The organism is Novosphingobium sp., assembly GCF_040398825.1.
GTDB lineage: Bacteria > Pseudomonadota > Alphaproteobacteria > Sphingomonadales > Sphingomonadaceae > Novosphingobium.
This window is the reverse complement of the sequence record NZ_JBBATI010000013.1, coordinates 1-95,156: the sequence shown is the minus strand read 5'-3', so window position 1 is coordinate 95,156 and position 95,156 is coordinate 1. Positions and strand designations below refer to the sequence as shown.

Here is a 95,156-nt window from a genome sequence, read left to right as displayed (position 1 = left end):
CGAATCCTCTCTCCCCGACCAGTTCTTTTCCCCTGCGTTTGTTTGATGTCGCGCTATGCGCGACGGGGGGCCGGAGGTTCGAATCCTCTCTCCCCGACCAGTTCTTTTCCCCTGCGTTTGTTTGATGTCGCGCTGTGCGCGACGGGGGGCCGGAGGTTCGAATCCTCTCTCCCCAACCAGTTCTTTTCCCCTGCATTCGCTTGATATCGCGCTGTGCGCGGCATGCATCGCACGATGCACAGGGCAACGCGCGATGCACGGTTACGGTCTACCGCTGTGCAACCGATCAAGACCGGCGCACGACCACGATATGAAAACTGCCGGGGATCATTGCCGGGCGGCCTGCGGGCGTGGCAGGCGGGCCAAACTTTGCTGTGGGCAGGTACAGCGTGCCAGTGACCGGGTCGATCGCCCCGGTTCGCGCGCCGGGCTCGGTCTTTACCGTTCCGACATGCGTGACACTTGCGCCCGACAGCGACAGGATGTCGAGCACGCCATCGCGTCCGCATGGAATGAAGGCCAGCCCGCGTGGCGCATCCAGAATGACCGCATCCGGCCCGATCCCGATATCGATCAGCGCGGCCAGCGCGCGTTTACCCACATCGACGATCGCCGCCTTGCCATTGGCGCAGGCCGAAATCAGGCGGTTGCCCGGCTTGTCATAGGCGAGTCCCGATGGCGACGTGCAGCCCGGCAGGGCGATCGGCTTGCCCGCAACCCCGGCCGCCACATCGACGGTTTCGATCTCGTTGGCATCTTCGTTGTTGATGTACAGCATACCGTCTGCGGCAAACGCGGCATATTCCAGCGCGGGCTTTACCGTGATGGTCCTGGTTACGGTGGCCGTCGTCAGATCGATGACCGAGACGGTGCCACTGGCCGCGTTCATGACATAGGCATGGGTTTTGGCGTCATCCAGGATGGCGGCATCGGGTTTCTTGCCAACCGCGATGCTGGCGGTCTGGGTGCCGGTGGCCAGGTCGAACAGCCGCACGGTGCCATCGGTGCCGCTGGTCACCAGCAACTTGCCGCCGGGCAGTGGTACGACTTCATGTCCGCGTTGCACCGGTCCCATTGACGACACTGCGCCGCTGGCCACATCGATGACAGTGACGGAATTGCCACGTGCAACGAACACGCGTTTTCCGGCATCATCAGCCTGAGCATAATCCCACGATCCATCGGGCGCGGCAATCGACGTGGTCACCGAATAGGCAGGGGCAGTTGCGGCACATGCGCCAAGCGGCATGGCAGCGGCGGCAAACAGGGCAGGAAGCATATGATGGCGCATTGCGGGTCTCCATGATGGCGACCCCGTTCTGGTCTGGCGACTGGCGCTTGTCACGTTGGGGATTGGCAATCCGCGGGATCGCAAAGGGGACTTGCGGTCAGCCTGCCGACGCGGGCATTGCCGGAAAGGTCAGCCGGATGCGCAGACCCGGCTGATTGTCGAGCACGTCGAGCTGCACCTGATGCAGCTGCGCGATCGCGGCGGCCATCGCCATGCCAAGGCCGGCGCCCGGCAACGTGCGGCTGCGGTCAAGACGGTAAAACCGGGTCAGCACATTGGCCCGCTCATCGGCGGGAATGCCCGGCCCATCGTCGCTGATGGTGGCCACGATCCTGCCATCGATGTGTTCAATCCGGCTGATGATATGCGTGCCCGCTGGCGTGTGCCGGATGGCATTGTCAATCAGGTTGACCAGCATCTGGGTCAGCAATTCGGCATCACCCGTCACCTCCACGCCCGCCGCATGGTCGCACGACAGTGTTTTGCCCTTATCCTCGGCCACCGGCTGGTGAGCGGCGACCACACGGTCTGCCAGTTCGGTCAGTTCGACAGTGGTGAAATACTGCCGGCCATCGCCGCCCTCCAGCGTGCCAATGCGCAACAATGCGCGGAAAATTCCCAGAATTTCATCGGTTTGTGCAATGGCGTTGGCGATGCCTGCGCCGTAATCCTGCGCCGGGCCATGCTCTCGCATGGTTTCAAGCTGCTGGCGAAGCCGGGTCAACGGCGTGCGCAGATCATGCGCGATGTCGGTGGTGACCTGGCGCAAGCCGTTCAACAGCGCCCCGATCTGATCCAGCATCGCATTGAGATTGGACGACAACAGATTGAATTCAGGACTGATGCCGATCATCGGCAAACGTTCCGCCACATTGCCTGCCCTGACCCGCCCGATCGCGGCATTGACTCGATCGAGCCGCCGCATAAACAGACCACCGGCGAGATAGCCCCCCGCCAGCGCGAACACGGTGATGCCGATGCCCGCCAGAATGGTGAACCGGTCAAGCCGGCTGCGCAGGTCGTCGATGTCATAAGTGTCGGTCGCCACCACCAGCACGCTGCCATCCGCCAACCGCACACCCAGGCTTTTGAACATTTCCGACCTTGCCCCGGGCCCGGTGCGATCTTCAGGGACCACGGCTGAGCCCCAGCCCAGCCTGACCGGGCTGGACCCAAAATCGTTGACCAGCATCTGCCCGGCGTGGTCGATCAGCCGATATTGAAACGCATCATCGCCGCCGGCGCGCCGGTGCAGGTCAATCGCACGCAGCAGACCATTGCGCCCATGTTCGCGATCTTCGGCCTGCAAGATGGCGGCTTCGCTGGTCAGGCCGCCTTCGGTGGCTTCTTCGGCGTAGTGCGAAACAGAGCGTTCGACCACCAACAGCAGCAGCGTGGCGCTGGCGGCAAACGCCATCGCCAGCAGCAGGGCAAAGCGGAACGCCCCACTGCGGAAACCGTTAAGCCAGTATCTGTCAGGAATGGGCATCGAAGCGATAGCCCAGCCCGCGCACGGTGTGGATCAGGTCAAAGTCAAAACCGCGGTCGATCTTTGATCGCAGCCGGCTCATATTGCTTTCGATCACATTGGTCTGCGGGTCGAAATGAAACGACCAGACATGTTCGTGCAACATGGACCGGGTCACGATCTCTCCGGCATGACGCATCAGATATTCCAGCAGCTTGAACTCCTGCGGCTGCAGATCGATCGCTTGACCGGCGCGGCTGACCCCACGGGTGATCAGGTCGACCTCCAGATCTGCGACACGCAAAATGGTCACCACATCGTCGGTCGGCTGCCGGCGCAACAGCGCATTGACCCGTGCGATCAGCTCAATGGCGGCAAACGGCTTGACCAGATAATCATCAGCGCCCGCGTCCAGCCCTTCGACCCGGTCATGCACGCCATCGATCGCAGTCAGGAACAGCGCCGGCACGCGAATGCCCGCGCCACGCAGATGTTTGAGCACGCCAAGCCCATCAATGCCGGGCACCATGCGATCAAGTATCAACACCGCATGGTCGCCGGCCAAACCCAGCCGGATAGCGTCGTGGCCATTGGTGCACGCCTCGACCGTGTGCCCGGCGCCGACCAGCGCACGTTCCAGATAGTCTCTGGTTGCAACATCGTCTTCGAGCAGCAGCACTTTCAAAAACGGCACCTTCGGCAATCGTTGCGTTTGCCAGACATAACCCACTGGCCGGCACCCCGCACAAGTTGGAAATAACCAACATCGGGTTCACCCCGCACCCATACGACACGCCCTAGCGCCGTTACAGGCATTTTGCCGAACGGAGAATGTGCTCATGAAAACCAAATTTGTCGGACTGGCCCTGCTGTCAGCCATCGTCGTGACCGCACCCGCCATGGCCGGCACAGCCAAAGCCATGAAGGGCGCGGAACTTGCGCCCATGGCAAAGATCACGCTGTCGGTTGCCCGTGCCACCGCGCTCAAAGCGCACCCCGGCAAAATCACCGACCAGGAACTGGAAAAAGAAGCGGGCGGCACCGGCCTGCGCTATTCGTTCGACATCAGGAGTGGGGGCAAAACCTATGAAGTCGGCGTCGATGCGAGGACCGGCGCGGTGCTGGAAAACAAGCAGGAAGGCAAAAACCCCGACTGACCTGCAAACACGCGCCGGTGTTCGCCCATGCGAACACCGGCGCAGCCTGCCCGATCATTGCGTCAAAAATCGAACCGCAGCGATGCCGATGCGCTGCGGCCGTTGATCGCGCGGGCATAGGCCAGGCCGTTGGCGGGTACCGTGCTTTGCGACACTTCATAGATGCCCGTGGCATTGAATGCGTTACGCACATTCAGCGTGATCGCCACGCGCGGCCACGGGCGTACTTGCGCGAAAGCATCCACGGTGGTGAAGCCCGGCATCACCAGCAGATTGGTATCCTGGGCATAGCTTTTGGTGATCGACACCACGCTGGCACCCACTGACCACACACGGAAATTGACTGCCGGCGTCAGCGTGAAATTCCACGCCGGCTGGTGCCGCGGCTGGTTGCCATTCAGCGTGGGATCAAGGAAATCCTGCACGATCTTTGCGGTGGTATAGGTCGCGCCGGCCATCACATCGAACACGCCCTTGTGATAGCCCGCTTCCAGTTCGACGCCTTTTGCGCTGTACGACCGGTTGGTGCGCGTCGCCGATCCGTTCAGCACGTTGTGATCGTTGGCGGTGGCCTTAAACGCGGTGGCATTCACTGTCAGGCCGTCCCTGCGGAATTTGAACCCGCCTTCCAGCTGGCGCACTTCGTCGTATTTATCGTGAGAGCTGGCCACGCTGCCATCGATCGTGCTGACCACCGGGGTAAACAGGATCTTGTCGGCATTGGCGCGCGCGCCGCGGCTATAGCGCGCAAATACCGACACCACTTCGGCAATGCGGTAATTGGCGCCGCCCGAATAGCTGACATAGCCATAGTCGTAATGCACCGGCGCGGGCTGGGTCAGTGGCAGCACGGCGACACGCGTTTCAGCCTTTGAAATCACGCCATCGCCGTTGATGTCATAGGATTCCAGCCCGATCCGCCCCGCCCCCAGATCGGCGCCAAACAGATTGCCGCGCACCCGCCCGCTGTCATAGCGCAACGAACCGCCCACCGCCAATTTGCCGATATGGTAATTGACCGAACCATAGGGCGCGGTGACATCGTATTGCACATCGAAAATGCGGCGGAAATTGCTGCCATTGCGGCTGAACGCGTAATAGCCGTTCAGCGTCTGCGCGACACCGGCGGCGTTGAACACGTTGACCATCGACGCCCGCGCCCCGCCCGCGATATCCACATCCATCGACGTGTGCAGCCATTGCGTGTGCAGCGTCTGAAACGCGGTGTACAATCCGGCAGTCACCGTCAGGTCGCCCTGCCCCACTTTCCACACCCGGTTGGCGCGCAGGTCGTTGGTAAAATTGTTCAGGCTGGGCGCGCGGGTCTGTGACACATAGATCTGCGCCAGCAAGCCGTTGCCATTGGCATCGACCGGCACCAGCTGGCCCACATTGGGCCCGGTGGCATAGCGCGCCGTGGCCCCCGCCCCGCCCTGTGCCGTGGTCAACCCGGCCACGGTGTTCAGGCTGGTGATGAAGGGCCGGCTGAAATCGCCGGAATTGGCCGAATAGCGCATACGGTCGCTGATCGTCCAGCCGCCGACATCAAACTGCGCCTCCAGCCCCACGGCCTTTGACACAGCGTGCTGGCCCTGTTCGATCGGATAAGCAGCCGGCAGGTTGTTACCATCGAGCGTCACGATCGGGCCCAGATTGCCCGACACCAGCGAATCCTGGCGAATGTCGAACCCGGCGAAATTGGCATAGACCGGATTGGTGTTCGTCCCGGTCAGGCTGACCGGCAGGGGTGCGAACGTGGGTGACCGGTCGTCGAGGTATTTCCCGTAAAGCCGGATATAGCCATTGGCGAATTGCCGCGTCAGGTTGAATTTGAACTGGCCGCCGTGCCACCCGTCGAACCCGACATGGCGCGGGCCTTCGCCCGACCGGTAAAAACCACCGAAGTGAAACCGCATATCCTTGCCCAGCGCGCCGCCGTAATCAAAATCAACGCGCTTGTCGGCATAGTCCAGCCCGGCAGTGGTCTGGATCGCCCCGCCGGTGGTTTCACCGGTCTTTGACAGCAGGTTGATTTCGCCGCCGGGCGAATCCGATGCAAAGGTGGAAGCGGAACCACCGCGGATCGATTCAATCTGGGCGATGTTGAAATCATTGCGCAAATAGACATCGGCGGCGACGTTGAAAATATCGTCGAATTCCAGAACCGGCAGGCCGTCTTCTTCGATCTGCATATATTTCGATCCGCCGGCGGCCAGCGGCAATCCGCGCACGGTGATGTTGGCGTTGCCTTCACCAATCGCGGATTCCACGCGCAGGCCGGGCATCGTCCGCAACACATCGGCCAACGGGCGCGGGCCGAACTTGTCATAGCTGCTGGCTTTGAGCGAACTGGTCGAGGTGGCGCTGTCAAGCCGGTCGCGGCCCTTGGCCACCCCGGTTGAAAACACTTCGCGGTTGGGATCATTGGTGGATGGCGCATTCGCTGCGGCGGCCGGCTGCGGGGTGTCGGCATCCGGCGCATCGGCCGCGCAGGCCCAGGTGGGCACCCAGCATGCCGAAGACAACAGGGCAAGCGCAGCAAGTCGGGCAGTCGATGTCATGGCAGCTCCTCATCGGGGCGCGCACCATGCAGGCGGGCGCTCTTTCAGCACACCGCCTAGCCGAACAGCAATTTTAACCATGTTAGCCGGGATACCTGTATTCGCGCTTATCCTTTACGAAAGGTATGCGCAGGGCCCGGCCGAATGGCAGGAGTCAATGGACCATCAGGCCGATCGCCAGCGTGAACCCGCCCAGCCCCAGCGACAGCCGCCAGCGCAGTGCCATCCAGCCGGCGGGGCCAAAGCCGATTGCGCGATCGACCAGCGGCGATGCAGCGATCAACACGCCCAGCACAATCAGTTCCGGCCCGGGCCAGGTTTCACCCACCATCCACGGAAACCACAGCGCCAGCGCGATCAGGCTGGGCAGCACCGCCACTGCAAATATCCAGCGCGGGGTGCGCGGCGCGGCCAGCCCCAGCCCCCACCATACCCCGCCCACAAAACTGAAAATCAGCGCGGCATAGCCAAACGCAAGCGCCTCTGCACTCCACCCCGCCGGGCCGCCCTTGAGCACCGCCATAAACGCCAGCACCTGTGGCAGGATGCCGGCATAACCAAGCAGACGGGCGTTGTCGGAAAGTTTGTCCATGCCCGTCGTTAGCCGGTCCGTGCCTGACGGTCCCCCTGCCCGCACGGGCAATTCAGGGGTTGGGTGCCGGCGGGGGTGCATCCATCACGATCGGCGATGGCATTGCCCGCATCGCTTGTTCGGCCGCCGGGCTTGCACCGATCACCTGCATCGCATGCGCCACATCGTCGCGGTAGGCGTCCATCATGACCGCCATCAATTGCGGCATGACATGGCCAAAATGCTGTAACGGCGGCGACATTGCCAGCGCCCGGAACTGGGCAATTTCGGCGGGGCGCAGACCGGCCAGCACGTTGGCGCCCAGTTGGGACACGGCCACCGGTTTGCCCTGATCGCCGCAGCCGGGCACCGCCGGAACGATGGTTTGCGACATATTGGCCAGCGCTTCCTTGCGCATCCGGCGGAACGGGGCCGAAGAAAAGGCCTTTGCCAGACTGCGCAGGTCATTGGCACTCAACACGGTCTGCGCTTTATCGGCAACGCGGCCCTCAACCCTGTCGAACCCGTCGAAAAACGTGTTCAGGTACAGTTCCAGCTTTGGCCGGGCGGCGTCGATCCGGGACTGTTCTACTAGCCCGCGATTGACGCAGCGTTGCAATTTATCGTGCAGCGCAAGGCGAGAAAAAGCGGTTGTGCTATCGCGGTCCAGCCACGCGTGGGCAAATGCCTGTGCGGGCGACGCGGCCGGCTCCGCCGCTTGGCCGGTGGACGACAGCATCAGCGCAGCCGCAGCAAACAGATATCGCATCCGGCAATTCCCCCCTTGATCCCACTGTCGGCATGGTGACCAATCATCCCCCGCGTAGCAATTGCACGCCCCAATCGCGTTCAAACAAATACAGCAAAGTCCGCGCCGCTTCGCCGCGTTCGCTGTCCAGCCCGCCGTCGCGTTCCATCAACAGCCGCGCATCGTCATGCGCGAGCGGCAACAGCCGGGCGATCTGGTCAAAATCCGCGACGCGAAACGGCGTGTCGCCCGATTGCCGCGTGCCCAGCAATTCGCCGCCGCCGCGCAGCCGCAGGTCTTCTTCGGCCAGGCGAAAACCGTCCTGGGTTTCGCGCATCAGCGCCAGCCGTTCGCGCCCGACCTCTGACAGGGCATCCCCGCGCAGCAGCAGGCAGGTCGATTTGCCGGTGCCGCGCCCGACCCGCCCGCGCAACTGGTGCAATTGCGCCAGGCCAAAGCGTTCGGCCTGTTCGATCACCATCAGCGTGGCGTTGGGCACATCCACGCCGACCTCGATCACCGTGGTCGCCACCAGCAGCCCGGCATCGCCGCGCGCAAAGCGTTCCATCGCCGCATCCTTGGCGTCGCTCCGCAATTGTCCGTGCACCAGTTCCACCCCGCCGCCAAAGCGTTCGCACAGCAATGCATGGCGCGCCTCGGCCGCGGCAATATCGGCGGTTTCCTGTTCGCGCACCATCGGGCACACCCAATAGGCCTGGCCACCGGCCGCCAGATGCCGACCGACGCCCGCGATCACTTCGTCCAGCCGGTCGGTGGATACCACGCGGGTGTCGATCGGCTGGCGCCCCGGCGGCATTTCATCCAGCCGTGACACATCCATTTCGCCATATTGCGCCAGCGTCAGCGTGCGCGGGATCGGCGTTGCGGTCATCGCCAGGCAATGCGCCACCGTGCGCGCCTTTTGCGTCAGCATCAGCCGCTGCCCTACGCCAAACCGGTGCTGTTCATCGATCACCACCAGCGCCAGATGTTTGTAGGCCACCGTGTCCTGAAATATCGCGTGGGTGCCGACCAGGATCTGGATCGACCCATCCAGCAGCCCCATCAGCGTGGCTTCGCGCGCCCGACCCTTGTCGCGCCCGGTCAGCAGCGCCACGGTCACCCCGGTGCCGGCCAGCATCCGCGTCAGCGTTTCGGCATGCTGGCGCGCCAGTATTTCGGTCGGCGCCAGCATCGCCGCCTGTGCGCCGGTTTCCACCGCAATCAGCATCGCGTGCAGCGCCACCGCGGTTTTGCCCGATCCGACATCGCCCTGCAGCAGCCGCAGCATGGGCGCGCCCTGTGCCATGTCGCCTTCGATTTCAGCGATGGAACGCGTCTGCGCGCCGGTCAGTGCAAAGGGCAGATTGAGCGCCGCGCGCAGATGCCCATCGCCATGCAGCGGTACCCCTCGCCGGTTGCGGTTGCTCGCGCGCACCAGCATCAGCGCCAGGCTGTTGGCCAGCAATTCGTCATAGGCCAGCCGGTCGCGCACCGCCGCATCGCTGCCCTTGTGCGCGGCCAGCAGCGCATCGCGCCAGGCCGGCCAGCCCTTTTGCGCCAGCAGCCCGGGTTCGATCCATTCGGGCAGGGCAGGCAGATGCGCCAGCGCCTGCGCCACCAGCGCGGCAATCCGCCCCTGGGTCAGCCCTTCGGACAGGGGATAAACCGGTTCCGCCAGTTGCCCCGCCAGCGCGCTGCTGTCTTCGGCAATATGATCAGGATGCGCGATCTGGCGGACCTGACCAAACTGGTCCAGCCGGCCGGCGATCCAGCGCCGCTCGCCCGAAGGCAACAGTTTTCGAGCGGTATAGGACGCGCGGCCAAACCAGATCAGCGCGACCACATCGCCGGCGTCATCCTCCACCAGCACGCGATAGGGGCCACGGCCGGAACTGGCGCGGTGTTCGCGCACCGTCACCCCGATAACGATGTTTTCGCCCACCGCGGCATCATCAAACCGTGCAACCACACGCCGCGACACAAACCGGTCGGGCAGATGATAGGCCAGATCGCGGATGCGCGTTAGCCCCAGTCGCTCCAGCGGGCGCGCCAGTCCGGGGCCAACGCCTTTCAGCCCGGCGGTTTCGGCAAACAGGGGGTTCAACAGATCGGGGCGCATTGCCATGGGGCCATATCGCGCATGCTGGCACAATGCCAACAGCACGGGCGAATTTACGCGCCGCAATCCCCGCCGATTTGATCCATCGCATGGACGCCGGCGCCGGCAACGTCAGAAATGGTGCCCGCAAACCTGCAATGGCGATGGAAAGGGAGACCGCACCATGCTGATACCCCATGGAACACTTGTCGTGCTGGCCGACAGCCACGATTGGCGCCTGCTGCGCAATGCCGGGACCGAGGCGGTGCCGGTGCTGACCAAAGTACCCCTGCCCGCGCTGAACGAACCGCACCACGCCAGCGGCCATGCCGGGCAACGCCTGGCCGAGGCGAGCCATGCCGCCGCAATTGGCGAGTGGCTGCACCATCAGGTAACCGCGCTGCAGGTCGATCATCTGGTGCTGATCGCGCCGCCGCGCGTGCTGGGCGAATTGCGGCGGCACCTGCCTGCTGCGGTCGAACGTGTCGTTCGCAAGGAGCTGAGCAAGGATCTGATCGGCCGGCATGAAACCGAAATTGTTGCGGTGCTGCAGGGCGCCTGAACCGGCCATTGGGGCAAAGCCGCACGCCGCTCGCTTGCGGCGGCGCGGGCTTTGTCCTAGGCGGCGAGGATGGAAGATGCGCAACCCCGGCAACACCGCCTTCGCCGCCTGAAGTTCCGCGCGTGGCACCGTGGCACGCGCGAAGCCGACTATATGATCGGGTGTTTCTTTGATCGCCACCACGCCGCGTGGGACGATGCCGCCATCGCGTGGTTTGAACGGCTGGTCGACGAAGAAGACGTGGAAATCATGGCCTGGGCATTGGGCACCCTGCCCGTGCCGGCCGCCTATGCCGGGCCGCTGATGGACGCGATGGTCCGGCTCGATTACGTGGACATTCCGCGCTAGGCTGCGCGCGAATTTATTTCAGACAGACCATGCCCGATCTTTCCCGCATCCTTTCGGCCACCGCGCCGCTGACTTTGTCGCAAGTGGCGCGCGGCAGCCAGCCACTCGTGCTCGCCGATCTGGCGCGTGCGGCGCAGGCGCGTGCCGATGCCGGCCGGGTGGTGTTCATCGCCGCCGATGATGCGGCCATGCGCGCCGTATCCGAAACCGCCGCGTTCTTTGCGCCGGAACTGGATGTTGTGGAATTTCCGGCGTGGGATTGCTTGCCGTTTGACCGCGCATCGCCCGCACTGTCGGTCAGCGCGCGGCGGCTGGCGGCGCTGGCACGGCTGCAGAATGCGCGCACCGGGCCGCAGCTGGTGGTGACCACGGTGGCGGCGGTGCTGCAGCGCGCGCTGACCCCGTTCCGCATTCGCGAAGCCACCCGCGTGCTGAAGCCGGGCATGGAAATCAACCGCGATAGCCTGATCGGCCTGTTACAGCGGCTGGGCTACAACCGCACCGACACGGTGGTCGATGCCGGCGAATATGCATCGCGCGGCGGGGTGTTTGATCTGTTCCCCAGCGGGCTGGACCATGGTCTGCGGCTCGATTTCTTTGGCGACGAGATTGAAACGCTGCGGCTGTTCGATCCCAACACGCAACGATCGATCCAGCCGGTGGACAGCCACCTGCTGATCCCCGCCAGCGAAGCGCTGCTGGATGAGGCCAGCATCAAGCGTTTCCGTAGCCGTTACCGCGAAAAATTCGGCGCCAGTGCGACCGGCGATCCGCTGTACCAGGCGGTCAGCGACGGGCGGCGCCTGGCAGGGATGGAACACTGGCTGCCCTTGTTCGAAGACCGGATGGTCACGCTGTTCGACCATCTGGGCGCGCATGATCTGGTGCTGTTCGACGCAGGTGCGGCCAGCGCGGTGGAAACGCGGCTGTCGGACATTGCCGATTACCAGCAGGCACGCGTGGCGGCGGCGCAGGCGCAGGCCGGGCAATACCGCCCGCTCGACGCCGCTGCACTGTACCTCGATACCGCTGAATTTGAACGCGCCATGGCCGCGTGGCCGGTGCACCGCATGTCGATCTTTGCCGAACCCGACAGCGCACGCACACTGGATTTCGGTTTCACCAGCGCGCGCGATTTCACACCAGACCGCACCAGCGGCAGCAATGTCTATGAAGCGGCGGCCAAGCACCTGTCGGCGCTGGCCACGCGCGGGCGCAAACCGGTGCTGGCCGCCTATTCCACCGGATCGCGCGCGCGGCTGACCGGTTTGCTGAGCGATGCGGGCACTAACGCCAGCAAGGCGAAACCGGTGCTCGCCGAAACCTGGCAAGAGGCGCTGGGGCTGGCCGCGACCGGCAAGATTGCCGCGATCGTGCTGCCGATCGACCACGGTTTTGCCAGCGACGAACTCGAACTGATCACCGAACAGGATATCCTGGGTGACCGGCTGGTGCGCCGCAAACGCAAGCGCAAGGATGCCGACGCGTTCCTGGCCGAACTGTCGGCGCTCAACCCCGGCGATCTGGTCGTGCATATGGAGCACGGCATCGGACGTTACGAAGGGCTGGAACCGATCCGCGTGGGCGACAGCCCGCACGACTGTGTGCAACTGACCTATGCCGGCAACGATAAGCTGTATATTCCGGTCGAAAATCTGGATGTGTTGTCGCGCTATGGCAACGACAACGACAGTGTCGCGCTGGACCGGCTGGGCGGCGAAGCGTGGCAGCGGCGCAAGGCGCGGATGCGCGAACGCATTCTGGAAATGGCCGGGCAGCTGATGGCGACGGCCGCCCTGCGCGCGCTGCGTGAGGCGGATGTGATCGACGCCGATGATGCCAGCCTGGGGCCGTTTGTCGACCGGTTTCCGTGGACCGAAACCGAGGACCAGGAACGCGCGATCAGCGATGTGCTGGGCGATATGGCATCGGGCAAGCCGATGGACCGGCTGGTGTGCGGCGATGTCGGGTTTGGCAAGACCGAGGTGGCATTGCGCGCCGCGTTCGTGGCGGCCATGGCCGGGCGACAAGTGGCAGTCATCGCGCCCACCACGCTGCTGGCGCGCCAGCACTACACCTCGTTCACCGAACGGTTTGCCGGCTTTCCGCTCAACATCGGTCGGCTGTCGCGGCTGGTCGCGCCCAAGGAAGCCGCCGAAACCCGCGCCGGGCTTGCGCGCGGCACCATCGATGTGGTGATCGGCACGCATGCGCTGCTGTCCAAATCGATCGAATTTCACCACCTCGGCCTGGTGATTGTCGATGAAGAACAGCGGTTTGGCGTGGGGCACAAGGAAAAGCTGAAAGAGCTGAAGGCCGATGTCCACGTGCTGACGCTGACCGCAACGCCAATCCCGCGCACGTTGCAGATGGCGATGTCGGGCCTGCGCGAACTGTCCACCATTCAGACCCCGCCGGTCGACCGGCTGGCCGTGCGCACTTATGTCATGCCATGGGACGATGTGGTGATGCGTGAGGCGCTGATGCGCGAACACCAGCGCGGCGGGCAAAGTTTCATCGTCGTGCCGCGCATCGCCGACATGCCCGACGTGGAAGAATGGCTGCGGTTGAACGTGCCCGAAATCCGCGCCGTATCAGCGCACGGCCAGATGAGCCCGACCGAGGTCGAGGACCGCATGGCGGCGTTTTACGACAAACGCTATGAAGTGCTGCTGTCGACCACCATCGTTGAAAGCGGGATCGACATCCCCAGCGCCAACACCATCATCCTGCACCGTGCCGACCGCTTTGGCCTGGCGCAATTGTACCAGTTGCGCGGCCGGGTCGGGCGCGGCAAGCTGCGCGCCTATGCCTATCTGACTTATCCCGAAGACCAATCACTGGCGCCGATCGCGGAAAAGCGGCTGAAAGTGTTGAGCGATCTGGATTCGCTGGGCGCCGGGTTTCAGCTGGCCAGCCATGACCTGGATCTGCGCGGCGCGGGCAACCTGCTGGGCGATGAACAGTCGGGGCATATCAAGGAAGTCGGTTTCGAACTGTACCAGTCGATGCTGGAGGATGCGATTCTGGCCGCGAAAGCCGGCGATTTCGGCACGATCCGCGAACGCGGCGCGCTGAACCCGCAGATCACCGTCGATGCGCCGATCATGATCCCAGAGGACTACGTGCCCGACCTGGCCGTGCGCATGGCGCTGTACCGCCGCATGAACGATGCCGAAGGGCCCGACGCGGTAGAGGCACTGGCCGCTGAAATGATCGACCGGTTCGGCCCGCTGCCACCGTCCACGCAAAACCTGCTGCGGCTGATCGAGGTCAAGCGCCAGGCGATCATCGCCGGGATCAGCAAGATCGACGTGGGGGCAAAGGGCGCGCTGGTCAGTTTCCACGGCGATACGTTTGCCGATCCGATGGGCCTGATCGCCTATGTCGAACGGCTGGGCGGCGTCGCCAAACTGCGCCCCGACAGCAAGATGGTGATCCAGCGGTCGTGGACCACGCCAGAGGCGCGCCTGAACGGGCTGGTGCAATTGACGCGCGGCCTGTCGGCGATCGTGCGCAAGGCCGCGAAAAAGGCCGCCTAGGCGCTGCCGGCCCGCTCGCCCCCCGCAACGTAACGACGCTCGCCGGTGGCGGCGTTAAAGAACACCGTTACCGTCTTGCCGGTTTCCGGGTCGATAAATCGCTCCTCCGTGGCCTGCCAGCCCGCGCCCGGCGCACGATCGAGCAGCCGCTGGTAACGATAGCGTTCGAACACGACACCGATCAGCAGCAATCCGGTGGCGATGGTGGGCGCAACGCAAACCCGGCCCAGCATCCAGTCGGCGACCATGACCACGCCGAACACGAGCGCAGACAACACGATAACGATGGTCCGCAACATGGCCTATTCGACCGGGACAATCGTCGCCGCGGTGCCATAGGCGACAATCTCGCTCATCGTCTGGCCGATCTCGGACGAATCAAAGCGCATCATCACAATGGCATTGGCGCCCATCGCCTGGGCATTGGCCACCATCCGGTCCACCGCATGGCGCCGCGCCTCTTCCAGCAACGAAGTGTATTCCTTGATCTCCCCGCCGAAAATCGATCGCAAACCAGCGGCCAGATTGCCCGCCAGCCCCCGGCTGCGCACCACCACGCCAAAGCACTGTCCTTTGATCGCGGTCACCCGGTAACCCGGCACATTTTCAGTGGTCACAACCAGCATGGGCAACGGTCCTTTATCCAGGCCAACCCGGTGTAGCCGGGCGACGGTGAAAGACAGAGTACGTCAAGCGCAACCATGCAGCAACGGCCCATCCCATGGACTTCGCGTAGGATCTGGAAACCTGTGACCGATTGCGACGTATTATCAACCAGATGGTCAGGAAGTAACCATAAACACGATCAGCCTGGCGGATACCACAACGCATCCGAGCGAACTTGTCGATCGGGCTGAGGCGTTGGTGCAACTGACGCGTGGCCTGTCGGCAATCGTGCGCAAGGCGGTGAAGAACACGGCGCAAGATCGAGGTCCGGTAACAGGCCCGCTTATGCGGCCGACGCTTCGTCTTCGGCGCGGAGCCGCCGTGCGATGGACCAGCAGTAAAACACGATCGTGATCGGCAGCGCGAAGCTGCAAGCAAGTGCAGTTGCAATGCCGCCAGGGGCATGATCGCTGATCACCCCGATCAGAACCGGGCCAACGCTTGATCCGACAAGCACAGTCAGCGAAGCCAGGATTGCAATGACCATCGGACGGGTATCGTGATCCGCGCTATTTTGCGCCGCCGCATAAAACAGGGCGGTTCGTGCACCACTGGCAAACGATGCAATGGCCATCATCACCACCGCCAGCGGCAAGTTGGTGGTAAAACTGCCGATGATCCCGGCAGGAACCGCCATCAAAGATATCCAGCCCGCCACATCCATGGCAAAGCCCGCGCGACTGCGTCCGCGATGATGCACGATCTGACCGGCGGAAAGCGCGCCGGCCAGATTGCCGAACCCGACGACCACTCCGCTCAACAGGCCGATTGCAGCCGCGCCAAGGTGAAACTGCCGCGCGAAGAACGACGGCATCCACGAAAAGGAGCCATAAGCGACAATCGAGGTCAGCACGAAAACGATGGTGAGTTCGCGCATCAGCGGCCTGCGCCAGACCTGCAGAACCGTGCCCAGTCGCACCGGCTCTGCGCTTGGCAAGCGCGGTTCGGCAACCGTGGTCCACAAAACCAGCGCCAGCAGCAGCCCGGGCATGCCCAGCACGAAAAAAGCGCTTCGCCAGCCGGCCGACGCAATCAGCCAGCCGGTAATCCACGCACCGACTATCCCACCGAACGATTGCCCGGCAGTGATCCATCCGCTGGCGGCAGCACGTTCATGCACATCATAGCGCGAGGCAATCAGCGACAGCGACAGCGGCAAGCCCCCGGCCTCACCCATGCCGACCGCCGATCGTGCCACAAACAGGCTCCCAAATCCGCGCGCCAGGCCAGTCAGCGCGGTGGAGCAGCTCCAGAACACCATACAGGCCACCAGCAGGCTGCGGCGGTTGGCGCGCATCGCGATATAGCCGATTGGCAAGGCGGCAAGCCCGTAGAATACGCCGAAAGAAAGCCCGCCGAGCAGCCCCAGTTCACTGTCGCTAAAATGAAATTCGGCCTTTATCGCCGGCGTAGCGAGCGACAGAATACCCCGGTCTGCAGAGTTGATCATTGCGGCAAGCACCAGCATCACCAGCATCAGCCCGCGCCCGGCAGTGTGGTCCATATCGGCCGACCGGGCTTGTTTGCTTGTCATGCTCGTCTCCCAACGCGCGCAAGGCTTTGCATAACGGTCAGGTCTGGTGCAACCACCTTGTTTCGGCCATATCGGACCTGGCCCCGATCAGGATCGTGGCACCGGTGGCCCTGATTGCCCCGCCAGCGCGGCAAATTCCTCCGCCGATACCGGCCCCGACCGCAAAAAGCCCTGGAACAGGTCGCACCCCTCGGCGCGCAGGATGGCCAGTTGTTGTTCGTCCTCGATCCCTTCGGCGATCACTTTCAGATCGAGCGCGCGGGCCATGGCAATCATCGCCGCCACGATGGCCCGGTCACGCGGATCGACCGCGATGTCGCGCACCAGCGACCGGTCCAGCTTCAGCGTATCCAGCGGCAGCGCGCGCAACGCGCGAAAATTGGAATAGCCGGTGCCGAAATCATCCAGCGCAACGCGCACGCCATCCTCCGCCAGCGTCTGCAGCGCGCGGGCGCAGGCATCGAAATCACCGATCAGCGATTGTTCGGTGATTTCCAGCGTCAGCTGTCCGGCGGCGAACCCGGTCCGGTCCAGCAGCGCGCGGACATTGGCGGCCACATCACCCACCGCAAAATCCTCTGCCGTGATATTCAGCGACAGGCGCAAGGGCTGCGGCCATTGCGCCGCCAGCGTCAGTGCATGGGCCGCAATATGCTGCGACAACTGCGCCACGTGGTCACCGCGATCGGCCACCGCAAACAACGTTTCGGCAGCAATCCGCCCAAAGCGCGGGTGTTCCCAGCGTGCCAGCGCCTCTGCCCCGGCCAGCGCGCCGGTGCGGCAATCGAACTGCGGCTGAAACAGTACGGCAATCTCGTTGCGGTGCATCGCGCCCAGCAGGTCCGCCTCCAGCGCGGCGGTGCTGCCGCCGGGGATGGCATCGCCTTCATCGCCCCACATCACCCGCCAGCCGGGCAGGCGTTCCAGCGTAGCCGCCGCGCGCGCCAGCCGGTCAATCACCCCATCGCCATTGTCATGGTTTCGCGCATCCAGCAGCGCGATGCGCGGCACCACGTGCAGCGCATCGCCTTCGACCGTCAGCGTGCGGGCGATCACGCGCCCCAGCGCCTCTGCCAGGTATTGCCAGCGGTCACGGTCGCACTGTTCGCGCGACCCCAGCAGGAATTGCCCCCCCGCCAGCCGCGCGATCAGCGTATCCGCGCCAAACTGCGACCCGGCAAAATCGCGCAGGCGGTTGGCGACATCGACCAGCACCTGGTCACCCGCCGGCTTGCCATAGGCCAGGTTGACCGATTGCAGGCGCGGCAGGCTGATCAGCATCGTCCAGGCGCCGGTGCCAGCCACCGCGGCATCGATCCAGTCGCGCGCGGCATCGGACCCGGCAAGCCCGGTCAGATCATCGGATGGTTCGGCAAATGCGCGCTTGGTACCCTGCATCGCAGGGGCATAATCGATGTCGATGCGGAAATCATCATGGCATGACCAATAATCGTTGCACCACAATGGGGCGCTCCATAAACACGCGATGCATTGCCACTGTGCGCCACGGGCGGATTGGCCCATACCCGGGCACAGCACAGCCACGGCAGGCTTTGAGGGGACCATGTCCGATACCCATACCCGGCTCGCGCTGGTGGCATCGCCGACCGAGCGTGCGCAGGATGCCGAGGCCGAATTGCGCAAAAGCCGCGATTGGGTTGATCTTGACCAGGCTGACGTGGTGGTCGCGCTTGGCGGCGACGGCTTCATGCTGCAAATCCTGCACAACATGCTCGACAACGGTCGCATCAAACCGGTCTACGGCATCAACCTGGGCACAGTCGGATTCCTGATGAACCGCCTGAAATCCAGTCGTTCTCTGGACGAACGCGTGGCCCGTGCGCGCAGCATCGCGGTATCGCCGCTGTGGATGGAGGCGACCACCAATGCCGGCGAAGTGATGACATCGTGGGCAATCAACGAGGTGTCGCTGCTGCGCGAAACGCGCCAGACGGCCAAGCTGGAGGTGACGGTCAACGGCAAAGTGCGCATCCCGGAATTGAGCTGCGACGGTGTGCTGGTGGCGACCCCGGCGGGATCGACCGCCTATAACCTGTCGGCCAACGGCCCGATCCTGCCGCTGGGGTCAAACATGCTGGCGCTCACCCCGATCAGCCCGTTCCGCCCGCGGCGCTGGCGCGGCGCGATCCTGCCCGAAACTGCAGAGATCATGTTTCGCGCGCGGGAATCGATCAAACGCCCGGTGCTGGTCGTCGCCGATCAAAAGGAAGTGCGCGATGTGCGCGAAGTGCGCGTCCGCGCCTGGCCCGAACACCAGCTGACACTGCTGTTCGACAAGGGCCGCAGTCTGGACGAACGGATTTTCGCCGAACAGTTCATGGTATGATATTTTTGCAGGGAATCCATGATTTGGGCGCTTGCCAAACCGGAAACGCCTGTTATTTAGCCGCTCTGCCCCGGGCAACCGAGGCTGTTCCCTGATAGCTCAGCGGTAGAGCTCTCGACTGTTAATCGGGTGGTCGTAGGTTCGAATCCTACTCAGGGAGCCATTTTCTTGCTGAAGTCCGGGCATTTTCAATGCCTTGCTGCAAGATCGCCTGGATCATCCCCATACCGTTACCGGTAACCAGGCCGCACGGTCATGATCGTGCCCGATGGCGTCGCCGGTTTTTCCCACATTTTGGTAGCCGTGCAGGCACAATCGTTGGTTCGCCCGGCAAACCCGGGCGCCACGCGGATCGGCGTGACGCCCGTCCGGTTTCAGCCGAACAGACCCTTGGCCATGCCCAGCACATCGTTGATCGGATTGCCGTCGCCATCGCGGTCGAGCATGTTGAGCAGGCCGGCGGCCTGGGGATGGCTCTGGATCATCTCGTTCAACTGGCCAAGCCCGCCTTCACCGCCAAGCTGCGCGGCGATCTGGCCCAGTGTGCCGCTGTCGATGCCGGTCTGTGCAGCGGCGGTATCGACCGTGTCACCGGGCTGGCTGTGCGCACCGGCCAGCGCGCTGATCGCGGTCTGTGCCATTGCCGGGTCGATCCCGACTTTCGCAGCAATGCCAGCCACATCCAGATTTCCGCCCAGTTGGCCCAGAATTGAATCAAACATGCTCATGCCCGTTGTCCCCTGCTTGCACGCACGTTTTCCCCCGCGCGGCACCCGCTGCCATAGCATGCAGGCGGGTGTTGCGCCATTCGGTTCACGGCACTGCGCGATCAAACCGGCGGGTGGTTTTGCGCCATCCGGTTCAAGCAATATTGCATCAACCCCGGCAAGCAGGCATGATGCGGTAGTTAACCGGGAGAGAGCACAATGCGTTTTGTCACCAAGTTTGCCACCGCCGCCGCCACCGCAATGGCCGCCTGCGCGCTGATCGCATCGCCGGCCCTGGCCGCGCCATGCAAGGATGCCAACGGCAAGTTCACCAAATGTCCGCCGGCCGCCGCCGCGGCAAAGGCCACCCCGGCCAAGCCCAAGGCCGCCCCGGCCAAGCCCAAGGCCGCCCCGGCCGCGCCAAAGGCCGTCGCAAGCCCGGTCGCTGCTCCGTCTGCAGCCGCCGCCAAGGCACCCGCAGCCAAGGCGACCGCAGCCAAGGCAGCCAAAAAGTCCGGCGCACCGGCGCAGCGCTGCCGCAATGCCAAGGGCCAGTTTGCCAAGTGCGGCACGCCCGGCGCGCATTGACGCCACCCTTTTGATGATCGGGGCGCGATCGATCACGATCACCCGCTGGGGGTGATTGCTTGATCGTGCCCCGATCGGCCCTACCCGCAAGGCTGGCGGCGCAATTCAGCGCTGGTCCGGCTGCATTCAGGCGTGACCGCATGAAACCGCAATTCATGGTAATGACCTGTGCATTGGCCGGTCTGGGAATGACCAGTATCGGGGTTACCGATCCTGCCGCCAGCAATTTTGGCCCTGCCCGTCTGGCGGCGCGGCCAGTCGCAGCATCGCGATCGGCTGCGGCCTTGTCGTTTACCGCCGATGGACGCGCGATCGCACCACCGGGATACCGCGACTGGCCGTTCCTGACCGCCGGGATCGACATGAATTACGACGCCACGGTGGGCCAGCCGGGCGCGCATGTGTTTGACAACGTGTTTGTCGATCCTGCCGCGTTGCGCGCCTTTCGCCGCACCGGTCGCTGGCCCGAAGGGGCCGTGCTGGTCAAGGAATCGCGCGATGGATTAACCAAAGGGTCGATCAACAAGTCAGGCCAGTTTCAGGGCGAGGCGGTGACCGACCTGGAACTGCATGTAAAGGACACCCGGCGGTTTGGCGGCTGGGCCTTTTTTTCGGTCAGCCCGGGTCAGCCGGCGCGGGCGCGACCGCCCAGCGACGATTGTTATGCCTGCCACGGCGCGCATGGCGCGGTCGACAGCACGTTTGTTCAGTTTTACCCGACGCTGATCGGCGTGGCCCGGGCAAAACACACACTGGCGCCGGAATATCGTCAAAGCGCCGCCGGCACCGGCGGCTGACCAGCGGCGCAGTTCTGTTCGCGCGCCACTGGTCCCCCAAACACTTCGTCACCATGCCAAGGAAGTCTGTCGTCCGACCTAGGGAACTATCCCGAGGGCGCAGACTGCACAATGTTACCCCGAACCGCCTAACCATCGCACTCCCCGTGCCGGGCCAGCATGGCGGCAGGCCGCTCCGGCCCCCGCAGCCAACAACCCGCACGGCTGTCATGGAGGCGGGATATGTCGTCAGCACAAACGGTGACGATCAAAAAGCGGTATGCATTGTCGGTGATCGTGCTCGTCTGCGTGGCGGTGGTCCAGGCGGCGGCGTTCGTCTACCTTCAGTATGCCAGCCATGTGCTGGACCTGCGTCAGCAATTGATGACCTCGGTCACCCAGCACCAGATGCTGGGCGACATGAAACACGATGGCATCCAGAACGATGTGTTCCGCCTGATCGACGCGCAGCAACGCGGCGACACCGGCAAAGTGCACGAAGCCCTGTCCGGCACAGCAGACAATATCGACACGCTGATCAAAGCCTATGATTTCGTATTTGCGCAGACTTATGACGAACCATTGCAATCAGCCGTGCGCAAAACCGTGGTGGATCGCGACAACTATGTCACCAACGCCCGCACAATAGCCGATCGCATCACCCGGTTTCCGCAGGATTACCACACAGCGCTCGACAGCTTCAACGCCTCCTTCGACCGCTTTGAACACAGCCAGGAAACATTGAGCGAGGCCATTCAGGCCGAACGCGATCATGAGGCGGCGACCGCAGAAACGCTGTTCATCGTGTCGCTGGCGGTCACCCTGACCACCGCACTGGCCATGGCGATTGCGCTGACGTGGAGCAGCCGGTTCGTGATGCGCAACATCATCAGCCCGGTCGAGGATCTGGCAGCGACGCTGCGTCGCATGGCGCGGGGCGATTATGACGCGGTGATCGATGGCAATCCCGATGGCGACGAAATCGAACAGATGTCCGCCGCGGCCGGCATTTTCCGCCAGACCGCGCTGACCATGCAGCAGTCGGAGATTGACCAGCAACTGGTGGTGACCGAGCTCGCCTGCGGCCTGGCCCAGCTGGCCGAACGCGATCTGGAATACCGCGTCGATACCGAATTGCCCCCGCAATACGAAGAATTGCGCAGCAATTTCAACCGTGCTGCGCGTTCGCTGGCCCAGGCGCTCGGCTCTGTGCGGGTCGGCGCATCCTCGCTTACACGGTCGATCGCCGATATCCGCAGTTCCACCGACGATCTGTCACAGCGCAATCTGCGCCAGGCGGCTTCGCTGGAGGAAACGTCGGCGGCCATGAACCAGGTCAATGCCAGCGTGCAGGAAACCGCCGCCGGCGCCGCCGCCGTGCGCAACACCATCGTGCGCGCCCAGACCGAGGCCAGCGCGGGCGGCGCAGTGGTCACCCGCGCGATCGAGGCGATGGCCGAAATCGAACGGTCAACCCAGGAAATCAGCCAGATCATCGGGGTGATCGACGGCATCGCGTTTCAGACCAACCTGCTGGCGCTGAACGCCGGGGTCGAGGCGGCGCGCGCTGGCGAAGCAGGCCGCGGCTTTGCGGTGGTCGCAACCGAAGTGCGCGCGCTGGCGCAACGTTCTGCCGATGCCGCAAACCATATCAAGACCCTGATCACCAGTTCGACCAACCAGGTCGATCACGGGGTTACCCTGGTGGGCGAAACCGGGGCGATGCTGCGCGCAATTGTCGAACGCGTTGGTGAAGTGACCGCAATGGTCAACCACATTGCCGATACCGCGCAAAACCAGGCCACGCACCTGGGCCAGGTCAACGAAGCGGTTGGCGAAATGGACCGCGTGACCCAGCAAAACGCTGCCATGGTCGAACAGACCACCGCCGCGGCCCGTGCGCTGGGCGACGAGGCGGCGCAATTGGGAATGATGGTCAGCCAGTTCCGCACGCGCGATGTGGAAAGCCGCGGGGCCGCGATCGACGCCAATCTGGCCAAGCGGCGCAACACCCTGACCGGAAATAGCGGTAACAGCGCGACGGATGCGCCACCCGCACCGGCGCCCGTCTCCGATTCCGGCTGGTCATCGCTGGATGACGATTTCGCCGTGGCGGGCACCAATCGCGCCGCCTGGGGCTGACGCCTGACGGGTTCAGCCGGCAGTCCCGTGGCAATGCTTGTATTTCTGGCCTGATCCGCACGGGCATGGCGCGTTGCGGCTGATGCCCTGCCCGGCCCAGGGGTCACCCGCGCCCGGTGCCTGCCCCGGGCCTTGTGCACCCAGAATGCCCAGCGCCGATGCCGGTCCGGGGATCGGGCGGCTGTCATCTTCGCCGGTCAGCGGATCGACATGACTGAACAGGGTGCCCGGCGCGGTCAGGAAATCGGGCAGATCGGGCAGCGCACCAAACGACGCGGGATCGGGCTGCTGCATGCGGAATTCGGCCGTCATGAGTATACGCGTGACGTCTTCGCGGATGGCGTGGAGCATCTTTTCAAACAGCCCGAACGCTTCCTGTTTGTATTCGTTGATCGGGGTTTTCTGCGCATAGGCACGCAGGAACACCACCTGGCGCAGCGCATCGAGCGTGGCGAGGTGTTCTTTCCAATGGTGATCCAGCCGTTCCAGCAGGATCGCCTTTTCCAGATTGGCCCAGGCTTCGGGTTCAAACCCGGCGATGCGCGCGTCCATCTGCGCCTCTGCCAGCGCGGTAATGCGCGTTTCGATGGCTTCGGGTTCCAGATGGTCTTCGGTCATCCAGTCGTCGATCGGCACATCCATGCCCAGCACATCGGATGCCCGCGTTTTCAGCTCTGCCACGTTCCACTGTTCGGGATAGGACCCAGGCGGGCAGGCATCGCCGACCAGCGTGTTGATGGTATCCTGGCGCATGTCGATCACCACATCGCCAACAGCGTCGGAATCCATGATGTCGGCACGCTGTTCGTAAATCACCTTGCGCTGGTCGTTCATCACGTTGTCGTATTCTACGACCTGTTTGCGGATGTCGTAATTGCGCGCCTCAACCTTTTTCTGCGCAATTTCGATCGCCTTTGACAGATAGCGCGAACCAATCGCTTCGCCGTCGGCCAGGTTGGCGTTCATCATCCGTGAAAACATCGTGTCTGGCCCGAAAATGCGCAGCAGATCGTCTTCAAGGCAGAGGTAGAATTTCGACAGGCCGGGGTCGCCCTGGCGGCCGGACCGGCCGCGCAACTGGTTGTCGATACGGCGGCTTTCATGGCGTTCGGTGCCAATCACGCACAGCCCGCCCGCAGTCAGCACCTTGTCGCGCGCCTCGGCCACTTCGGCCTCGATCTTGGCGATCGCCGCCTGCCGTTCGGGGCCTTCGGGCATGTCCGACAGTTCGTCTTCGATGCGGAATTCGGTATTGCCGCCCAGTTTGATGTCGGTGCCACGGCCAGCCATGTTGGTGGCGATGGTCACCGCACCGGGTGCGCCGGCCTGCGCCACGATATGCGCTTCCTGTTCATGGAAGCGGGCGTTGAGCACCGCGTGCACGACGCCTTCCTTTTTCAGGAAGTCCGACAGCAGTTCCGACTTTTCGATCGATACGGTGCCGACCAGCACCGGCTGACCGATTTCGTGCTTGTCGCGGATCAGCTTGGCGATGGCGCCAAATTTGTCGTGCGTGTTCTTGTAGAATTCGTCTTCTTCATCCACCCGCAGCACGGGCACGTTGGTGGGGATGGTGACGACATTCATCTTGTAGATGTCGAAAAATTCGGGCGCTTCGGTTGCGGCGGTCCCGGTCATGCCCGAAATTTTGGGATACATGCGGAAAAAGTTCTGGAACGTGATCGATGCCATGGTCTGGTTTTCGGGCTCGATCCGCACGCCTTCCTTGGCCTCGACCGCCTGGTGCAGCCCGTTTGACCAGCGCCGGCCATCCATCATGCGGCCGGTAAATTCATCGATGATGATGATCTTGCCGTCCTTGACGATATAATCGATGTCACGCTTGAACATGACATTGGCTTTCAGCGCCTGGTCAAGGTGATGCACGACCATGGTGTTGGCCATGTCATACAGGTTCGACCCTTCGAGCAGCCCGGCCGCCTCCAGCTCGCGTTCCGCCCATTCGACGCCGTCTTCGGTCAGGTTGACGGTCTTCTGCTTTTCATCGGCTTCATAATAGACGGGGTCGATCTGCTTGATCACCGCATCGACCGACACATACAGGTCGCTCTTGTCTTCGGTGGGGCCGGAAATGATCAGCGGGGTGCGCGCTTCGTCGATCAGGATCGAATCGACTTCATCGACGATCGCGTGGTTGAACGGCCGGTGCACCATCTGGCTGCGTTCATGCTTCATGTTGTCGCGCAGATAGTCAAAACCCAGCTCGTTGTTGGTGGCATAGGTGATGTCGGAATCGTACGCCGCGCGCCGCTGTTCCTCGTTCAGGTTGGGCACGATCACGCCCACGCTCAGCCCCAGAAAGCGATAGATCTGCCCCATCCATTCGGCATCGCGCCGCGCCAGGTAATCGTTGACGGTGACAACATGGACACCCTTGCCCTCGATCGCGTTGAGGTATGTCGCCAGCGTCGCCACCAGCGTCTTGCCCTCACCCGTGCGCATTTCGGCGATTTCACCGCGATGCAGCACGATCCCGCCGATCATCTGCACATCGAAATGGCGCATCCCCAGCACGCGGCGCGATGCTTCGCGGCATGTCGCGAATGCCTCTGGCAGGACATCGTCAAGCGTTTGCCCGGCGGCGATCTGGTCGCGGAATTTCTGCGTCTGCGCGGTCAGTTCGGCGTCTGACAGCGCCTCCATCGCCGGTTCGAACGCGTTGATCTTGCGCACAATCTTGTCCAGCGATTTGACATAGCGATCGTTGGACGAGCCGAATACGGCCTTGGCGATGGAGGCGAACATGGACAATTTCCCGATGATTTGAATTGTGATTGCAGGCGCGCAATCGATGCGCGGCCGTGATGAAATGGCAAACAGGCGGCGCGCCGACAGCTGCGCCCGGCCCCGCGCTATTCGTGCGGTTGATCGGCGATCGTAACGCCGCAGGGCTGTGCCAGCCCGGCATCAACCGGCGGCAAGGGCCGGGTCAGATCAAGCCGAACCGCCGCGCGCGCCATCCGCGCCCGTACCGGGCAGGTGGCTGCAACCGGGGCGCTTTCAGCCTGGGCCAGCGCCGCGCGCCCGACAATCTCCGCCGGCGATGACGCAACCGCGACATCGGCGAGCGAAAGCCCCGACAACATGGCAAGAAGAACCAGCAGAAAACGCATCGCGTGCCAGATAAGCGCAATTTGCTTAATCGTCCATTGCCAAAGCGCACAAACCTGATCCTCTCCGAACGGGGAGTATCTTTGCTTTATGGACGCGGGGGCACGCATTGATTAGAGCCCAGCATCATGTCCGACACCATCTCCCCCCTCGCCCGCCCCTTTCCCATGATGCCGCCGATTGCCGGTGTTGCCCTGCACACGGTGCGTGCGGGGTACAAGGATTGGGGGCGCTGCGATCTGACCTATGTCGAGCTGGCCGAGGGCACCAGCGTGGCGGGCGTGTTTACGCGCAACGTGTGCTGTTCATCCGAAGTCGAACTGGGGCGGCAGAACGTGGGCCAGGGGCAGGCGCGCGCGCTGGTGGTCAATGCCGGCAATTCCAACGCCTTTACCGGCTATCGCGGGCGCGAAGCGGTTGAGGCGATCATGGACCAGGTTTCCGCGCATCTGCACACCCCCCGCGAACAGGTGTTCGTGTCCTCCACCGGGGTGATCGGCGTGCCGCTGCCCAAGGACAAGGCACGGGCCGGGATCGCCGCCGCCTTCACCGCGCCATTGGCGACATGGGAAGAGGCCGCGCGCACGATCGGCACGACCGATACCTTTGCCAAGGGCGCGACCGCGACTGCCGTGGTTGGTGAAGCCACCGTCACGCTGGCGGCAATCATCAAGGGATCGGGGATGATCGCGCCCGATATGGCGACCATGCTCGGCTATATTTTCACCGATGCCGATGTCGCGCCTGCCTTTCTGCAAGCAGCACTGTCCGCCGCCAATGCGCGCACCTTTTCGTGCATCACCGTCGACAGCGACACTTCGACCAGCGACACCGTGCTGGCGTTCGCCACGGGCAAGGCTGGCAATCCGCGCATCGACGATGAAAATTCGCCCGGCGCCGATGCCTTTGCCGCAGCGCTGGCGGCAGTATGCCGCGATCTGGCGCAATTGGTGGTGCGCGATGGCGAAGGCGCGCAGAAATTCATTACGGTGCAGGTATCGGGCGCGGTGTCGGATGACAGCGCGCGCCGCATCGGCCTGGCCATCGCCAATTCGCCGCTGGTGAAAACCGCGATCGCGGGTGAGGATGCCAATTGGGGCCGCGTGGTGATGGCGGTGGGCAAGGCCGGCGAACCGGCCGACCGCGACCGCCTGTCGATCGGCTTTGGCGGCACCTGGGCCGCGCGCGATGGCCAACCCCTGCCCGATTATGACGAGGCACCAGTGGCCGCACATCTGCAAGGGCGCGACATCACGATCGAGGTGGATATCGGGCTGGGCCAGGGCCGCGCCACGGTGTGGACCTGCGATCTGACGCACGGCTACATCGCGATCAACGCCGATTACCGGTCATGATCACGATCTGGGGCCGGCCCAATTCGCACAATGTGAAAAAAGTGCTGTGGGCGGCGGTCGAAATGGGCATCGACCACCACCGCATCGATATGGGCGGCGCGTTTGGTTATACCCCGGAATATCTGGCGCTGAACCCCAACCGGCTGGTGCCGATGATCCAGGATGACAGCGTGCCGGGCGGCTTTGCGCTGTGGGAATCGAACACCATCCTGCGCTATCTGGCCGACGCGCATGCGCCCGCGTGGCGGAATGCCGACCCGCGCGCGCGGGCGCAGGCGGAAAAGTGGATGGACTGGCATTTCGATTTTTCCGATGCGCAGCGCGGTGCGTTTCTGGGGATCGTGCGTGGCGGCAAATCGGCCGACGATCCCGCGGTCGCTGCATCGTTGGCTGCTACGGTCCCGCTGGCGCGTATCCTCGATGCCGAACTGGCGCGCACGCCCTATCTGTCGGGCGACCGCTTTGGCATCGCCGACATGCCAATGGGGGTCTACGCCCACACGTTCTTTGCGCTGCCGCACGATCGGCCATCGCTGCCCAATCTGGAAGACTGGTACGCCGGGCTGACCGATCGGCCCGGCTATGCCGAACATGTGATGATCGCGCTGACATGACGCGCGCGCTGGATGACCAGATTGGCGCGCTGATGGCGCGCGTGGCGCAGACCGCGATCCTGCCGCGATATCAGCAACTGACCGCCAGCCAGGTCGTGGCCAAGGCTGTCGATGACATGGTGACGGTGGCCGACACCGATGCAGAAGCCTTGTTGACCGAGGCGCTGGCGAGCATCCTGCCAGAGGCGGCGATCGTCGGCGAAGAGGCCGCGCATGCCGACCCGGCAGTGCTGGAACGGTTGGGCGATGGCCTGTGCTGGATTATCGATCCGCTGGATGGCACCAACAATTTTGCGACCGGCAAGCCGCCATTCGGCATCCTGATTGCGCTGGCCGAACGCGGCGAAACAATCGCCGGGTGGATCTATGACGTGCTGACCGGGCGGTTTTGCGCCGCGCATCGCGGGCATGGGGCGTGGGTGAACGGCGAACGCGTGACCGCGCGCACCACCGGGGCGCAACCGCCGATCGCCGCCATATCGCTGGTGTTCCTCGATCCCGATCGGCGTGCGGCGATGAAGGCGCACGTGGCGCCGCATTACACCGTGGTCGATATCCCGCGTTGTGCGGCGGAACAGTACCCGCGCATCGTGCTGGGGGTGAACGACGTGTCGATCTTTGAACGCACGCTGGCGTGGGACCATGCGGCGGGCGTCTTGTTCGTCAACGAGGCCGGCGGCCGCGCCGCCCGGCCCGATGGCAGCCCCTATCGTGTGGACTGCCACCTGGAACCGGGGCTGATCGCCGCATCCAGCCCGGCGTTGTTTGATGCCATGGCAGAGCGGCTGACGGGTTTGTAATTCCTCCCCGGTCTGGGGAGAAAAATTACAACGCGCCTTCCAGCCAGCCTTTCAGCTGGCTCTTGGGTGCGGCACCCAGTTTCTGCGCAACCGCTTTGCCGTCCTTGAACAGCACCAGCAGCGGGATTGATTGCACGCCGATGTCGCCGGGCACCTGGGTGTTTTCCATAATGTCCATTTTGACGATGGACACCTTGCCGGCCAGTTCTTCGGCGATTTCTTCCAGCGCAGGCGCGATCATCTTGCACGGGCCGCACCAGTCCGCCCAGAAATCGACCAGCACCGGCAGTGGCGAAGACAGCACGTCGGCGGCAAAGCTGGCGTCGGTAACGGATTTGGTGCCCATGATTGATAAACTCCCGCAAAAAAAGGTCGTGCCCCTATCTAGGCACGGGCGGCCGCCATGCAACCGATCAGCCTGAAAAGGTTTCCTCTGTGGCGATAAGGCCCAGCTTTTGCGCCGTCAGCAGTGCATCGGGCAACACGAACAGCCGGGGCGTGGCGGTGTACAGCAACGCCGCCTCTACCTGCCGGCCCGGATGGATCACCTGCAGCGCCGCAACATAGGCCGCCATCTGGCGCAAATAGGCATTGGGCACCGCCGACAGGCTGTCGGGCGGGCGGCGGTCGGTCTTGAAATCAACAATGCGGATCGTATCCGGCGTGATCACCATGCGGTCGATCGTGCCGTTGATCATGCGGGTGCCAACCAGTGCGGCGATGGCGACCTCGGCCAAGGACCCCGGCCCGAACACGGCGTTCCAGCCCGGCTCACCCAGCACCGCCAGCGCCGATGCGACCATCCGGTCGCGTTCGTCGGCGGGCAGATCACTGGCCGTGCGCACCAGCCATTGCGCCGCCGCCGCCGCGCGGCGATCGGGCGCCACATCGGGCAGGCGTTCCAGCAGGCGGTGCAACAGCGTGCCGCGCCGTGCCGCATTGCGCGCGCCCGGCCCAGGGCGGGTTGGCGGCGCGGGCGCGGCGTCCTCACCCAGCGCGCTGGGTGCCAGCGGCCGCAGCGGGCGGGGTTCAGGGCCGATCGCGACCAGCAATTCGCCCGGCAGTGCCGGCTTTGCGGTGGCCAGTGTCCCGCTATCCTGGGGCGGCAGAGCGGCCAGCGCGCCATAGTGCCAGCGCCGCCCCCACCGCGAATCCGCCCGATCGGCGCCATCGGGCATGACCTGCGCCAGCGCGGCATACCAGCTGTTGTCCGGCACCACGCCCTTGTCGCGGGGGCCGAGCGCGCCAGTAACAAACAGCGCCTCTTCGGCGCGAGTCATCGCCACGTACAGCAACCGCCAGTGTTCCTCGCGCTCGGCGGCCTGGGCCGTGACCTCTGCCTGGCGCACGCGTTCGGGCTTTTCGGTCTTGCGCAATGGCGGCAGCGGCACAGCGCGACCATCGCCATCGTTGAGCGCGACCGGTGACGGCAGCTTCTTGCCCGGATCGGCGGTGGCATCGGCCAGAATCACGATCGGCGCCTGTAAACCCTTTGATCCGTGTACGGTCATCACCCGCACCAGATTGTCCTGCCCGCCCGCCTCACGCTTTACATCGCCATCGCCAGCGGCAAACCAGTGGCAAAATCCGGCCAGGCTGGGCACGTGGCTGGCGGCATGCGCCATCGCGGCGTTGACCAGTTCATCAATCGGATCGCCGGCCTCTTCGCCCAGCCGCGCGATCAGCGCTTTGCGCCCCTGCCACGGCCCGACCAGAATCCAGGTGAGCATCGCCACCGGTGAAATATAGTCAGCGCGCGTCAGCAGATCGCGCAACATGGCCATGGTGCGATGCGTCGCCGGGCCTTCGTGGCTGCGCAGATGGTCCCACAGCCGCGTGCCCGCCGGGCGATAGCCGTGCTCCAGCAAATCTGCCTGCGTCCAGCCCAGCAAGGGCGATACCAGCAGCCCTGCCAGATTGAGATCATCGCCCGGTTGCACGCAGAACTGCAGCGCCGCCATCAGGTCCTTCACCGCCAGCGGCGCGCCCAGCCGCAACCGGTCAACGCCCGCGACCGGCACGCCTTCGGCATGCAGCCGCGCCACGATCAGCGCCGCCAGCGCGCCACGTTTGCGCACCAGCACCATGATTTCGCCCGCGCTGGCGCGCCGCACGCGGCCCTTGGTCAGCGGAAACCCGTGGTCCAGCCATTGCCGCACCTGCCGCGCGATGCGCCCGGCCAGTTCACGATCGGTGCCCGACAGCCAGGTTTCATCGCCGCCCGCATCGCCATCCGGCAAGTCATCCGCGCCATCGGCGTCATCGCTGTCCACCACCTGCCCGACCGGTTGCCACAGGCAGACCAGCCCGGGAATGGCATGGCCGATATGGGGATCGGGCGGGTCGGGCAGGCCGAATTGCGCGGGGCCAATCGATTCAATCGCCAGATCGACAAAATCGAGCACTGGCTGCGCGCTGCGGAACGACCGCCCCAGCCCCAGATCGTCCAATTCCAGCGCTGGATCATCCGCCGCCTGTGCCAGGTCGCGCAATTGCGTGGCCACGCGCTGTTTGGCGTGCGCAAAATTTTCCGGGCTGGTGCCCTGAAACCCGAAAATCGCCTGTTTGTAATCGCCCACCACAAACAGCGTGCGCGCGGCATTTTCATCCTGCAGTTTGCCCGCGCCGCTGAAAAAATCGCCGGTCAGGCCGTCCAGCACGATGCGCCATTGCGCGGCATTGGTATCCTGCGCCTCATCCACCAGCACGTGATCGAACCGCCGGTCGAGCTTGAAGCGGATCCAGTCGGCCGCATCGCGCCGGGTCAGCAGCGCGGCGGCGGCGCGAATCTGGTCGTCAAAATCGATGAACCCTTCGCGCGATTTGGCCGCTTCCCACGCCAGCGCAAAGCGCCGCCCCAGCCCCAGCGCGGGGGTGGCCAGATCGACCAGCGCCAGCGCGCGCGCCAGTTCGCGCACCGCCTCGATCGCTTCACCCAGCACGGCGATATCGTCGGGATAGGCCGGACTGACCTTGGTCAGGTTCTTCACATGCTTGGGTTCGCCATCGGCCTTGAACAATGCGCCCGCCAGCGCCGGCCAGCTGGCGGCGCGTATTTCCGCACTGGCGGCCAGCCACTGGTCGATCGGGTCGATCATGCCATCGGCGGTCTTGGTGCCCCATTCATGCACGGCGTCGGCACAGCGCCGCAGTTCGGCCATCGGAAACACCGCATCGTCAAACCATTCGGCCAACAATCCTTCACCGGCATCCGCGGGCAGGCCGACCAGCCGGTTGATGCGCGGGCGCAGCGGCGATTGCCATGCGCCCGGACCGGTCCACAGCTCAGTGGCAGCGGCGCAACGCAGCAGAAACCGGGTCAGATCGCTCTCGCCCATGCGCCGGCTAAGCGCCGCGAGATCTTCGATAAACACGCTGTCGCCGGTTTCCTCTGCGCGCACCAGCAGATCAATCAGCACGCGGCGCACCAGCAGGTCGCGATCGCGGTCCTCCATGGCGCGTGATCCGGGGCGCAGGCCCGCTTCTTCGGGAAAGGCCGACAGCAGCCATTGCGAAAAGGCATGGATGGTTTCAATGCGCAGGCCACCACCGGGGCAATCGAGCACCGCGGCAAACCGGCTGCGCGCGCGTGCCAGCGTGGCCGGATCGTGCGCGGCGCCAATCGCCATCAGGTGCGTGGCCAGTTCGGTCGCCTCCATCCGCACCCAGTCGGCCAGCTTTTCGCCGATCCGGGTCGCCATTTCCGCAGCGCCCGCCTTGGTAAAGGTCAGGCACAGGATCTGGTCAGGCGTCACCCCGGGTTCCAGCAGCAGCCGCAGCACGCGCGATGTCAAAACTTCGGTCTTGCCGGTGCCCGCCGAGGCTGACAGCCACACGCTGCGATCAGGGGCGACCGCCGCCAATTGGTTGCCCTGCAACCGGCGCACTTGTTGCGCGAGTGTCTTGGCCGCACTCATGCGCCATCCCCGCTGCGGTCACGGCCGATCCATTCATCCAGCCGCATCAGCTGATCATAATCGGCATAGCCCGGCTGATCGGGGTTGAGCCGCGCGGTAAAGGGGTCAGACCCCAAAATCCACTGGTCCAGCGCCTCGTCAAGATAGCGCAGCGTCAGCGGCAGGAATTCATCGCGCGCCACCCCGCTGCGCTTGCGCCCTTCGCGGATCGGTTCGTCGCTCCAGCCAAAACCGTCTTCCTTTTTGCGGGCGGACAAGGACCAATATTCAAACCGCGTCGGCGTCCCCGTCACGCCGTCGATGCCGCCCTGTTCGGCCATCAGCCCGATCAGCCCCAATTGCAGCGCAAAGCCATCGGCGACCATTTTGCCAGACGGGGGGCCACCGGTCTTGTAATCGACAATCGCCAGCGTGCCATCCGGCAATCGGTCGATGCGGTCGGCGCGGCCCTTGATCAGCACTCCGCGCACGGTCAGTTTGCCCCACTTTTCAAACGCCACCACCCGCCGCCCTTCACCCGTCAGGCGATCGTGCTGATCCTCTATCCACAACAGCGCGTCGATCAGCCGTGGTTGCCACAGCGCGCGCATCAGCGGGTGTGCGCTCATTCGTGCCAGCGCCTGTTCGGCCAATGGCACCAGTTCGCCCGGCGGCGCGCCCGCCCTGTGCCACGCTTCAAGAATGGCGTGAACGGCAGTACCGCGCCAGGCCGGGCTGGGATCGGCGTCGATGGGATCAAGCGATTGCAGCCGCAGGATGGCGCTTGCGTAAAACTGATAGGGATCGCCGCGCAACCGGTCGAGCGCGGTCACCGCGATATCGACACGGCGTTGCGCCGCAGTGGGCATTGGCAGCGGTCGCGGCGCGGGCGACACGCGATCGCCCCGGTCAAGCGCCTGCGCCCAATCCACGGCATCACGCTCGATGGCGATACGATCACTGGCCATGGCGCGAATGCGCAGCAGAAACCGCGACGGCACGGTCGGCCCGCCACTGTCGCGCAGCGCATGGCTGAGCACCACTTCGGGTGCGCCCAGCGCGGCGGCAAAGTCGTGCGCGGCCAGCCCGATGCGAAAATCGGCACCGGGAATGCCCAGCGCGCGCAGCACCGCCGGCGCCAGCACCGGATCGGACGAAGGCGCCGCCGGCCAGGTGCCTTCGACCAGACCGCCGCAAATCACCAGATCGGCGCGGCTCATCCGTGCCTCGATCAGGCCATAGATGGCCAGGCGCGGGTGCCCGCCATAGGGGGGCCGCACCGCCACCTGATCCAGAGCGTCGCGCAGCATCGCGGGCAATTCGGCAGGATCGACGGTCGTGTCGGCCAGCGCGGGGTCACCCGCTGCCGCGCTCCATTCTTCGACAAATTGCGCCAGCGCACGACCATCGGCCCCGGCCCAGATCGTATCCCCGCACAGCGCCTCTGCCACCTCCACCAGCAGCGCCAATGCCTCGGCCAGCGGCAGCGGGGCGTCGCGCATCAGCACCGGGGTCAGCGTCAGGCCAACCCCATCCCACCATGCGCTTAGCGCTGCATCGGGCCGTCGCATATTTTGCAGATGCGCGTGCAAGCCGGCGATCCCCGGCCCCGGCCGTGGCCCGCGCAAGGCCAGATCGAGCTGGCGCACCCGGTCCAGCCAGGCGGCGCGGCCATCATCGCCCGCCACCAGCGGATGCCCCAGCAGCGCGATCAGCGGCACCGGCGCAACGCGTTCGGCCCAGGTTTCGGCCAGCAACAGCAGCAGACGCCCGGCCGCGGTCTGTGGCAATGGACGCCCGGCGCTGTCATCGGCGGCGATGCCCCAGCGCTGCAAATGCCCGATCACGCGTTCGGCCAGGCCGCGGTCGGGGGTGATCACCGCCACGCGCCGTTCGGGCACGGCCAGCGCACGGCGCACCAGCACGGCAATCGCCAGCGCCTCTTCACCCGGATTGGCGCTGGCCATCAGCCGCACGCCGGCCAGGCTGCGATCATCGGGTGCCAGGCTGGCCCAGATCGTGCTGGCCACGGGCGGCAGGAACAGATTGGAAATCGCACGGCTGCGCGCCGGCGGCGCCGCCGATGGCCCGGCGCGGTGCCATGGCGCAACCTCGTCACGCGCCACGCCCATGCGCGCCAGCAACAGTTTCAGGTGGTATTGCGGGTGGGTAACGATGTCGTGCCGGCCAAAGGTCACGGGTTCATCCGCGCCATCAGGTGCACCGGCATGGCCCAGCGCATCCCACACTGCCGCATCCAGCGCCAGATCAAGGTCGGGCAGCACCACCGCCCCGCCCGGCAGTTCCGCCACCACGCGCAACAATTGCGCCACCGCCGGTGCGGCCGAGGTGACCCCGGCGGCGACCACCGGATAGAGCGGCGGCGATGCAGCCCAGCGATCGGCCAGCAGCCGCAGCAGCCGGTTGCGCCGTTGCGGCGCATCGGTGCCGCCGCGCAAATCGCATTCCACCTGCCACCGGACCAGCACGCGCGCAAACAGCCGGGTCGATGCCGCCCAATGTTCGGCCAGATCACCGACCACGCCGATCACGTGCGGATCGAGCAGGCGATCGGGCGCGATATCCTCGATCAGCAGGCGGTCGATCGTTTCGCCAATCGACCGTGCCAGCCGCAGCAGCGCGGCTTCGCCCGGCACGTTCGCTTGCGGATCGGCGGCCAGTTCATCGCGCACCAGCCGCGCCAGAATCAGCAGGCGCAGCGCCGGATCGACCGCCGGGGGAATGGCGTCATCCAGCGTATCAAACAGCAGCCCCAGCGATTCATCCAGATCGAGGTCGCCCACCACCACCATGCGCGGCAGCATCAGCGCACCGCCGCTGGCACGCACAAACGCCTCGGTCAGGTTGCGCACCGCGCGCCGGCTGGGCAACAGCAGGGTCAGCCGCGCCAGGCCAAAACCGTCTTCGCGATAGCGCGGGATCAGCCCGGCAACCAGCGCATCGGCAAAGCCCCGGTGCGCCGCAATCGCATAAAGCTGCGGCCCTCCGGTGGCCACGTCAAACTTCCGCCAGCGCGGCTTCGGTCGGGGCAATCATGGTCGGGGTGCCGACTTCAAACCACAATCCGCCGTGTACCATGCCATACAGACGGCCTTCATCGATCGCGCGGTCCCACAGCATGCCGGTGGAAAATGCCCCGGCGGGCGCATCGCGCAACAGGCGTTGCGACACGATCTGAATGCCGGTGAAGATAAACGGGGCCACGCGGCCTGGGCGGCGCCGCGAAATCTGCCCCAGCGGATCAAGATGGAAATCGCCCATGCCGGTATAATTGCGCGCGCGGGCATGCCCCACCAGCAACAGCAACGCATCCATCCGCGCATCGTCCCACGCGTCGCTGAGCGCGGCAAACACATTGCGCGGCCCGTCCAGCCAGATCGCATCGGTGTTCAGGCAGAAAAACGGGTCCGCCGCGATCAACGGCAGCGCGTGCACCATGCCGCCACCGGTTTCCAGCAAAGCGCCGGTTTCATCCGAAATGGCGATCGCGGGCGCCTTGCGCGCGGACAGATGCGCGGTCAGCTGGTCGGCCAGATAGTGCACATTGACCACCGCGCGGGTAACGCCGGCCTCAACCAGTTTGTCCAGGCTGTAATCGATCAGCGGCTTGCCCGCGACGCGCACCAGCGGTTTGGGCCGGGTAGTGGTCAGCGGGCGCATGCGTTTGCCCATGCCCGCCGACAACAGCATCGCCACATCGGTCACCAGGGCGCGGTCAGACGATGACGGCTGAACGGCTTCACCGGTCATGGCGCGAACGACCCGCCTGCCACACCGGCCGACCCGCGCAATTCGTCCGGAATGTTGCGATCAAACCACGCCGCCACCGGCGCCAGCGCAGGATGCGCCAGATCGCGTTCCAGCAGCGCCCACACCCGCGGGATCAGATCCAGATAGCGCGGTTTGCCATCGCGTTTCCACAGCCGGACAAAAATGCCGATGATCTTGGTGTTGCGCTGTGCCCCCAGCCGCGCATAATCGGCAAAAAACTGTTCGGTATCAAACGCGGTGCCGATCCCGGCGGCCATGGCCTGGCAATAATGGTCAAACATCGCGGCCTCAAGCTCTGGCGCGACGTCGCGGCGCGCATCCTGCAACAGCGACACCAGATCATAGGCCGGATGCCCGACCAGCGCGTCCTGAAAATCCAGCAGGCCCTGTGCATCCAGCCCTTCGATCAGCATGATGTTTTCGGCATGGTAATCGCGCAGCACGGTCACGCCAGGGCGCTGGCGTGCCAGCAACGGCGCCAGCACCACCTCCCACGCTTCGGTCCAGCCGCGCCCGTCGATATACAGCCCGCGCGCCGGGCAATACCAATCGGTGAACAGGCGGACCTCTCGCAGATATTCATTCAGGCCATAATTGGTGAACGGGCCCGGTGGCAGCCGGTGCAGCCGGACCAGCGTGGCGATGGCCGCGCGGTATACCTCTGCCTCATCATCGGGCCAGGCATCGACATATTCGCGCACCCGCACATCGCCAAAATCCTCCAGCAGGACAAAGCCCTGCGCCGCATCATCGGCCAGGATCACCGGCGCTCGCAGCGCATTGTCATCCAGCCAGCGTGCCGCGCGCAGGAACGGTTCCGGGTCTTCACGCGGCGGCGGCGCGTGCATCAGCATCGCACTGGCACCGCCATCTTTCACAATGCGAAAATAGCGCCGGAACGAGGCATCGCCAGGCAGTGCCCGGATATCCGCGCCCGCCCATCCGGCACGCGCCAGAAACGCCAGGCCGGTTTCGGGAAGGGCATTGTCGGGAATGTTCAGATCCATAGCCCACGCTCTTGCCAAAGCCGACCCGGCTCGACAATGGCCCGGCGGCCTTTTTCGATGGTTTCCATGTGGATGGTCAGGCAACCCGGCTCGTGCGCAAAGCCGCCGGCATGGTCGGGCCATTCCGCAATCAGCGCCGCACCCTGCCGATAATCGTCCAGCCCGATCTCATCCGCCTCTGCCGGGGTGCGCAGGCGGTAAAAATCGGCATGCACCACCGGCAACCGCACCCCGGGCGGATCATAGACCTCGACAATCGCAAAAGTCGGCGACGGCACCTCTCCATCATGCCCCAGCGCGCCCAGAATCGCACGGGCCAGCGTGGTTTTGCCCGTACCCAGCCCGCCGTGCAGCGCCACCACGTCACCGGGTTGCAGCGCGCGCGCAATCTGCGCGGCCAGCGCGGCGGTGGCAGCCAGATCGGGCAACAGGACCACGGTCACGGCAGCAGCACCATGGCGCTGGTGCCCTGCCCCGGTTCGGACATCAGCTCGATCGACCCGCCATGCGCATCGATCAACTGGCGCACCAGCGGCAAGCCCAGCCCGACCCGGCGATCGGTGGCCCCGCCGCCCGCCCCGCTACCCGGTTCTGCGGCAATCGCCAGCCCTTCGATCGCGCGCGCCAGATGCGCCGGCTGCATCCCGCGGCCGTTGTCCGATACAACCACCTGCACCTTGCGATCGGGGCGCCGGGTGCATTCGACCAGAATGCGCCCGCCCGGCGGGGTCGCATCGATCGCATTGTCCACCAGGTGGCCAAACGCGCGGCGCAACCGGCGGCTGTCGCCGGTCACCGTGCCGACCGCATCGCTGCCACGCAGATCCAGTGTCAGCTGGCCTTGCGCAATGCGGTCCGCGCGTTCGTTCACCACATCGGTCAACAGCGCGAACATCGCCACCGCCTCTCGCGCGACGGGCAATGTGCCTGCCTCTCCCTGCGACAGGTCAAGCACGGATTCAATCTGTTCGCTCAGCCGTTCGACCGAAACCAGGATGGCATCGACATAGTCGCGCGCCTGATCGGGCAGATCGCCTGCCAACCCGCCCTGCAGCATTTCGGCAAACCCGCGGATAGAGGTCATCGGCGTGCGGAATTCATAGCTCATGTTGGCGATGAAGCGGGTTTTCACCGCGTCCGCTTCAACCAGCGCGGCATTGCGTTCGCGCAACATCGTCTCTGCCTTTTGCGAATCGGTGATGTCGAGCACGGTCAGCAGCCCGTTGCCATCGGGCAAGGGCACCCCGCCAAACGCCAGGGTGCGGCCATCGGCCAGCACCAGTCGCCCGGTCTGCTGCCGCCGTTCCAGCGTGGCCGCCTCAATCACCTGGGCAATCGTGGCAACTTGCGACGGGCGGCGCAGCTTTGCCGCGATCTGGGCCAGGATCACATCGGCGCGCGGATGCGTCGCCAGCAGGTCTTCATCCAGGCTCCAGTCGGCGGCAAACCGGCGGTTCCACAGCTGCAGCTTGCTGTCGGGGCCAAACACCGCGAGCGATTCAAACAGATTGTCAAACGTCGCGGTGCGCGTGCGCAACAGCGTGTCGCGCGTGGCGGACAATTGCAGCTGTTCGGTGCGATCCTCGAATATCATCAGCAGCCCGCCATCGGGCATCGGCTGTGCCACCACGCGCAAATGGGTGCCGTCGGACAGATGCCACGGTTCCTCCCGCGCCTCGCGGCTAAGGAACCAGCCCTGGCGTTCGCGCCGCCATTCGGGAAAATCGCGGACTTCGGGCAGGCGGCCGCCGTCGCGCATGCGATCGAGCACGCGATCAAACGGCGGCGTATCGGTGATCCAGTTCGGCGGAATCGCAAACATCCGCAGGAACGGCTGATTGACGAACACCAGATTGCGCCGGTCATCAAACTGCGCAATCGCCGCCGACATGGTATCGAGCATCTGCCGCTGCGCGTCGCGAAAGCGGCGGAACTGGCGAGTCAATTCCTCCATTTCCTCGATATCCACGGCATAGCCGGCCACGCCGTCGTCCCCCAGCGGCAGATCGATCACGCGCAATGACCGGCGCTGGCCGCCAATCGTGGCCGACACCACGCGTTCCACCGGCATCCCGCGCACCAGCGCCTGGCGCGCCAGATCGCGCGGGGCCAGGCCATCGGCCGGTTCGACCAGTTCGGACCCGGCGGCCACCACATCAACCCCGCTGCGCCCGCCAACCGCGCGGACATAGGCGGTGTTGACCAGCCGCAGTGCCAGATCGGCGCCGCGAAACCACATCGGCAGCGGCGCCGCCTCAATCAAACCCGACAGGCCGGCAAAATCGGCGCGCGCGCTCGCCGCCTCGGCACGCAGGTTGCGCAATTCCTCTTCGCTTTCACTGGCATCGAAAAACCACACCAGCGCGGCGCCGGCAGGCGAAATCTGCGGATCGGCCAGATGCCCGCGCACCCCCAGCGCCTTGCCCGTCCCGCGCGGGGACAACGACAGGCGGAACGGTGCAGCGGTTTTCTGGGTGCGGCGCACCGCATCGCTCAGCAGTGAAAGCTGATATTCGTCAAACCCGGCGCCCGCGCCATCGCCGCCGCCATCCAGTTCGGACAGGTATCCGGGCATGGCATCCAGCCCGAACCAGCCCGCCAGCCGTGCCGGGCCTTCGATGCGGCCATCGGCACGCACCACCATCGGCAGCGCGGGGGCATCATCCACCATTCGCGCCAGGCGACGCGCCAGCCGCTGGCTGGCCTCTGCCCGGCGTGCCCGTGCCCGGGCGGTCAGCACCGCGCTGGCCGCTGCCACGGTCCATGCCGCCAGCAGCAGCCCGATCACGGCCAGGGCGGCGGGGTTCAGGGTCATGCTGCCATGGCTAGAGTTGTACTGCGGGAATTACAATGTGGAAGCGGCCCGACACCTGAACAAAGCGCACACAAAAAACCGGCCGGGGTTGCCCCCCGCCGGTTCTTTGTTCGCACGACCTGCGATCAATAGCGGCCGTGTTTAATAGCGGTAGTGATCGGGCTTGAACGGGCCGGTCTGGCTGACCCCGATATAGCTGGACTGGCGATCGGTCAGCCGGGTCAGTTTCACACCCAGCTTTTCCAGGTGCAGCGCGGCGACCTTTTCATCCAGATGCTTGGGCAGCACGTGCACGTTGTTGTCGTATTGCGCGGCCTTGGTAAACAGCTCGATCTGCGCCAGGGTCTGGTTGGTAAAGCTGGCCGACATCACAAAGCTGGGATGCCCGGTGGCGCAGCCCAGGTTCACCAGGCGGCCCTTGGCGAGCATGATAATCTGTTTGCCATCGGGGAATTCAACCAGGTCGGTGCCCGGCTTCACTTCGGTCCATTTGTAGTTCGACAGCGCCGCAATCTGGATTTCGCTGTCAAAGTGCCCGATGTTGCACACGATGCTCATCGGCTTCATCGCCTTCATGTGGTCGGCGGTGATCACGTCTTCGTTGCCGGTGGCGGTCACGAAAATGTCGGCGCGCGAAACCGCGTCCTCCATCGTCACCACTTCATAGCCTTCCATCGCCGCCTGCAACGCGCAGATCGGATCGATTTCGGTGACCATCACGCGCGCGCCGCCATTGCGCAGCGACGCGGCCGAACCTTTGCCGACATCGCCAAACCCGGCGACGCAGGCGACCTTGCCGGCCAGCATCACGTCGGTGGCGCGGCGGATCGCATCGACCAGCGATTCCTTGCAGCCATACAGGTTGTCGAACTTCGACTTGGTGACCGAATCGTTCACGTTGATCGCCGGGAACGGCAGTTTGCCGTCCTTGGCGATCTGGTACAGGCGGTGCACACCGGTGGTGGTTTCTTCGGAAACGCCCTTGATGTGTGCGACGCTCGCGGTCAGATAGCCCGGCTTGGCCTTCAAAAAGGCCTTCAGCGCGCGCTGGAATTCGATTTCTTCGGCATTGGCCGGCTCAGGCATGGTGTCGCCGGCTTCGATTCGGGCGCCCCACAGCGCAAACATCGTGGCATCGCCGCCATCATCCAGGATCAGGTTGGTGGTCTGACCATGGCCATCATCCCAATCGAAAATGCGGCCGACGTAATCCCAGTAATCGGCCAGCGTTTCGCCCTTGATCGCAAACACCGGGATGCCGGCGGCGGCAATCGCGGCGGCGGCATGGTCCTGCGTCGAATAGATGTTGCAGGTGGCCCAGCGCACATCGGCGCCCAGCGCGACCAGCGTTTCGATCAGCACCGCGGTCTGGATGGTCATGTGCAGCGAACCGGTGATGCGCGCACCTTTCAGCGGCTGCGACGCGCCAAATTCGGCGCGCAGGGCCATCAGCCCCGGCATTTCGGTTTCGGCGATGGCGATTTCGGCACGGCCAAAGTCGGCAAGGCCGATATCAGCGATCACATAGTCCTGCTTGCTCACGTCGGGGCACTCCTGTTGCGGTGTTCGGATTTCAAATCAAAAAGCTGGCTTCACGCCCGCCACTGATCTGGCCCTTAGCGCCATCGGCGAAGAATATAAAGATATCTTTATATGCGAAATGGGGCAATGCCTGACACGCTCCCCGCATCAATGCCGGACTGTGCAGTTGCGCTGTCACACCGGCGTTCTATACCCGGACCCGCACGGGCATCGCTGTTGCGATGCCCGGCCATGATCCGTTGTGCCAAAGAAGGAATGATTCCGATGACAATCGCAGTTGGAGAAACGCTGCCCGATATCAAACTGGTCAAGGCCACCGCCGACGGCCTGGAACCGGTGCAGACCAGCAATTATTTTGCCGGCAAGAAAGTCGTGCTGTTTTCGGTTCCCGGTGCGTTCACCCCGACCTGTTCGGCCAAGCATCTGCCGGGCTTTGTCGACCACGCCGCCGATTTCAAGGCTGCCGGTATCGACGAAGTGGCCTGCACCGCGGTCAACGATCCGTTCGTGATGAAGGCGTGGGGCGCTGCGTCGGGTTCGGCCGATGTGACGATGCTGGCCGACGGCAACGGTGATCTGGCCAAGGCGCTGGACCTGGTGATGGACGGTACCGGCTTTGGCCTGGGCATCCGCGGCCAGCGGTTTGCCGCCGTCATCAACGACGGCGTGGTCGAACAACTGCATGTTGAAGCACCGGGCGATTTCAAGGTCAGCTCGGCCGAATACGTTCTCGAGCATCTTTGATCTTGCGCATCGGCAGGCCCGGTTAGCGCCGGGTCTGCCGATGACCGCTATCAATACCCCATCAAACTCAGCACTTCCTTGCGGCTGCGGTTGTCTTCCAGAAACACCCCGATCAGCCGGCTGGTGATCATGCCCACCCCCGGGGTGCGCACACCGCGACCGGTCATGCAACCATGCTGCGCCTCGATCACCACGGCGACGCCATGAGGTTTCAGGTTGTCCCAGATGCATTGCGCCACTTCGCTGGTCAGCCGTTCCTGAATCTGCAGGCGGTGGGCAAAGCCGTGCAGCACCCGCGCGAGTTTTGAAATGCCGACCACTTTGTCGCGCGGCAGATAGGCGATCGACGCCTTGCCGACGATCGGCGCCATGTGGTGTTCGCAATGCGACTGGAACGGAATGTCTTTCAACAGCACCAGTTCCTGATATCCGCCCACTTCTTCGAATTGCCGGCCAAGGTGCCTGGCCGGGTCTTCGCCGTAACCCTGGCAATATTCGCGCCAGGCGCGCGCCACACGCTTTGGCGTGTCGCGCAGGCCTTCGCGGTTGGTATCATCGCCGGCCCAGTGGATCAGTGTGCGAATCGCGTCCTGCACGTGATCGGGCACGGCAATCTTGCCCAGCTGTTCGTCATCGTCGTCATCGTGATCGTGATCGGCGTCGATAATGCTGGTCATGCCCGTTTTCGTTTCCATGGTTTGGCAAGGTGTCATGGCGGACGATCAGCACCGTCCGCCGGGTTGTGCCTGAACTAGGTGCGCGGTCGCCAAATCGCAAGACGTCGCAATGGGCAGCGGATCACCGGCTGAGCCGGCCCGGAGCTATTTGCGTGGCAGGATGATATCGTCGGGATGCGCGACGTTCATGTCGCGGCGCAGCAGTTCACCCACCAGATCGGGGTCGGCATGGCGGCGATCAAGCAGATCGACCCGGTTGTGCAGCCGGTCACGAAGCGCGGTCAGCCGGGCAATTTCGCGCGCATTGCGGTCAAGCGACCGCGCGTTTTCGGTCCACGCCAGCACGCCGCTGGGCCCGGCCAGCGCCACCGCGCCCAGCACCAGCAGCACGATCAGCGCCAGTGACTGGGTCAGGCTTTCACGCGGAAGCCGCAGGGTTTGCCGATTGCGTCGCATTGGTTACACCGAATCATATACCAGCCCAAGATTCAACACATAAAATCAACACCTTCAAAAAATAGTGCGCCGATGCGGCGCAACGCCATGTTTATGCGGCACGGGCATGTTGCCGACCGGACGCGGTTTCTCGTCGACATATACGTCTAAATACGTAAAGTTCCGGACAGGTCTGCCCGTGGCCCGGCAAATGCAGTACTGCCCGGGCGCTGCGGCCGGTTTCCCGGAATTTCGCATGTGTTCCTGATTAAAACAGGTGCAGATTGGCACGTTAACCAGGTTTCCTTGCCGCAAAATTTGGGTATTATGACAAGAATGGGGAACAGTTTGCAAACGACGGGCTCCGATAGAGGCTTGCGCGGGTTAACCAAACGGCTGAAAGGCCGATTGGCATGCTGGCTGGGGATGCATCGACCGTTGCGCACAAAGGTGCGCCGCGACGGACTGGTGTTTCGCGGTCGATGCAAACGTTGCGGTATTGCCTTGTCCAAGATCAAAGGTGAAGCATGGACACCAGACGGCCCCAACGATTGACCGGGCACGCCTGAAAGGTTTGCTGTCTGCAATGCTTCGTCATGCGTCGCTGACGACATCGGGCACCTGACCGCCCGCCGGACTGGTGCCATTCGAACCGGCAACGCGCCAGCGCCAGATCAGCACCGGCAGCACCATCAGCACCAGAATCAGCGACGTGGCCAAACCGCCCAGGATGACCACCGCCATCGGCCCTTCGATCTCGCGCCCCGACTGGCCGCTTTCTGCCGCGATCGGCAGCAGCGCAAACCCGGTGACCAGCGCGGTCAGCAGGATCGGCGTCACGCGTTCGCGAGTCGCGCGCAGGACGGTGCCCAGCGACCAGGCGGCGCCTTCCTCTGCCACCAGTTGATCGACATGGCTGACCAGCAGGATTGCATTGCGCGCCGAAATCCCGAACAGCGAAATAAACCCGACCAGCGCCCCCAGCGAAATCGTGCCCCCGGTCATCGCCACTGCCAGCATACCGCCAAACAGCGCCAGCGGCAGCCCGGCCAGGATCAGCAGCGCCGGCCGCAATCCGCCAAACGCCACCACCAGCAGCGCGATCATCGCGATCGCCGCCAGCCCGACATGCCAGGCAATCTCGTTGCGCGCCGCTGCCGCCCCTTCGGCAGCACCCGCCCACGAGACGAAAGTGCCCGCGGGCATGGCCACATCATGCGCGATGCGCGCCTGCGCCGCGGCCACCACGCTGCCCACATCGCTGGCATTGGCGACATTGGCGGTGATGATCTGGCGGCGCTGCCCGCCCTGGTGTTCGATCATCGCGCGGGTGTCGCCCGCGCCGATCGATGCAATGTCTGACAGGCGCACCGCATTGCCGCCGCTCGCCCGCACCAATATGCGCCCCAGCATTTCGGGATCGCGGCGCAATTCCGCCGGCAGGGTTACTGCCACGGGAATGTTGCGATCGGCCAGCACCACCTGCCCCGCATCCAGCCCGGCAAAGCTGGCACGGATCGCGTCGCCGGCGTCCGACCGGCTGACGCCGTGCTGCGCCATCCGCACCGGATCGAGCGTAATCCCCAGCATCTGGTTGCCGGGTTCGGATTTCACCTGGACATCGACCGTGCCGGGGGTGGCGCGCATGATCCCCGCAATACGCGCCGCCAGCCGGTCCAGCGTGTCCAGATCGTTGCCCTGCACGCTGATCACGATCGCGGCGGTTTCGCCCGACAGGCTTTCACTGATGCGGTCGCCCAGAAAGGTGGTAACCTCACTATGCAGGCCCGGGGTTTGCGCCAGCGCGTCGCGGATGCCCGCCAGCGCGCTGTCTTCGCCACGCGCGCCGACATCTTTCAACCGCACGTGAAATTCGCCCTGCCCCGGCGGCCAGGTATCCTCACCCGCCTCGGCACGGCCCATCTGTTCCTCTACGCTCAGCACTTCGGGCAACGCCAGCAGTCGCTGTGACAGGCGCACGCCGGTCGCGCGCATCCAGTCGAACGACGCCCCCGGCGGCCCCGCCACTTGCACCACATAATGTCGTTCGCGGAACGCCGGCAGCAGCTCGCTGCCGAACAGCGGCGCCATCAGCACCACCACCAGCGCCAGCAGCGCCACCAGTCCCATGGCAAAGCGCGGATGCCCGCTCAGCCGGATCAGCGCGCGCGCGTGGTGCTGTTTGATCCGTTCCAGAAAGCGTGGCTCATCCGCCGGGGCACGTCCGTCCAGCAGCAGCAGCGCCAGCGCCGGCGTCACCGTCAGCGCGACCACCAGCGATGCCAGCGTCGCCAGCACAAACGCCACGCCCAGCGGGGCAAAAAATGCCCCCTGCAGCCCGGTCAACAGGATCACCGGCACCATCGTCAGCACCAGCACAAACGTGGCATAGACCACCGGCGCGCGCACCTCGACCGAGGCATTGGCAATGATTTCGGCACGCGCGCCGCGATCGGTCACCCCGCGCAGCCGGCGCACGATGTTTTCGATATCGACAATCGCATCGTCGATCACCACCCCCAGCGCGACCGCCAGCCCGCCCAGCGTCATGGTGTTGATCGACTGCCCGCTGCGGTCGAGCACGATCAGCGTGGCCAGCAGCGACAGCGGGATCGACACAAAGGCAATCAGCGTTACCCGCGCATCGCGCAGGATAAACAGCAGCACCAGCGCGATCATCACCGCGCCGACCAGCAGGTCGATCGTCAATCCGTGCAATGCCGCATCGATGAAATTGGCCGGGCGGTGCAGCGCCGGATAGATTTTCACCCCCACGCCGGCCAGCGATGGCGCCAGTTCGGCCAGCGCCGTTTCGGCCGCGTGCGTCGCATCCAGCGTGTTGGCGCCAAACTGGCTGGACAACGTCATCAACACGCCGGGGCGGCCCATCACCAGCGCATCACCCACCTGCGGCGCAGCCGCATCGGACACCCGCGCAACATCGCCCACCCGTACCGTGCCCCCCGCGCCAGTGCCGACCACGGCGGCGGCGATGGTCTGGGCGCTGTCGGCGCTGGGGCCGGGATCGATGAAAATGCGCTGGTTGGGCGTGTCGGCAAAGCCGCCCCCGGCCACCGTCACCGCGCGCACCACCGCATCATGCACATCGGCAAAACCCAGCCCGCGGGCATAAAGCCGCGCCGGGTCGGCCGCGACCTCTATCCGCCGCGTCTGCCCGCCAAACACGTTGGCACGCGCCACGCCGGGCGCGGCCAGCAGGCGCGGGCGAACCGTCCATTCGACCAGATCGCGCAATTGCATCGGCGTCAGTTTGTCAGACACAAACCCGATCTTGATCAGGTCCATCGTTGCCGACACCATCGGCGACAGTTTTGGCGGATTGACCCCTGGGGCCAGCGTGTTGGTCACATCGGCCAGTGCCTCTGCCACTTGCTGGCGCGAACGATAGGGGTCCTGCCCACCTTTGAAGGTGACATCGATCACCGACAGGCCCTGGATCGATCGCGATCGCACCGTGGCCACGCCATTGGCGCCATTGACCACCGCCTCCAGCGGGCGGGTGACCAGCATTTCGACCTGGCGCGGTGAAAACCCCGGGGCCTCGGTCTGGATCGAGGCCTGCGGCGGCACAAAATCGGGGAACACGTCATAGGCCGCGCCGCGCAGCGTCATCAGCCCGAACGCCAACACCACGGCCGCACCCAGCAGCACCAGCCAGGGATAGCGCAGCGACGCGCGAACGATGGTCGACAGCATCGGTTCAGTCGCCCCCGCCCGACCCGGCCCCGGCGCCCGCCGCGCGTTCCAGCCCCAGCAGCGTACCGGCGCCGGCAACGACAATCCGGTCGCCCGGTTTCAGCGCAGCGCCAGGTGCCACCAGCCAGCCTTCGGGTGCTGGCACGGTGCCCGGCCCATCGATGATCAGGCGTTCAAACCGGTCGCCCGCCAACGCGCGATAGACCTGCAATGCGCCATCGGCGCGCACCACGGCATCGCGCGGCACCAGCAACGCCGGCGTGCCGCTGCCGGTCTGGCGATGTGCGGGCACCACGCGGCCAACCCCGGCCTGCGCCGCCAGCGGCCCTTCCAACAAGGCCAGCGCGCCCGCTGTCTGCAACTGGGTGTCGCCGCCAATCGCCGGGCCCAGCACGCGCAAAGCCGGCTGCGCGGTGCCAAAATCGATGGTGACCGTGGCCCCGGCGGGCGGCGGGCCATCGGGGAAATCCAGCCGAATCAACGCCAGCCGGCCATGTGCGGCCTGATCCGCCAGCCGCGCCACCGCGGCGCAGCCCAGGTGCCCCAGCCCCGCGCCAATCTGCAAGGTCGGCGCCTGGCACGCCAGCGTCAGCCGGGCGCGGTCGGCGCCCTCTTGCGCGCGCACAGCATCCAGATCGTGGCGTGAGGCACCGGCATCGGCCGCCACCAGCGCAGTCAACCGCGCCAGTTCCAGCGCCGAATTGGTGTGCGCCGCCGTGGCCGATGCGATTTCGGCTGCAAGCACGCCCAGCGGTGCGGGGTCGACCGCGCGGGCATAGCCATCCGCAGTGCCGGCAACCCGCCGTTCCGCAACGGCTGCCACTGCCAGACCGGCCTGTTTCTGCACAGCCGGTTCGACATGCACGCCCGTGCCGGCATCATCTCCATCCGCCGCCAACGGCTTTTCCACCGCCGGTGCCAGCATCGGCGCGGCCACCCGCATGCCCAGTGCACCCACGATCAGCCCGGAAACCAGCACCACACTCACCTGCCAGCGCTTCACGGCTGCTTCTCCCCAGACAATGCAGGATCATTGTGCACCGAAATTTGCGTCTCGGGGCCATCGAGCGGCTGGCGCAGCGCCGCTTCCAGCGCCAGTTGCGCCAGCCGCAACCGCGACAGCGCGTCGACCGCCGCCAGCCGCGCGGCGGCATCGGTGGCCTTGGCCGCCGCCCAGTCGGCACGATCGAGCGAACCCAGCTGCACCTGCACATCGGCACGATCCGCGGCCAGCCTGGTCTGCGGCAGTTCTTCGCGGATCAGTCGTTCGCGCGCACGCACAGACGCAGACCGCTCACTGGCGGCACTATCGATCGCGGCTTGCGCATTCGCCAACATGGATTCAACTGCTTGTGCCGCCACGGTGCGATGCGCCTCTGCCGCCATGATCGATGCGCGGTTGAGATCGAACGACGGCGATTGCAGGTTGACCGCGAACGGCAGCGTCAGCAGTCCGCCGGTCCAGCTGAAACCCGGACCAACGCTGATCGATGGCAGCTGTTTGGCCAGTTCCACGCGCAGATTGGCCTCTGCCTGATCGTAGGCGGTCATGGTTTTCAACACATCGGCACGGCCTATCAGCGCGGCGCGCTTTGTTTCGGGGGTGATCGCTATCAGGCCAGGCGCTTCGCCAAAATCTGGCCAGATCAGCGGCACCCCGTTCAGCGCGGCAACAGGAACGCCCAACACTCCGGCGATTGTGGCGCGCCCCCCCGCGATCCGCGCAGTGGCATCATCGCGCGCCCGCGCCGCCGCCGCGCGCGCGCCGCGCACCGGCGCCATGGTAAGCGACGCCATTTCCCCGGCATTGACCCTGCGCTGCATCGCCGCCAATTGCACATCGTACAACGCTATCAGGTCATTCCCCAGTGCGACCTGCTGTTCCCCCGCCATCACATCGATCAGCCCGCGCGCCGCCGCCATGCGCTCGGCCCAGACCATTTCGACAAGATCATACTCGGCCGCGACCACGCCCAAATCGGCGGCGCGGATGCGGCCCTTGCGGCGATCGCCAAAATCAAGCTGCGCGCTGGCCGATGTTCCGACCACCCATGGCGCGGGTTGTGACGGATCATTGGTATAGGACGTGGACAGCGACAGCGACGGGCTGGCCGCCTTGCGCGCCAGCCGCGCATCGCGCCGCGCCGCATCGACCGCCGCGCGCGCGGCCTGCACACGCGGATCATTGGCCAGGATCGCGGCAAACAGCGTCAGCCGGTCAATGCCAGTGGCCGGGCGCGCCAGACCCGGCGCCAGCGCAGCTGCACGCGCCTGCACCACCGGCAGATCGATGCCCGCCGACGTCCGCGCTGCCGCACGTGCCGGCAGATCGATTGGCTGGGGCGGCACCCGCACACACCCGCCGGCCATCGCCGCCACGCACAGCGCTGCCGGACCAGTCAGCCAGATCGGCGCGGATTTGGTAAAATGCTGCACCGGGTCCGCCTATAATGGTTGGGTCCGGGCAACAAGTCCGTCGCAACGACGTTGCGGATTATAAATTTGCAACGCTCTGCCTGATCGCGGAAAGACGCGGCCACATCTGCCGTGATGGGACAAACCGATGACGACTGCCGCAACCGACCTCGCCGACCCCGCAGCGATGGCGCTGGATCTGCGCTATGGCACAGATCATCCATCCGGCCTGCGCTGGAATCCGACTATCGCCGGTCTGCTCGATCACCGCTCGGTCCGCGCCTATCTGCCCGATCCGCTGCCAGTCGGCACCATCGAAACGCTGGTCGCGGCCGCACAATCGGCGGCCACATCGTCCAACCTGCAATTGTGGAGCGTAGTCGCGGTCAGCGATGCGGACAAACGCGCAAAGCTGGCCGAACTGGCCGGGGGGCAGAAACATATTGCCGAGGCACCGGTGATACTGCTGTTCATCGCCGATCTGGCGCGGCCGGCGATGATTGCCAACGATGCCGGCGTCGCTGCCGAGGGGTATGATTTTCTGGAAAGTTTTGTCGTTGCGGCCATCGATGCCGCGCTGGCGGCCCAGAACGCGGTGGTGGCCGCCGAATCACTGGGGCTGGCCACGGTCTATATCGGTGCGATGCGCAATGATCCCGAAGCGGTTGCCGCACTGATCGGCCTGCCCCCGCGCGCAATGGTGGTGTTCGGACTGGTGGTCGGCCACGCCGATCCCGCGCGCCCGGCAGCGGTCAAACCGCGCCTGCCGCAAACCGTGGTGCTGCACCACGAAAGCTATGCGTTGGAACACCAGCGCGCCGGCATTGCCGCCTATGACGACACCGCGCGCACGTTCCAGACCGCGCAAGGGCAAAACCCGGTCGGCTGGCGCGCACTGATCGTGTCGCGCGGGCGCAATGCCGCCGCGCTGAACGGTCGCGACCGGCTGAAAGTGGCACTGCGCGCGCTGGGCATCGCACTGCGATAGGTTGTAGGGTCTTAGCTGAATTGGGCGACAATGCCTTAAATATTACAAGTTCCGCTCGTGCGGAGCCTGTCGAAGCACACGCGCCAACGGTTGCCCAACCGAAGGGTGCCCAAGGCCCGACTGGTCCCGCGCCATCGCAGCGTCGGACACCAACACAAACTAACGCGCCGCCGCCACGCCACGCACGATCGCGCGCGCCACGCAATCTGCCGCCGCCGCGCCCAGTCGGGCCAGCCACCACGGCCGGCTGCGCTGGGTGCCCGCCACGCACAGCGGATCAAGGTCGATTGCGCCGCTGGCAAGCGCAAACACCACATCGCCATCGAACGGCGTGTGCACCGGGCGGATCACGCGCGCGAAACCATCCTGCGCCATGATCGCCAGCCGCTTTGCCTCTGCCTTGTCGAGTTTTGCGTTGCAGGCGATTACCGCCAGCGTGGTGTTGGTGCCCGGCAGCACCTCTGCCGCCTGCGCCAGCCGGCTGCCATCGGGAAACGGATCGCCGGCAAAGCCCCAGCCCTCAACACCGCTGACCGCGCCCACCGGGTTGACCGCCACCAGCGCGCCCACCACCAGACCGTGATCGAGGTGCAACGATGCGCTGCCGATGCCGCCCTTGACCGTGCCCGCCATCGCCCCGGTGCCCGCGCCCACCGACCCCAGCGCAAACGTCGCATGCATCGCGCCATCCAGCGCCGCGCGCGCCGCCGCCCGCCCCAGATCGTGATAAGGCGGTTGCAACCCCCAGGCCTTGTCGCCCGGTTGGTTCAGATCGAACAATACCGCGCCCGGCACGATCGGCACCACCAGCCCCGCCGGCCCCAACGGCAGGCCGATCCCCGCCGCCGCCAGTTCGACCAGCGCGCCATCGGCCGCCGCCAGCCCAAACACCGATCCCCCCGACAGCACGATGGCATGAATGCCCGACACCAGGTTTTCGGGCACCATCACGTCGATTTCGCGCAGGCCCGGCCCGCCGCCGCGCACATCGGCCGCCGCCGGCCATAGCCCGTCACACACCAGCACAGTCGTACCGGTACGATGGTGCGCCGATGCCGCATGGCCCACGCGCAGGCCCGCCACATCGGTAATCAGATCGTTGGCGCCGGTCGGCATAGTCATGCCGGTCGCCCCTCTGCCAGCCCGAATGCCAGTGCCAACTGGTCAGCCGCGGCATCGCCATGGGCAAACCGCGTGGCCGCAACGATCTGCGCGGGCGTTGGCCGCACGCCGGTATACAGCACGAACTGTTCAACCGCCTGTCGCACGATCACTTCCACCCCCGAAATCACCGCTTTGCCCAGATCGGCCGCCGCCGAGATAAACGGCGTGCGCGCCGGTTGCGCAACCACATCGAACGCGACCCGCGCCGCCGCGATCATTTCGACGGGAAACGCCAGCACGTTGGCATCCGCCCCCTCCATCCCCAGCGGTGTGACATTGATCAGCAGCGCCGCGCCCGGGCCGGGCAGCGTGTCGGCCCAGCGATAGCCGTGGCGCACCGCCAGCGCCGCGCCGGTGGCCGCGTTGCGCGCGACGATCGTGCCATCGCGCCAGCCCAGATCGTGCAGCGCTGCCACCACCGCCTTGGCCATGCCGCCACTGCCGCGCAACACGAACGGCATGGCCGGATCGGCCGGGCCAGCATGCAGCAATTCACGCACCGCGCTGTAATCGGTATTGTATCCGGTCAATATGCCGCCGTCATTGACCAGCGTGTTCACGCTGGCGATGCCCGCGGCGGTTGCGTGCAGGTGATCGACCAGCGGGATCACCGCCTCCTTAAACGGCATCGAAATCGCCGCGCCGCGAATGTTCAGCGCGCGGATGCCGCCCACGGCCGCCGGCAGATCGGTCGTGGAAAACGCCTTGTAGACGTAATCCAGCCCCAGCGCGTCATACAGATGGTTGTGCAATCGCGATCCGGCATTGCCCGGCCGCCCCGACAGCGACATGCACAGGCGCGTATCGCGTCCGATCGGCGGTTTGGGCATGCGGGTATCCTGACTGGTGCAATCGCCTGCTGCTATGCGCAGAGTGGCGGATCAGATCAAGCCAATCACACCATTCCGATCACACCACGCAAGGCCCGGTATGCGCGCGTTCAAACAGATACAGCGTGTTGTTGATCGGGATACCGCGCCACTGCATCGCGGCGGGAAAGGTCTGCGTCAGCACATAGCCTTTGGCGCAGGCCGCCGCGGCCGGATCCCGCTTGACCGCCGCGGGCAGCCACACCACCGCTGCCAGCACCGCATCGGGGCGGGTGGCCAGCGTCGCGTTCCATTCGCCGGGCCTGGGCAGTGCGTGCCAGGTTTCATCGTTGTTCCAGCGCACGAATTGCGGGTTTGGCGCGGCATCGTGATAGTTGCCATAGACATTGTACGGCAGCCACGGCTGCGTTTCAAAACTCTGCCCGCCAAATGCGTCGATCCGCGCGCCGGGATGCGCGGCGCGCCACACCATCACCGCCGCCGCCGCCGGGCGACCGGCCGAATAGGGGCGCGCAATATCGTCGAGCCCGCTGCGCAGCGTCTGCATGCCCTGCGCGATTTCCAGCAGCGCCAGCATCGCGATCAGGGCATTGCGCGTGCGCGGCCCGACCGGATTGTGCCATTGCGTCCACAGCACGAACAGCACGGTCGTGAACAGCATGCCGCCATGCCAGCTGCTGGCCAGCACCGCGCCCGAAAACACGATCAGCACCGGCGGAATGGTCAGCATCAGCGCGCGGTCGCGCCCGGCCAGCACCAGCCGCGCCGTGACCGCCAGAAACGCGATGGACAGCAGCATGCCCACCAGCACCTCTGCACCATTCTGGTGCAACCCGCTCCACGGGCTGACCCGGTCAAACAGCGCGTTGGCAATGAACACAAATGCGCTGCTGATCGGGTTCATCCGCGTGACTTGCGCCATGAAGCCGTTGTCGGCCGGCTGCCACGCGGTCCACATCGCCAGCAGCCCCAGCGCGCCGGCCAGCGCCAGCGCCACAATCGCGCGCCAATCCGTCAATCGGCGACCCTGCACCAGCCGCACCAGCAATTCCAGCCCCAGCAAACCCGCCGCCAGAAAGCTGAACGCGTTGATATTGGCCAGCAGCCCGATCACCAGGCCATAGCCCAGCGGCCGCTGCACGCGGGTGGCAAACAGCGACGCCGCTACCGGCAACAACATCAGATCCAGGCAATAGCCGCGCGCGACCACGCTGTACTGGTATCCGAAATACCAGGTGGCCAGCAGCCCGATGCGCAAGGGCAGCGGAAACGGGGCGCGCCACAGCACTACCGCCGCCGCCACAATCGCACAGCTGACCGAAAGCACCCAGATGCCTGCGAATGGCAGCCCGGCGCGTGCCGCCACCCACAAAATTGCATGCCACAGCCCGGGTGTGCCCTCATACCGGGCATAAGTCCCGATCAGCGTGGCAAAGCTGTTGTCGCGCGCCAGCAGCCACGCCTGCATTTCATCGAACCACGCCTCGTGATGCAGCCCGACCGTGATGACCCAGGCAGCATAGATCGCCAGCGCCAGGCTTTGCACGACAAACGCGCGGCCCCGGCCTGGCGTTTCGGCCAGCGTGTCTGCCATGTTATGCCCCATGATCCCGTCGTTCAGCCCTGGCGCGGTTTGCCGAACACCAGCACATGGCGCAAGCCGGAGGTGGTGATAAAACTGACGCCAACCGCGACCAGCTTGGCCAGCCGGGGGTTGATCGCATGGCTTGCGCCCCAGCCGACAATCACCGTGGTCAGCACCAGGCCAACCATTGCCGAGGCAAGAAACAATGCCTGTTGCCGCCGGCGTTCCGGGCCGGCGACGGCCACCGATGCTGCAAACATCACCCGGCTGGACACCAGCCAGTTAACCACGATCCCCAGCATAAAGCCCGCTGCCGCCGCGGGCGCAGGTGCCATGCCGGCGTTGAGCAAAACCAGAAAACTGCCGGCATCGGCACCCAGCGCCACCACGCTGGCCGACAGATAGCGGGCGAATGTGCCGGTCAGCAGGTTTGCCAGCACCGCCGGGGCCTTTGCCCGGTTGCGCCAGACCCGTTGCACCGGCTGGATCGCCGCGCCCATTACCAGACCGTTCATACCCGTCCCCACCAAACGCCAATGCCATACGGCCTTGGCCGCGTGTCAGATGGCACCATGGACGAATTGCCCTAAACACGGGTTAATGCAGAACGCCGTCGCACGGGATTTAAAGAGCCCGGTTATCGTTTTCACCACCATGCCGCACACAAAATCTTGTGTGACAAACCGCGTGATCGCCCATACGGGGGGCCGGCAATCGCCACCGCCCCCGGGGCCTGGCATGGCGGTTTGCCCGCAGCCCGGTGGCGGCTGATGGTCGACAGATTTGGTTTTTTGGAGTGACTTGCGATGTTTACCAGTCAGGAAGTGCTCAGCGTAAAGCACTGGACACCCGAACTGTTCAGTTTCACGCTGGCCCGCCCCGATGGGTTCAAATTTCATTCGGGCCAGTTCGTGATGCTGAACATGCCGGAAACCGACGGTGCAAAGACCAAGCCGCGCGCCTATTCGATCACATCGCCCGATTATGCCGATGAACTGGAATTCCTGTCGATCGTCGCACCCGATGGCCAGCTGACCACGCGGATGCAGCATATCCAGCCTGGCGACCATGTCATGCTGGGCAGCAAACCGACCGGCACATTGGTGCACAGCGCGCTGACCCCGGGCAAAAACCTGTTCCTGATGGGCACCGGCACTGGCCTGGCGCCATGGCTGAGCATTGCCCGCGATATCAACACCTATGGCGATGAAGAACTGGGCATCGAACGCAAGTTCGACAATGTCTATCTGTGCCACGGCGTGCGGTTCGTGCGCGAACTGGTCTATCGCGATTTTCTGGAACGCGACATTTTCGATGAAGAGCTGCTGGGCCCGATCGTGCAGGGCCGCCTGCACTATTACCCGTCGGTCACGCGCGAACCGTTTGCGCGCACCGGCCGGCTGACCGACCTGATCGCATCGGGGCAGCTGTTCAGCGAACTCGGGCTGAACCAGACGCAGTTCAACCCCGAAACCGATCGCGTAATGATCTGCGGCAGCATCCCCGTGAACCACGCGCTGAAAGACATCTGCGTGGCCCACGGCCTGACCGAAGGATCAACGCACCGTCCCGGCACATTCGTGGCCGAACGCGCGTTTGTTGAGGCGCATGGGTGATGTGGGGGGCACTTCGCGTGCCCATTGCCTGAAATTCCCGATCAGGTTTTCCAGCCCCAGCTGATAACGCAAGGGGGCAGGTTCAACAGCTCCAGCCCCCGGTCCACGCACGGGAAATAGCAGCGCATCAAGGTGCGCGCGCGGGCAGTGTACTGATAGACCATGAACGCGCCACCGGGGCGGAGCACCCGGTGGGTTGCCGCCATGATCGCCGGCCCCACGCCGGGTGGCAATGTGCTGAACGGCAATCCGGACAAGACATAGTCGGCCTGGGCAAAGCCATGCGCCGCCACGATCTCGCCAACATCGGCGGCCGAACCCAGCACCGCGCTGAAACGGGAATCGCGGATCGTGGCCTGAAGATAACGGATGAAATCGGGGTTGGTGTCGATCACGATCAACCTGCCATCGCGGCGCAGACGATCGAGCACCGGCCGACAGAACGTGCCGACCCCCGGGCCATATTCAACAAACACCCGGGCCTGTGCCCAATCCACCGGCGCCAGCACCCGCGTGATCGTCCGCGCGGACGATGGCACGATCGCCCCGACCATCACCGGGTTTTTTGCAAATCCTTTGAGGAACATGCCCGTGGGGCCAAACAGCGCGCGGGCCTTGCGCAGGATCCGGGCCGGAAGCGGTTCGCGGGCATATTCGGTTCTCGGCATGTGGTGCATCACTTTTTGATATGGCAGCATGACTTCACGTTGTGGCCGTTCGCAAAAACCACGCGCGATTGCAACCCCGATGATCGCCGCCCGCAGGCAAGGCCTGGCCCGACGCCGATATTGTATGCGGCGAATCGGAGATTTTCGGGCCTGACATCGCCATGCCCATGCTGCTGGACCACACTTGATCGTGTTGATACTCTCCCGCCAACCGGGGGGTGGATATGGCGACGACTGCGATGACCATGCGCGATGCTGAATCGCGCGAACGCAGATTTTTTCTGGGCATGGCGGTGTGGATCGCGGTTTCCGTGGTGGCCGGGTTTGGCGCGGCCTTTGCCATGGGCCATTCCAGTCTTGCTTCACCGTGGTGGGTGCATCTGCACGCGCTGACGTTCATGACCTGGACCGGGCTTTACGTCCTGCAAAACGCTGCTGTGGCAGGCGGGCAGGCGTCGCTGCACCGCAGGCTGGGGTGGCTGGCGTTCGGCTGGGCCAACTGGATGGTGGTCATCGGCATATTTGCCACGTGTGAATCGCTGATGGCCCATCGCGCACCACCATTCTTTGCACCCGCCTATTTCCTGGCGCTTGATCCGATCACGGTGCTGACCTTCTATGCCTTTACCGTTTCCGCGATCGTACTGCGCCAGCGGACCGACTGGCACCGCCGGCTGATGCTGTCGGGCACAATTTTCCTGATCAGCCCGGCGTGGGGGCGGATGTTGCCGATGCCGCTGCTGGGTGGGGAACTGGGCATGTGGGCCATTCTGACGATCCAACTGCTGTTGTATTTCGTCGTGGCGGCCGGGTTCGATCTGGCCACCAGACGCCGGGTTCATCCCGCCTATTTCTGGGGTGTTGGTGGATCGATCGTGGCGACAGCCTTGATGAAACCGGTCAGCATGATACCCGCTATCGCCGCGCTGGCGCATACGCTGACGGGCGCGTGACGTCGCAAACGCCGGCAAACCACCAAAAAAAGCCCCTCCCCGATAGGGGGAGGGGTTAGGGTTGGGGCATCCTGCGCCGGGAATACAGGACCGATCCGGCGTCGGGCACCCCCATCAAACCCTCCCCCCTTGCAGAGGGGGAGGGTTTTATTGGAGGACAATCAGAACTTGGCGCCCAGTTCGACGCCGACCAGGCGGCGCGTGCCGGGGGAGATGAACGATCCGCCGAATTCGACCGCGGGTATCACCTCGTTCAGGTATTGTTTGTCGAGCAGGTTGTTGGCGAACACCGCGGCAGTAAAGTTTCCGGCGTGCAGCCCGGCGCGCAGGTTGACGATGCCGAACGCATTGCGGCGCGCCTTGTCAAACGTGGCATTGCCGACCACGGCCGGAAAGCCCAGCGTGCTTGGCAGCAGACCCGAAAACAGTGTCGGCCCGTTGTTGTTCTGCGCGGTACTGAACCAGGTCGGCCCGGTCAGGCGGTAATCACCGCGCGCAAACAGGCTGATGCCGCTCGACACCGACTGTTCCACCTCTGCGCCCAGATTGAGCGTGTATTTGGCGGTATAGGGCGATTCGTTGCCGACCGTGGCCGGGCGCGCGCTGTTCCGCTTGATCTGGCTGTCGGTATAGTTGAACGCACCGAACAGCTTCACACCCTTGACCGGCTTTACCGCCACATTCAGTTCCGCGCCCTTCAGATCGACCAGGTCGATGTTGGAAACCACGCGCAACAGGCCGAATGTGCCGACAAAGAATTCAAAGAACTGCATGTTGTGGACCTGGGTGTAAAACCCGGCGAGGTCGAAGGTGACCGCATGGTCGAACAGGTTGCCCTTGATCCCGGCCTCGAACGCGCTCGACCATTCCTTGTTGTACTGGTCGGTGATGTGCACATCGGCACCCAGCGGCGTGACGAAATTGGTTTGGATGATTGCGGCAGATCCCTGGTTGTTGAACCCGCCCGATTTGAACCCGATGCCCCAGTTGCCGTAAATGTTGAACTGGTCGCCGGGTTTCCAGCTGAGCGTGACTTTCGGTTCCAGTTGATCGAACACCGCCGATTTTGGCGCCAGAGGCCCGAACGCCTGGCCCGGATTGATCGGGCCGCCGGTGAACGGATCGTTGGCCGTGGGCACCAGCGAACTGGTGTTGCGGCTTTCACGGTCATAGCGCAGCGCGATGCCACCGGTGAATTCCGGCGACGGTTTGTATTCCAGCGAACCGAACGCAGCGACCACATTGGTGCCAAACTTGTCCGCCACCAGCAGCGAGGTCGGGTTCACGCTGTCGGGCGCGTTGTACAGGTTGGTCAACACCCCCTTGCCCTCGTCCGCACCCAGGCTGACGCCGACGGTGCGATCGATATGCAGGTAATAGCCGCCAACCTGCCAGTGCAGCGGGCCATTGCCGGTCGATTCCAGCCGCCATTCGGTGCTGATGTCGTGCTGGCGGCGGATCTGGAACTGCGTGCCGTCGCACGTGGTCGGGCTGTACGGACCAAAGGTTGATCCGTTGGCCGGCGCAAACAGGAACGGCACCGGGATTTGCCCGATAAAGCCGGGCTGGTTCACCTTGTATCCGGTCAGCGCGGCGGTGGTGGCAAAGCAGGCGTCAACCGCCGGTTTGGCCGCCGGATTGACCGCATTCAGGAAGCGGCCGAAATCGGCCGAGGTGCCATCGGCGACCAGGCTTTGATCGACATTGGAATAGGACACCCAGCCCACCAGCTTTACCCCATCGGTCAGCCGCTGATCCAGCCGCAGCGATGTGTCAAAGCTGTACTGATCGTTGGTCGGCTTGATATTGCTGTAAAAATGAAAGGGGTGCTTGTTCACGTCTTCGTAAAAGGCGGGGTTGATCCCGGCGAACAGCGGCAATGCAAACGCGGCGTTGAACGGCAGCGATGCGCCGTGGAATTCGGCATAGCGCATCTTGAAATCAAGCTGCGTATCGGTGCCGTTGCCATAAACCAGCCGGCCGTCGACCGACCAGTTCTTCTTTTCATCCACGGTCTTTGAATTGCCCGTGAATTCATTGTGATAAAACCCGTCGCTGCGCGCATAGGCGGCCGATACCACATAGCCCAGCTTGTCGGTCAACGGCCCGGCAATGTGCGCCTTGATATCGGCAGTGTTGTACATGCCGTATGACCCGTCGATACCGCCGGTCATCACATCGGTCGGCTTGATCGTCTGGATCACGATCGCGCCGGCGGCGGCGTTGCGGCCATAGAGCGCGCCCTGCGGGCCTTTCAGGATTTCGACCTGGCTGAGCGTGCCCTGATCCTGGTTGAGATCGGCCACGTTGGTTTTCAAAATGCCGTCGATGACCAGCGCGACCGAGCTTTCGGCGTCACGCGCGCCGTTCATCCCGCGAATGTTGATCTGCGTGTCGCCCGCTTCGGCAGTGCCGGTGACGATCGTCACGCCCGGGGTCAACTGGGTAAAATCTTCGGCCCGCTTGGCGCCGGTATTGGCCAGCGCCGCCGCGGTCAGCACCGATACCGATGCCGGCACATCCTGCAGCCGTTCATTCTGGCGGCGTGCGGTGATGATGATGTCATCGCCCGCCTTTGCGACCGGTGCAACGTCGGGCGCCTGGTCGGCATAGGCTGGCGCGGCCATCAGCATGACGCCGGCCGACAGCGCGAGGCAAGTGGTTTGCAGCCAGGCGGCGGTGTGCCGGGTTTTCCGGTCACGGGTTGTATTCAGCATCATATGCGCTCCCTGTTTGGTCATACAGGCCCCCATGACCCATAGCCCGACGCGCCCGCCCCCCTCATGTGCGGTGATCACTGCGTCCCAAACCTTGGCAATGGGCGGCGGGTGATCGGGGCTTGCCGGTGCCTTTAAATATTGTATACAAATGCCATTGGTCAAGCTCCTTGGGAGACCGCATGTCACGCACCTCCGATCGGGCCTATGCTGCGATCCGCAACATGATCCTGGCTGGCGAATTGCCCGCCGGAACGCAGCTGGGTGAAGAGGCGCTGGCCGAGAAATGCGGCGTTTCGCGCACCCCCGTGCGTGAGGCTTTGCGCAGGCTGGAAACCGAACTGCTGGTCGTGCGCACCGATACCCAGCGCAGTTTTGTCGCCGAATGGTCGATCGACGACGTGCGCGATGCGTTCGATTTGCGCGCCATGCTCGAAGGATACGCCGCGCGGCGCGCGGCGCAGCGCATGACAACCGATTCGCTGGCGCGGCTGCGCAGTGCCAATGCACAGATTGCGCAGGCGATCGCCCTGCCCCGCCCCGATGTTGCCGCGTTCATCGATGGCAACCGCATGTTTCATGCCGCCATCCTGGATTGCGCCGGGTCGCGGCGGTTGATGGCACAACTGGGATCGCTGGTGGAACAGCCGGTGGTGTGGCGCACCGCGCACCAGTATGGCCCCGATGCGCTGCACCGGTCCTGGTCTGAACACGAAGAGCTGGTCGCCGCATTCGCGCGCCACGATGGCGGCTGGGCAGAGGCGATCATGCAAAGCCACATCCTGCGCGCCTATCACGCCTATGCCGATGCCCACAAAGGGCTGACCGGCGGAGTGTCGGCCGCGCCGTCTGCCAAAACGCCGCCCGCCGAACTGCCCGTCGTGCATTCTGCCGGGGCAGCCCGACGCGTGATCGAGGTTGCGGCATAATGTATACAAACAGCATCGAACTGCTGGAAGTGTCGCCCCGCGACGGTCTGCAAAACGAAAAGCACGTCCTTTCAACCGCGGACAAGATCGCGCTGATCGAACGCGCCATTGCCGCCGGTGCGCGGCGGATAGAGGTGACCAGCTTTGTCAATCCGCGCGCCGTGCCGCAGATGGCCGATGCAGAGGACGTCGCCGCCGCGCTGCCCGACCGCCGCGATGTGACCTATATCGGGCTGGTGATGAACGCACGCGGGGCGACCCGCGCGCTCAACACCGGGCGCATTGACCAGCTGGGCGCGGTTGCGGTGGCCACCGATACCTTTGCCATGGCCAACCAGAATCAGACCAGCGACGGATCGGTCGATGCGGCGCGGGGCATCATCACGCTGGCGCACGACGCCGGACGCACCGCACAGGCCACCATCGCCGCCGCATTCGGCTGTCCGTTTGAGGGCGAAGTGGCCGAAGACCGCGTGCTGGCGATGGCCGTGGCGCTGGCCACAGCCGGCCCGGTGGAATTGGCGCTGGCCGATACGATCGGCGTCGCCAACCCGGCGCATGTGGCGCGGCTGGTGACACGGGTGCGCGAAGCGATCGCGCCGATCCCGGTGCGGGTGCATTTTCACAACACGCGCGGCACGGGCCTGGCCAATGTGTGGGCGGCGGTCGGTGCGGGCGCACGCACGATCGATGCGTCGATCGGCGGCCTGGGCGGATGCCCGTTCGCGCCCGGCGCATCGGGCAATGTCGCCAGCGAAGACGTGGTCTACATGCTCGAACGCGCCGGCATCGCGACCGGCATCGATCTGGCTGCGCTGGTTTCCGCCAGTCACTGGCTGGGCACGGTGATGGACCGCACTTTGCCGGGCATGGTGGCGCGGGCGCCGGCCTTTCCGAAATTGTCCTGATACAAATGGCGGCCATGCCATTGGCTGCAAATGATATTTCACACTGGGGGTTTGCATGGGTTACCGATTGGGCGTTGATGTCGGCGGCACGTTCACCGATCTGCTGCTGCTCGAAACCGGCACGGGCGCATTCTGGCGGCACAAGACGCCAAGCACCCCGCACGACAGTTCGGTCGGCATTCTGGATGGCCTGACCACGATCTGTGCCGCCGCCGGGATCGCGCCCGCTGCCATCGAATATTTTCTGCATGGCACGACCGTGGCCACCAATGCAGTGCTGGAGGGCAAGGGCGCGCGCGTCGGGCTGATCACCACCGAAGGCTATCGCCATATCATGCAGATCGCGCGCAGTTTTGTGCCGGGCGGCCTGGCCGGGTGGATCATCTGGCCAAAGCCGCAGCCGCTGGCCGCGCTGGAACACACCGTCACGGTCAAGGGCCGCATCGGCGCTGACGGGGCCGAAGTCCGCCCGCTGGACGAAGCTGACGTGCGCCATCAGCTGGCCTTTCTGAAGTCTGCCGGGGTGGAGGCGGTGACGGTCAGCCTGATCAACGCCTATGCCAATGGCGCGCACGAAGCGCGGATCGGCGCGATCGCGCGCGAAGTCATGCCCGATGTGCCGGTATCGCTCAGCCACGAAGTGCTGCCCGAAATGCAGGAATACGAACGCACGCTGACCACCGTCGCCAATGCGGCCGTCCGCCCGATCGTGGGCAAATATGTCGCCAATCTGCGCACCAGGCTGGCCGAAGCGGGGCTGACCGGCAATCTGTCGCTGCTGCGGTCCGATGGCGGGCTGATGAGCGCGCAAAAGGCCGAAACGCAGCCGGTCAACATCCTGATGTCCGGGCCTGCTGGTGGCGTGACCGGGGCGATCTGGGTGGGGCGCAATGCCGGCCTGCGCAACATCATGACGCTGGACGTCGGCGGCACATCAACCGATGTGGCGTTGATCGAAAATCTGGAACCGCGCCGCCAGCGCACCACCGAGGTCGGCCATCTGTCGGTGCGCGCATCGGCGCTGGATGTAAAAACCGTCGGCGCGGGCGGCGGATCAATCGCCTATGTACCCGAATTGACGGGTGCGCTGCGGGTTGGCCCGCAATCGGCCGGCGCGGTGCCCGGCCCGGTCGCCTATGGCAAGGGTGGCGTGGCGCCGACCGTAACCGATGCCAATGTCGTGCTGGGCTATCTGCCCGAAAACCTGCTGGGCGGCACGTTCCGGCTGGACCGCGAAGCCGCGCGCGCGGCGGTGCAGACCATTGCCCACCGGCTGGGCATCGGACTGATGGAAGCGGCGCGCGGGATTATCGATATCGTCAACGAAAACATGTTTGGCGCGCTGCGGATGATTTCGGTGCAGCAGGGGTATGACCCGCGCGATTTTGCGCTGATGGGGTTTGGCGGGGCGGGGCCGCTGCATGTCAACGCGGTGGCGCGGCTGATGGGCAGTTGGCCGGCAATCTCGCCAGTCTCGCCCGGCGTGCTGTGCGCGCTGGGTGATGCGACCACGCGCATGCGCACCGAAACCGCGCGCAGTTTTTCGCAGGCGGCAGCGCAAACCAGCGCCGGCGAACTTATCGCGATCCTGGACGAGATGGCCGCGCAGACCCGTGCCGAACTGATCGCCGACGGGGTGCCCGCGGGCGAAGTGTCGAGCCTGTTCGAGGTCGATGTGCGCTATGCCGGGCAGGCGTTTGAAGTGCCGCTGACGATCACCCTCGATGAGCTGCGCCGCAATGGTGTGGCCGGAATCCTGACCCGGTTCGATGCCGAACATTTGCGCCTGTTCACCTTCAACATGGAAACCCCGCACGAAATCGTGAACTTGCGCGCGGTTGCCATGGGCCAGGTGCCCGATCTGCCGGTGCCCGAAATTGCGCGCGGCGATGGCAATCCGGGCGCGGCGTTCATGCGCGAACACGTGATGTGGATGGATGGGCGCGAACACACCGGCGCGATCTACGATCGTGCCGGGTTGCGCGCGGGCGATGTGATCCCCGGCCCGGCCATCGTGTGCGAAATGGATTCCACCACCCTGATCGAAGCCGGATGCGTCGCCACTGTCGACCATTGCGGCAATATCCTGATTCAGCCGGCTTGAAGGAAACCTGACCCATGCCAGCCACCATTCTCCAGACCAACCCGGTCCCGTTCAACCGGGTCGCAATCGACCCGATCACGCTCGACATCATCGAAAACGCGCTGCGCAATGCGCGTATCGAAATGGATGCCACGCTGGTGCGCACGGCAATGTCGCCGGGCATCCGCGAACAGGGCGATGCCTTTCCGCTGATCGCAGACCATGCGGGCAAGATGATCGTCGGCCAGTTCGGCAGCTTTATCGACGGGTTCCTGCGCAATTTTGATGGAACACTTGAAGACGGCGACCTGATCTTTCTATCCGATCCCTATTCGGTCGATGGCGCGGTCAGCCATTCCAACGACTGGCTGGTGCTGTTGCCGGTGTTCAAGGATGGTCGCCTGATCGGCTATACCTCGATGTTCGGGCACCAGAGCGACATCGGCGGCAAAGTGGTCGGATCGATGCCGATCAACGCGCATTCGATCTTTGAGGAAGGGGTGCGCATTCCGCCGGTAAAGCTCTGGAAAAAGGGTGTATTCAACGAAGACCTGCTGAAACTGGTGCTGCACCAGACGCGCAAGCCCGACTGGTGCCTGGCCGACCTGAACGCGTTGATCGCCAGTTGCCGGGTGGCGGCGCGGCGCGTGATCGAAATGTCCGAACGATTTGGCGATGACGTGTTCTTTTCCGCCACGCAGGAATTGCTGGCGCGCAACCACCGCGCGATGAAGGCGTTGATCGGCATGGCCATCGCCGAAGAACCGGTCAGTTTTGAAGACTATATCTGCGATGATGGCATGGGCCACGGCCCCTATCGCATCCGCTGCACCATGCACCGCGCAGGCGAAAAGGTGGTGCTGGATTTCGACGGTACCGATCCGCAATCAAGCGCTTCGATTAATTTCTACCTGAATGAAAACATGTTCAAGATGTTCTTTGGCATCTACATGATCATGGTCTTTGATCCACAGATCCTGTTTAATGACGGTTTCTATGACCTGATCGACGTGCGAATTCCAACAGGATCGCTGTTGAAGCCAAAGTTCCCTGCCGCGCTCTCGGGTCGCACCCATGCGCTAGGCCGCATCTTTGACATACTGGGGGGGTTGCTCGGCCAAAAGACGCCGGAGTTCCTGAACGCCGCCGGCTTTTCGTCGAGCCCCCACCTTTTTTATGCAGGCAACGATACCCGTCCGGGCGCATCGGGCGACTGGTTTCAGCTGTTCCAGATCGGCTTTGGCGGCATCCCCGGCCGGCCGATGGGCGACGGGCCCGATGGCCATTCGCTGTGGCCCGGCTTTACCAACGTGCCCAACGAATTTCTGGAACGCTATTTCCCCTTGCGCATCGAACGTTATGAATGCGCACCCGACAGCGGCGGTGCGGGGCTGCACCGTGGCGGCGATGGCATCCACATGACCTATCGCTTTCTCAGCGCAGGCACGATCGCCATCCACGATGACCGCTGGTTCGTGCCGCCCTGGGGCGTCAACGGCGGTGAACCCGGCGGCCGGGCGCGCAAAGTGCTGGAAAAAGCCGATGGCACCATGCACATCATCGGCAACAAGGTCGAAGATCTGGCGGTTGAGGCCGATGACCAACTGCACTTCATCACCTGGGGTGGCGGCGGTTGGGGCGACGCGCTGGAACGCGCGCCCGAACTGGTGGCGCGCGAAATCTGCCAGGGGCTGGTGACCAGCGCCGGCGCGCGCGCCTATGGCGTGGTGGCCGATGACACCGGCATCGTCGATGCCGCCGCAACTGAGGCGCTACGTGCGGAAATCCGCGAGCGCCGCGGCCCCCTGCCCTTGTTCAACTATGGCCCCGGCATTCCGGCCCTGCGCGCAGCGTGTGAGGCAGAGACCGGCCTGCCCGCTCCGGTCCAGCCGGTCTGGCCGCATCTGGCGGCGGCGGAGTAAGCGCGTGACCACAGGAGCATTGCAGGGCCTGCGCGTTGTCGAACTGGGCCAGTTGCTGGCCGGGCCGTTCTGCGGACAATTGCTGGGCGACATGGGCGCCGACGTGATCAAGGTGGAGCCGCCAGTGACCGGCGACCCGATGCGCGAATGGGGCCAGGGCGACGACAAAGTGCATTGGGAGGTGATCGCCCGCAACAAACGCTCGGTCAGCGCCAACATGCGCGTGGCCGAAGGGCAGGATCTGGTGCGGCGGCTGATCGCGCAGGCCGATATCGTCATCGAAAATTTCAAACCCGGCACGATGGAAAAATGGGGCCTGGGGCCAGACCGCCTGCTGGCCGACACACCTTCGCTGATTATCGCGCGCATGTCTGGCTATGGCCAGACCGGGCCTTATGCCGACCGCGCCGGGTTTGGCGGGATTGGTGAGGCGATGGGCGGTTGGCGCTATATCGTGGGTGAGCCCGATCGTCCGCCCAGCCGCATGGGTGTGTCGATCGGCGATACGCTGACCGCGACGTATGGCTGCATGGGCGTGCTGGCGGCGCTGAACGTGCGCCATCGGACCGGCCTGGGCCAGGTGATCGATGCCGCGCTGTATGAAAGCGTGTTGCAGGTGATGGAAGGGCTGGTCGCCGAATATGACCACGGCGGCGTGATCCGCGAACGATCGGGATCGATCCTGAAAGGGATCGCGCCCTCCAACGTCTATCGCTGCCGCGACGGCGAATTCATGATCGGCGCCAACAAGGATTCGCTGTGGAAACGGCTGGCGGTGGCGATGGGGCAGCCCGATCTGGGCGATGACCCGCGCTTTGCCACCCACATTGCGCGCGGCACCAACCAGACCGAGATCGATAATCTGATCGATGCGTGGACGCGCACATTGACGGTGGACGAAGTCGAAGCGCTGATGACCGAACATTCGATCCCGGCGGGCCGCGTCTATCGCGCGCCCGACATGATCGCCGACCCGCACTATCAGGCGCGCGAAGCGATTATCGAGGTCGAAACCGACCGGTTTGGCCCGTTGAAGATGCAAGGAGTGTTTCCCCGCCTGTCGGCCACTCCCGGCAGCGTGCGCCGCCCCGCGCCATCGACCGTTGGCCAGCACAATGCCGAAATCTATGGCGAATTGCTGGGGTTGAGCGCCGATGATCTGTCCCGGCTGGCGGGCCAGGGCGTGATCTGATGGCATCACCGGATGACCTGACGGCCAATTATGCCGGTGCGTTTGACGGCCATCTGCGCTTTGGCAAACGCCCGGCGCTGATCGTGGTCGATATGGTCAAGGCCTATCTGCAACCCGGATCGCCGCTGTATGCCGGGATCGAAGCGGCGCTCGAATCCGCGATCCGCCTGACCGCGGCGATGCGCGGCCACGGCTTTCCAGTGCTGTTCACCAATGTCGAATATACGCCTGGTGGCGCCGATGGCGGGGTGTTTTATCGCAAGGTGCCGGCGCTGAAATGCTTTGACCGCGGCAATCCGCTGGGCGCGTTTCCGGCCCGGCTGGCCCCGCTGGACGATGAAATGGTCATCACCAAGCGCTATGCCAGTGCGTTTTTCGGCACGCATCTGGCGTCAACGCTCACCGCGCTGGAAATCGATACGCTGCTGATTGCCGGCACATCGACATCAGGCTGCATCCGAGCCACCGCGCTCGATGCCTGCCAGCACGGATTTATCCCGTTTGTGGTGCGCGATGCCTGTGGCGACCGCCACCAGGCCCCGCACGAAGCCAACCTGTTCGATCTGCAGGCCAAATACGCCGAAGTGGTGGGTGAGGCAGACGCGATCGCATTGCTGGCAAAGGTTTAAACCCCGCGCCATAAGCGCGAACCGCGATCATATCTGATAGAAATCCAGCACTGTCGGGATCGTGTCGTTCAGCAGCCAGGCGGTTTTGGCGGCGATCCGCCAGGTGCCGTCAACATCGACAAAGCGGTGGCGATAGCGGCCGAAAAACACGTGTGCGACCTCTGCCCGCTTGTCATAGCGGTGCACCGTGAACGCGCTGGTCACCAGGCCGGCGGCGGCATCCTCCACCATGACGTTGGCGATCAGGTGCACCACCCGCGCGGGCGGGCTGGATGCCACCGACAGGCCAGAGGTGGCGCGCCACACCCGGTCCTCCAGATTGCGGCGCCCGCGATAGAAGATCAGCGACAGTTCGGTGTCCGGGTCCGATGTCGGCGTGGTTTCATCGCGCCAGGCTGGCACGTGGAAGGTGGCGTCGGGGGTATACAGTTCCACCCACTCTGCCCACGCCCCGGTGTCGAGCAGCAGCGCTTCGTGATACAAGAGGTCTTCGGCCAGAGACCGGGTCAATATGGTCATGATACGCTCGCACACATGCGCTGTGCCCAGGCGCGATAATAGCTCTGGTACAGCGTTTCATCGCAGGTCTGCGCATCGCTCAGCACCGATCGCGCCGGGGTCATTGTCAGCGCGTCGGAAAACGCATTGCCGCCATCCTGCGCCACGGTGGTGCCGCGCATATAGCCCTGCAACCACGGTTCCACGCGGCTGGCAAAGCCGCGCTGGCACGCCTCATAACTGATCGTATCGTCGGGCGTGGCCATGCCGCTGGGGTTGAAGAAATCCTCGTACTGGCGGATGCGGTGCGCGCGCGCGGCTGCACTTTCGCCGCGCGGGGCCAGGCACCAGGTGCGCATTTCGGTGCGGTTGGCGGCGAGCGGCCGGATCACGCGCAACTGGCTCGACGCGTTTTCGGCAATCTGCAGGTTGGGAAAAATGGTCAGGTTGCGCATGTTGAACATCCACGCGGTGCGCGCCTCTCCCACCCGCGCGCGCAAATCATCCAGCCGTTCGTGCAAGGGATGCGCCGATGATATGCCGAACCGCCCCCAGTTGAGCACGTGGCCATTGGCAAAGCTGTAGCTGCCGCCCTGCACGCCTTCACCTTCGCCGGTCCAGTAATCGGTATCCTCCCAGATCGATTTGACCACGCCCGCGTCGCCTGAGCGCTGCCGTTCTTCCAGCACGCGGATGTACGATGGGTGGGTGGAGGTGAAGTGATAGGCGTCCGAACAGTTTTCCAGCTGCAGTTTCCAGTTGGCCTGATAGGTGAAGGTGACCGCGCCCGGCACAAGTTCCATGCCATCAGCGCTTTGGTCCGCCACCAGATCCAACAGGCGCGCGGCGCCGCCCAGATGGTCCTCGATCGGCGCGACATCCGCCACCAGGCTGCCGAACAGAAACCCGCGATATTCGGCAAACGCGGGCAGACGCGGCAGATCGTGGCCATCGGCATCAAACCCGTCCGGGTAACAACCGGTGGATTTCCATTTGATCGCGCGGTTGGCACCGGCGGCGTCAAAGCTCCAGTTATGGTAGGGGCAGACATGGATGCGCGCATTGCCCGCCATGCGCTGCGCCACGCGCGCGCCTTTGTGCGGGCACGAATTGACCATGCCGTGCAGCGTGCCCTGGCCATCACGGCTGATCAGCACCGGCACCCGGCCGATGGTGGTGGTGAAAAAATCATAAGGCGCCGGCGCCTGGCATGCCAGACCCAGAAATACCCAGCCGCCTTCGAACAATCGCGCCATTTCCAGATCGAACACCGCCGGATCATCAAACACCGCGCGGTGGACGCGAAACACGCCCTCATCCGGTCGGTCATCGATCAGCCGGGCCAGCGCGGCGGGTGAACACTGGGTCATGCGATCATCACCTCTACCAGTGTGGGTGCAGCGTTGGCGAACGACCACGCCAGCGCCGCGTCAAGATCGCCCAAGTCCGCCACGCGCCGCGCCGCCAGCCCTTGTGCGGCGGCCAGCCCGCAAAAATCAAGGCCCGTCAGATCGGTCCCGGCCACGGTCTGCATCCCGAACAGGCGGCCAAACCCGCGCAAAGCCTCATACCGCTGGTTGTTGAGGATCACGAAACTGACCGGCAGGCCCATCTGCGCCGCGCTCCACAGGCCCTGGATGGCGTACATCGTCGATCCGTCGCCCAACAGCGCGATCACCTTGCGCTGCGGCTGTGCGAGCGCGAGGCCAATCGCGGCGGGCAAACCGTGCCCCAGCCCGCCGCTGGCACAAGTGTAAAAACTGTTGGGCGCGGTGATCGGCAGATGGTCATGCATCGGTCCGCGCGCGGTCGGCGCCTCTTCGACAATGATCGCCCCTGCCGGGCGCAAGGCGGCGACCCGGTCCAGCAACCAGCGATCGGTCAGTGCCGTTTCCAGCGGTATCGACGCACGCGGTGGCGGCGGCGTGCGCCCGGCCGGTGCCGGCCCGGCCAGCAAGGCCGACAGGGCGTGCCGTGCATCGGCAACAATCGCCAGATCGCAGGGCGCCCAGCTGACTTGTGCCGGATTGTCGGCGATGAACACCACCGTGGCGCCGGGCGGCAGATGCGGCCCGGCGCCTTCGACATGGTACAGGTTCATCGGCCCGCCCAGCGCGATGATCAGGTCGTGATCCGCCAGCGCGGCGACAATCGCTTCGCGCCGTGGCTCCAGAAATCCGGCAAACAACGGGTGATCTTCGGGAAAGCTGCAGCGCGCGCTGAATGGCGCGACATAGACCGGCGCCTGGTGCCGTTCGGCCAGCGCGATCGCCTGATGCCAGCCCCCATCGCGCGCCACCCCTGCCCCCAGCACCAGCGCCGGGCGCGCTGCGCCGGCCAGCCGCGCCGCCGCCTCTGCCAGCAGCGCAGGATCGCCCGGGTTGGCCGCGCCCATGCGGGGCACCTGCACCGGGTCACACGGCTGTTCCCAGTCATCGATCGGGATCGACACAAAGGTCGGCCCGCATGGCGGCTGCATCGCCACCATCCACGCGCGCGCGATTGCGCCCGGCACATCGGCGGCGCGGGCGGGTTCGACCGCCCATTTGACAAACGGCCGCGGAAATTCGGTCGGCCGTTCGGCAAACAGGAACGGTTCGAACGGCAGGATCGACCGCGCCTGTTGCCCGGCGGTGATCACCAGCGGGGTCTGATTCTTGTATGCGGTAAACAGATTGCCCAGCGCGTGCCCGGTGCCGGCGGTGGCATGCAGGTTGACCAGCGCGGCGCGGCCGGTGCCCTGCGCATAGCCATCCGCCATGCCCAGCACGACAGATTCCTGCAACCCCAGCACATAGCGGAAATCGGACGGAAAATCGCGGAACATCGGCAATTCCGTACTGCCCGGATTGCCAAACACCGTGGTCATGCCCAGATCGCGCAGCAGCGCCAGGGTCGCGGTGCGCACATCGGTCATCGGCAAAGCTCTCCCTTTATCATTCCACTTACCATGGCGCAGGCGGCGCGCGAACGCTATTGCAAATAGCGATCAAACCCATAGGAAACGCGTATGAGCATCAACCGGATCGTGATCGTCGGCGCGGGCGCCATGGGCTGTCTGTTTGCGGCAAAGCTGGCGCGCGGGGGCGCCGATGTGACGGTGGTGGATGTCGATGCGGCGCGCATCGCCGTGCTGGCGCGCGATGGCATCACGCTGGCCGATGATCACGGCACGGCTTGCGTGCCGGTGCATGCGGCGCTGGCGGGCGATGTGGCCGGCCCGGCCGAGCTGGTGATGCTGTTCACCAAAAGCATGCACAGCCGCGGCGCGGCGGCGTCGGTCGCGCATCTGGCCGGACCTTCGACCATCGCGCTAACCCTGCAAAACGGGCTGGGCAATGCAGAGGCGCTGACCGGGGTATTCGGGCCATCGCAGGTGGCCATGGGTGTTACCGATTTTCCCGCCGATCTGACCGGGCCGGCGTCGGTCGCGTCGCACGGCGCCGGGCGTGTGTGGTTGGGCGCGTATGACGCTGCCCGGCCGGCCGATGTCGATGCCATCGCCGCACGGTTCAACGCCTGTGGCCTGCCCGCACAATGCGTGCCCGATGCCAACGTGCCGATGTGGGAAAAGGTTGCGTTCAACGCTGCGCTCAACAGCGTGGCGACGGTCACGGGCTTGACCGTGGGCGGCATGGATTCGCCCGCCGGCCATGCAGTGATCACCGCCATTGCCGATGAGGTGATCGCCACCGCCCGCGCGCTCAACATCGCGGTCGATGCGGATGGCGTGCACCGCAAGATTGCGTTTGCGCTGGCCAACCACCGCCAGCACCAGGCATCGATGCTGCAGGACCGGCTGGCCGGGCGCGCGCCCGAAATCGATGCCATCAACGGCGCGGTGGTCGCCCATGCCCGCGCGCTGGGCGTGCCGGTGCCGGTAACCGCCGCGCTGGCCGATCTGGTGCGGATGGTGTGCGCGCCATCCGTATAACGCCAATCAGACGAACTTCGCGTCGGTCGACGCAAACGCCGCCAACGTCACGTTTTTCAGCAGCACGCTGTCATTGGCATCGATGGTGATCAGCAGATCGGCGCCCGATTGCGTGGTCGCGCCCAGCAGATGTGCCCAGTCGGCAAACACCGTCTTGTCGACCTGCAGCGTATCATGGCCCGTGCCGCTGGCGATAAAGCCGGTGATCACATCGCGACCGGGGTTGGCGTGGAATGCCACAGTACTGGCGCCCGACCCCAACGTGACCGAGGCATTGGCGCCCAACAGGTTGATCAGATCAGCGGTGGTTGATTTGTCGACGATGCTCAGGCCGGATTCGCCATCGGTGGTAAAATTCCACGCCGCGGTGGACGCGGCCAATGTCATGCTTTTGATGCCGACATCGGCCTTGTTGAGCGCGGCGGTGCCCCCGCCGGTCAGGGTCAGCGCCACGCTGCCACCGACATCCGAAATCAGCGCACCAGCGGTGGCCGCGGTTGCATTGACAATGGCTGTACCGCCAGTGCCGACCACAGATTCGGTCGCGCTGCCCAGCGTGACGGTATCGGTGCCCTTGCCCAGGTGAATGACCGAACTGTCTCCGGCCACACCGATCACGGCAATTGCCAATGGCGAAGTGTTGCCTGTGGCTGCGGTGCCCGATGCCACCATCACATCAGCGTTCAGCCCGCTGCGGAGTGTGACGGTCTGGACCGCGGTCTGGCTTTCGCCCACATTGACGATCTGGATATGCGCCAGCGTTTTGGGTGTCGCCAGATTGAAACTGCCGCCACCGGTCAGCTTCAGCGTGTTGGTGCCCAGGCCGCCATCGATCACATCGGTCGCCAGCAGCGTGGTGGCGGCCGAACTGATCACATCATCGCCCGCAGCCCCGGCGATGGTGACCGCGGTGGTGCCCAGAGTATAGGTCTTGCCCGCCGGCTTCGTCAGGTTGAGCGCGATCGCCAGCGGCGTCGACGCCAGCGTGCCGTTGTTCACCACCAGCGTAAGCCCGCGCGCCATATCGGTGTTGGCAAAGGTCGGATCGTTCGCGGTGGAAGCAAATTTGATTGAGGCCAGCTCTGTCTTGTAGGTCGCCAGCGCGGCTGACCCGGTCAGCGTGAGTACACCAGTGGTGGCGTTGTAGCTGGCGGTGATCCCGGTCTGGGCGGTGAACGACAGCACATCGCCAGCGCGAAAGCCCGATGAGATGGTCACGCTGGCCGATTGCAGGTTGGCAATGCCAGGGTCGGTTATGGCAATGGTAGAGGCCACCGCCACTGCCGCGCCGCCAACGGTATAAGTCGGCACCGTGGTGCCGTTGGTGACAACCGGCGCGGGCACCGGATCGGTGTTGGTCACGGTCACCTTGGCCACGGCCGATGCCTGCGCCAACTGGCTCGCGCTTACCTCGAATACCGTGCCGATATTGCCCGGCCCGCCCTGGCTGGTGGTGCCGAACAGGTTGCCGGCGCTGTCGATCGTCAGCCCGGCATAGGGATAGGCGCCATTGGTGCCGTTGAACGTCACCAGCGTGACGAGCGCGCTATAGGTCGTGCCGGTCTTGACCAGTTCAAACACCGATCCATCATTGAGCGCGCCGCCGTTGAAGGTGGTGCCGAACAGGTTGCCCGCGGCATCGGCGATCAGCCCGCCGCGCACCGATGCCTGGTTGACCCCGTCGATCGTCGCCAGCGTGATCGGTGCATTGTAACCGGTGGTGGTCTTGATGATTTCAAACACGGTACCATTGGCCGCCGCGCCGCCGGCCGATGTCATGCCGAACAGATTGCCCGCCGCATCCAGCAGCAGCCCGCCGCGCGGATTGGCGCCATTGGCCCCGGTGAACGCGGCAATCGTAACCGGCGCGCCATAACCGCTGGTGCCCTTGACCAGTTCAAACACCGTGCCCATTACCCCGGTGGCGCCGCCCTGGATGGTTTCGCCAAACAGGTTGCCCGCCGCATCGACGATCAACCCGCGCGGATACGACCCATTGGCGCCGCTAAAGCTGGCCAGCGTCGTCAGTGCGCCATAGCCACTGGCACCCTTCACCAGTTCAAACACCGTGCCAAGGCCATTGGCACCGCCGTTGTTGGTGGTGCCGAACAGGTTGCCGGCGGCATCGATCACCAGCCCGTCGAGCGAATTTGAGCCGTTGGTACCGTTGAACGTCGCCAGCGTGACCGGCGCGCTATAGCTGGTGCCCTTGAAGATTTCGAACACGGTGCCCAGGCCGTTGGCGCCACCGGTGTTGGTGGTGCCAAACAGGTTGCCGGCCGCATCGGCCACCAGTGTGCCATGCGGCGCGCTGCCATTGGCACCGGTAAAGCTGGCGATCGGGATCGGCGCGCCATACCCGGATGTGCCCTTGAACAGCGCGAACACCTGGCCCAGCCCGCTGGGGCCGCCGTTTTGTGTGACGCCGATCAGCGTTCCTGCCGCATTGATGGTCAGGCCGGCAAACAGATAGGCGCCATTGGTGGTGTTGAACGTCGCCAGCGTGATTGGCGTGGCTGCAAACGACGCCACATCGCTCAACGCAAAGGTGGTGGTGGAACTGGTGCCCGCCGCGCCGGCCAGCGGCCGGAACGTCAATGCCGCCAGTTGCGCGCTGACCGCTGCCGTGGTGCCGGACAATTTGTAGGTGCCATCGGCATTCAGCACCAGCCCCGCAAACCCGGTACCATCGACCAGCGTGCCGCCCGCGCCCGACAGGGTGATCGTCAGCGTTTCCAATGCGCCGGCATTGCCATCGGTGATCGTGGCCCCGGCAAACGGATTGACCGCCGCCTCTGACACGGTGGACCGTGCGGACACCAGCCCGGCAATGATTGGCACAATGGTAGCCATAAAACCCTCTGATCACACCTGGCTTGTGCGCTGGATCAGGGTGACCCCGCGCACATTTACCCCAAAGCCGGGCACGCCACTGGCGCAACCACGCCGCGACCCGCACCACCGGCTATCGATCAGGCGACTAGGTACAAATTTCTTAATTGGCGTTCCCGAACGCCGTTAACTTTTTAACACCTCGTGCAGACCGGCGCGTCTGCCTGCGCTGAGGCCGCTGCCCCCGGGCGCCACCATCACAGCGAGTTGCGTGCAGGCGCATCGGGCCTATGCTGTTTCACCAGCAACAGGAGCAGGTGTGGCAGTTCAGGAACAGGCGACCTGGCAAACGCGCGGGCTGGACCTGCTGGCCGGGCTGTCGGTGGCCGGGCTGCTGGTGCCAGAGGCGGTGGCCTATGCCGGGATCGCGGGACTGGCGCCCGGGCGCGCGCTGATGGCCGGGGTGGTCGGCGGGCTGGTCTATGCCATGGTCGGGCGCAGCCGGTTTGCGGTGGTATCGGCCACATCGTCGTCCGCATCGATCCTGGCCGCCGCATTGGGCAGCATGGCCGTCGCGCCGACTTTGCCAGGCACAGTCACCGCCGATGCGCTGGCCACGGCGATGACACTGATGGTCGGCATCATGTTTACCGTGCTGGCGCTGTTCCGCATGGGCGGGCTGGCGGGGTTTGTGTCACGGCCGGTCCTGCGCGGGTTTGCCCTGGGACTGGCCACCACGATCATCATCAGGCAATTGCCGCATCTGGTCCATGTCGCGGTACCCGGATCGACCATCGGGCAAGTCCTGGCGGGGCTGGCCACGCATCGGGCACAATGGCACTGGCCCAGCGCAGCGCTGGGCCTGGGTGCGCTGGCCGCGCTGGTGATGTTGCGCCGGGTGGCAGGATTGCCGGCAACGCTGATCGTGATGGCGGCGGGCATCGCGGCAGGATCATTCGGTCCGCTGGCGCACAGCGGCATCGCGCTGGTCGGGCCGACGCCGATTGCCATGCCGCGCCTGACTTTGCCGACCGACCTGGCGGTATGGTCGCGGATTGCGCAACTGGCGGCGCCACTGACGCTGATCATCTTTGCCGAAAGCTGGGGCACCATCCGGGGCCTGGCACTGGCGCATGGCGATACCGTTTCTTCAAACCGCGAACTGGCCGCGATCGGGCTGGCCAACGGTGCCGCCGCGCTGGCGCAGGGCATGCCGATCGGCGCGGGGTTTTCGATCGGATCGGCCAATGCCGCCGCCGGCGCGCGCAGCCGGCTGTCGGTGGCAGTGGCGAGCGTGGCCACATTGGCGCTGGTGCTGTTCGCCGGGCCGCTGATCGCGCGCATTCCCGAACCGGTGCTGGCGGCGGTGGTGATCGCTGCGCTGATCCACGCGCTCAACCCCGCGCCGATCGCGCGGCTGTTCGTGCTGCAGCGCGACCAGTGGATCGCCGTTGCGGCGATGACCGGCGTGCTGCTGCTGGGTGTGCTGGCGGGCATGTTGCTGGCGATCGCGCTGTCGCTGGCGCAATTGCTGTATCGCTGGTCACACCCGGTAACGAGCGAGCTCGGGCGGATCGGCACGGGCCACGATTTTGTCGATCTCAGCCGCCATGACGATGCCGCGCGCGTGCTGGGCGTGGCGATTTTCCGTCCCAATGCGCCGCTGTTTTTCGCCAATGCCGAAACCGTGCTGCAAACCATCGGCCGCGCCGTTCGTGCCAGCGGTGCGCAGGTGCTGGTGCTCAGCCTGGAGGAAAGCGACGATCTGGATGCGACCGCGCTCGACGCGCTGGGGGAATTTGCCGAAGACCTGCACGCCAGCGGTTGCCGCCTGATCCTGGCGCGCGCGCATGATCGCGTGCGCGATGTGCTGACGGCCGCGGGCCTGGGCAACCTGGCCGACAACGCGACATTCAGCGTGGCCGATGCGGCCAGACGCGCGATTTCCGCCTGAATTTCACCAGGATCAACGACAGCGCCCGTGCAGTCTGCCATCCCCCCGCTTTGCCGCCTCTTTGTCCCCGACAGCACAGGATCTGAACCATGGCCATGACGCAGCGTATCCAGCCGATCCTCCACCCCGTCAGGATCAAGGACTTGTGCCCAACACAGATGACCGTCGGCCATCGCGAAGTCGCCACCAAGCGCGAAGAATGGCGCAACCGGCCACGCGATTCGGCGGGCCGGTACCTGGGATCACACATGATCCCGGCGGTGATCGGGCCGGGCGGCGCGCCGTGGATCATCGATCACCACCACCTCGCGCTCGCACTGCACGAAGAGGGCGTGGAAGAGGTCATGGTATCGGTGGTCGCCACGCTGGATATGCTGCCCAAAAAGCGTTTCGTTGCCTTTATGGATGCGCACAACTGGCTGCATCCCTATGATGCCAGGGGCAAACGCCGTGACTTTGACGAATTGCCGGCGCGGCTGCGCGATCTGGCCGATGATCCCTATCGATCGCTGGCGGGCGAAGTGCGCAAGGCCGGTGGCTATGCCAAATCCCCCACCCCCTATACCGAATTCCTGTGGGCCGATTTCTTTCGCGACCGGATCAAGCCCGCCCGGCTGGACGACCATTTCAGCAAGGCCGTGGCAGAGGCCGTGCCCATGGCGCGCAGCCGTGAAGCCCATTACCTGCCCGGCTGGTCGGGTGTCGACAACAGCGACTGACCCAGACAACCGTTCAGGCGCCGGACCATCGCAGCGCGAATGTCAGGACAGATTGCCCAACGCAACGATCGCCGCGAACCCCAGGCCGCCAATCGCCTGGATTCGCGTGGGTTTGAAACCGGACAGCGCGATCAGCAACATGCTGACGAACCAGAACTCGCTGCAACCGCGCAGATAACCGGTCATATGGTCCCACCCAATCACATTCAGGCTGGCATGCAGCATGGCGACCAGCGCCCAGCCGACCGTGAGGCCGGCCATCCTGACATCCCACGCCCGAACCTGTCGCAACCGCACCAGCACCAGTGCAATCACGCCGACAAACGCCAGCAGGGTCAGCACCACCAGCCCGGTTTCCAGCTTGCTGGCAAAGGGCAGCGGCGCGTGGTCCCGCCAGTATTGCAGGCATTCGGCCAGCCGTTCGATCAGACCCCGGAACGGCAAGCCCAGCAGGGTCGACCCGGCCGCCCCCGGCGACATGCCCCAGCGCAGCGTCAGAAAGAGCCGCCAGGCCAGAAACGGCAGCAGCGCCAGCAGGCAGCAAACTGCCCGGCCCGCCCTGCCCCATGCCGGCGTTCGCGACCTGAACGCGGCCACCAGCCAATCCAGCCCATGCACGGCGAACACACCGCCAAACACCAGGATCGCTGTTTCGCGTGATAGCGTCGCCAACGCCGCCAGCACGGCATAGGCCACGTACTGCCGCGCCAGCAACGCAGCGATCGCCGCCGCCAGAAACGCCACCGCGACAATTTCGGTGGTGTCGTGTTCCAGCGTGATCAGATAACCCGGCCAGGCCATGATCGCGATGGCAAACCACGCCGGCAAATCGGCCTGCAGCGCTATCGTCCTGGCAAAAAAGCCCACACAAAACAGGCCGGCAAAATTCACCGCCACCAGAAAAAACGGCACTGTGCGCAGATCAAACGACGCCAGGACATGGACAATCGCCGAATACATGATCCGCTGCATCCGCCACGGCGCGTTATCAAAGGTCACGCCGTTTTCGGTCTGCTGACGCGCATCGGGGTTCAGCGCGAGGCGGAAATAGAACTGTCCATCATAACCGCCCGAATTTTTCCGCACGACGATGTTGAACGGAACCGCACTTTTGGCGACGAATTTGTCACCCGCACCGATAAACGTGCTGACATCAAATTTGTACACCGACAACGGCAACAGAAACACCAGCAGGAACCCAAGCACCGCCAGAACACCAAATCTTACCGGATTTAACATCCTTTTTGGCAAAGTCGCATCCTGATACTTTACCACCCTGGAATCCCCACGCCACGTTGTCGGCACCGCGCCAATCGCAATATTCCGGTATTCAGACAACGGCAATCTCGTCACCCCGGACGTCGCCGCTCTTCGGACATGATGGATGATGAAGCAAGTTCAGCATGCCGAGGCTTGTTTGAACGCGCTTCTCGCCCAAGGCGCGGATCGTTCTGCGGGAGGTAATATCGCATATTTCGCGCTTGGCGATGAAGGTAGCCACCCTGCTGGGCCAAGCATGACTTGCACCGGGCGGGACCAGCAGGCCAAAAACCCGTCCGCTCGCAGCGGCGAGCTGCTGAGCCCAGCGGGCGCGGATGATCATGCAGACACGTAAACGATCGCGACGATGGTTCCATGACCGCCGTAGCGGGCGGTGTATTCGCCGTTGTTGGGTTGTTCGTTGACCCGGCCGTCCCACGGATCAAGGAAAGATACTTCGCGCGACGTGCATCGGCCGACAACCACAAAATGACCGCCGGATCCGTCCCAACTGATCAGGACGATGGCGGGTTTGGTCAGCGAGATCTTGTTATCTGCAATACGCGGCGGGTTGCCGGTCAGAGGGGTATTCTCGGCCCGCAGCCCTTCATTGCGCAGCGCGCTCGCAACTTGACCCATGTAAAGACCAAAGCTTGCAAAAGTATTCTGCATGGTGCTCTGATTGGAGGTGAACGCAGCCGGATTGAGCGACATTGGGCCCGAATTGGGCGCCTGCACGTTGGTCAATGCATTGGCCACTGCGCCGCTATAGACGCGTTGCGCGAGGCCCCATTCTTCTTCGGCAAAGCTGGTCTGCCGCGCGATCCCGCGCGCCATCCAGATGCTGGCAACCCCGCATGAATTGGCCTGATCCTGCTTCCATATCTGATAAGTCCGCCCATGGGAATCTCGTTCGATGTTGATCATGACTTTCTCCCTCCAATCGGTTCAACCAAGTTCCTTGCGTTATGCGGTTACGACTCATTCAAATAAGACTGATCCCGCTTTGTTGCAGTAGCAAGGGTCACGCGCCCGGTGGGCCATAAAATCAGCCTTCAAGACCACCCATCATCCTGATATTTCTACACTATACCTTCAGAATTGCCGAATTTTTCCATTCCTATATGGAAAATGTGGAGTTAAACTGGCTACGCGACGCTAGTCAGGATCATCTATCCCGATGAAACATGTTACGCGTGGCAGGCGTTACAGCCAGCCGGTCGACCAGGCTTGAGTAAGCCGGAGGACAGCGCGGCGCATACGCACCACCCGTCATTTTGGCCCCATACAGGTCCGCTGCCGCGCGGAATCCATGAAATTCGGTTACGGCTAGACCGAAAACCCCGCATCCACGGAAACGCAAAATGACAAGGCCATCGCCAGGATATCTAGTGCTATGTCTTTGAAAAGTGGTGCGCCCGACGGGATTCGAACCCATGGCCCCCAGATTAGGAATCTGGTGCTCTATCCTGCTGAGCTACGGGCGCTCCGCCGGCTGCCATAAGGACCTCGGGCGGCGCGCGCAATGGGATGGTAGGTGTGCGGGCGTTCGCTCAGTTGGTTTTGCCGGGCGGGGCGACAGGGAACAGGATCGGGGCGATGGTCACGCCTTCGTCGATCAGCGCGCGGGCTTCATCGGGGCTGGCCTGGCCGTGGATCGGGGCGGCGTCCTCTTCGCCATAATGCATCGCGCGGGCCTTGTCGGCAAAGCGGTTGCCGACCCAGGTGGATGATTTCAGCGCCTCTGCCTGCAAGGTGGCGATCACGCGCAGCGCGGCGATCGCCTCTGGCGGCAATTCTGGCGGCAATTTTGGCGGCATGGGCGCGTTGGCCTGGTGCACGGCCGGGGTCGATGCCGCAGCTGAGGTGATTGCCGGTGTTGCGGCGGGCACGGGCGCTGTTGGTGCGACCGGGGCTGGCGCGGGCGCAAATTCGGCGCGCTGGTTACCCTTGCGCGCCAGATTGGGGGCCATCACCGCCTTGGCCACATCAGTGCAATCGCACACCGGGCATGTGAGCAGCCCGCGCGCCTGTTGATCGGCATAATCGTGGGACGAGGCGAACCAGCCTTCAAACCGGTGCGCGCCGGCCCGGCATTCCAGATCGAACACTATCATGCGTTGAATCTGGGAATGTCGCGCCGGTTTACAAGGCTGGGCAATTGCCGACGCACTTCGCCCACACGGGCAAGATCGATCATGGCAAAGTCCAGCCCGGCGTCGGTACCCATATCCAGCAGGACATCGCCCCAGGGGTCGATCACCAGCGAATGGCCATAGGTATCGCGACCGTCGGCGTGGTGCCCGGTCTGCGCCGGGGCGATGACAAAGGCGCTGGCCTCCACCGCGCGGGCGCGCAACATCAGGTGCCAGTGCGCGCGGCCGGTGGGCACGGTGAACGCCGCCGGCACGGTGATGACATCGCAGCCGCGCCGGCCCAGTTCTTCAAACAGCGCCGGAAAGCGCACGTCATAACAGATCGCCAGGCCCAGGCGTCCGATTGGGCAATCGACCGTTACCACCTGTTCACCGGGGCGATAGGCATTGGATTCGCGCCAGGATTCGCCGCTGGCCAGATCGACGTCGAACATGTGGATCTTGTCATAGCGGGCGACGATCGCGCCGCTTGGGTCGATCACGAACGCGCGGTTGGCAAAGCGGGTTTCGCCCGGCCCCTCGGCCCGCACCGGCAATGACCCCACATGCAACCAGATCCCGCTGCGCGCCGCCGCATTGCGCAGGGTGGCCAGCGTCGGGCTGTCCTCTTCCATCACGATGTGGTCGCGCGCGCGGGCGCGGTCGCGATCGAGCAGGCCGGCCATTTCGGGGGTTAACAGCATCGCCGCGCCGTCGTGCGCCGCGCTGGTCAGCGCGGCGGCGATGGTGGCGGCATTGGCGACGGGGTCGATGCCGCTGGTCATCTGCAGCACGCCGATGCGTACTGCGGGTTGGTCGGTGGACATGACCGGCGTGTTACTGCGCCAGCAGCGGATCAAGCCCGCCTTGCGCATCCAGCGCGACCAGTTCGCTACACCCGCCGATATGCTGACCGTTGATGAAAATCTGCGGCACGGTGCTGGCGCCAGGCGCGCGTTCGATCATTTCGGCGCGCTTTGGCCCGCCCATGGTAATGTCGTATTCGACCATGTCCGCGCCCTTTTCCTCCAGCAGCGCCTTGGCCCGATAGCAATAGGGGCAGCCCCATTTGGTATAGATTTCAACACGCGGGATCGGGCTTGCAGGATCGCTCATCACGGCCTCTTGAAATTTGTTGCAGCCACCACACATGACGCATCGGGTCACGCGCCGCAAGCCGGGCGTGGCCGGTTAAGCCGGTATGTGTCGATGCCTGATCAGGATCGGCCATGCCACAGTGCAAATTGCTCAGCATGAGGATTGCCATGACACGTCTGGATTTTACCCCCTATCGCCGCACCACCGTGGGTTTCGACCGCCTGTTCGACTTGCTCGAACGCCAGGCCCGGGCCCAGAGCGGCGACAATTACCCCCCCTTCAACATCGAACGCAGCGGTGATGACCGTTTCCGCATCACGCTGGCCGTCGCCGGGTTCAAACCCGACGAGATCGACATTACCGCACAGCAGAACCTGCTGGTGGTAAAGGGCAACAAGGCCGAAATCGATCCTGCCAGCCGCCAGTACCTGCATGTCGGCATTGCCAACCGCGGGTTTGAACGCCGGTTCGAACTTGCGGATTTTGTGCGGGTCGAAGCTGCCGATCTGGCCGACGGGCTGCTGACCATCGATCTGGTGCGCGAAGTACCCGAAGCGATGAAGCCCAAAAAGGTGCTGATCGGCGCGCAACAGCCGCTGTCGGTGATCGAAGGCGGATCAAGCGAAGCTGCCTGATCGGCGGTTCGGTTGATGTGATTGGTACGGGGCGGGTCGGCAACGGCCCGCCCTTTTTGATTGTGGGTGTGGCGCCTAACGCAGCTCGATCAATTTTCCGCGTCCATCAAAGTACGTCGATGTTTTGAATTGCTCTTCGCGCTCGTCGGTGCGCGCAATCATGCAGTCACGCCGATCCGCCCAGCAGACCTCACAATCGGCATCACGAAATGCCAGCCAGGCACGTTGCGCCTTTTTGAGCGCAGCTTGATCGTCAGCGCCCAACCGTTTCATCAGAAATATCCCATCGCGATAGTTACCATCGAACCGTCGCTACTGGATTCCTGCGTTCGCAGGAATGACGAAAGAACGAGTCCGCCTTGCCCCATCCAGCAAATTGGACTGTTGAATAGCAAGCCCCTCCCTCGTCATTCCTGCGAACGCAGGAATCCAGTTACAACGGTTCGAATCCGTAATCGGTCGCAAGATCGCGCCAGCCTGGGTTCGTGGATTCGATTAGGTCCAGTTTCCAAACACGTCTCCAGGCCTTTACCTGCTTTTCGCGCAGGATGGCGGATTCCATGGTCGGATGGGGTTCGAGCCAGACGAGCAGCTTGACGTTGTGCGTTGCGGTGAAGCCACCGAGTGTGCTTGCGCGATGTTGAGCGACGCGTTGCAGCAGGTTGGACGTGACGCCGAGATAAAGGGTGCCGTTTTTCCGCGATGCCATCAGGTAGACCATGGGGCTGATGTCGCGTGTCATGGCGCCGCCGGGACTGGATTCCTGCGTTCGCAGGAATGACGAAGGATAGGGTAGCGAGGTTGGCGGGTTCTCAGACCAGCCGCGCCTGTTTCACCGCCGCGGCGATGAAATCGCGGAACAGGGGATGCGTGTCGAGCGGGCGGCTTTTCAGTTCGGGGTGGAACTGCACGCCAACGAACCATGGATGATCGGGCCGTTCAACGATTTCGGGCAGCAACCCATCGGGTGACATGCCCGAAAACACCAGGCCACCCGCCTCCAGCCGTTCGCGATAGGCGGCGTTGACTTCATAGCGGTGGCGGTGGCGTTCGCTGATGGTGGTGGTGCCATAGATCGACGCGACGCGGCTGTTGCCGGTCAGCCTGGCCTCATAGGCGCCGAGCCGCATGGTGCCGCCCAGGTCGCCGCCCTCGGCGCGGGTTTCCAGGCCTTCGGCGGTCATCCATTCGGTGATGATGCCCACCACCGGTTCGGTGCTGGGGCCGAATTCGGTCGAGCTGGCGGCGGCGATGCCGGCGGTGTTGCGCGCCGCTTCGATGCAGGCCATCTGCATGCCCAGACAGATGCCGAAAAACGGTACGCCGCGTTCGCGTGCAAAGCGGACCGAGGCGATCTTGCCCTCGGTCCCGCGTTCGCCAAACCCGCCGGGCACCAGAATGCCGTGCAGCGGTTCCAGCCGCGCGGCGATTTCGGCGTCGTCCTGTTCAAACAGTTCGGCATCCAGCCAGCGGATATGCACTTTGACACGGTTGGCCAGGCCCCCGTGCACCAGCGCCTCGTTCAGCGATTTATAGGCATCGGGCAGCCCGACATATTTGCCCACCACGCCGATCGTTACTTCGCCTTCGGGGTTGTGAAAGCGGTCGACAATGTCGGTCCAGCGCGCCAGATCGGGTTCGGGCGCGGTCAGGCCGAAATGGCGCAAAACCTCGTTGTCCAGCCCTTCGGCATGGTATTGCAGCGGCACCGAATAGATGCTGGAGGCATCGAGCGCGGGGATCACCGCCGATTTGCGCACGTTGCAGAACTGCGCGATCTTGGCGCGTTCGCCTTCGGGCAAAGGGCGTTCGCAGCGGCAGAGCAGGATATCGGGCTGAATGCCCAGGCCGGTCAGTTCGCGCACCGAATGCTGCGTCGGCTTGGTCTTCAGCTCGCCGGCGGCGGCGATATAGGGCACCAGCGTGACGTGGACAAAGCAGCTGAGTTCGCGGTCGAGTTCGTTGTGCAGCTGGCGCAGCGCCTCGATAAACGGCAGGCCTTCGATATCACCGACGGTGCCGCCGATTTCGCACAGCACGAAATCCAGATCGTCGGTGTCGGCCTGCGCGAATTCCTTGATCGCGTCGGTCACATGCGGGATCACCTGCACCGTCGCGCCCAGATAATCGCCGCGCCGTTCGCGCGTGATGATGTCGCGGTAAATGCGGCCAGAGGTAATGTTGTCGGCCTGCCGCGCCGATACCCCGGTGAACCGTTCGTAATGCCCCAGGTCGAGATCGGTTTCGGCGCCGTCGTCGGTCACATAGACTTCGCCATGCTGATACGGGCTCATCGTACCGGGATCGACGTTGAGATAAGGATCAAATTTGCGGATGCGCACGCGATAGCCGCGCGCCTGCAGCAGCGCCGCCAGGCTGGCCGCCATCAGCCCCTTGCCCAGCGAGGAAACCACGCCGCCGGTGATGAAAATGTACCGCGCCATGGGAGAAGTGCCTTAGCGTCAAGGGTTGGCCACACGCAAGCAGTGTCCCGGTATTATCACCGGCAATCCACAGACGCGTTCAAACACAAAGGCGACCACTGTGACGCCGTGATGGCATCACAGAGGACAACCTGATTTTCGCCGATTCGGAGAATCCGGCACAACCCGTCACGACACGACCGCAGCTGTCGAAGCGACGCTATGCCGGCGCGAGGTTACTGCTTGGCTGCACCCGACAACGGGTCTGCCGGTGCCGGTTTGGCGGCCGGAGCCGCCGGGGTTGCCGCCGGCGGGGCACTTTGCACAGGGCCGGTTTGCGCGCCGCCGGCAAGCGGATCGGGCGCGACCGGCGCCGTGCGGCTGAGCGAAGTGTCGATTTTGTGGGTCGATGTGGCGCCAACCGCCAGCGTGGCCAGGATCACCGACAACACCACAAATGCGGTCGCCAGCACGCTGGTCGCGCGGGTCATGAAATCGGCCGCGCCGCGTGCAGACATCAGCCCGGCAGAACTGCTGCCGACGCCCAGACCGCCGCCTTCGGATTTTTGCATAAGGATAACCGCGACCAGCAGCGCTGCCACGATTGCCTGAACCACGGTAAGAAAAATAAACAAGGACATGGCTACCCGCCTGAAACTGATTTTGCCGCACTTAGGCGTGGTGGCGCACCAGCGCAAGCCCGCGTGCGCGGTATGATGGTGTGCGCCCGGGTCACCCCTCGCCGCTACCTGCCGCCGCGACGATCGGCAAAAACGCATCGGCGGTCAGGCTGGCGCCGCCCACCAGCGCGCCGCGCACACCGGGTGCGGCCAGCAGCGCGGCGGCGTTTTCGCCATTGACCGAACCGCCGTACAGGATGCGCATTTTATCCGCCGCATCGCCAAACAGATCGTGCAGCCGCGCGCCGATCGCAGCGTGCATCGCCACCACATCGTCCACCGCCGCCACCCGCCCGGTGCCGATTGCCCACACCGGTTCATAGGCGATCGACAGCTTGCCCGCGGCTGCCGCCTCATGCGCGGGGGCATCGGTGGGCACCGATCCGGCGACCTGGCCTGCCACCACCGTCACCGCGTGGCCGGCATCGCGTTGTTCCAGCGTTTCGCCCACGCACACAATCACCCCCAGCCCGGCGGCCAGCGCCGCGCTGGCCTTGGCATGGACGGCCGCATCGGTTTCACCATGGTCGCGGCGCCGCTCGCTGTGCCCGACGATAACGAAATCAGCGCCGATGTCGGCCAGGATCGTGGCCGACACATCACCGGTGTGTGCGCCTTTGGCTGCCGCATGGCAGTCCTGCCCGCCAATACCGATCGTGCCGGCCTCATCATGCAACAGCCCGATCAGCGGAAACGGTGGCGCCAGCGCAACCTGCACATCGCGGATCCGTTGCGCGGCACGATCAATCGCGCGCGCTTCGGACAGCATGGCGCGGCTGCCGTTCATTTTCCAGTTACCGACAATATAGGGGCGATGCGGCATGGTTATGATCCTGTGTTCATCCGCGTCGATCAATCGCCACACGCAGGGGTGGCAGGAATCGACGCCTGCCGCAATGCGGCTACCAAATGCGACGGCCGAATGCAAAACGCGTCGGCACCGGTTTACCACAGGATTTCAAAACGTCCGGCCATGCCCATTTCGCGGCTTGGCGAAGCGGTTCCCACTCACTAAGGCAGGCCGCATTGTTCCTGTTAGTGATCGGCTGTCATGCTCGACTTTTTTCGTGCCATTACCAAATCGCGCATCGGCGCAGTGATCGGCCTGGTGTTTCTGGGGCTGATCGTGCTGGCGTTTGCCGGCGCCGATGTCGGCGGCATGCGCACCGGCAGCCTGATCGGCGGCGAAAATGCTGCAAGCGTGGGTGCATCGCGGATTACCACGGGCGAACTGGACAAGACCGTGCGCTCTGCGTTTGACAACGAACGCCAGCGCACCCCCACACTGACGATGAAAGATTTCCTGGCGCAGGGCGTGCTGGACGAAGTGCTGACCGGGCTGATTGACCGCGCCGCGACGTGGGAATGGGGCGCCAAGAACGGTTTCGGCATCAGCGACCGGCTGATCGACAGCGAAATCGCCAAGCTGCCGGCGTTTCAGGGCCCTGACGGCAAATTCAGCCAGTCCGCCTATAACCAGTTGCTGGCGCAACGCGGGCTGACCGACAAGCTGGTGCGTGACGATATCGCCAAAGGGCTGTTGAGCCACCAGGCGTTTGCGGGCGCGACCGAAGGCGCGCTGATGCCGATCGGCGTTGGCCAGACCTATATCGCCCTGTTGAAGGAAAAGCGCACCGGCGCCATGGCGATCCTGCCATCCGAGGCGTTCGCCCCAAAAACCCCGCCCACCGATGCGCAAGTCGCCGATTTCTACAAGGCCAATGTCGCGCGTTATAACCGCCCGGAACGGCGCACAATCCGCTATGCGGTGATCGATGACAGCGCGCTGAAAACGCTGCCCGACCCCACCCCGGCCGACATCGCCAAAAACTATCAGGCCAATGCCGCGACCTATGCGCCAGGCGAAACGCGATCGGTGACGCAAGTGATCCTGCCCACGCAGGACGCCGCGCGGGCCTTTGCCGCCGAAATCGCCAGTGGCAAAACCATCGATGCCGCCGCCGGTGCCAAGGGGCTGGTGCCTGCCAAGCTGGCCGACAAATCGCGCGATCAGCTGGCCACTGAAACGTCAAAGGCGGTCGCCGATGCGGTGTTTGCCGCTGCGCAAGGCGCGACCATCGCGCCCGCCAAAGGCGCGCTGGGCTGGGTGGTGGCACACGTCGATGCGGTGCGCAAAAACCCGGGAAAGACGCTGGACCAGGCCCGCGCCGAAATCGCCGTCGCGCTGAAAGCGGAAAAGCACAAGGCCGCGCTGACCGATCTGGCCACGCATATCGGCGAACTGGTCGAGGCGGGCACCAGCCTGGCCGATGTCGCCAAGACCTATGGCCTGACCGTGACCACCACCGACGCGCTGCAGGCCGACGGCACTGTGCCGGGCAAGCCCGATGCGAAACCGTCGCCCGATGTGCAACCCCTGTTGCAGACCGCATTCAGCATGGACCACGAAGGGCAACCGCAGATTGCCGCGCTGCCCGGCACTTTGCGTGCCGCAGTCTATGACGTGGGCACGATCACCCCGGCCGCGCCCGCTGCGCTGGCCGAGATCAAGGCCGTGGTGGCCGCCGACTGGACGCGCCAGCAGGGTTCCGATGCCGCCGCCGCAGCAGCAGACAAAGTGCTGGCGGCGCTGGGCAAAAAGATGTCGCTGGATGCCGCGATCAAATCGCTGGGCCTGGCGCTGCCGCCGATCAAGCCGATCGAAGCAACGCGTGAACAGCTGTCGGCGATGAAGCCGCGCCCGCCGGCACCGCTCGTGATGATGTTTTCGATGTCTGCGGGCACCGCCAAAAAGGTCGCCGGGCCCAACCAGGCCGGCTGGCTGGTGGTGTCACTGGCGACGATCACGGCCGGCACGGTTCCGGCTGATGATCCATCGCTGGCACTGGCGGCAGGCGATCTGGGCAAGGCCACCGGCCGTGAATACGAAGCGCAGCTGCGCACCGCGATCACGCGCGAAATTGGGTCGAAACGCAACGAAGCCGCGATTCGCACGGTGCGCGGAAACCTGACTGGCGCGCAATGACGACCGCAGGGCTTGCGGGCCCGGACTATGTCCCGGAAAATGCCCCGGAAAATGCGGATGCCGCACGCGCCGCACTGACCCAGGGTCGGCCAGCGCTGGTGTGGCGGCGGCTGATTGTCGATACCGAAACCCCGGTGGGCGCCGCGCTGAAACTGATGCGCGAAGGGCGCGGCGATTTCCTGCTGGAATCGGTGCAAGGCAGCGAAGTGCGCGGGCGTTACAGCCTGCTGGGCCTGGCCCCCGATCTGGTGTTTCGCGCGCGCGGGACGACTGCCGAAATCAACCGGGTCTGGGCCAGCAATCCGGCAGCGTTCACGCCTTTGCCCGGCAACAGCCTGGAGGAATTGCGCGCGCTGGTCGATGCCTGCCGGATTGCCGTGCCTGCCGGATTGCCGCCGGTGCTGGCCTGTCTGGTCGGCTATTTCGGCTATGAAACCATCGGCCTCGTGGAAAAACTGCCGCGTGCACCCGACAGCCCGCTTGAACTGCCCGACATGCTGTTTGTGCGGCCGACCGTGCTGCTGGTGTTTGACCGGCTGAGCGATGAACTGGTGGCGGTAGCGCCGATCTGGGCCAGCGTGCAGGACCCGGCACAGGCCATTGCAGCGGCGGGTGACCGCATCGATTCCGCATTGGCCACGCTGACGGGGCCCCTCCCCGCCGAGCCACGGTTGGCAGAGCCGGTGGAAACCGTGCGCACGCCCCAAATGCCGCCCGAACGCTATGCGGCGATGGTGTCCCGGGCCAAGGATTATATCGAGGCGGGCGATATTTTTCAGGTGGTGCTGGCGCAACGCTTTACCGCACCGTTCCCGCTGCCGGCATCGGCGCTGTACCGCGCGCTGCGGCGGATCAACCCTTCGCCCTTCCTGTATTTCCTGGATCTGCCCGGCTTTGCGCTGATCGGATCAAGCCCCGAAATCCTGGTGCGCATCCGCGATGGCGAAGTGACGATCCGGCCGATCGCCGGCACACGCCCGCGCGGTGCCACGCCGGACGAAGACCGCGCCAACGAGATAAGCCTGCTGGCCGATCCCAAGGAACGCGCCGAACACCTGATGCTGCTCGATCTGGGGCGCAACGATGTCGGCCGGGTGGCGCAGGCAGGCACTGTCCACGTGACCGAAAGCTATACCGTCGAACGCTATAGCCATGTCATGCACATCGTATCGAACGTGGTCGGGCGGCTGGACACGGCGCGCGCATCATCGGTCGATGCACTGTTTGCCGGGTTTCCCGCCGGCACCGTCAGCGGCGCACCCAAAGTGCGCGCGTGCGAAATTATCGCCGAGCTCGAACCCGAAACGCGCGGAGCCTATGCCGGCGGGGTCGGCTATTTCGCCCCCGACGGATCGGTCGATTCGTGCATCGTACTGCGCACCGCCGTGCTGAAAGATGGCATGATGCATGTGCAGGCGGGCGCGGGCATCGTCGCCGACAGCAACCCGGAATACGAACAGCGCGAATGCGAGGCCAAATCGGGCGCGCTGTTCGCCGCCGCACGCGAAGCAATCCGGGTGGCGGGCGAAGCAAAGTTCGGGCAGTAGGGCAGCCATGATCCTGGTCATCGACAATTACGACAGTTTTACCTGGAACCTGGTCCACTATTTGATGGAGCTGGGTGCAGCGGTTGAAGTGGTGCGCAACGATCAGCTTTCGGTCGGGCAGGCGCTGTCATCGGGCGCGCAGGGGTTTCTGATTTCGCCCGGCCCGTGCACGCCCAATGAAGCGGGGATCAGCCTCGACCTGGTTGGCGCCGCCGCCGATGCCGGGGTACCGCTGCTGGGCGTTTGCCTGGGGCACCAGTCGATCGGGCAGCATTTTGGCGGCACGGTGGCGCGCGGCGGGCTGATGCATGGCAAGACCAGCGCGATCACGCATGATGGCACCGGGCTGTTTGCCGGACTGCCCTCACCCTTTATGGGCACGCGTTATCATTCGCTGATCGTCACCGACATTCCCGATGTGCTGGTGGTCAATGCGCGATCGGACGACGGGCATGTGATGGGGTTTCGCCATGCGACTTTGCCCATTCATGGCGTGCAGTTTCACCCCGAATCGATCGCCACCGAACATGGCCACGCGCTGATCGCCAATTTCCTCGATCTGTGCGGGATTACACCGGCCAGCCTGACCGATCACGCCGCGGCATGACCGGGCTTTCCGTCAGCGCCCTGCCCACCGATACCGCCGCACCATTGACCGAGGCGGAGGCGCAGGGCGTGTTTGGCGCGATTCTGGATGGCGGGATTGCCGATGCCGACATCGCCGCATTCCTGATCGCGCTGTCGGACCGGGGCGAAACCGCCGCCGAAATCGCCGGTGCCGCGCGCGCGATGCGCGAACGCATGATCCGCGTTGCCGCCCCTGATGGCGCAATCGATGTCTGCGGCACCGGCGGCGACGGGCACCATACGCTGAATGTTTCCACCGCGGTCAGCCTGGTGGTGGCCGCCTGTGGCGTGCCGGTGGCCAAACACGGCAACCGCGCCGCCAGTTCAAAGGCGGGCGCCGCCGACACACTGGAGGCGCTGGGCCTCAATCTGGATCGCGCGGCCGAAACGGCAGAGGCGACGCTGGGCGATCTGGGCATCGCGTTTCTGTTTGCCGCGACCTATCACCCGGCGATGGCGCGGATCATGCCGATCCGGCGCAGCATCGGCCGCCGCACGATTTTCAACCTGATGGGCCCGCTGGCCAATCCTGCCGGGGTAACCCGCCAGCTGGTCGGTATCGCCCGGCCAGGCTATGTGCCGATCTATGGCGAAGCGCTGCGCCGGCTGGGGACCACCCGTGCTTTTGTCGTATCGGGCGATGAAGGGCTGGATGAATTGAGCCTGGCCGGCGGTAACGAAGTGGCCGATATCGCCGGTGAACACGTTGTGATGCGCCGGGTGGCGCCCGCCGACGCCGGGCTGACGCCGGCACCGGTCACGGCCATCCGTGGCGGCGATGCCGCGCACAATGCCGCCGCATTGCGTGGGCTGTTGCTGGGCGACCATGGGCCCTATCGCGATGCGGTGCTGTTCAATGCCGCCGCCGCGCTGATGGTGGCCGGGCATGCCACCGATTGGCACGCTGGCGTGGAAGAAGCGGCGGAGACGATCGACAAGGGCCTGGCCAAGGCGCTGCTCGATTGCTGGATCGCCACGGCCGCGTGATGCTGGCGGGTGTGAACAGAGGACCATGATGACCGACAAGCTTGCCGAAATCTGCGCCACCAAGCGCATCGAGGTCTCCGCGCGCAAGGCCGCCACCAGCATGGCCGATCTGGCCAGCCGCGCCGCCGGGCAAACGCCGCCGCGCGGGTTCGGTGCCGCGCTGCGCGCGCGTCCCGCCACCGGCTTTGCACTGATCGCCGAAATCAAGCGCGCCAGCCCGTCCAAGGGCTTGATCCGCGCCGATTTTCACCCCGCCGCCCATGCCGCTGCCTATCAGGCGGGCGGTGCAGCGTGCCTGTCGGTGCTGACCGATGCGCCCTATTTTCAGGGCCACGAAGATTACCTGATCGCCGCGCGCGCAGCCTGCGACCTGCCGGTGATCCGCAAGGATTTCATGATCGACCCGTGGCAATGTGCAGAGGCGCGCGCGATTGGTGCCGATGCGATCCTGATCATCGTCGCCGCACTGGATGACGCGCAGATGGCAGAGATCGAGGCTGCCGCGCTGGAACACGGCATGGACGTGCTGGTCGAAGTGCACAACGAGGACGAAATGGCCCGCGCCCACGCGCTGCAATCGCGCCTGATCGGCGTGAACAACCGCGATCTGAAACGCTTTGTCACCGACCTGGGCGTGACCCAACGGCTGGCGCCGTTGGCCCCCGCCGGCGCGCTGCTGATTGCCGAAAGCGGGATCAATTCGCACGCCGATTGCCTGCGACTGGCGGGTTGCGGCGCGCGCACATTCCTGGTGGGCGAAAGCCTGATGCGGCAGGACGATATCGCAGCCGCCACGCGACGGTTGCTGACAGGAGCGGATTGACCGCCCCCCGCCTCAGTTCTTTTGCGGCAGGGCGTAGCGCATTGACAGGCTGGCCGGCGATCCGGTGAAATCGACACTCAGCCGCGCGGCCTGGGTCGTGGAAACGTTGGCGATCAGCGCAACCTCACCCACCGCAAAATCGTGCGCGAATGTCCCGCCCGGCGCAACCTGCGCGATCACCGTGTCGACGCTGCCCACGCGCGACTGGATCACCACCACGGTCTGGCCCACATTCCGGCCGCTGACCGCCATCGCCGCGCCCTGATCCCCGCCCAGCAGGAACGTATCGGCCGGCGGCACGGTCAGATCGCTGTGCCCGGCAAAAGCGGCGGTTGGCAGCACCAGCGCACCCAGCACCAGCACGGCAGACATCAGGCGTCGCATTGATCATCCCCCTTTGCGTGGCAATCTGCCAGAGTGCCTGTATTCAACACGAAAGCTGCGACAGCAGCAAGGTGGGAACAAGGGCCAACGCGCATACGCGCTAACTTAGCCCCAAAGCGTCGCCCCGGGCTTGACTGTACAGGCAAGCCCGGGGCGACGAAGCTTTTATGTTAGCGCCTATCAGCCAACGCCCTGCGACAATTTCGCAACAGAACAAGAACCTTTATGGTTCTTTATGCCGGTTTTCTTTGGGGTCTGCATTGCGCAGGCTTAAATAGTGCAGCGCCCGGCAGACCCGCCGGCGATCCAACTTGGCCAAGGACGCCAATTCCCATGTTTGATATCCCCGTGTGGGCCGAATTCGCCGCTGCGCTGGTGGCGGCACTTATTTTTGCGCGTGTTTCCGGCATGGTTCGCTATGTCGGCAACAACCGCGTGGCCATTGTCGAAAAACTGTGGAGCGGGACCGGATCGGTTACCGGCGGCCTGATCGCGCTGAACAAAGAGGCCGGCTATCAGCCCGACGTGTTGCGCGGCGGTTTCCACTTTTTCTTTCCGTTTCAATACCGGCTTCATGCCGAACCGCTGGTGACCATTCCGCAGGGCCAGATCGGTTACGTGTTTGCGCGCGATGGTGCGCCGCTGGAACCGACGCAGACATTGGCCAGCAACGCCAAGACTGCCGATTTCCTGAACGTGCGCGCATTCCTGACGCTGGGTGGCCAAAAGGGCCCGCAACGCACGATCCTGCGCGAAGGCACTTATGCCATCAACCTGGCGCAGTTCGTCATCATCACCCGCGATCAGATCAACGGCCTGATGCTGGAACGCAGCGATGCGCTGGTGTTTGAACAGATGTCGGCGCTGATTGCGGCGCGCGGCGGGTTTGACGCGGTGGTGATCAAGGATTCCAACGACCAGATCGGCGTGGTTACCGTCCACGACGGCCCGGCGCTGGCGGCGGAACAGATCATCGCGTCCGAAGTCGGCACCGATCAGGACGACACCCCCACGTTCCACAATTCGTTTCAGGACCCGGAAAAGTTCCTTGCCGCCGGCGGCCGCCGCGGGCGCCAGCTGCAAGTGCTGGTCGAAGGCAGCTATTACATCAACCGCCTGTTCGCGACGGTCGAAATGGTGGCCAAGACGGTGATCGAGGTCGGCCATGTCGGCGTGGTGGTCAGCTATACCGGCGCCGATACTGCCGACACATCGGGCGACGATTACCGCCACGGCGAACTGGTCGCGCGCGGGTCACGCGGCGTGTGGGCCGATCCGATGCTGCCGGGCAAATACGCGTTCAACACGTATGCGGGCAAAATCCTGATCGTGCCGACCACCAATTTCATCCTTGCATGTTGCGCTTGGCTTGATCTGTAAAGATGATTGAGCCCGAGTGG

80 protein-coding genes and 3 tRNA genes (1 of these 83 running past the window's edge) are annotated in these 95,156 nt (G+C 64.5%); 33 read left to right on the top strand and 50 right to left on the bottom strand.

All coding sequences use genetic code 11. From position 1 onward, the window contains the following. Positions 1 to 21, top strand: a tRNA-Pro gene (locus ABWP89_RS08850) (it extends 156 nt beyond the left edge of the window). 265 nt (positions 22 to 286) lie between these two features. Here the strand turns inward: ABWP89_RS08850 and ABWP89_RS08845 are convergent. The 3 genes from ABWP89_RS08845 to ABWP89_RS08835 all read right to left on the bottom strand — a co-directional run bounded on the left by ABWP89_RS08845 (position 287) and on the right by ABWP89_RS08835 (position 3,444). Beyond that, entirely contained in the window at positions 287 to 1,279 is a 993-nt protein-coding gene (locus tag ABWP89_RS08845) for a YncE family protein (RefSeq protein WP_353228702.1), read from the bottom strand. A gap of 109 nt (positions 1,280 to 1,388) precedes the next feature. Further along, positions 1,389 to 2,780, bottom strand: a complete 1,392-nt coding sequence (locus ABWP89_RS08840) for a sensor histidine kinase (RefSeq protein ID WP_353228700.1) — start codon at positions 2,778 to 2,780, stop codon at positions 1,389 to 1,391. Beyond that, positions 2,767 to 3,444 (bottom strand): winged helix-turn-helix domain-containing protein, encoded by a 678-nt coding sequence (locus ABWP89_RS08835; protein ID WP_353228708.1) that lies wholly within the window; start codon positions 3,442 to 3,444, stop codon positions 2,767 to 2,769. Before ABWP89_RS08835 ends, ABWP89_RS08840 begins: the two co-directional genes overlap by 14 nt. Before the next feature lie 199 nt (positions 3,445 to 3,643). Between ABWP89_RS08835 and ABWP89_RS08830 the strand changes: the two genes are divergently transcribed. After that, positions 3,644 to 3,916 (top strand): PepSY domain-containing protein, encoded by a 273-nt coding sequence (locus ABWP89_RS08830; protein WP_353228699.1) that lies wholly within the window; start codon positions 3,644 to 3,646, stop codon positions 3,914 to 3,916. A 62-nt stretch (positions 3,917 to 3,978) separates the two neighbouring features. Here ABWP89_RS08830 and ABWP89_RS08825 read toward each other — a convergent pair whose 3' ends face one another. The 4 genes from ABWP89_RS08825 to recG all read right to left on the bottom strand — a co-directional run bounded on the left by ABWP89_RS08825 (position 3,979) and on the right by recG (position 9,918). Continuing rightward, the gene (locus ABWP89_RS08825; RefSeq protein ID WP_353228698.1) at positions 3,979 to 6,477 is read right to left on the bottom strand and encodes a TonB-dependent receptor domain-containing protein; all 2,499 of its coding nucleotides are present in this window, start codon (positions 6,475 to 6,477) and stop codon (positions 3,979 to 3,981) included. A 154-nt stretch (positions 6,478 to 6,631) separates the two neighbouring features. Continuing rightward, positions 6,632 to 7,069 carry a DUF3429 domain-containing protein gene (locus tag ABWP89_RS08820; RefSeq protein WP_353228697.1) on the bottom strand — a complete coding sequence of 146 codons (438 nt, stop codon included), beginning with the start codon at positions 7,067 to 7,069 and terminating at the stop codon, positions 6,632 to 6,634. Between the two features lie 52 nt (positions 7,070 to 7,121). Continuing rightward, positions 7,122 to 7,817 carry a hypothetical protein gene (locus ABWP89_RS08815; RefSeq protein ID WP_353228695.1) on the bottom strand — a complete coding sequence of 232 codons (696 nt, stop codon included), beginning with the start codon at positions 7,815 to 7,817 and terminating at the stop codon, positions 7,122 to 7,124. Between the two features lie 43 nt (positions 7,818 to 7,860). After that, a complete protein-coding gene (gene recG / locus ABWP89_RS08810) occupies positions 7,861 to 9,918 on the bottom strand; it encodes an ATP-dependent DNA helicase RecG (protein ID WP_353228707.1) in 2,058 nt (685 codons plus the stop codon). 163 nt (positions 9,919 to 10,081) lie between these two features. On the opposite strand from recG, the gene ABWP89_RS08805 reads away from it, so the two are divergent. The 3 genes from ABWP89_RS08805 to mfd all read left to right on the top strand — a co-directional run bounded on the left by ABWP89_RS08805 (position 10,082) and on the right by mfd (position 14,349). Further along, a complete protein-coding gene (locus ABWP89_RS08805) occupies positions 10,082 to 10,459 on the top strand; it encodes a baeRF12 domain-containing protein (RefSeq protein WP_353228694.1) in 378 nt (125 codons plus the stop codon). Positions 10,460 to 10,528: 69 nt separating this feature from the next. Further along, the gene (locus ABWP89_RS08800; RefSeq protein ID WP_353228692.1) at positions 10,529 to 10,807 is read left to right on the top strand and encodes an FAD assembly factor SdhE; all 279 of its coding nucleotides are present in this window, start codon (positions 10,529 to 10,531) and stop codon (positions 10,805 to 10,807) included. 29 nt (positions 10,808 to 10,836) lie between these two features. Beyond that, complete coding sequence (mfd, locus tag ABWP89_RS08795; RefSeq protein WP_353228691.1) at positions 10,837 to 14,349, top strand: transcription-repair coupling factor; 3,513 nt, start codon at positions 10,837 to 10,839, stop codon at positions 14,347 to 14,349. Here the strand turns inward: mfd and ABWP89_RS08790 are convergent. From ABWP89_RS08790 to ABWP89_RS08775, 4 genes are all read right to left on the bottom strand, one after another. After that, the gene (locus ABWP89_RS08790; RefSeq protein ID WP_353228689.1) at positions 14,346 to 14,648 is read right to left on the bottom strand and encodes a hypothetical protein; all 303 of its coding nucleotides are present in this window, start codon (positions 14,646 to 14,648) and stop codon (positions 14,346 to 14,348) included. The two genes, mfd and ABWP89_RS08790, sit on opposite strands and share 4 nt — an antisense overlap. Positions 14,649 to 14,651: 3 nt before the next feature. After that, positions 14,652 to 14,975 (bottom strand): YbjQ family protein, encoded by a 324-nt coding sequence (locus ABWP89_RS08785; protein WP_353228687.1) that lies wholly within the window; start codon positions 14,973 to 14,975, stop codon positions 14,652 to 14,654. 323 nt (positions 14,976 to 15,298) lie between these two features. Further along, positions 15,299 to 16,549 (bottom strand): MFS transporter, encoded by a 1,251-nt coding sequence (locus ABWP89_RS08780; RefSeq protein ID WP_353228685.1) that lies wholly within the window; start codon positions 16,547 to 16,549, stop codon positions 15,299 to 15,301. Between the two features lie 87 nt (positions 16,550 to 16,636). Further along, on the bottom strand, positions 16,637 to 18,013 hold the full coding sequence (locus ABWP89_RS08775) for an EAL domain-containing protein (RefSeq protein WP_353228684.1): 1,377 nt from the start codon (positions 18,011 to 18,013) through the stop codon (positions 16,637 to 16,639). Positions 18,014 to 18,113: 100 nt separating this feature from the next. Here ABWP89_RS08775 and ABWP89_RS08770 point away from each other — a divergent pair, with 100 nt between their 5' ends. Both ABWP89_RS08770 and ABWP89_RS08765 read left to right on the top strand, forming a co-directional pair. Continuing rightward, complete coding sequence (locus tag ABWP89_RS08770) at positions 18,114 to 18,896, top strand: NAD kinase (protein ID WP_353228682.1); 783 nt, start codon at positions 18,114 to 18,116, stop codon at positions 18,894 to 18,896. Positions 18,897 to 18,984: 88 nt separating this feature from the next. Next, a tRNA-Asn gene (locus ABWP89_RS08765) sits at positions 18,985 to 19,059 on the top strand. Between the two features lie 211 nt (positions 19,060 to 19,270). Here the strand turns inward: ABWP89_RS08765 and ABWP89_RS08760 are convergent. After that, positions 19,271 to 19,624 carry a hypothetical protein gene (locus ABWP89_RS08760; protein WP_353228681.1) on the bottom strand — a complete coding sequence of 118 codons (354 nt, stop codon included), beginning with the start codon at positions 19,622 to 19,624 and terminating at the stop codon, positions 19,271 to 19,273. A gap of 198 nt (positions 19,625 to 19,822) precedes the next feature. Here ABWP89_RS08760 and ABWP89_RS08755 point away from each other — a divergent pair, with 198 nt between their 5' ends. From ABWP89_RS08755 to ABWP89_RS08745, 3 genes are all read left to right on the top strand, one after another. Next, a complete protein-coding gene (locus tag ABWP89_RS08755; RefSeq protein ID WP_353228680.1) occupies positions 19,823 to 20,191 on the top strand; it encodes a hypothetical protein in 369 nt (122 codons plus the stop codon). Between the two features lie 155 nt (positions 20,192 to 20,346). Next, positions 20,347 to 20,988 carry a cytochrome P460 family protein gene (locus ABWP89_RS08750; RefSeq protein ID WP_353228678.1) on the top strand — a complete coding sequence of 214 codons (642 nt, stop codon included), beginning with the start codon at positions 20,347 to 20,349 and terminating at the stop codon, positions 20,986 to 20,988. Positions 20,989 to 21,210: 222 nt separating this feature from the next. Continuing rightward, complete coding sequence (locus tag ABWP89_RS08745) at positions 21,211 to 23,109, top strand: methyl-accepting chemotaxis protein (protein ID WP_353228676.1); 1,899 nt, start codon at positions 21,211 to 21,213, stop codon at positions 23,107 to 23,109. 12 nt (positions 23,110 to 23,121) lie between these two features. On the opposite strand, the gene secA is transcribed toward ABWP89_RS08745, so the two are convergent. Beyond that, the gene (gene secA, locus ABWP89_RS08740; RefSeq protein ID WP_353228674.1) at positions 23,122 to 25,875 is read right to left on the bottom strand and encodes a preprotein translocase subunit SecA; all 2,754 of its coding nucleotides are present in this window, start codon (positions 25,873 to 25,875) and stop codon (positions 23,122 to 23,124) included. A gap of 107 nt (positions 25,876 to 25,982) precedes the next feature. Then, positions 25,983 to 26,243: a hypothetical protein gene (locus ABWP89_RS08735; protein ID WP_353228672.1), complete on the bottom strand. Its 261-nt coding sequence runs from the start codon at positions 26,241 to 26,243 to the stop codon at positions 25,983 to 25,985. Positions 26,244 to 26,369: 126 nt separating this feature from the next. Between ABWP89_RS08735 and argJ the strand changes: the two genes are divergently transcribed. Genes argJ through ABWP89_RS08720 form a run of 3 tightly spaced genes read left to right on the top strand, consistent with a single transcriptional unit; the run spans position 26,370 to position 29,010 of the window. After that, positions 26,370 to 27,596, top strand: coding sequence for a bifunctional glutamate N-acetyltransferase/amino-acid acetyltransferase ArgJ (gene argJ / locus ABWP89_RS08730; protein ID WP_353228670.1), 1,227 nt, complete (start codon positions 26,370 to 26,372; stop codon positions 27,594 to 27,596). Next, positions 27,593 to 28,210 (top strand): glutathione S-transferase family protein, encoded by a 618-nt coding sequence (locus ABWP89_RS08725; RefSeq protein WP_353228668.1) that lies wholly within the window; start codon positions 27,593 to 27,595, stop codon positions 28,208 to 28,210. Before argJ ends, ABWP89_RS08725 begins: the two co-directional genes overlap by 4 nt. Then, positions 28,207 to 29,010, top strand: a complete 804-nt coding sequence (locus ABWP89_RS08720; protein ID WP_353228667.1) for an inositol monophosphatase family protein — start codon at positions 28,207 to 28,209, stop codon at positions 29,008 to 29,010. Before ABWP89_RS08725 ends, ABWP89_RS08720 begins: the two co-directional genes overlap by 4 nt. Before the next feature lie 25 nt (positions 29,011 to 29,035). Here ABWP89_RS08720 and trxA read toward each other — a convergent pair whose 3' ends face one another. From trxA to ahcY, 8 genes are all read right to left on the bottom strand, one after another. Beyond that, on the bottom strand, positions 29,036 to 29,356 hold the full coding sequence (gene trxA / locus ABWP89_RS08715; RefSeq protein ID WP_353228665.1) for a thioredoxin: 321 nt from the start codon (positions 29,354 to 29,356) through the stop codon (positions 29,036 to 29,038). A 67-nt stretch (positions 29,357 to 29,423) separates the two neighbouring features. Then, positions 29,424 to 32,927, bottom strand: a complete 3,504-nt coding sequence (addA, locus tag ABWP89_RS08710; RefSeq protein ID WP_353228663.1) for a double-strand break repair helicase AddA — start codon at positions 32,925 to 32,927, stop codon at positions 29,424 to 29,426. After that, the gene (addB, locus tag ABWP89_RS08705; RefSeq protein ID WP_353228662.1) at positions 32,924 to 35,923 is read right to left on the bottom strand and encodes a double-strand break repair protein AddB; all 3,000 of its coding nucleotides are present in this window, start codon (positions 35,921 to 35,923) and stop codon (positions 32,924 to 32,926) included. The genes addA and addB overlap by 4 nt, the downstream gene beginning before the upstream one ends. 1 nt (position 35,924) lies before the next feature. Continuing rightward, on the bottom strand, positions 35,925 to 36,677 hold the full coding sequence (locus ABWP89_RS08700; protein WP_353228661.1) for a nucleotidyltransferase family protein: 753 nt from the start codon (positions 36,675 to 36,677) through the stop codon (positions 35,925 to 35,927). Beyond that, the gene (locus ABWP89_RS08695; RefSeq protein ID WP_353228659.1) at positions 36,674 to 37,705 is read right to left on the bottom strand and encodes an aminoglycoside phosphotransferase family protein; all 1,032 of its coding nucleotides are present in this window, start codon (positions 37,703 to 37,705) and stop codon (positions 36,674 to 36,676) included. Before ABWP89_RS08695 ends, ABWP89_RS08700 begins: the two co-directional genes overlap by 4 nt. Beyond that, positions 37,696 to 38,148 (bottom strand): tRNA (adenosine(37)-N6)-threonylcarbamoyltransferase complex ATPase subunit type 1 TsaE, encoded by a 453-nt coding sequence (tsaE, locus tag ABWP89_RS08690; RefSeq protein WP_353228658.1) that lies wholly within the window; start codon positions 38,146 to 38,148, stop codon positions 37,696 to 37,698. The genes ABWP89_RS08695 and tsaE overlap by 10 nt, the downstream gene beginning before the upstream one ends. Beyond that, the gene (locus ABWP89_RS08685) at positions 38,145 to 40,520 is read right to left on the bottom strand and encodes a sensor histidine kinase (RefSeq protein WP_353228656.1); all 2,376 of its coding nucleotides are present in this window, start codon (positions 40,518 to 40,520) and stop codon (positions 38,145 to 38,147) included. The genes tsaE and ABWP89_RS08685 overlap by 4 nt, the downstream gene beginning before the upstream one ends. 141 nt (positions 40,521 to 40,661) lie before the next feature. Next, positions 40,662 to 42,062: an adenosylhomocysteinase gene (gene ahcY / locus ABWP89_RS08680; protein WP_353228654.1), complete on the bottom strand. Its 1,401-nt coding sequence runs from the start codon at positions 42,060 to 42,062 to the stop codon at positions 40,662 to 40,664. A gap of 264 nt (positions 42,063 to 42,326) precedes the next feature. Between ahcY and ABWP89_RS08675 the strand changes: the two genes are divergently transcribed. Next, positions 42,327 to 42,806 carry a peroxiredoxin gene (locus tag ABWP89_RS08675; protein WP_353228653.1) on the top strand — a complete coding sequence of 160 codons (480 nt, stop codon included), beginning with the start codon at positions 42,327 to 42,329 and terminating at the stop codon, positions 42,804 to 42,806. A gap of 50 nt (positions 42,807 to 42,856) precedes the next feature. On the opposite strand, the gene folE is transcribed toward ABWP89_RS08675, so the two are convergent. The 5 genes from folE to ABWP89_RS08650 all read right to left on the bottom strand — a co-directional run bounded on the left by folE (position 42,857) and on the right by ABWP89_RS08650 (position 50,071). Beyond that, entirely contained in the window at positions 42,857 to 43,483 is a 627-nt protein-coding gene (gene folE, locus ABWP89_RS08670; protein WP_353228651.1) for a GTP cyclohydrolase I FolE, read from the bottom strand. A 144-nt stretch (positions 43,484 to 43,627) separates the two neighbouring features. Beyond that, positions 43,628 to 43,939: an FtsB family cell division protein gene (locus ABWP89_RS08665; protein WP_353228650.1), complete on the bottom strand. Its 312-nt coding sequence runs from the start codon at positions 43,937 to 43,939 to the stop codon at positions 43,628 to 43,630. A 573-nt stretch (positions 43,940 to 44,512) separates the two neighbouring features. Further along, positions 44,513 to 47,635, bottom strand: coding sequence for an efflux RND transporter permease subunit (locus ABWP89_RS08660; RefSeq protein ID WP_353228648.1), 3,123 nt, complete (start codon positions 47,633 to 47,635; stop codon positions 44,513 to 44,515). A gap of 4 nt (positions 47,636 to 47,639) precedes the next feature. Next, the gene (locus ABWP89_RS08655; protein ID WP_353228647.1) at positions 47,640 to 48,638 is read right to left on the bottom strand and encodes an efflux RND transporter periplasmic adaptor subunit; all 999 of its coding nucleotides are present in this window, start codon (positions 48,636 to 48,638) and stop codon (positions 47,640 to 47,642) included. Continuing rightward, positions 48,635 to 50,071, bottom strand: coding sequence for a TolC family protein (locus tag ABWP89_RS08650; protein WP_353228646.1), 1,437 nt, complete (start codon positions 50,069 to 50,071; stop codon positions 48,635 to 48,637). Before ABWP89_RS08650 ends, ABWP89_RS08655 begins: the two co-directional genes overlap by 4 nt. A gap of 127 nt (positions 50,072 to 50,198) precedes the next feature. On the opposite strand from ABWP89_RS08650, the gene ABWP89_RS08645 reads away from it, so the two are divergent. Then, positions 50,199 to 51,038 carry a nitroreductase family protein gene (locus tag ABWP89_RS08645; protein ID WP_353228644.1) on the top strand — a complete coding sequence of 280 codons (840 nt, stop codon included), beginning with the start codon at positions 50,199 to 50,201 and terminating at the stop codon, positions 51,036 to 51,038. Between the two features lie 159 nt (positions 51,039 to 51,197). Here ABWP89_RS08645 and ABWP89_RS08640 read toward each other — a convergent pair whose 3' ends face one another. The 4 genes from ABWP89_RS08640 to ABWP89_RS08625 form a co-directional block, all read right to left on the bottom strand. Beyond that, on the bottom strand, positions 51,198 to 52,160 hold the full coding sequence (locus ABWP89_RS08640; RefSeq protein ID WP_353228643.1) for a P1 family peptidase: 963 nt from the start codon (positions 52,158 to 52,160) through the stop codon (positions 51,198 to 51,200). After that, complete coding sequence (locus ABWP89_RS08635; protein WP_353228641.1) at positions 52,157 to 53,032, bottom strand: shikimate 5-dehydrogenase; 876 nt, start codon at positions 53,030 to 53,032, stop codon at positions 52,157 to 52,159. Before ABWP89_RS08635 ends, ABWP89_RS08640 begins: the two co-directional genes overlap by 4 nt. 79 nt (positions 53,033 to 53,111) lie before the next feature. Beyond that, entirely contained in the window at positions 53,112 to 54,626 is a 1,515-nt protein-coding gene (locus tag ABWP89_RS08630; protein ID WP_353228639.1) for a hypothetical protein, read from the bottom strand. 23 nt (positions 54,627 to 54,649) lie between these two features. Further along, the gene (locus ABWP89_RS08625; RefSeq protein ID WP_353228638.1) at positions 54,650 to 55,132 is read right to left on the bottom strand and encodes a GtrA family protein; all 483 of its coding nucleotides are present in this window, start codon (positions 55,130 to 55,132) and stop codon (positions 54,650 to 54,652) included. A 291-nt stretch (positions 55,133 to 55,423) separates the two neighbouring features. On the opposite strand from ABWP89_RS08625, the gene ABWP89_RS08620 reads away from it, so the two are divergent. Further along, the gene (locus tag ABWP89_RS08620; protein WP_353228637.1) at positions 55,424 to 56,233 is read left to right on the top strand and encodes a ferredoxin--NADP reductase; all 810 of its coding nucleotides are present in this window, start codon (positions 55,424 to 55,426) and stop codon (positions 56,231 to 56,233) included. A gap of 41 nt (positions 56,234 to 56,274) precedes the next feature. Here ABWP89_RS08620 and ABWP89_RS08615 read toward each other — a convergent pair whose 3' ends face one another. Further along, the gene (locus ABWP89_RS08615) at positions 56,275 to 56,901 is read right to left on the bottom strand and encodes a class I SAM-dependent methyltransferase (RefSeq protein ID WP_353228636.1); all 627 of its coding nucleotides are present in this window, start codon (positions 56,899 to 56,901) and stop codon (positions 56,275 to 56,277) included. A gap of 224 nt (positions 56,902 to 57,125) precedes the next feature. Between ABWP89_RS08615 and ABWP89_RS08610 the strand changes: the two genes are divergently transcribed. After that, a complete protein-coding gene (locus tag ABWP89_RS08610) occupies positions 57,126 to 57,854 on the top strand; it encodes a hypothetical protein (protein ID WP_353228635.1) in 729 nt (242 codons plus the stop codon). A gap of 161 nt (positions 57,855 to 58,015) precedes the next feature. On the opposite strand, the gene ABWP89_RS08605 is transcribed toward ABWP89_RS08610, so the two are convergent. Next, positions 58,016 to 60,571: a TonB-dependent receptor gene (locus tag ABWP89_RS08605; RefSeq protein WP_353228633.1), complete on the bottom strand. Its 2,556-nt coding sequence runs from the start codon at positions 60,569 to 60,571 to the stop codon at positions 58,016 to 58,018. Positions 60,572 to 60,753: 182 nt separating this feature from the next. Between ABWP89_RS08605 and ABWP89_RS08600 the strand changes: the two genes are divergently transcribed. Genes ABWP89_RS08600 through ABWP89_RS08575 form a run of 6 tightly spaced genes read left to right on the top strand, consistent with a single transcriptional unit; the run spans position 60,754 to position 68,234 of the window. After that, a complete protein-coding gene (locus tag ABWP89_RS08600) occupies positions 60,754 to 61,500 on the top strand; it encodes a GntR family transcriptional regulator (RefSeq protein WP_353228631.1) in 747 nt (248 codons plus the stop codon). Then, positions 61,500 to 62,408 carry a hydroxymethylglutaryl-CoA lyase gene (locus ABWP89_RS08595; protein WP_353228630.1) on the top strand — a complete coding sequence of 303 codons (909 nt, stop codon included), beginning with the start codon at positions 61,500 to 61,502 and terminating at the stop codon, positions 62,406 to 62,408. Before ABWP89_RS08600 ends, ABWP89_RS08595 begins: the two co-directional genes overlap by 1 nt. Before the next feature lie 55 nt (positions 62,409 to 62,463). Beyond that, positions 62,464 to 64,512: a hydantoinase/oxoprolinase family protein gene (locus ABWP89_RS08590; RefSeq protein ID WP_353228629.1), complete on the top strand. Its 2,049-nt coding sequence runs from the start codon at positions 62,464 to 62,466 to the stop codon at positions 64,510 to 64,512. Between the two features lie 14 nt (positions 64,513 to 64,526). Beyond that, positions 64,527 to 66,413, top strand: a complete 1,887-nt coding sequence (locus ABWP89_RS08585) for a hydantoinase B/oxoprolinase family protein (RefSeq protein ID WP_353228627.1) — start codon at positions 64,527 to 64,529, stop codon at positions 66,411 to 66,413. A gap of 4 nt (positions 66,414 to 66,417) precedes the next feature. Next, a complete protein-coding gene (locus tag ABWP89_RS08580; RefSeq protein WP_353228626.1) occupies positions 66,418 to 67,605 on the top strand; it encodes a CaiB/BaiF CoA transferase family protein in 1,188 nt (395 codons plus the stop codon). Continuing rightward, positions 67,605 to 68,234: an N-carbamoylsarcosine amidohydrolase gene (locus ABWP89_RS08575; RefSeq protein WP_353228625.1), complete on the top strand. Its 630-nt coding sequence runs from the start codon at positions 67,605 to 67,607 to the stop codon at positions 68,232 to 68,234. The genes ABWP89_RS08580 and ABWP89_RS08575 overlap by 1 nt, the downstream gene beginning before the upstream one ends. A 27-nt stretch (positions 68,235 to 68,261) precedes the next feature. Here the strand turns inward: ABWP89_RS08575 and ABWP89_RS08570 are convergent, their stop codons facing one another. From ABWP89_RS08570 to mdlC, 3 genes are read right to left on the bottom strand one after another with little or no spacing between them, the layout of a single operon-like run. Next, positions 68,262 to 68,753, bottom strand: coding sequence for an aromatic-ring-hydroxylating dioxygenase subunit beta (locus ABWP89_RS08570; protein ID WP_353228624.1), 492 nt, complete (start codon positions 68,751 to 68,753; stop codon positions 68,262 to 68,264). Next, positions 68,750 to 70,102, bottom strand: coding sequence for an aromatic ring-hydroxylating oxygenase subunit alpha (locus ABWP89_RS08565; RefSeq protein WP_353228623.1), 1,353 nt, complete (start codon positions 70,100 to 70,102; stop codon positions 68,750 to 68,752). The genes ABWP89_RS08570 and ABWP89_RS08565 overlap by 4 nt, the downstream gene beginning before the upstream one ends. Next, complete coding sequence (gene mdlC / locus ABWP89_RS08560; protein ID WP_353228621.1) at positions 70,099 to 71,649, bottom strand: benzoylformate decarboxylase; 1,551 nt, start codon at positions 71,647 to 71,649, stop codon at positions 70,099 to 70,101. Before mdlC ends, ABWP89_RS08565 begins: the two co-directional genes overlap by 4 nt. A 93-nt stretch (positions 71,650 to 71,742) precedes the next feature. Between mdlC and ABWP89_RS08555 the strand changes: the two genes are divergently transcribed. Then, positions 71,743 to 72,666 (top strand): ketopantoate reductase family protein, encoded by a 924-nt coding sequence (locus ABWP89_RS08555; RefSeq protein ID WP_353228620.1) that lies wholly within the window; start codon positions 71,743 to 71,745, stop codon positions 72,664 to 72,666. A gap of 6 nt (positions 72,667 to 72,672) precedes the next feature. Here ABWP89_RS08555 and ABWP89_RS08550 read toward each other — a convergent pair whose 3' ends face one another. Further along, complete coding sequence (locus ABWP89_RS08550; RefSeq protein ID WP_353228619.1) at positions 72,673 to 75,519, bottom strand: beta strand repeat-containing protein; 2,847 nt, start codon at positions 75,517 to 75,519, stop codon at positions 72,673 to 72,675. Between the two features lie 298 nt (positions 75,520 to 75,817). Between ABWP89_RS08550 and ABWP89_RS08545 the strand changes: the two genes are divergently transcribed. Together ABWP89_RS08545 and ABWP89_RS08540 are read left to right on the top strand one after the other, a co-directional pair. Further along, positions 75,818 to 77,452 (top strand): SulP family inorganic anion transporter, encoded by a 1,635-nt coding sequence (locus tag ABWP89_RS08545; RefSeq protein WP_353228617.1) that lies wholly within the window; start codon positions 75,818 to 75,820, stop codon positions 77,450 to 77,452. A gap of 89 nt (positions 77,453 to 77,541) precedes the next feature. Then, positions 77,542 to 78,171 carry a ParB-like protein gene (locus ABWP89_RS08540; RefSeq protein WP_353228615.1) on the top strand — a complete coding sequence of 210 codons (630 nt, stop codon included), beginning with the start codon at positions 77,542 to 77,544 and terminating at the stop codon, positions 78,169 to 78,171. A gap of 42 nt (positions 78,172 to 78,213) precedes the next feature. Here the strand turns inward: ABWP89_RS08540 and ABWP89_RS08535 are convergent, their stop codons facing one another. The 7 genes from ABWP89_RS08535 to grxC all read right to left on the bottom strand — a co-directional run bounded on the left by ABWP89_RS08535 (position 78,214) and on the right by grxC (position 82,682). Beyond that, the gene (locus tag ABWP89_RS08535) at positions 78,214 to 79,377 is read right to left on the bottom strand and encodes a hypothetical protein (protein ID WP_353228614.1); all 1,164 of its coding nucleotides are present in this window, start codon (positions 79,375 to 79,377) and stop codon (positions 78,214 to 78,216) included. Positions 79,378 to 79,501: 124 nt separating this feature from the next. Beyond that, positions 79,502 to 79,774 (bottom strand): hypothetical protein, encoded by a 273-nt coding sequence (locus ABWP89_RS08530; RefSeq protein WP_353228612.1) that lies wholly within the window; start codon positions 79,772 to 79,774, stop codon positions 79,502 to 79,504. Further along, positions 79,771 to 80,358: a hypothetical protein gene (locus ABWP89_RS08525; protein ID WP_353228610.1), complete on the bottom strand. Its 588-nt coding sequence runs from the start codon at positions 80,356 to 80,358 to the stop codon at positions 79,771 to 79,773. Before ABWP89_RS08525 ends, ABWP89_RS08530 begins: the two co-directional genes overlap by 4 nt. Before the next feature lie 483 nt (positions 80,359 to 80,841). Further along, positions 80,842 to 80,918 (bottom strand) — tRNA-Arg (locus ABWP89_RS08520). 66 nt (positions 80,919 to 80,984) lie between these two features. Next, positions 80,985 to 81,548, bottom strand: a complete 564-nt coding sequence (locus ABWP89_RS08515) for a DUF1178 family protein (protein WP_353228609.1) — start codon at positions 81,546 to 81,548, stop codon at positions 80,985 to 80,987. After that, on the bottom strand, positions 81,545 to 82,393 hold the full coding sequence (locus ABWP89_RS08510) for a carbon-nitrogen hydrolase family protein (RefSeq protein ID WP_353228608.1): 849 nt from the start codon (positions 82,391 to 82,393) through the stop codon (positions 81,545 to 81,547). The genes ABWP89_RS08515 and ABWP89_RS08510 overlap by 4 nt, the downstream gene beginning before the upstream one ends. 10 nt (positions 82,394 to 82,403) lie before the next feature. Then, positions 82,404 to 82,682 (bottom strand): glutaredoxin 3, encoded by a 279-nt coding sequence (gene grxC, locus ABWP89_RS08505; protein ID WP_502915266.1) that lies wholly within the window; start codon positions 82,680 to 82,682, stop codon positions 82,404 to 82,406. A gap of 149 nt (positions 82,683 to 82,831) precedes the next feature. On the opposite strand from grxC, the gene ABWP89_RS08500 reads away from it, so the two are divergent. Next, positions 82,832 to 83,299: an Hsp20 family protein gene (locus ABWP89_RS08500; protein WP_353228607.1), complete on the top strand. Its 468-nt coding sequence runs from the start codon at positions 82,832 to 82,834 to the stop codon at positions 83,297 to 83,299. A gap of 75 nt (positions 83,300 to 83,374) precedes the next feature. Here the strand turns inward: ABWP89_RS08500 and ABWP89_RS08495 are convergent, their stop codons facing one another. The 5 genes from ABWP89_RS08495 to tpiA all read right to left on the bottom strand — a co-directional run bounded on the left by ABWP89_RS08495 (position 83,375) and on the right by tpiA (position 87,225). After that, complete coding sequence (locus ABWP89_RS08495) at positions 83,375 to 83,572, bottom strand: lysozyme inhibitor LprI family protein (RefSeq protein WP_353228605.1); 198 nt, start codon at positions 83,570 to 83,572, stop codon at positions 83,375 to 83,377. Between the two features lie 160 nt (positions 83,573 to 83,732). Then, entirely contained in the window at positions 83,733 to 84,041 is a 309-nt protein-coding gene (locus ABWP89_RS08490; RefSeq protein ID WP_353228603.1) for a GIY-YIG nuclease family protein, read from the bottom strand. Positions 84,042 to 84,111: 70 nt separating this feature from the next. Continuing rightward, on the bottom strand, positions 84,112 to 85,743 hold the full coding sequence (pyrG, locus tag ABWP89_RS08485) for a CTP synthase (RefSeq protein WP_353228602.1): 1,632 nt from the start codon (positions 85,741 to 85,743) through the stop codon (positions 84,112 to 84,114). A gap of 215 nt (positions 85,744 to 85,958) precedes the next feature. Continuing rightward, the gene (gene secG / locus ABWP89_RS08480) at positions 85,959 to 86,363 is read right to left on the bottom strand and encodes a preprotein translocase subunit SecG (RefSeq protein WP_353228601.1); all 405 of its coding nucleotides are present in this window, start codon (positions 86,361 to 86,363) and stop codon (positions 85,959 to 85,961) included. A gap of 91 nt (positions 86,364 to 86,454) precedes the next feature. Next, positions 86,455 to 87,225 carry a triose-phosphate isomerase gene (gene tpiA, locus ABWP89_RS08475; RefSeq protein WP_353228599.1) on the bottom strand — a complete coding sequence of 257 codons (771 nt, stop codon included), beginning with the start codon at positions 87,223 to 87,225 and terminating at the stop codon, positions 86,455 to 86,457. A 228-nt stretch (positions 87,226 to 87,453) separates the two neighbouring features. Between tpiA and ABWP89_RS08470 the strand changes: the two genes are divergently transcribed. From ABWP89_RS08470 to trpC, 5 genes are read left to right on the top strand one after another with little or no spacing between them, the layout of a single operon-like run. Further along, the gene (locus tag ABWP89_RS08470; RefSeq protein ID WP_353228597.1) at positions 87,454 to 89,388 is read left to right on the top strand and encodes a peptidylprolyl isomerase; all 1,935 of its coding nucleotides are present in this window, start codon (positions 87,454 to 87,456) and stop codon (positions 89,386 to 89,388) included. Further along, positions 89,385 to 90,935 (top strand): anthranilate synthase component I, encoded by a 1,551-nt coding sequence (trpE, locus tag ABWP89_RS08465; protein ID WP_353228596.1) that lies wholly within the window; start codon positions 89,385 to 89,387, stop codon positions 90,933 to 90,935. The genes ABWP89_RS08470 and trpE overlap by 4 nt, the downstream gene beginning before the upstream one ends. A gap of 7 nt (positions 90,936 to 90,942) precedes the next feature. Then, entirely contained in the window at positions 90,943 to 91,542 is a 600-nt protein-coding gene (locus ABWP89_RS08460) for an anthranilate synthase component II (protein ID WP_353228594.1), read from the top strand. Then, positions 91,539 to 92,549, top strand: a complete 1,011-nt coding sequence (trpD, locus tag ABWP89_RS08455; protein WP_353228593.1) for an anthranilate phosphoribosyltransferase — start codon at positions 91,539 to 91,541, stop codon at positions 92,547 to 92,549. The genes ABWP89_RS08460 and trpD overlap by 4 nt, the downstream gene beginning before the upstream one ends. Before the next feature lie 28 nt (positions 92,550 to 92,577). Continuing rightward, the gene (trpC, locus tag ABWP89_RS08450; protein ID WP_353228591.1) at positions 92,578 to 93,372 is read left to right on the top strand and encodes an indole-3-glycerol phosphate synthase TrpC; all 795 of its coding nucleotides are present in this window, start codon (positions 92,578 to 92,580) and stop codon (positions 93,370 to 93,372) included. A 12-nt stretch (positions 93,373 to 93,384) separates the two neighbouring features. Here trpC and ABWP89_RS08445 read toward each other — a convergent pair whose 3' ends face one another. Then, the gene (locus tag ABWP89_RS08445) at positions 93,385 to 93,756 is read right to left on the bottom strand and encodes a hypothetical protein (RefSeq protein ID WP_353228589.1); all 372 of its coding nucleotides are present in this window, start codon (positions 93,754 to 93,756) and stop codon (positions 93,385 to 93,387) included. Between the two features lie 333 nt (positions 93,757 to 94,089). Between ABWP89_RS08445 and ABWP89_RS08440 the strand changes: the two genes are divergently transcribed. Continuing rightward, positions 94,090 to 95,136 (top strand): hypothetical protein, encoded by a 1,047-nt coding sequence (locus ABWP89_RS08440; protein ID WP_353228588.1) that lies wholly within the window; start codon positions 94,090 to 94,092, stop codon positions 95,134 to 95,136. The last annotated feature ends 20 nt before the right edge of the window (positions 95,137 to 95,156 follow it).

Bases quoted from the DNA above. Each gene is read 5' to 3' on its own strand.
- ABWP89_RS08845 (WP_353228702.1), bottom strand. From the start codon at position 1,279: ATGCTTCCTGCCCTGTTTGCCGCCGCTGCCATGCCGCTTGGCGCATGT.
- ABWP89_RS08840 (WP_353228700.1), bottom strand. From the start codon at position 2,780: ATGCCCATTCCTGACAGATACTGGCTTAACGGTTTCCGCAGTGGGGCG.
- ABWP89_RS08825 (WP_353228698.1), bottom strand. From the start codon at position 6,477: ATGACATCGACTGCCCGACTTGCTGCGCTTGCCCTGTTGTCTTCGGCA.
- ABWP89_RS08820 (WP_353228697.1), bottom strand. From the start codon at position 7,069: ATGGACAAACTTTCCGACAACGCCCGTCTGCTTGGTTATGCCGGCATC.
- ABWP89_RS08815 (WP_353228695.1), bottom strand. From the start codon at position 7,817: ATGCGATATCTGTTTGCTGCGGCTGCGCTGATGCTGTCGTCCACCGGC.
- recG (WP_353228707.1), bottom strand. From the start codon at position 9,918: ATGCGCCCCGATCTGTTGAACCCCCTGTTTGCCGAAACCGCCGGGCTG.
- ABWP89_RS08805 (WP_353228694.1), top strand. From the start codon at position 10,082: ATGCTGATACCCCATGGAACACTTGTCGTGCTGGCCGACAGCCACGAT.
- ABWP89_RS08800 (WP_353228692.1), top strand. From the start codon at position 10,529: ATGGAAGATGCGCAACCCCGGCAACACCGCCTTCGCCGCCTGAAGTTC.
- mfd (WP_353228691.1), top strand. From the start codon at position 10,837: ATGCCCGATCTTTCCCGCATCCTTTCGGCCACCGCGCCGCTGACTTTG.
- ABWP89_RS08790 (WP_353228689.1), bottom strand. From the start codon at position 14,648: ATGTTGCGGACCATCGTTATCGTGTTGTCTGCGCTCGTGTTCGGCGTG.
- ABWP89_RS08785 (WP_353228687.1), bottom strand. From the start codon at position 14,975: ATGCTGGTTGTGACCACTGAAAATGTGCCGGGTTACCGGGTGACCGCG.
- ABWP89_RS08780 (WP_353228685.1), bottom strand. From the start codon at position 16,549: ATGACAAGCAAACAAGCCCGGTCGGCCGATATGGACCACACTGCCGGG.
- ABWP89_RS08770 (WP_353228682.1), top strand. From the start codon at position 18,114: ATGTCCGATACCCATACCCGGCTCGCGCTGGTGGCATCGCCGACCGAG.
- ABWP89_RS08760 (WP_353228681.1), bottom strand. From the start codon at position 19,624: ATGAGCATGTTTGATTCAATTCTGGGCCAACTGGGCGGAAATCTGGAT.
- ABWP89_RS08755 (WP_353228680.1), top strand. From the start codon at position 19,823: ATGCGTTTTGTCACCAAGTTTGCCACCGCCGCCGCCACCGCAATGGCC.
- ABWP89_RS08750 (WP_353228678.1), top strand. From the start codon at position 20,347: ATGGTAATGACCTGTGCATTGGCCGGTCTGGGAATGACCAGTATCGGG.
- ABWP89_RS08745 (WP_353228676.1), top strand. From the start codon at position 21,211: ATGTCGTCAGCACAAACGGTGACGATCAAAAAGCGGTATGCATTGTCG.
- secA (WP_353228674.1), bottom strand. From the start codon at position 25,875: ATGTTCGCCTCCATCGCCAAGGCCGTATTCGGCTCGTCCAACGATCGC.
- ABWP89_RS08735 (WP_353228672.1), bottom strand. From the start codon at position 26,243: ATGCGTTTTCTGCTGGTTCTTCTTGCCATGTTGTCGGGGCTTTCGCTC.
- argJ (WP_353228670.1), top strand. From the start codon at position 26,370: ATGTCCGACACCATCTCCCCCCTCGCCCGCCCCTTTCCCATGATGCCG.
- ABWP89_RS08725 (WP_353228668.1), top strand. From the start codon at position 27,593: ATGATCACGATCTGGGGCCGGCCCAATTCGCACAATGTGAAAAAAGTG.
- ABWP89_RS08720 (WP_353228667.1), top strand. From the start codon at position 28,207: ATGACGCGCGCGCTGGATGACCAGATTGGCGCGCTGATGGCGCGCGTG.
- trxA (WP_353228665.1), bottom strand. From the start codon at position 29,356: ATGGGCACCAAATCCGTTACCGACGCCAGCTTTGCCGCCGACGTGCTG.
- addA (WP_353228663.1), bottom strand. From the start codon at position 32,927: ATGAGTGCGGCCAAGACACTCGCGCAACAAGTGCGCCGGTTGCAGGGC.
- ABWP89_RS08700 (WP_353228661.1), bottom strand. From the start codon at position 36,677: ATGACCGGTGAAGCCGTTCAGCCGTCATCGTCTGACCGCGCCCTGGTG.
- ABWP89_RS08695 (WP_353228659.1), bottom strand. From the start codon at position 37,705: ATGGATCTGAACATTCCCGACAATGCCCTTCCCGAAACCGGCCTGGCG.
- ABWP89_RS08685 (WP_353228656.1), bottom strand. From the start codon at position 40,520: ATGACCCTGAACCCCGCCGCCCTGGCCGTGATCGGGCTGCTGCTGGCG.
- ABWP89_RS08675 (WP_353228653.1), top strand. From the start codon at position 42,327: ATGACAATCGCAGTTGGAGAAACGCTGCCCGATATCAAACTGGTCAAG.
- folE (WP_353228651.1), bottom strand. From the start codon at position 43,483: ATGACCAGCATTATCGACGCCGATCACGATCACGATGACGACGATGAC.
- ABWP89_RS08665 (WP_353228650.1), bottom strand. From the start codon at position 43,939: ATGCGACGCAATCGGCAAACCCTGCGGCTTCCGCGTGAAAGCCTGACC.
- ABWP89_RS08660 (WP_353228648.1), bottom strand. From the start codon at position 47,635: ATGCTGTCGACCATCGTTCGCGCGTCGCTGCGCTATCCCTGGCTGGTG.
- ABWP89_RS08645 (WP_353228644.1), top strand. From the start codon at position 50,199: ATGACGACTGCCGCAACCGACCTCGCCGACCCCGCAGCGATGGCGCTG.
- ABWP89_RS08640 (WP_353228643.1), bottom strand. From the start codon at position 52,160: ATGACTATGCCGACCGGCGCCAACGATCTGATTACCGATGTGGCGGGC.
- ABWP89_RS08635 (WP_353228641.1), bottom strand. From the start codon at position 53,032: ATGCCCAAACCGCCGATCGGACGCGATACGCGCCTGTGCATGTCGCTG.
- ABWP89_RS08630 (WP_353228639.1), bottom strand. From the start codon at position 54,626: ATGGCAGACACGCTGGCCGAAACGCCAGGCCGGGGCCGCGCGTTTGTC.
- ABWP89_RS08625 (WP_353228638.1), bottom strand. From the start codon at position 55,132: ATGAACGGTCTGGTAATGGGCGCGGCGATCCAGCCGGTGCAACGGGTC.
- ABWP89_RS08620 (WP_353228637.1), top strand. From the start codon at position 55,424: ATGTTTACCAGTCAGGAAGTGCTCAGCGTAAAGCACTGGACACCCGAA.
- ABWP89_RS08615 (WP_353228636.1), bottom strand. From the start codon at position 56,901: ATGCCGAGAACCGAATATGCCCGCGAACCGCTTCCGGCCCGGATCCTG.
- ABWP89_RS08610 (WP_353228635.1), top strand. From the start codon at position 57,126: ATGGCGACGACTGCGATGACCATGCGCGATGCTGAATCGCGCGAACGC.
- ABWP89_RS08605 (WP_353228633.1), bottom strand. From the start codon at position 60,571: ATGCTGAATACAACCCGTGACCGGAAAACCCGGCACACCGCCGCCTGG.
- ABWP89_RS08600 (WP_353228631.1), top strand. From the start codon at position 60,754: ATGTCACGCACCTCCGATCGGGCCTATGCTGCGATCCGCAACATGATC.
- ABWP89_RS08595 (WP_353228630.1), top strand. From the start codon at position 61,500: ATGTATACAAACAGCATCGAACTGCTGGAAGTGTCGCCCCGCGACGGT.
- ABWP89_RS08590 (WP_353228629.1), top strand. From the start codon at position 62,464: ATGGGTTACCGATTGGGCGTTGATGTCGGCGGCACGTTCACCGATCTG.
- ABWP89_RS08585 (WP_353228627.1), top strand. From the start codon at position 64,527: ATGCCAGCCACCATTCTCCAGACCAACCCGGTCCCGTTCAACCGGGTC.
- ABWP89_RS08575 (WP_353228625.1), top strand. From the start codon at position 67,605: ATGGCATCACCGGATGACCTGACGGCCAATTATGCCGGTGCGTTTGAC.
- ABWP89_RS08570 (WP_353228624.1), bottom strand. From the start codon at position 68,753: ATGACCATATTGACCCGGTCTCTGGCCGAAGACCTCTTGTATCACGAA.
- ABWP89_RS08565 (WP_353228623.1), bottom strand. From the start codon at position 70,102: ATGACCCAGTGTTCACCCGCCGCGCTGGCCCGGCTGATCGATGACCGA.
- mdlC (WP_353228621.1), bottom strand. From the start codon at position 71,649: ATGACCGATGTGCGCACCGCGACCCTGGCGCTGCTGCGCGATCTGGGC.
- ABWP89_RS08555 (WP_353228620.1), top strand. From the start codon at position 71,743: ATGAGCATCAACCGGATCGTGATCGTCGGCGCGGGCGCCATGGGCTGT.
- ABWP89_RS08550 (WP_353228619.1), bottom strand. From the start codon at position 75,519: ATGGCTACCATTGTGCCAATCATTGCCGGGCTGGTGTCCGCACGGTCC.
- ABWP89_RS08540 (WP_353228615.1), top strand. From the start codon at position 77,542: ATGGCCATGACGCAGCGTATCCAGCCGATCCTCCACCCCGTCAGGATC.
- ABWP89_RS08530 (WP_353228612.1), bottom strand. From the start codon at position 79,774: ATGATCATCCGCGCCCGCTGGGCTCAGCAGCTCGCCGCTGCGAGCGGA.
- ABWP89_RS08525 (WP_353228610.1), bottom strand. From the start codon at position 80,358: ATGATCAACATCGAACGAGATTCCCATGGGCGGACTTATCAGATATGG.
- ABWP89_RS08515 (WP_353228609.1), bottom strand. From the start codon at position 81,548: ATGATAGTGTTCGATCTGGAATGCCGGGCCGGCGCGCACCGGTTTGAA.
- ABWP89_RS08510 (WP_353228608.1), bottom strand. From the start codon at position 82,393: ATGTCCACCGACCAACCCGCAGTACGCATCGGCGTGCTGCAGATGACC.
- grxC (WP_502915266.1), bottom strand. From the start codon at position 82,682: ATGAGCGATCCTGCAAGCCCGATCCCGCGTGTTGAAATCTATACCAAA.
- ABWP89_RS08500 (WP_353228607.1), top strand. From the start codon at position 82,832: ATGACACGTCTGGATTTTACCCCCTATCGCCGCACCACCGTGGGTTTC.
- ABWP89_RS08495 (WP_353228605.1), bottom strand. From the start codon at position 83,572: ATGAAACGGTTGGGCGCTGACGATCAAGCTGCGCTCAAAAAGGCGCAA.
- ABWP89_RS08490 (WP_353228603.1), bottom strand. From the start codon at position 84,041: ATGACACGCGACATCAGCCCCATGGTCTACCTGATGGCATCGCGGAAA.
- pyrG (WP_353228602.1), bottom strand. From the start codon at position 85,743: ATGGCGCGGTACATTTTCATCACCGGCGGCGTGGTTTCCTCGCTGGGC.
- secG (WP_353228601.1), bottom strand. From the start codon at position 86,363: ATGTCCTTGTTTATTTTTCTTACCGTGGTTCAGGCAATCGTGGCAGCG.
- tpiA (WP_353228599.1), bottom strand. From the start codon at position 87,225: ATGCCGCATCGCCCCTATATTGTCGGTAACTGGAAAATGAACGGCAGC.
- ABWP89_RS08470 (WP_353228597.1), top strand. From the start codon at position 87,454: ATGCTCGACTTTTTTCGTGCCATTACCAAATCGCGCATCGGCGCAGTG.
- trpE (WP_353228596.1), top strand. From the start codon at position 89,385: ATGACGACCGCAGGGCTTGCGGGCCCGGACTATGTCCCGGAAAATGCC.
- ABWP89_RS08460 (WP_353228594.1), top strand. From the start codon at position 90,943: ATGATCCTGGTCATCGACAATTACGACAGTTTTACCTGGAACCTGGTC.
- trpD (WP_353228593.1), top strand. From the start codon at position 91,539: ATGACCGGGCTTTCCGTCAGCGCCCTGCCCACCGATACCGCCGCACCA.
- trpC (WP_353228591.1), top strand. From the start codon at position 92,578: ATGACCGACAAGCTTGCCGAAATCTGCGCCACCAAGCGCATCGAGGTC.
- ABWP89_RS08445 (WP_353228589.1), bottom strand. From the start codon at position 93,756: ATGCGACGCCTGATGTCTGCCGTGCTGGTGCTGGGTGCGCTGGTGCTG.
- ABWP89_RS08440 (WP_353228588.1), top strand. From the start codon at position 94,090: ATGTTTGATATCCCCGTGTGGGCCGAATTCGCCGCTGCGCTGGTGGCG.